At 60.9% G+C, this 114,910-nt stretch carries 103 protein-coding genes and 2 tRNA genes (1 of these 105 cut by a window edge); 59 read left to right on the top strand and 46 right to left on the bottom strand.

Features of this window, described 5'->3' with window-relative positions; translation table 11 throughout:
• From ACYPYQ_RS11210 to ACYPYQ_RS11200, 3 genes are all read left to right on the top strand, one after another.
• A protein-coding gene (locus tag ACYPYQ_RS11210) for an ATP-dependent DNA helicase (RefSeq protein ID WP_459723926.1) crosses the window boundary here: on the top strand, positions 1–1,767 show its 3' portion. Its footprint begins 159 nt before the window's first position; only the last 1,767 of its 1,926 coding nucleotides appear in the window; its start codon lies beyond the left edge, outside the window; the stop codon is at positions 1,765–1,767.
• An 81-nt stretch (positions 1,768–1,848) separates the two neighbouring features.
• Entirely contained in the window at positions 1,849–3,204 is a 1,356-nt protein-coding gene (locus tag ACYPYQ_RS11205) for an HD-GYP domain-containing protein (protein WP_459723925.1), read from the top strand.
• Entirely contained in the window at positions 3,204–4,100 is an 897-nt protein-coding gene (locus ACYPYQ_RS11200) for an ankyrin repeat domain-containing protein (RefSeq protein ID WP_459723924.1), read from the top strand. The genes ACYPYQ_RS11205 and ACYPYQ_RS11200 overlap by 1 nt, the downstream gene beginning before the upstream one ends.
• On the opposite strand, the gene ACYPYQ_RS11195 is transcribed toward ACYPYQ_RS11200, so the two are convergent.
• The 7 genes from ACYPYQ_RS11195 to grpE form a co-directional block, all read right to left on the bottom strand.
• On the bottom strand, positions 4,101–5,000 hold the full coding sequence (locus ACYPYQ_RS11195) for a hypothetical protein (protein WP_459723923.1): 900 nt from the start codon (positions 4,998–5,000) through the stop codon (positions 4,101–4,103).
• Positions 5,001–5,032: 32 nt separating this feature from the next.
• Positions 5,033–5,749 (bottom strand): hypothetical protein, encoded by a 717-nt coding sequence (locus tag ACYPYQ_RS11190; protein WP_459723922.1) that lies wholly within the window; start codon positions 5,747–5,749, stop codon positions 5,033–5,035.
• A 90-nt stretch (positions 5,750–5,839) separates the two neighbouring features.
• Positions 5,840–6,409: a LemA family protein gene (locus ACYPYQ_RS11185; protein ID WP_459723921.1), complete on the bottom strand. Its 570-nt coding sequence runs from the start codon at positions 6,407–6,409 to the stop codon at positions 5,840–5,842.
• Between the two features lie 65 nt (positions 6,410–6,474).
• A complete protein-coding gene (locus ACYPYQ_RS11180; protein ID WP_459723920.1) occupies positions 6,475–6,915 on the bottom strand; it encodes a VOC family protein in 441 nt (146 codons plus the stop codon).
• 33 nt (positions 6,916–6,948) lie between these two features.
• Positions 6,949–8,073: a molecular chaperone DnaJ gene (gene dnaJ / locus ACYPYQ_RS11175; protein WP_459723919.1), complete on the bottom strand. Its 1,125-nt coding sequence runs from the start codon at positions 8,071–8,073 to the stop codon at positions 6,949–6,951.
• Positions 8,074–8,137: 64 nt separating this feature from the next.
• Positions 8,138–10,066, bottom strand: a complete 1,929-nt coding sequence (gene dnaK / locus ACYPYQ_RS11170; RefSeq protein WP_459723918.1) for a molecular chaperone DnaK — start codon at positions 10,064–10,066, stop codon at positions 8,138–8,140.
• A gap of 90 nt (positions 10,067–10,156) precedes the next feature.
• A complete protein-coding gene (gene grpE, locus ACYPYQ_RS11165) occupies positions 10,157–10,750 on the bottom strand; it encodes a nucleotide exchange factor GrpE (protein ID WP_459723965.1) in 594 nt (197 codons plus the stop codon).
• Positions 10,751–10,820: 70 nt separating this feature from the next.
• On the opposite strand from grpE, the gene ACYPYQ_RS11160 reads away from it, so the two are divergent.
• From ACYPYQ_RS11160 to ACYPYQ_RS11055, 22 genes are all read left to right on the top strand, one after another.
• Complete coding sequence (locus tag ACYPYQ_RS11160) at positions 10,821–11,987, top strand: MFS transporter (protein WP_459723917.1); 1,167 nt, start codon at positions 10,821–10,823, stop codon at positions 11,985–11,987.
• A gap of 26 nt (positions 11,988–12,013) precedes the next feature.
• Positions 12,014–13,417: a 3-isopropylmalate dehydratase large subunit gene (gene leuC, locus ACYPYQ_RS11155; protein ID WP_459723916.1), complete on the top strand. Its 1,404-nt coding sequence runs from the start codon at positions 12,014–12,016 to the stop codon at positions 13,415–13,417.
• A 2-nt stretch (positions 13,418–13,419) separates the two neighbouring features.
• A complete protein-coding gene (gene leuD / locus ACYPYQ_RS11150; protein WP_459723915.1) occupies positions 13,420–14,058 on the top strand; it encodes a 3-isopropylmalate dehydratase small subunit in 639 nt (212 codons plus the stop codon).
• Positions 14,059–14,089: 31 nt separating this feature from the next.
• Positions 14,090–15,145 carry a 3-isopropylmalate dehydrogenase gene (leuB, locus tag ACYPYQ_RS11145; RefSeq protein ID WP_459723914.1) on the top strand — a complete coding sequence of 352 codons (1,056 nt, stop codon included), beginning with the start codon at positions 14,090–14,092 and terminating at the stop codon, positions 15,143–15,145.
• Between the two features lie 18 nt (positions 15,146–15,163).
• Positions 15,164–16,267 (top strand): aspartate-semialdehyde dehydrogenase, encoded by a 1,104-nt coding sequence (gene asd / locus ACYPYQ_RS11140; RefSeq protein WP_459723964.1) that lies wholly within the window; start codon positions 15,164–15,166, stop codon positions 16,265–16,267.
• Between the two features lie 204 nt (positions 16,268–16,471).
• On the top strand, positions 16,472–19,276 hold the full coding sequence (locus ACYPYQ_RS11135) for a FimV/HubP family polar landmark protein (RefSeq protein ID WP_459723913.1): 2,805 nt from the start codon (positions 16,472–16,474) through the stop codon (positions 19,274–19,276).
• A 67-nt stretch (positions 19,277–19,343) separates the two neighbouring features.
• Positions 19,344–19,955: a CbiQ family ECF transporter T component gene (locus ACYPYQ_RS11130; RefSeq protein WP_459723912.1), complete on the top strand. Its 612-nt coding sequence runs from the start codon at positions 19,344–19,346 to the stop codon at positions 19,953–19,955.
• Complete coding sequence (truA, locus tag ACYPYQ_RS11125; protein ID WP_459723911.1) at positions 19,952–20,734, top strand: tRNA pseudouridine(38-40) synthase TruA; 783 nt, start codon at positions 19,952–19,954, stop codon at positions 20,732–20,734. Before ACYPYQ_RS11130 ends, truA begins: the two co-directional genes overlap by 4 nt.
• A 7-nt stretch (positions 20,735–20,741) precedes the next feature.
• Complete coding sequence (locus ACYPYQ_RS11120; RefSeq protein WP_459723910.1) at positions 20,742–21,362, top strand: phosphoribosylanthranilate isomerase; 621 nt, start codon at positions 20,742–20,744, stop codon at positions 21,360–21,362.
• A complete protein-coding gene (trpB, locus tag ACYPYQ_RS11115) occupies positions 21,352–22,551 on the top strand; it encodes a tryptophan synthase subunit beta (protein ID WP_459723909.1) in 1,200 nt (399 codons plus the stop codon). Before ACYPYQ_RS11120 ends, trpB begins: the two co-directional genes overlap by 11 nt.
• Positions 22,548–23,354, top strand: a complete 807-nt coding sequence (trpA, locus tag ACYPYQ_RS11110; RefSeq protein WP_459723908.1) for a tryptophan synthase subunit alpha — start codon at positions 22,548–22,550, stop codon at positions 23,352–23,354. The genes trpB and trpA overlap by 4 nt, the downstream gene beginning before the upstream one ends.
• Positions 23,355–23,357: 3 nt before the next feature.
• Complete coding sequence (gene accD / locus ACYPYQ_RS11105; protein WP_459723907.1) at positions 23,358–24,242, top strand: acetyl-CoA carboxylase, carboxyltransferase subunit beta; 885 nt, start codon at positions 23,358–23,360, stop codon at positions 24,240–24,242.
• A gap of 54 nt (positions 24,243–24,296) precedes the next feature.
• Positions 24,297–25,562, top strand: a complete 1,266-nt coding sequence (gene folC, locus ACYPYQ_RS11100) for a bifunctional tetrahydrofolate synthase/dihydrofolate synthase (protein WP_459723906.1) — start codon at positions 24,297–24,299, stop codon at positions 25,560–25,562.
• Positions 25,563–25,579: 17 nt separating this feature from the next.
• On the top strand, positions 25,580–26,191 hold the full coding sequence (locus ACYPYQ_RS11095; protein WP_459723905.1) for an SPOR domain-containing protein: 612 nt from the start codon (positions 25,580–25,582) through the stop codon (positions 26,189–26,191).
• 4 nt (positions 26,192–26,195) lie between these two features.
• Entirely contained in the window at positions 26,196–26,675 is a 480-nt protein-coding gene (locus ACYPYQ_RS11090) for a CvpA family protein (RefSeq protein ID WP_459723904.1), read from the top strand.
• A gap of 38 nt (positions 26,676–26,713) precedes the next feature.
• Complete coding sequence (purF, locus tag ACYPYQ_RS11085; protein ID WP_459723903.1) at positions 26,714–28,240, top strand: amidophosphoribosyltransferase; 1,527 nt, start codon at positions 26,714–26,716, stop codon at positions 28,238–28,240.
• 160 nt (positions 28,241–28,400) lie between these two features.
• Positions 28,401–29,570 carry an O-succinylhomoserine sulfhydrylase gene (locus tag ACYPYQ_RS11080; protein WP_459723902.1) on the top strand — a complete coding sequence of 390 codons (1,170 nt, stop codon included), beginning with the start codon at positions 28,401–28,403 and terminating at the stop codon, positions 29,568–29,570.
• Positions 29,570–30,061: a nicotinamide-nucleotide amidase gene (pncC, locus tag ACYPYQ_RS11075; RefSeq protein WP_459723901.1), complete on the top strand. Its 492-nt coding sequence runs from the start codon at positions 29,570–29,572 to the stop codon at positions 30,059–30,061. The genes ACYPYQ_RS11080 and pncC overlap by 1 nt, the downstream gene beginning before the upstream one ends.
• A 76-nt stretch (positions 30,062–30,137) precedes the next feature.
• Positions 30,138–31,157 (top strand): recombinase RecA, encoded by a 1,020-nt coding sequence (recA, locus tag ACYPYQ_RS11070; RefSeq protein ID WP_459723900.1) that lies wholly within the window; start codon positions 30,138–30,140, stop codon positions 31,155–31,157.
• Positions 31,158–31,304: 147 nt separating this feature from the next.
• Positions 31,305–31,754 carry a recombination regulator RecX gene (gene recX / locus ACYPYQ_RS11065; RefSeq protein WP_459723899.1) on the top strand — a complete coding sequence of 150 codons (450 nt, stop codon included), beginning with the start codon at positions 31,305–31,307 and terminating at the stop codon, positions 31,752–31,754.
• Between the two features lie 99 nt (positions 31,755–31,853).
• Positions 31,854–34,475 (top strand): alanine--tRNA ligase, encoded by a 2,622-nt coding sequence (gene alaS, locus ACYPYQ_RS11060; protein WP_459723898.1) that lies wholly within the window; start codon positions 31,854–31,856, stop codon positions 34,473–34,475.
• A gap of 67 nt (positions 34,476–34,542) precedes the next feature.
• On the top strand, positions 34,543–35,001 hold the full coding sequence (locus ACYPYQ_RS11055) for a response regulator (RefSeq protein WP_459723897.1): 459 nt from the start codon (positions 34,543–34,545) through the stop codon (positions 34,999–35,001).
• A 9-nt stretch (positions 35,002–35,010) separates the two neighbouring features.
• Here ACYPYQ_RS11055 and ACYPYQ_RS11050 read toward each other — a convergent pair whose 3' ends face one another.
• From ACYPYQ_RS11050 to ACYPYQ_RS11035, 4 genes are read right to left on the bottom strand one after another with little or no spacing between them, the layout of a single operon-like run.
• The gene (locus tag ACYPYQ_RS11050; protein ID WP_459723896.1) at positions 35,011–36,387 is read right to left on the bottom strand and encodes a phosphomannomutase/phosphoglucomutase; all 1,377 of its coding nucleotides are present in this window, start codon (positions 36,385–36,387) and stop codon (positions 35,011–35,013) included.
• 3 nt (positions 36,388–36,390) lie between these two features.
• Positions 36,391–37,395 (bottom strand): lipopolysaccharide heptosyltransferase II, encoded by a 1,005-nt coding sequence (waaF, locus tag ACYPYQ_RS11045; protein ID WP_459723895.1) that lies wholly within the window; start codon positions 37,393–37,395, stop codon positions 36,391–36,393.
• A gap of 10 nt (positions 37,396–37,405) precedes the next feature.
• Positions 37,406–37,606 carry a zinc-finger domain-containing protein gene (locus ACYPYQ_RS11040; RefSeq protein ID WP_459723894.1) on the bottom strand — a complete coding sequence of 67 codons (201 nt, stop codon included), beginning with the start codon at positions 37,604–37,606 and terminating at the stop codon, positions 37,406–37,408.
• A gap of 18 nt (positions 37,607–37,624) precedes the next feature.
• Positions 37,625–38,545, bottom strand: a complete 921-nt coding sequence (locus ACYPYQ_RS11035; RefSeq protein WP_459723893.1) for a branched-chain amino acid transaminase — start codon at positions 38,543–38,545, stop codon at positions 37,625–37,627.
• 165 nt (positions 38,546–38,710) lie between these two features.
• On the opposite strand from ACYPYQ_RS11035, the gene ACYPYQ_RS11030 reads away from it, so the two are divergent.
• A complete protein-coding gene (locus ACYPYQ_RS11030; protein WP_459723892.1) occupies positions 38,711–40,027 on the top strand; it encodes an adenylate/guanylate cyclase domain-containing protein in 1,317 nt (438 codons plus the stop codon).
• Here the strand turns inward: ACYPYQ_RS11030 and glnE are convergent, their stop codons facing one another.
• Entirely contained in the window at positions 40,028–42,718 is a 2,691-nt protein-coding gene (gene glnE / locus ACYPYQ_RS11025; protein ID WP_459723891.1) for a bifunctional [glutamate--ammonia ligase]-adenylyl-L-tyrosine phosphorylase/[glutamate--ammonia-ligase] adenylyltransferase, read from the bottom strand.
• 105 nt (positions 42,719–42,823) lie between these two features.
• Between glnE and ACYPYQ_RS11020 the strand changes: the two genes are divergently transcribed.
• From ACYPYQ_RS11020 to ACYPYQ_RS11000, 5 genes are read left to right on the top strand one after another with little or no spacing between them, the layout of a single operon-like run.
• A complete protein-coding gene (locus tag ACYPYQ_RS11020) occupies positions 42,824–46,660 on the top strand; it encodes a YhdP family protein (protein ID WP_459723890.1) in 3,837 nt (1,278 codons plus the stop codon).
• A gap of 33 nt (positions 46,661–46,693) precedes the next feature.
• The gene (locus ACYPYQ_RS11015) at positions 46,694–47,560 is read left to right on the top strand and encodes a carbon-nitrogen hydrolase family protein (protein ID WP_459723889.1); all 867 of its coding nucleotides are present in this window, start codon (positions 46,694–46,696) and stop codon (positions 47,558–47,560) included.
• Positions 47,557–48,996 (top strand): metalloprotease TldD, encoded by a 1,440-nt coding sequence (tldD, locus tag ACYPYQ_RS11010; RefSeq protein WP_459723888.1) that lies wholly within the window; start codon positions 47,557–47,559, stop codon positions 48,994–48,996. Before ACYPYQ_RS11015 ends, tldD begins: the two co-directional genes overlap by 4 nt.
• Before the next feature lie 5 nt (positions 48,997–49,001).
• On the top strand, positions 49,002–49,394 hold the full coding sequence (gene crcB / locus ACYPYQ_RS11005; protein ID WP_459723887.1) for a fluoride efflux transporter CrcB: 393 nt from the start codon (positions 49,002–49,004) through the stop codon (positions 49,392–49,394).
• Position 49,395: 1 nt separating this feature from the next.
• Positions 49,396–49,722 (top strand): DUF190 domain-containing protein, encoded by a 327-nt coding sequence (locus ACYPYQ_RS11000; RefSeq protein WP_459723886.1) that lies wholly within the window; start codon positions 49,396–49,398, stop codon positions 49,720–49,722.
• A gap of 4 nt (positions 49,723–49,726) precedes the next feature.
• On the opposite strand, the gene ACYPYQ_RS10995 is transcribed toward ACYPYQ_RS11000, so the two are convergent.
• From ACYPYQ_RS10995 to ACYPYQ_RS10980, 4 genes are all read right to left on the bottom strand, one after another.
• Positions 49,727–50,113 carry a DUF2934 domain-containing protein gene (locus tag ACYPYQ_RS10995; RefSeq protein WP_459723885.1) on the bottom strand — a complete coding sequence of 129 codons (387 nt, stop codon included), beginning with the start codon at positions 50,111–50,113 and terminating at the stop codon, positions 49,727–49,729.
• A gap of 91 nt (positions 50,114–50,204) precedes the next feature.
• The gene (locus ACYPYQ_RS10990) at positions 50,205–50,960 is read right to left on the bottom strand and encodes a fused MFS/spermidine synthase (RefSeq protein ID WP_459723884.1); all 756 of its coding nucleotides are present in this window, start codon (positions 50,958–50,960) and stop codon (positions 50,205–50,207) included.
• Positions 50,960–51,487, bottom strand: a complete 528-nt coding sequence (locus ACYPYQ_RS10985; protein WP_459723883.1) for a DUF2937 family protein — start codon at positions 51,485–51,487, stop codon at positions 50,960–50,962. Before ACYPYQ_RS10985 ends, ACYPYQ_RS10990 begins: the two co-directional genes overlap by 1 nt.
• A 7-nt stretch (positions 51,488–51,494) precedes the next feature.
• Positions 51,495–52,349, bottom strand: a complete 855-nt coding sequence (locus ACYPYQ_RS10980; protein WP_459723882.1) for an NAD(P)H-hydrate dehydratase — start codon at positions 52,347–52,349, stop codon at positions 51,495–51,497.
• A gap of 72 nt (positions 52,350–52,421) precedes the next feature.
• On the opposite strand from ACYPYQ_RS10980, the gene purL reads away from it, so the two are divergent.
• The 4 genes from purL (at position 52,422) to ACYPYQ_RS10960 (ending at position 59,444) form a co-directional block, all read left to right on the top strand.
• Positions 52,422–56,303 carry a phosphoribosylformylglycinamidine synthase gene (gene purL, locus ACYPYQ_RS10975; RefSeq protein WP_459723881.1) on the top strand — a complete coding sequence of 1,294 codons (3,882 nt, stop codon included), beginning with the start codon at positions 52,422–52,424 and terminating at the stop codon, positions 56,301–56,303.
• 76 nt (positions 56,304–56,379) lie between these two features.
• Complete coding sequence (locus ACYPYQ_RS10970) at positions 56,380–57,996, top strand: diguanylate cyclase (RefSeq protein WP_459723880.1); 1,617 nt, start codon at positions 56,380–56,382, stop codon at positions 57,994–57,996.
• Between the two features lie 241 nt (positions 57,997–58,237).
• Entirely contained in the window at positions 58,238–58,894 is a 657-nt protein-coding gene (locus tag ACYPYQ_RS10965) for a thiopurine S-methyltransferase (protein ID WP_459723879.1), read from the top strand.
• A gap of 16 nt (positions 58,895–58,910) precedes the next feature.
• Positions 58,911–59,444, top strand: a complete 534-nt coding sequence (locus ACYPYQ_RS10960) for a histidine phosphatase family protein (RefSeq protein ID WP_459723878.1) — start codon at positions 58,911–58,913, stop codon at positions 59,442–59,444.
• Positions 59,445–59,451: 7 nt separating this feature from the next.
• Here the strand turns inward: ACYPYQ_RS10960 and ACYPYQ_RS10955 are convergent, their stop codons facing one another.
• From ACYPYQ_RS10955 to ACYPYQ_RS10935, 5 genes are all read right to left on the bottom strand, one after another.
• Complete coding sequence (locus tag ACYPYQ_RS10955) at positions 59,452–60,027, bottom strand: rhodanese-like domain-containing protein (protein WP_459723877.1); 576 nt, start codon at positions 60,025–60,027, stop codon at positions 59,452–59,454.
• Between the two features lie 29 nt (positions 60,028–60,056).
• A complete protein-coding gene (locus tag ACYPYQ_RS10950) occupies positions 60,057–60,215 on the bottom strand; it encodes a hypothetical protein (RefSeq protein ID WP_459723876.1) in 159 nt (52 codons plus the stop codon).
• Positions 60,216–60,263: 48 nt separating this feature from the next.
• Complete coding sequence (locus tag ACYPYQ_RS10945) at positions 60,264–60,524, bottom strand: KTSC domain-containing protein (protein WP_459723875.1); 261 nt, start codon at positions 60,522–60,524, stop codon at positions 60,264–60,266.
• Positions 60,525–60,551: 27 nt separating this feature from the next.
• Positions 60,552–61,442 carry a hypothetical protein gene (locus tag ACYPYQ_RS10940; RefSeq protein WP_459723874.1) on the bottom strand — a complete coding sequence of 297 codons (891 nt, stop codon included), beginning with the start codon at positions 61,440–61,442 and terminating at the stop codon, positions 60,552–60,554.
• A gap of 181 nt (positions 61,443–61,623) precedes the next feature.
• On the bottom strand, positions 61,624–63,984 hold the full coding sequence (locus ACYPYQ_RS10935) for a sensor domain-containing diguanylate cyclase (RefSeq protein ID WP_459723873.1): 2,361 nt from the start codon (positions 63,982–63,984) through the stop codon (positions 61,624–61,626).
• A 359-nt stretch (positions 63,985–64,343) separates the two neighbouring features.
• Here ACYPYQ_RS10935 and djlA point away from each other — a divergent pair, with 359 nt between their 5' ends.
• Entirely contained in the window at positions 64,344–65,120 is a 777-nt protein-coding gene (djlA, locus tag ACYPYQ_RS10930) for a co-chaperone DjlA (RefSeq protein WP_459723872.1), read from the top strand.
• A 54-nt stretch (positions 65,121–65,174) separates the two neighbouring features.
• Here the strand turns inward: djlA and ACYPYQ_RS10925 are convergent, their stop codons facing one another.
• The 9 genes from ACYPYQ_RS10925 to ACYPYQ_RS10885 form a co-directional block, all read right to left on the bottom strand.
• Positions 65,175–65,567 (bottom strand): hypothetical protein, encoded by a 393-nt coding sequence (locus ACYPYQ_RS10925; RefSeq protein WP_459723871.1) that lies wholly within the window; start codon positions 65,565–65,567, stop codon positions 65,175–65,177.
• A gap of 90 nt (positions 65,568–65,657) precedes the next feature.
• Positions 65,658–66,455, bottom strand: a complete 798-nt coding sequence (locus ACYPYQ_RS10920; RefSeq protein ID WP_459723870.1) for a tetratricopeptide repeat protein — start codon at positions 66,453–66,455, stop codon at positions 65,658–65,660.
• Positions 66,456–66,607: 152 nt separating this feature from the next.
• Positions 66,608–67,393 carry a peptidylprolyl isomerase gene (locus ACYPYQ_RS10915; protein WP_459723869.1) on the bottom strand — a complete coding sequence of 262 codons (786 nt, stop codon included), beginning with the start codon at positions 67,391–67,393 and terminating at the stop codon, positions 66,608–66,610.
• A gap of 79 nt (positions 67,394–67,472) precedes the next feature.
• A complete protein-coding gene (locus ACYPYQ_RS10910; RefSeq protein ID WP_459723868.1) occupies positions 67,473–67,775 on the bottom strand; it encodes a YciI family protein in 303 nt (100 codons plus the stop codon).
• Between the two features lies 1 nt (position 67,776).
• On the bottom strand, positions 67,777–68,319 hold the full coding sequence (locus ACYPYQ_RS10905; RefSeq protein WP_459723867.1) for a septation protein A: 543 nt from the start codon (positions 68,317–68,319) through the stop codon (positions 67,777–67,779).
• Positions 68,316–68,708 (bottom strand): peptide-methionine (R)-S-oxide reductase MsrB, encoded by a 393-nt coding sequence (gene msrB, locus ACYPYQ_RS10900; RefSeq protein ID WP_459723866.1) that lies wholly within the window; start codon positions 68,706–68,708, stop codon positions 68,316–68,318. Before msrB ends, ACYPYQ_RS10905 begins: the two co-directional genes overlap by 4 nt.
• Positions 68,705–69,319, bottom strand: coding sequence for a glutathione S-transferase N-terminal domain-containing protein (locus tag ACYPYQ_RS10895; RefSeq protein ID WP_459723865.1), 615 nt, complete (start codon positions 69,317–69,319; stop codon positions 68,705–68,707). The genes msrB and ACYPYQ_RS10895 overlap by 4 nt, the downstream gene beginning before the upstream one ends.
• Complete coding sequence (locus ACYPYQ_RS10890; protein WP_459723864.1) at positions 69,316–70,728, bottom strand: PhoH family protein; 1,413 nt, start codon at positions 70,726–70,728, stop codon at positions 69,316–69,318. The genes ACYPYQ_RS10895 and ACYPYQ_RS10890 overlap by 4 nt, the downstream gene beginning before the upstream one ends.
• A gap of 8 nt (positions 70,729–70,736) precedes the next feature.
• On the bottom strand, positions 70,737–71,192 hold the full coding sequence (locus ACYPYQ_RS10885; RefSeq protein ID WP_459723863.1) for a peroxiredoxin: 456 nt from the start codon (positions 71,190–71,192) through the stop codon (positions 70,737–70,739).
• A gap of 116 nt (positions 71,193–71,308) precedes the next feature.
• On the opposite strand from ACYPYQ_RS10885, the gene tadA reads away from it, so the two are divergent.
• Genes tadA through ACYPYQ_RS10870 form a run of 3 tightly spaced genes read left to right on the top strand, consistent with a single transcriptional unit; the run spans position 71,309 to position 72,703 of the window.
• Entirely contained in the window at positions 71,309–71,773 is a 465-nt protein-coding gene (gene tadA / locus ACYPYQ_RS10880; RefSeq protein WP_459723862.1) for a tRNA adenosine(34) deaminase TadA, read from the top strand.
• Positions 71,770–72,249 (top strand): L,D-transpeptidase family protein, encoded by a 480-nt coding sequence (locus ACYPYQ_RS10875; protein ID WP_459723861.1) that lies wholly within the window; start codon positions 71,770–71,772, stop codon positions 72,247–72,249. Before tadA ends, ACYPYQ_RS10875 begins: the two co-directional genes overlap by 4 nt.
• Before the next feature lie 16 nt (positions 72,250–72,265).
• On the top strand, positions 72,266–72,703 hold the full coding sequence (locus ACYPYQ_RS10870) for a GNAT family N-acetyltransferase (RefSeq protein WP_459723860.1): 438 nt from the start codon (positions 72,266–72,268) through the stop codon (positions 72,701–72,703).
• A gap of 3 nt (positions 72,704–72,706) precedes the next feature.
• Here the strand turns inward: ACYPYQ_RS10870 and ACYPYQ_RS10865 are convergent, their stop codons facing one another.
• Together ACYPYQ_RS10865 and ygfZ are read right to left on the bottom strand one after the other, a co-directional pair.
• Positions 72,707–73,375 carry an energy-coupling factor ABC transporter permease gene (locus ACYPYQ_RS10865; RefSeq protein ID WP_459723859.1) on the bottom strand — a complete coding sequence of 223 codons (669 nt, stop codon included), beginning with the start codon at positions 73,373–73,375 and terminating at the stop codon, positions 72,707–72,709.
• Entirely contained in the window at positions 73,372–74,403 is a 1,032-nt protein-coding gene (gene ygfZ / locus ACYPYQ_RS10860; protein ID WP_459723858.1) for a CAF17-like 4Fe-4S cluster assembly/insertion protein YgfZ, read from the bottom strand. The genes ACYPYQ_RS10865 and ygfZ overlap by 4 nt, the downstream gene beginning before the upstream one ends.
• 70 nt (positions 74,404–74,473) lie before the next feature.
• Between ygfZ and ACYPYQ_RS10855 the strand changes: the two genes are divergently transcribed.
• On the top strand, positions 74,474–76,594 hold the full coding sequence (locus tag ACYPYQ_RS10855) for an ABC transporter substrate-binding protein (RefSeq protein ID WP_459723857.1): 2,121 nt from the start codon (positions 74,474–74,476) through the stop codon (positions 76,592–76,594).
• 27 nt (positions 76,595–76,621) lie between these two features.
• On the opposite strand, the gene ACYPYQ_RS10850 is transcribed toward ACYPYQ_RS10855, so the two are convergent.
• Positions 76,622–77,266, bottom strand: a complete 645-nt coding sequence (locus ACYPYQ_RS10850; RefSeq protein ID WP_459723856.1) for a DsbA family oxidoreductase — start codon at positions 77,264–77,266, stop codon at positions 76,622–76,624.
• Positions 77,267–77,358: 92 nt separating this feature from the next.
• Between ACYPYQ_RS10850 and ACYPYQ_RS10845 the strand changes: the two genes are divergently transcribed.
• From ACYPYQ_RS10845 to ACYPYQ_RS10820, 6 genes are all read left to right on the top strand, one after another.
• The gene (locus tag ACYPYQ_RS10845) at positions 77,359–78,336 is read left to right on the top strand and encodes an ABC transporter permease (RefSeq protein WP_459723855.1); all 978 of its coding nucleotides are present in this window, start codon (positions 77,359–77,361) and stop codon (positions 78,334–78,336) included.
• Entirely contained in the window at positions 78,333–79,685 is a 1,353-nt protein-coding gene (locus tag ACYPYQ_RS10840) for an ABC transporter permease (protein ID WP_459723854.1), read from the top strand. Before ACYPYQ_RS10845 ends, ACYPYQ_RS10840 begins: the two co-directional genes overlap by 4 nt.
• The gene (locus ACYPYQ_RS10835; protein ID WP_459723853.1) at positions 79,682–81,688 is read left to right on the top strand and encodes an ABC transporter ATP-binding protein; all 2,007 of its coding nucleotides are present in this window, start codon (positions 79,682–79,684) and stop codon (positions 81,686–81,688) included. The genes ACYPYQ_RS10840 and ACYPYQ_RS10835 overlap by 4 nt, the downstream gene beginning before the upstream one ends.
• 109 nt (positions 81,689–81,797) lie before the next feature.
• The gene (locus ACYPYQ_RS10830; protein WP_459723852.1) at positions 81,798–82,127 is read left to right on the top strand and encodes an ElaB/YgaM/YqjD family protein; all 330 of its coding nucleotides are present in this window, start codon (positions 81,798–81,800) and stop codon (positions 82,125–82,127) included.
• A 3-nt stretch (positions 82,128–82,130) separates the two neighbouring features.
• A complete protein-coding gene (locus tag ACYPYQ_RS10825) occupies positions 82,131–82,511 on the top strand; it encodes a phage holin family protein (protein ID WP_459723851.1) in 381 nt (126 codons plus the stop codon).
• Positions 82,504–82,821 (top strand): YqjK family protein, encoded by a 318-nt coding sequence (locus tag ACYPYQ_RS10820; protein ID WP_459723850.1) that lies wholly within the window; start codon positions 82,504–82,506, stop codon positions 82,819–82,821. Before ACYPYQ_RS10825 ends, ACYPYQ_RS10820 begins: the two co-directional genes overlap by 8 nt.
• Here ACYPYQ_RS10820 and ACYPYQ_RS10815 read toward each other — a convergent pair.
• From ACYPYQ_RS10815 to ACYPYQ_RS10785, 7 genes are all read right to left on the bottom strand, one after another.
• A complete protein-coding gene (locus ACYPYQ_RS10815; protein ID WP_459723849.1) occupies positions 82,809–84,197 on the bottom strand; it encodes a transglycosylase SLT domain-containing protein in 1,389 nt (462 codons plus the stop codon). The genes ACYPYQ_RS10820 and ACYPYQ_RS10815 overlap by 13 nt on opposite strands.
• 398 nt (positions 84,198–84,595) lie before the next feature.
• The gene (gene acs, locus ACYPYQ_RS10810) at positions 84,596–86,563 is read right to left on the bottom strand and encodes an acetate--CoA ligase (protein WP_459723848.1); all 1,968 of its coding nucleotides are present in this window, start codon (positions 86,561–86,563) and stop codon (positions 84,596–84,598) included.
• A gap of 24 nt (positions 86,564–86,587) precedes the next feature.
• Positions 86,588–87,802: an HD-GYP domain-containing protein gene (locus ACYPYQ_RS10805; RefSeq protein WP_459723847.1), complete on the bottom strand. Its 1,215-nt coding sequence runs from the start codon at positions 87,800–87,802 to the stop codon at positions 86,588–86,590.
• Positions 87,803–87,886: 84 nt separating this feature from the next.
• Positions 87,887–89,146, bottom strand: a complete 1,260-nt coding sequence (locus ACYPYQ_RS10800; protein WP_459723846.1) for a TolC family protein — start codon at positions 89,144–89,146, stop codon at positions 87,887–87,889.
• The gene (locus ACYPYQ_RS10795) at positions 89,143–89,454 is read right to left on the bottom strand and encodes a DUF3240 family protein (RefSeq protein WP_459723845.1); all 312 of its coding nucleotides are present in this window, start codon (positions 89,452–89,454) and stop codon (positions 89,143–89,145) included. The genes ACYPYQ_RS10800 and ACYPYQ_RS10795 overlap by 4 nt, the downstream gene beginning before the upstream one ends.
• Positions 89,451–92,525 (bottom strand): efflux RND transporter permease subunit, encoded by a 3,075-nt coding sequence (locus ACYPYQ_RS10790; RefSeq protein ID WP_459723844.1) that lies wholly within the window; start codon positions 92,523–92,525, stop codon positions 89,451–89,453. Before ACYPYQ_RS10790 ends, ACYPYQ_RS10795 begins: the two co-directional genes overlap by 4 nt.
• Positions 92,525–93,619 (bottom strand): efflux RND transporter periplasmic adaptor subunit, encoded by a 1,095-nt coding sequence (locus tag ACYPYQ_RS10785; protein ID WP_459723843.1) that lies wholly within the window; start codon positions 93,617–93,619, stop codon positions 92,525–92,527. Before ACYPYQ_RS10785 ends, ACYPYQ_RS10790 begins: the two co-directional genes overlap by 1 nt.
• Before the next feature lie 248 nt (positions 93,620–93,867).
• Between ACYPYQ_RS10785 and ACYPYQ_RS10780 the strand changes: the two genes are divergently transcribed.
• Positions 93,868–93,943: transfer RNA gene (locus ACYPYQ_RS10780), tRNA-Lys, on the top strand.
• Positions 93,944–94,048: 105 nt separating this feature from the next.
• Here ACYPYQ_RS10780 and ACYPYQ_RS10775 read toward each other — a convergent pair.
• Positions 94,049–94,124: transfer RNA gene (locus tag ACYPYQ_RS10775), tRNA-Asn, on the bottom strand.
• Positions 94,125–94,249: 125 nt separating this feature from the next.
• On the opposite strand from ACYPYQ_RS10775, the gene ACYPYQ_RS10770 reads away from it, so the two are divergent.
• Positions 94,250–97,255 carry a hypothetical protein gene (locus ACYPYQ_RS10770; protein ID WP_459723842.1) on the top strand — a complete coding sequence of 1,002 codons (3,006 nt, stop codon included), beginning with the start codon at positions 94,250–94,252 and terminating at the stop codon, positions 97,253–97,255.
• Positions 97,256–97,262: 7 nt separating this feature from the next.
• Here ACYPYQ_RS10770 and ACYPYQ_RS10765 read toward each other — a convergent pair whose 3' ends face one another.
• The 3 genes from ACYPYQ_RS10765 to ACYPYQ_RS10755 all read right to left on the bottom strand — a co-directional run bounded on the left by ACYPYQ_RS10765 (position 97,263) and on the right by ACYPYQ_RS10755 (position 101,819).
• Positions 97,263–98,228, bottom strand: a complete 966-nt coding sequence (locus tag ACYPYQ_RS10765; RefSeq protein WP_459723841.1) for an HDOD domain-containing protein — start codon at positions 98,226–98,228, stop codon at positions 97,263–97,265.
• Complete coding sequence (locus ACYPYQ_RS10760) at positions 98,225–99,418, bottom strand: pyridoxal phosphate-dependent aminotransferase (protein WP_459723840.1); 1,194 nt, start codon at positions 99,416–99,418, stop codon at positions 98,225–98,227. The genes ACYPYQ_RS10765 and ACYPYQ_RS10760 overlap by 4 nt, the downstream gene beginning before the upstream one ends.
• Before the next feature lie 73 nt (positions 99,419–99,491).
• Positions 99,492–101,819, bottom strand: coding sequence for a DNA internalization-related competence protein ComEC/Rec2 (locus tag ACYPYQ_RS10755; RefSeq protein ID WP_459723839.1), 2,328 nt, complete (start codon positions 101,817–101,819; stop codon positions 99,492–99,494).
• A gap of 33 nt (positions 101,820–101,852) precedes the next feature.
• Between ACYPYQ_RS10755 and ACYPYQ_RS10750 the strand changes: the two genes are divergently transcribed.
• Positions 101,853–102,395, top strand: a complete 543-nt coding sequence (locus ACYPYQ_RS10750) for a DUF2062 domain-containing protein (protein ID WP_459723838.1) — start codon at positions 101,853–101,855, stop codon at positions 102,393–102,395.
• 19 nt (positions 102,396–102,414) lie between these two features.
• On the opposite strand, the gene lolD is transcribed toward ACYPYQ_RS10750, so the two are convergent.
• Together lolD and ACYPYQ_RS10740 are read right to left on the bottom strand one after the other, a co-directional pair.
• Positions 102,415–103,107 (bottom strand): lipoprotein-releasing ABC transporter ATP-binding protein LolD, encoded by a 693-nt coding sequence (gene lolD, locus ACYPYQ_RS10745; protein ID WP_459723837.1) that lies wholly within the window; start codon positions 103,105–103,107, stop codon positions 102,415–102,417.
• Entirely contained in the window at positions 103,100–104,341 is a 1,242-nt protein-coding gene (locus ACYPYQ_RS10740; protein WP_459723836.1) for a lipoprotein-releasing ABC transporter permease subunit, read from the bottom strand. Before ACYPYQ_RS10740 ends, lolD begins: the two co-directional genes overlap by 8 nt.
• A 49-nt stretch (positions 104,342–104,390) precedes the next feature.
• On the opposite strand from ACYPYQ_RS10740, the gene ACYPYQ_RS10735 reads away from it, so the two are divergent.
• The 10 genes from ACYPYQ_RS10735 to ACYPYQ_RS10690 all read left to right on the top strand — a co-directional run bounded on the left by ACYPYQ_RS10735 (position 104,391) and on the right by ACYPYQ_RS10690 (position 114,756).
• Entirely contained in the window at positions 104,391–105,398 is a 1,008-nt protein-coding gene (locus ACYPYQ_RS10735) for a hypothetical protein (RefSeq protein WP_459723835.1), read from the top strand.
• 32 nt (positions 105,399–105,430) lie between these two features.
• Positions 105,431–106,972 (top strand): cyclic nucleotide-binding domain-containing protein, encoded by a 1,542-nt coding sequence (locus ACYPYQ_RS10730; protein WP_459723834.1) that lies wholly within the window; start codon positions 105,431–105,433, stop codon positions 106,970–106,972.
• A 107-nt stretch (positions 106,973–107,079) separates the two neighbouring features.
• Positions 107,080–108,048, top strand: coding sequence for an acetyl-CoA carboxylase carboxyltransferase subunit alpha (locus tag ACYPYQ_RS10725; RefSeq protein ID WP_459723833.1), 969 nt, complete (start codon positions 107,080–107,082; stop codon positions 108,046–108,048).
• 37 nt (positions 108,049–108,085) lie between these two features.
• A complete protein-coding gene (gene tilS, locus ACYPYQ_RS10720; RefSeq protein ID WP_459723832.1) occupies positions 108,086–109,408 on the top strand; it encodes a tRNA lysidine(34) synthetase TilS in 1,323 nt (440 codons plus the stop codon).
• Positions 109,409–109,480: 72 nt separating this feature from the next.
• Positions 109,481–110,464 (top strand): TRAP transporter substrate-binding protein, encoded by a 984-nt coding sequence (locus tag ACYPYQ_RS10715; RefSeq protein WP_459723831.1) that lies wholly within the window; start codon positions 109,481–109,483, stop codon positions 110,462–110,464.
• Positions 110,465–110,527: 63 nt separating this feature from the next.
• Positions 110,528–111,052 carry a TRAP transporter small permease gene (locus tag ACYPYQ_RS10710; protein WP_459723830.1) on the top strand — a complete coding sequence of 175 codons (525 nt, stop codon included), beginning with the start codon at positions 110,528–110,530 and terminating at the stop codon, positions 111,050–111,052.
• Positions 111,049–112,329: a TRAP transporter large permease gene (locus tag ACYPYQ_RS10705; RefSeq protein WP_459723829.1), complete on the top strand. Its 1,281-nt coding sequence runs from the start codon at positions 111,049–111,051 to the stop codon at positions 112,327–112,329. The genes ACYPYQ_RS10710 and ACYPYQ_RS10705 overlap by 4 nt, the downstream gene beginning before the upstream one ends.
• Before the next feature lie 125 nt (positions 112,330–112,454).
• A complete protein-coding gene (locus ACYPYQ_RS10700; RefSeq protein ID WP_459723828.1) occupies positions 112,455–113,063 on the top strand; it encodes a hypothetical protein in 609 nt (202 codons plus the stop codon).
• 13 nt (positions 113,064–113,076) lie between these two features.
• On the top strand, positions 113,077–113,907 hold the full coding sequence (locus ACYPYQ_RS10695; RefSeq protein ID WP_459723827.1) for a hypothetical protein: 831 nt from the start codon (positions 113,077–113,079) through the stop codon (positions 113,905–113,907).
• Between the two features lie 9 nt (positions 113,908–113,916).
• Complete coding sequence (locus tag ACYPYQ_RS10690) at positions 113,917–114,756, top strand: REP-associated tyrosine transposase (protein WP_459723826.1); 840 nt, start codon at positions 113,917–113,919, stop codon at positions 114,754–114,756.
• The last annotated feature ends 154 nt before the right edge of the window (positions 114,757–114,910 follow it).

The raw sequence follows: 114,910 nt of genomic DNA, 5'->3' as shown, positions 1-114,910 counted from the left end.
GGCAAGACATTCGCCTACCTGGTTCCGGCGCTGCTCAATGGCGGCAAGGTGGTGGTCTCCACCGGCACCAAGAACCTGCAGGACCAGCTGTTCCAGAAGGATCTGCCGATGGTGCGCGATGCGCTGAAGGCACCGGTGTCGGTGGCCTTGCTCAAGGGGCGTTCCAACTATGTGTGTCACTACCATCTGGAACTGGCACAGTCGAACGGCCTGTTCAAGACGCGCGAGGATGTGAAGCATCTGGCGAAGATCGTGAACTACGCGAAAGTCACGCAGAGCGGTGACAAGAGCGGGCTGGCGGACGTGCCGGAGAACGCGCCGATCTGGATGCATGTGACCTCGACGCGCGACAATTGTCTGGGCCAGGAATGCCCCATGCACAAGGATTGTTTCGTGCTCAAGGCTCGCAAGGAGGCGATGGAGGCGGACATCGTGGTGGTGAACCATCATCTGTTCTTCGCCGATGTGATGCTGCGTGACGAGGGGGTGGCCGAATTGTTGCCGGCCTGCAACACGGTGATATTCGACGAGGCGCACCAGTTGCCGGAGACGGCCAGTCTGTTCTTCGGCGAAAGCATCTCCACTTCGCAACTGTTCGATCTGGCGCAGGATGCGCGCATCGAGGCGCTGACCTCGGCCAAGGATTTCGCCGCCTTGCCGGTGGCGTGTGACGCGCTGGACAAGGCCGCGCGCGACATGCGGCTGGTGTTCAAGCGCGAAGGACGCATGGCGGCGCAGGCCACGGAGGACTTCAAGGAGTTCGCCCCGGCGCTGAAGACGCTGGGCGAGAAACTGGGCAATCTTGCGGTGCTGCTGGAGAAGCAGGCGGAACGCAGCGAGGGGCTGGAGAACTGCTGGCAGCGCGCATTGACGCTGGTCCAGCAGTTGAAACACTGGCAGGACGGCGACGTGCCGGAGACGGTGCGCTGGCTGGAAGTGTTCCACCATTCCCTGCAACTGAACAGCACGCCGCTGTCCATCGCCGAGATATTCAAGAAGCAGATCGGCGGCCATCCGCGTGCCTGGATATTCACCTCGGCAACGCTGGCAGTGAAACAGAACTTCGCGCATTACCAGGCTGAGATGGGTTTGCAGGAGGCGCGCACCGCTTGCTGGGACAGCCCGTTCGACTATCCCGAACAGGCGCTGCTGTATGTGCCGCAGAATCTGCCGGAACCCAATACCGAAGGCTATACCGATGCAGTGGTGCAGGCGGCTTTGCCGCTCGTCGAAGCGAGCCGTGGCCGCGCCTTCCTGCTGTTCACCAGCCTGCGCGCGATGCAGCGTGCCTACGAGATCCTGCAGGCGGAGTTCGAGCGCAGGAATCTGAGATATCCCTTGCTGATACAGGGAGAAGGCTCGCGCAACGAGTTGCTGTCGCGTTTCCGCGAGCACGGCAATGCGGTGCTGCTGGGTAGCCAGTCATTCTGGGAAGGGGTGGACGTGCGCGGCGAGGCGCTGTCGCTGGTGGTGATCGACAAACTGCCCTTCGCGCCGCCGGACGATCCGGTGCTGGCTGCGCGCATCGCCGAGATGAACAAGCAGGGACGCAATGCCTTCATGGAGTTCCAGCTGCCGCGCACCATCATCAACCTGAAGCAGGGGGCAGGGCGCCTGATCCGCGACGAGCACGACCGCGGTGTACTGATGATCTGCGATCCGCGGCTGATCTCCAAGCACTACGGCAAGCGCATCTGGCAGAGTCTGCCGCCGTTCAAGCGCACGCGCGTCGAGGCCGATGCCGTGGCGTTCTTCCATCGCGCATGAACTGCTACAGCGTGCATGCATTGACGTGACCGGCGGATTGTTGTCCACTGCATGCAACGGATACGGGAATGAAGTCGGGTTATGGCTGCGGTCAGAGATCTCCTTGATGAACTGATGTTCCGCATCGATGCGGGCAATCTGGCTGTGCGCTCGGAGCAACTGCGTGCCCGCCTGAAACTGTTCCCGTATATGGTGTTGGGCCAGATGCTTGCCGAACCCATCTTCGTCTGGTTGATGTGGGATGCCGACTTGCATCGCCATCTGCTCCTGTGGATAGGTTGTGCCTACCTGCTCCATGTCGCCGAATTGGTGACATGGCTGGGCTACCGTGAGCGCACTGGCACGGTCGGCGAATGTCTGGAATGGAGCCGACGCTTCCTCTGGTTCGCATTGGTCATCGGCATGATGTGGGGCTTCGGCACCCTGTTCTTCTTCCCCGTTTTATTGCTGGATCAGGTGCTGTTGATCTGCGTGATGTTGGGTCTCGCAGCCGGGGCGACCACCATGAATGCCACGCATCCGCCAGCGTTCTATGCCTATCTGCTGGGGCTGATGCTGCCGCTCATCTTCCGCGTGGCAGTCGAGCAGGACGAGACGCACCTTGCACTGGCCATCATGCTGCTGCTGTTCATGGTGGTGATGCTGGGGGCAGGGCAGTTCCTCAGCAAACTCGTCATGCATTCTTTGCGTCAGCGTTTTGAGAACCTGTCGCTTGCGCAGCAACTTGCGCGGCTTAACGACGGCCTGGAGAGCAAGGTGCGCGAGCGTACCGAACAGTTGCAGCACCAGACCGAGGAGGTGTCGCGCATACGCGATGTCACCATCATCGCGATGGCGACGATGGCCGAGACGCGCGACAACGAGACCGGCAACCATCTGCGGCGCACGCAGACCTATATCCGCGCATTGGCGGTGAAGCTGCGCCAGCATCCGCGTTTCCGGGAATTCCTCAACGACGACAACATCGAATCCCTGTACAAGCTCGCCCCCCTGCACGACATCGGCAAGGTCGGCATCCCGGACCACATCCTGCTCAAGCAGGGCAAGCTCACGCCGGAAGAGTACGAGATCATGAAACAGCACCCGCGCATCGGTGGCGATGCACTGGCGGCTGCGGAAGCCAGCCTGCCGGCGCCCAGCCGCTTCCTGCATATCGGGCGCGAGATCGCTTCAGGCCATCACGAGAAATGGGATGGCAGCGGTTATCCGCAAGGGCTCAAAGGCGACGAGATCCCCATCTCCGCCAGGTTGATGGCGCTGGCAGATGTTTACGATGCCCTGATCTGCAAGCGTGTCTACAAGAAAGCTTTCAGTCACGAGGATGCGGTGGCGTTCATCGTGGACGGGCGCGGCAAGCATTTCGATCCGGATGTGGTGGACGCTTTCCTGGCTATCCAGGATGAGTTCCGGCAGATCGCGGAAAGGTTCAGCGACTGATGGATGCGCGTCTGCTGCGATTGCTGGGTGATGACAGGTCGCTGTATCCGGAGATCCTGGAGGCGCGTTTCCCGCGCGTGTTCAGCAAGCTCGTCGAGTTGATCGAGACGCCCCATATCGATGCCTACCTGCAGGACCTCATGGTGGACAAACGCAGCGGCGACCGGGCCGGTTTCCCGCCGGAGGCCGCGGCAGAGATCATCCGCCTGAGCAACTATCTGGACACCATGCACAATGCCGACAGGAAGGTCGGTGCCTGGGAAGATGTGCCGGAATACAAGCGCCACGAACTGGAACGGATGGGCTATGACTTCAGTCCCGGCGGCCTGATCAAATCCATAGAGGACAACAACCCGAACGCCGTGCATGAATTCCTGTCCTGCGGAGTCGATCTGGAAGTCCGCGACGAGCGCCACTGGACGCCGTTGATGATCTCGGCATTCAACGGCAACGAGGATTTCGCGCTGTTGCTGATCAAGTGCGGCGCGAAGATCACGGCCTGTGACAGGAACGGCTATAACCCGCTGCATTGGGCGGCCTTCAATGGCTACTCGAACGTGGTCAAGTTGCTGATCGAGAAGGGAGCCGATCCCAACTATCAGAGCCAGTTCGGCTGGACCGCGCTGATGCAGGCCGCGACACGCGGACACCTGATCGCCTGTGCCTATCTGATCCTGCGCGGAGCCGATGTGAATCTGTCTACGGTGGACGGCTGGACGGCGCTGCACAAGGCCGCCAACAACGGCCATACGCAGGTGGTCAAATTGCTGCTGGATAAAGGTGCCAATCGCTATGCAAAGTACAGCGATGGCAGGACGGCGCTGGATCTGGCCGAGCGCGCAGGCCATCAGGAGATCGTCGCCCTGCTCAATCCGGGGGGCACCTACGCGGTGTGATCAGTACGGCAGGGTGGTCAGCACCCAAGAGATACCCGCCAGTGCGCCGAAAAAGAAAGTCAGGTGTGCCCATGTCCAGATGGCGTAACGGCGGGCCAGTCTGGCCGGGGACAGGTTGCTGAGCAGGAACATGCGACTGTCCTGTGGTTGGCGCAGAAAGTGTGTGTCCGGTTCGTTGCGCGCGGCGGTCAGTCGTTTGTCCGCCTCGCGTTTCGCGGCCTGCCGGGCCAGCATCCATTCGTCGATGTCCAGATGCCCGTTGCCGTCCAGATCGAAGCGCTTCATCAGGTCGGCGTTATCCAGCTTCCATTCGGCGATGACCTGTTTCACCAAGTCGTTACGGGTGACCGGGTCGCTGCTGCCGCCAACAGTCCTGAACTCTCCCAATGCGTAAAGATTGTCCTGCTGTATCAGCTTCCATTCCGTGTACCGATGATCGCCGACCTGCCAGGTGTCTTTATGCTGCGTGATGATCTCGGCACCACGCGGGTCGATGATGCAGGTGCCGCTGCCGTCGTCCATGCGGAAGGGTGCATCACTTTCGCCGCTGGATTCGGTGCGCCATTCGTTCTTGTGGTTCTTGCGTTCGACCTTGTAGCGGTACCAGAGGCAAGGCAGCAGTGAGTATTTGCCGAGTATGGGGTCACCGTTCGCTTGCGCGCGGCCGACCAGTTCGACATAGCCTTGTGCCGCCGAAGCGATGCGCGAGGTAGGCGTACCGCTGATCGTGCGGTAGCGGTGCAGGGCGGAGAACCAGGCGAACAGACTGATGAAGGCGATACCGCCCAGACTCCACAACCAGGCGTCACGGGTGCCGAAATGAAAACCGGCGAACAGCAGGATAAGCTGTCCGCCGGAGGTGATGAGTTGCGCGTACTGACGCCGCAGGGAGTTCAGCATCACTGTTCTCCGTGCGGCATGCCGTTCGATATTTAGAAGCGGAAACCCAGTTTGAAGCTGGTGGACTGGGCAGCGCCGGTCTTGTCGAACTCAAGGGCCAGATTGGTCATGCCCAGGTTCAGGTTGGCCCCGGCGAACAGTTTGCTCTGTGTGAAGCTCTCGGCAGTGAAACCGGTAGCGGCATCCGGTGTGCTGTTAACCCATACCTGACCGACGCCAGCGTACGGTGTCAGCATGGCAAAACCCTTGGAGATGGAGACGTCCAGACTCTTGGTGTCCAGCGACAGCTGGTTCACGCCCGAGAGCTTGGTCAGGGCACCGCGTACCGCGACGGCCGGCGTGGCAGTGCCTCCCTCGATGAATGCCCAGCGCAGTTCACCACCCATCAGCCTGATGTCCGTGGTCGGGACCGCAGAATAGAATGCGCCGATGTCGATGTTCAGCGGCAGACCTTTGGTCACATGCAGCTTGGGCACATACAGTTTGCTGAAGTCGCTGCCGGTCAGACTGTTCCACAGTGCTGCACTCTTGGCCAGATCGGTCTGGGTGACTTCCAGCCCCAGATCGAAGCCTGTGATGCCCATCGATTCGGCAGGTACCACGCCCTTGTAGCTCAATGCGGAACCGAGGTCTTCGGAGACATTGCGGAAAGAGGCTTGTCCGCCAGTGAGGTTGCCCAGATTGATATTGCCAGCCATGGCGGGTTGGGCGATGCCTAGAGCGCAGGTCAGTACGAGCAATTTCTTCATGTTGTGTATCCTTTGGTATTGAGAAAGTAGTGTCCGCCACTCAGCGAGCCGCGCGGGCATGCCTGTGAGTGTGCGTGTCGATTTTGGTTCCTAGTCGAACAGCTTCTTGATGTCGACGTCAGCTTTTTCGGCGGCGGCGAATTCCAGCAAGGGCTTGCTCTGATAGGCGAACATGTTGGCGATCAGCACGGCGGGGAACTGTTCGATGCCGACGTTGTAGATGTTCACCGACTCGTTGTACAACTCGCGCCGGTCGGCGATGGTGTTCTCCAGTCCGCTGATGCGCGTCTGCAGCTGCATGAAATGCTCATTGCTCTTCAGTTCCGGATAGGCCTCGGCCACGGCGAAGATGTTGCCCAGTCCCATGCGCAGCATGCCTTCGGCTTTGCCGAGCGCGGCGATGTCCTGCCCCTCGCGCGCGGACTGCACCATGGAACGCGCTTCGATCACGCGTTGCAGGGTCGTCTGCTCGAATTGTTTGTATTGCTTGCATACCTCGACCAGCTTGGGCAGTTCGTCGTGGCGCTGCTTGAGCGCGACGTCGATGTTGGCCCAGGCCTTGCCGACCGCATGCTTGAGGCTGACCAGATGGTTGTACAGACTGATGCCGTAGATCAGTGCGACGAGTGTGATGCCGAGCAAAAGCAGGGTAGTGGTCATGCGCGACTCCTAAGTCCGAATGGTTTCGCGGCGCATCATAAAACAAAGTGCCTGACGATGCTTGGCTAGAGTTGCAGTCGTTTTGTGGTCAATACTGCACCGGGATCGTCGCGCCAGAGGGCGGGGTCGGCATCGACATACAGTTCGATCTCGATACCATCTGGATCGTGGATATAGAGCGACTGGCTCACGCCGTGGTCGCTCATGCCGAATATGCTGACCTTGTTCGCCTCAAGGTGCGCTTTGCATGCACGCAGTTCATCCAGACTATCCCCCACTTTGAATGCCACGTGATACAGGCCGACACTGCCGTGATCAGCATCGGGTGCCTGTGCACCGATCTGCATCAGTCCGAGGTCATGGTGGTTGTCGCCCAGCGTAAAGAAAGCCATCACGCCTTGGTAGCGTGCGACTTCCTTCATGCCAAGCACATCGCGATAGAAGAGTATGGAACGCTCAAGGTCGCGCACCTTGAGTACCACATGGCCGAGTGCTTTGACTTGCATGTGCGACCCCTTGCCGATGAGCGGTGAAGGCCGTTATTGTCCGAAGAAGTCCTTCACCTTGCCCATCCATGATTTTGCGCGCGGGTTATGGCGCGCGGAATCGGACTGGCTGATCTCTTCGAACTCGCGCAGCAGCTCCTTCTGGCGATCGGTCAGGTTGGATGGCGTCTCCACGATCACATGGCAATGCAGGTCGCCGTGCTGATGCGTGCGCATGCCCTTGATGCCCTTGCCGCGCAGGCGGAACTGTTTGCCGCTCTGTGTCTCGGGCGGGATCTTGATGCGCGCCGCGCCGTCCAGTGTGGGGATCTCGATCTCGCCGCCCAGTGCCGCTGTGGCGAAGCTGATCGGCATCTCGCAGTGCAGGTCGTCGCCGTTGCGCTCGAATACGCTGTGCGGCTTGATGTGGATCTCCACATACAGGTCGCCGTGCGGCGCGCCGTGCGAACCGGCTTCGCCGTGGCCGCTGTGGCGCAGGCGCATGCCGGTATCGATACCGGCCGGGATCTTGATCTCCAGCGTCTTCTGTTTCTTCACGCGGCCGCTGCCGTGGCAGTCCTTGCACGGCGAGCTGATCTGTTTGCCGCTGCCGTGGCAGCGCGGACAGGTCTGCTGCACCGAGAAGAAGCCCTGCTGCATGCGTACCTGACCGTGGCCGGCACAGGTCTGGCAGGTGGTGGCAGAGGTGCCGGGCTTTGCGCCGGAGCCGTTGCAGGTCTCACACTCTTCCATGACCGGGATGCGGATCTGCTTCTCGGCGCCGCGTGCGGCTTCCTCCAGTGTGATCTCCAGGTTGTAGCGCAGGTCGGCACCGCGATGCGCCTGGGTACGCCCGCCGCGCCCGCCACCGAAGATGTCGCCGAAGATGTCGCCGAAGTCAAAGCCCTGCGCGCCGGCTCCGCCGAACGGATTGCCGCCGCCCATGCCGCCCGCTTCGAATGCAGCGTGGCCGTACTGGTCATACGCGGCGCGTTTCTGGCCGTCGGACAGGGTCTCATAGGCCTCTTTCGCTTCCTTGAAGTGTTCCTCCGCCTTCGGATTGTCCGGATTGCGGTCGGGGTGGTACTTCATGGCCAGCTTGCGGTAGGCCTTCTTGATCTCTTCCTCCGACGCGTCGCGGTTGACGCCGAGGATTTCGTAATAGTCGCGCTTGCTCATGTTTTTTCCATGTGACGATGGGGCGCATGCGCCCCACCGGTTCCAGCATCAAGAAAGGTGAGGCTTACTTCTTGTCGTCTTTCACTTCGGTGAACTCGGCATCCACCACGTCGGCATCGTCCGCCTTCGCACCGCCTTCAGCTTGTGCACCGCCAGCGGCCTGGGCCTTGGTCTGCTCGGCGGCATACATCTTCTCGCCCAGCTTCTGTGCAGCCTGCGCCAGCGCTTCGGCCTTGGCTTCGATAGCGTCCTTGTCGTCGCCCTTCACCACAGCTTCTGCGTCCTTCAAGGCGGACTCGATGGCACCCTTTTCGTCGGCAGACAACTGCTCGCCGTATTCCTTCATCGACTTGTTGGTGGAGTGGATCAGCGCGTCCAGCTGGTTGCGCGCAGTCACCAGTTCCATGGCCTTCTTGTCTTCGTCGGCATGCGCTTCGGCATCCGCCACCATGCGCTCGATCTCTTCCTCGCTCAAACCGGAGCTGGCCTTGATGGTGATGTTGGCTTCCTTGTTGGTGGCCTTGTCCTTCGCGCTGACATGCAGGATGCCGTTGGCGTCGATGTTGAAGGTCACTTCGATCTGCGGCATGCCGCGCGGGGCCGGCGGGATGTCGGACAGGTTGAACTGGCCCAGGCTCTTGTTGCCGGACGCCATGTCGCGCTCACCCTGCAGCACGTGGATGGTCACCGCGGACTGGTTGTCGTCTGCAGTGGAGAACACCTGCGACGCCTTGGTCGGGATGGTGGTGTTCTTCTTGATGAGCTTGGTCATCACGCCGCCCATGGTCTCGATACCAAGGGAGAGCGGGGTCACGTCCAGCAGCAGCACGTCTTTCACCTCGCCCTGCAGCACGCCGCCCTGGATGGCTGCGCCCACGGCCACGGCCTCGTCCGGGTTCACGTCTTTGCGCGCTTCCTTGCCGAAGAATTCCTTCACCTTCTCCTGCACCTTGGGCATACGGGTCTGGCCGCCGACCAGGATCACGTCGGAGATGTCGGAAGCGGATACGCCCGCGTCTTTCATGGCGATCTTGCACGGCTCGATGGTGCGCGCGATCAGGTCTTCCACCAGGCTCTCCAGCTTGGCGCGGGTGATCTTCACGGCGAGGTGCTTCGGTCCTGTCGCATCGGCAGTGATGTAGGGCAGGTTCACTTCGGTCTGCTGTGCGGAGGACAACTCGATCTTGGCCTTCTCGGCAGCATCCTTCAGGCGTTGCAGGGCCAGCATGTCCTTCTTCAGGTCGACGCCGCTTTCCTTCTTGAACTCTTCGATCAGGAAGTCGATGACGCGCATGTCGAAGTCTTCGCCGCCGAGGAAGGTGTCGCCGTTGGTGGACAGCACCTCGAACTGGTGCTCGCCGTCGATCTCGGCGATGTCGATGATGGAGATGTCGAACGTGCCGCCGCCGAGGTCATACACCGCAATCTTGCGGTCGCCTTCCTGCTTATCCAGACCGAAGGCCAGTGCGGCAGCGGTCGGCTCGTTGATGATGCGCTTCACGTCCAGACCGGCGATGCGGCCTGCATCCTTGGTGGCCTGACGCTGCGAGTCGTTGAAGTAGGCGGGAACGGTGATGACGGCCTCGGTGACCGGTTCGCCCAGATAGTCCTCAGCGGTCTTCTTCATCTTCATCAGCACTTGTGCGGAGACTTCCGGTGCGGAGATCTCCTTGTCACGCACCTTCACCCATGCGTCGCCGTTCTTGGCCTTGACGATCTCGTAGGGCACCATGTCGATGTCCTTCTGCACCATCTTCTCGTCGAAGCGGCGGCCGATCAGGCGCTTCACGCCGTACAGGGTGTTCTTGGGATTGGTCACGGCTTGACGCTTGGCCGGTGCGCCGACCAGCACTTCGCCGTCTTCCATGTAAGCGATGATGGACGGGGTGGTGCGAGCGCCTTCAGCGTTCTCGATCACCTTGGTCTTGCCGTTCTCCATGACGGACACGCAAGAGTTGGTGGTGCCCAGGTCGATACCGATGATTTTTCCCATGATGCTTTCCTTTCAGTTGAATGCTTGAATTGGTTGGATGCTGTTGCCTCGCGACCTGATATCAGGGCGGCGGCGGATATTTCAAGAGCGTTATGCCTTCCCTTTTGAGACCATCACCAGCGCCGGGCGCAGCACGCGGTCGTTCAGGGTGTAACCCTTCTGCATCACGCTGACCACGGTGTTGGCTTCCTGCTCGCTGTCGACCATGCCGATGGCCTGATGCTTGTTCGGGTCCATCTTCTCGCCGACCGGGTTGATCTCGACGATGTTGAACTTCTCGAACACGCTGGAAAGCTGCTTCAGGGTCAGCTCCATGCCGCTCTTGAAGCTTTCCACGTTCTCGGTCTGCACTGCCAAGCCAGCCTGCAGGCTGTCCATCACGGCCAGCATCTCGCCGGAGAAGCGCTCCACCGCGAACTTCTGCGCCTTGCTCACGTCCTCGGCGGCGCGGCGGCGGATGTTCTCGCCCTCGGCCTTGGCGTACATCCACGCGTCATAGTGTTCCTGCGCCTTGCGCTCGGCGGCCTGCAGCATCTCTTCCATGCTGGGTGTGGTTTCGGTGGTTTGCGCGGTGGGCTTCTCGCCGGAGTTCTCGACATCGTTCTGTTCGAGTTGCGGCTTGTTTTCGTTTTGCTGTTCCATGTGCTTCTCCTGATTGCGACTTCCGCTTGATGGGGGCGTGATTTTCGATTTCAAGGGGCGTTACGGGATATTTTTCGGTGCGATAATGCGCGCCGTTCAGTAAAGCCAAGACATGACCGACCGTAACTACCACTGGCGCATCGCCGGATTCTATTTCTTCTATTTCGCTTTTGTGGGGATGTTCTCCCCGTATTGGAGTCTGTACCTGCAGTCGCTGCACTTCGATGCCATCGACATCGCCATCCTGATGTCCTTGCAGCCGGTGATGCGCATGGTCGCCCCGGGGCTGTGGGGCTGGCTGGCGGATCACACTGGCAAGCGGAAGGAAGTGGTGGTGGCTGCGGCCAGCCTGAGCGCCCTGTTCTATCTGGGGGTGTTCTTCACCGAGAGCTTCTGTGGGTTGTTCGCCGTGCTGCTGATGATGAGCTTCTTCTGGAGTGCTTCGATGCCTCTGGTGGAGGCGACCACAATGAGCTGGCTGGGCAAGAATACAGCGCATTACGGACGTCTGCGATCATGGGGCTCCATCGGTTTCATCACCACGGTGCTCGGTTTGGGGTATGCCTTCGATCATATCGCCATCTACTGGCTGCTATGGGCCGGGCTGGTGTGCGAGGTCGGTATCCTGATCTTTGCGCGCGAGATACCCAGAACCGGGGTGTTGGCGCATCACACCGACCATCACCCCATCCGCCGCATCGTCATGCAACCGAAAGTGCTGGCGCTGTTCGGTGCCTGCTTCCTGATGGCGGTGGCTCATGGGCCTTATTACACGTTCTTTTCCATCTATCTGGTCGAGCACGGCTATGCCAAGAGTACGGTAGGACTGTTGTGGGCGCTGGGTGTCATCTGCGAGATCGGTGTGTTCTTCCTGATGCCGGCCCTGGTGAGACGGTTCGGTTTCGTACGCATCCTCCTTGCCAGCTTCTGTGCTGCGGTCGTGCGATTCATCCTGATCGGCGGGGTGGTCGATGTGGTCGTGCTGCTTTTGTTCGCGCAAATCCTGCATGCGCTGACTTTCGGTGCGTTCCATGCCGCTTCGGTCGGGCTGGTGCATGAATACTTCCAGGGACGCCACCAGTCCAGAGGTCAGGCGCTGTTCGGCAGCGTGACCTACGGCGCTGGCGGGGTGTTGGGGGGGCTGGCCAGCGGCCCGGTCTGGCAGCACTGGGGGGCTTATGTGCTTTACGCAAGCAGTGCCGGGGCCGCGCTTTGCGGATTGATCCTACTGCTGTGGATGGCGCGTCACATGGCGGATAGGCCAGACGCTGTGGCATAATCCGGCGCTCTATCGGAAGCATGAAAATGAGCGCAAAGACCTTATACGACAAACTCTGGGATTCCCACGTGGTGCGGCAGGAAGCCGACGGAACCGCGCTGATCTATATCGACCGTCAGCTGGTGCATGAAGTCACCAGCCCGCAAGCCTTCGAGGGTCTGAAATTGGCGCAGCGCAAGCCTTGGCGCACTGCGTCCATGCTGGCGGTGCCGGACCACAACGTGCCGACCACCAACCGTGCGGCGGGCATCGCCGATCCGATCTCGCGCCTGCAGGTGGAGACGCTGGATGCCAACTGTGCCGAGTTCGGCGTGGTCGAATTCAAGATGGGTGACATCCGTCAGGGCATCGTGCATGTGATCGGCCCGGAGCAGGGCGCGACCTTGCCCGGCATGACCGTGGTGTGCGGCGATTCGCATACCAGCACGCACGGCGCGTTCGCGGCGCTGGCCCATGGCATCGGCACTTCCGAGGTCGAGCATGTGATGGCGACGCAGTGCCTGGTGGCGAAGAAATCCAAAGCCATGCTGGTGAAAGTCGAAGGCACTCTGGGCAAGGGCGTGACCGCCAAGGACATCGCACTGGCGGTGATCGGAAAGATCGGTACCGCAGGCGGCACCGGCTACGCCATCGAGTTCGCGGGCAGCGCGATCCGCGGCTTGAGCATGGAAGGCCGCATGACCCTGTGCAACATGGCCATCGAGGCCGGTGCTCGTGCCGGCATGGTGGCGTGCGATGACATCACCGTTGAGTATGTGAAGGGCCGTCCGTTCGCCCCCAAGAGCGGCGACTGGGACAAGGCGGTCACCTACTGGAAATCGCTGCATTCAGACGAGGGCGCTAAGTTCGATGCCACAGTGGAGCTGGATGCAGCCGGCATCCGTCCACAGGTGACCTGGGGCACCTCGCCCGAGATGGTGACGGACATCAATGGTCGCGTGCCCGACCCGGCATCCGCACCCGATGCGGTCAAGCGCGGCGACTGGGAACGTGCCTTGCAGTACATGGGCCTGCAGGCCAACACGCCGATCAGCGAGATCAGGGTGGACAAGGTGTTCATCGGCTCCTGTACCAATGCGCGCATCGAAGACATGCGCGAAGCGGCGGCGGTAGCCAAGGGCAAGAAGGTGGCTGCCAACGTGAAGCTGGCGATGGTGGTGCCCGGCTCCGGTCTGGTGAAGGCGCAGGCCGAGAAGGAAGGGCTGGACAAGATTTTCATCGCGGCCGGTTTCGAGTGGCGCGATCCGGGCTGTTCGATGTGTCTGGCGATGAACGACGACCGGCTGGAGCCGGGCGAGCGTTGCGCCTCGACCTCCAACCGCAATTTCGAAGGGCGGCAGGGGCAGGGCGGGCGTACCCATCTGGTCAGCCCGGCGATGGCGGCGGCAGCGGCGATCGCCGGTCATTTCGTCGATGTGAGCAAGGTGTGACGATGAAGAAATTCACTAAATTCGATGGGTTGGTGGTGCCGCTGGATCGTGCCAATGTGGATACCGATGCCATCATCCCCAAGCAATTCCTGAAATCGATCAAGCGTTCCGGTTTCGGTCCCAATGCCTTCGACGAGTGGCGTTATCTGGACCACGGCGAGCCGGGCATGGACAACAGCAAGCGCCCGCTGAACCCGGATTTCGTGCTCAACCAGCCGCGCTACCAAGGCGCGCAGGTGCTGCTGGCGCGCGAGAACTTCGGTTGCGGATCGTCGCGCGAGCATGCGCCGTGGGCGCTGGAGGATTACGGCTTCCGCGTCATCATCGCGCCGAGTTTCGCTGACATCTTCTTCAACAACTGTTTCAAGAACGGCTTGCTGCCGATCAAGCTTGATGCCGCCATCGTCGACAGCCTGTTCAAGGCGGTAGCCCCCGCTGCAGGTTACAAGCTGAAGGTCGATCTGGAGCGCCAGGTGATCGCTACACCCGATGGCAAGGAGATCGCGTTCGAGGTGGATGCCTTCCGCAAGCATTGCCTGTTGAACGGGTTGGACGATATCGGCCTTACCCTGCAGCATATGGACGACATCAAGGTGTTCGAGGCGAAACACAAGGCGGCGCAGCCCTGGCTGTTCGCCTGAGATAATTTCATAGATAGAACTGGAAGAGAGTATGAAGATCGCAGTATTGCCGGGTGACGGCATCGGCCCCGAGATCGTGGCGCAAGCCGTGAAGGTTCTGAAAGCGCTGAACATCGGCTTGCAAATGGAAGAAGCACCAATCGGCGGCGCCGGTTACGAGGCTGCGGGCGATCCGTTGCCGGACGCGACGCTGGCACTGGCCAAGGCGGCCGATGCCGTGCTGCTGGGCGCGGTCGGTGACTGGAAGTACGACAAACTGGAGCGCCATCTGCGCCCCGAGCGCGGCCTGCTGCGTATCCGCAAGGAGCTGAACCTGTTTGCCAACCTGCGTCCGGCGTTGCTGTATCCCGAGCTGGCCTCCGCTTCCACGCTGAAACCGGAAGTGGTGAGCGGGCTGGACATCATGATCGTGCGCGAACTGACCGGCGACATCTATTTCGGCCAGCCGCGCGGCATCTCCACTTTGGAGAACGGCGAGCGCGAGGGCATCAACACCATGCGCTACAACGAAACCGAGATCAAACGCATCGGTCGAGTCGCGTTCGACATCGCCATGAAGCGCAACAAGAAAGTGTGTTCGGTGGACAAGGCCAATGTGCTGGAGACCACTGAATTGTGGCGCCAGGTGATGATAGAGCTGGCGAAGGAATATCCGGAAGTCGAGCTGTCGCACATGTACGTGGACAATGCCGCGATGCAACTTGTTCGTGCGCCGAAGCAGTTCGACGTGATGGTCACCGGTAACATCTTCGGCGACATCCTGTCCGACGAAGCTTCGATGCTGACCGGCTCCATCGGTATGCTGCCGTCGGCGTCGCTGGATGCCAACAACAAGGGTATGTACGAACCCAGCCACGGCTCCGCGCCCGACATCGCCGGTAAGGATGTCGCCAATCCGCTGGCGACCATCCTGTCGGCGGCGATGATGCTGCGTTACACCTTCAATGATGAAGCGAACGCGCAGCGTATCGAAGATGCGGTGAAGAAAGCCCTGGCGCAAGGCTATCGCACCGCCGACATCTGGACGGAAGGCATGAACAAGGTCGGTTGTGCGGCCATGGGCGACGCGGTGGTCGCGGCGCTGTAACGAGGATACTAAGGAAACATCATGAAAGTCGGTTTGATCGGTTGGCGCGGGATGGTCGGTTCGGTGCTCATGCAGCGCATGCGCGAGGAGAAGGATTTCAACCTGATCGAGGCGGTGTTCTTCACCACCTCCAACGTCGGTGGTGCGGCGCCAGCCGAAGGCAAGGGTGTGCCGCTGAAGGATGCGATGGACATCAATGAGCTGAAGGCGATGGATGCCATCATCTCCTGCCAGGGCGGCAACTACACCACCGAGATATTCCCCAAGTTGCGAGCCGCCGGCTGGAACGGCTACTGGATCGATGCGGCGTCCACGCTGCGCATGGAAAAGGACGCGGTCATCATCCTTGATCCGGTCAACCTCGACCTCATCAAGAAATCGCTGGCGAATGGCGGCAAGAACTTCATCGGCGGCAACTGCACCAACAGTATCCTGCTGATGGGGCTGGGCGGTCTGTTCCATGCAGGATTGGTGGAGTGGGTATCGTCCATGACCTATCAGGCGGCTTCCGGTGCCGGTGCGCAGAACATGCGCGAATTGCTGACTCAAATGGGGGTCGCACACGCTTCAGTAGCCAGCTTGCTGGCAGATCCTAAATCTCCCATCCTGGAAATCGATCGTGTGCTGACTGAGGCGATGCGCTCGGGGGAGATGCCGGTCGAGCACTTCGGCGCGCCGCTGGCCGGCAGTCTGATCCCGTGGATCGACAAGCAGCTCGATAACGGTCAGTCCAAGGAGGAATGGAAAGGCAAGGCCGAAGTGAACAAGATACTGGGGACGGAGGCTGTCATTCCCGTTGACGGTCTGTGCGTGCGTATCGGTGCGATGCGATGCCACAGTCTGGCTTTGACGCTCAAGTTGAATAAGGATGTATCGCTGAGCGAGATCGAAGCCTTGATCAAAGGTGGCAACCCCTGGGTCAAGTTCGTTCCTAACCAGCGCGAACTTTCTGTGCGCGAACTGACACCGACTGCTGTTACGGGGAAACTGGACATTGCAGTGGGTCGCGTGCGCAAGATGGAGCTGGGTCCCGAATACGTGAGTGCATTTGTTTGCGGCGACCAGTTGCTGTGGGGAGCCGCCGAGCCGCTGCGACGTATGTTGCGAATCTTGCTGGACTGAGGGCAAAAATCCGGTTGATTACCGCCGGTTAGTCGCTGAATCTAGAGGGCAGGTGAGCTTGCATCACTAACCCTCTGATGTTAGTCTGAATATCGTCAGGGAAAGAATGAGGGTGGCAGTGTGCTGAAAACGATTATAAAAACGTCCGGTTATCTTGCCTGCTTGCTGGTGTCCGGTATCGCTAGCGCTACGGGCCTGGGGGGTATGGCGGTCAGTTCCAATCTTGGGCAGCCGCTGAAAGCCGAGATCGAACTGGTGGCAGTGGACAAGGCGGACCGGAACAGCATCGTCGCAAAACTTGCGTCGGTAGAAGCTTTCAAGGCCGCCGGCATCGATTACCCCTATGCATTGCCCAAGCTCAAGTTCGCTATCGCCAATCGCGACAGTGCGCAGCCCCGCGTGATCATCACTTCCACCCAACCGGTGAACGAGCCGTTTGTGACGTTGCTGGTCGAGGTTGCCTGGCCTTCCGGCAAGCTCATGCGCGAATACACCTTCCTGCTTGACCCGGTCGGTTTCGCTGTCGAGCCGCAAGCCGAGACGATCAAACCTGTCGCCCCGGTCGTGTCGACACCTCCAGCGCTGAGCCAGCCGCTTCCTGTTCCTGAGGCGGTACCCACCCAAGAAGTCGCTCCCGCCGCACCGGAAGTCCCGGCGGAGATCGCGCCTGCAGAACCAGCTGCCGAAACGACGGATATGCAGCCCGCAGCAGAACTACCTCCTGTCCCCCAAGAGCCTGCTGCCGAAACAGTCGCTGCGCTGCCCGCCGAGCCGGCTCAGGAAGAAGCTCCGGTGGTGGTAGATGATGCCTTGAGCAAGGAAGAAGCAATCCCTGTGGCGGAAAGTGTCGACATCAAAGTGGTGCGCGGCGATTCACTGAGCAAGATCGCGCTGAAGGTCAAGCCGGCTGATGTCAGTCTGGAGCGCATGCTGGTTGCGATGTATCGCGCCAACAGTGAAGCCTTCATGGGCAAGAACATGAACCGTTTGAAAGCGGGCAAGATCATCCGTGTGCCGGATGCCGCCGAGATCGAGGCTGTTGATCAGGGCGAGGCGGTGAAGGAATATCGCGCCCAAGTGGAAGATTGGAACGCATATCGTCAGCAACTTGCTGCAGTCCGTGCCGAAGCACGGGAGCAAACTGCCCAGCAGGGATCCTCGGGTAAAGTGACCGCTGCCGTGACGGATAAGGCGGCAGGCAAAGAAGCACCGACTGAAGTACTGAGGCTATCCAAGGGTGAGGTGCCCGGTGAGGGCGGGGCCGCAGGCTCGGCCAGCAGCAAGGAAGAGGATTCGGTTGCCAAAGCCAAGGCACTGAAGGAGGCACAGGATCGTACGGCACTGCTGGAAAAGAACGTCAAGGATCTGGAGCGACTTGCCGCACTGAAGAAGCAGCAGGCCGAGGCTGCACAGAAAGCAGCGCCGGCTCCTGAAGCCGGGGCTCCGACAGCTGCTGTCGGTGCCAGTGCTCCCGTGCAGGCCCAGCCGGTAGCCAAACCGGCAGTGCCAGCTCCGGTGGAGGTTCCGCAGGTTGAAGTGTCCCTGATAGATAGCCTGCTGGAGGACCCGGTGTTATTGGGAGGCGCTGCTGGCGGCCTGGTCGCTCTGCTCGGTGCAGGTTTCTGGTTGTCGCGTCGAAGCGGCAAGGCGACCCCCAAGAAGGCGGCGGCTACAGCCGCTTCCGAGGCCGATGATATAGGCAGTTCGACCGGACGGATCGCCGAGCCGGTGATGCCGTCGCCTGATACAGGTGACTTTACCCGTCAGGCAGAGGATGCCGTCGAAGAGAGGCACTCCGACGAAGTCGATCCTATCGCCGAAGCCGATCTGTTCCTTACCTTCGGGCGCGACGTCCAGGCTGAAGAGGTATTGAAAGAAGCATTGAACACCAAGCCGGGCAATGTGCCGATCATCCTCAAACTGCTGTCGATCTATTCGACACGCAAGGATACGAACGCATTCATGACCTATGCCCGCCAGATCAAGGACAGCGACGACGAGGCTGCATGGCTGCAAGCGGCTGCGATGGGGCGCGAGCTTGAGCCGTCCAATCCGTTCTATGGCGGTGAAGGCGAAGCAAACGAGGCTGGCGCTTCGCAAGTTGAAGAGGCTGCGGAACCGGCGGTCGACTTCGATCTTGGTTTCGGTTCGTCGGATTCCGGCAAGGAAGAGACCGGCGCACTGGATACCTTGATGATGGACACCTTCTCGACGGCAAAGACCAAGGAGACCGCCCAGGCCGAAGACTTCCTGGGTACTGTGGTGATGCAGCCAGGGGCTACATCCAGTGAATCGACGACCATCCTGTCCGCACAGGAATTGCAGGCGGCAAGCGAAGCGCCGATGGATTTCGATATCACCGGTGCGCATGTGGACAGTGAGATTGCAGCGGAGGCGGTGGGTGGCGCCAATACGGGTGCTGCCGCTTCCGATGATCTTATCTTTGACGTCACCTCCACTCATCCAGGGGTTCCCAGTCAAGTGGCTGAGAAATCAGGCCCGACAAGCAGAGCCGAAGAGACGAACGATCTGATGTTCGACGTAACCTCCACGCATTCAGGCTTCCAGACGCCCGTTTCATCGGAAGCGAGCGCCGAGTCGGCTGCACCTGCGGGGCTGGATGATCTGATGTTCGATATCACTTCTGCGCAGCCGGAAGAAGCCGTAGCTGCAAAACCCGAGCTGGCCGCAGTCGATGATGGTCTGGCATTCACACTGGATATCCCGGCAGACTCAAGCTCAGCGGAAGAGAAACCTTCTGCACCGATGGACATCGGTTTGGGGGACATCAGCCTGAACCTGGATGGTCTGGGGGGAGCCGATACCACCAGTCCGGCGGCTGAGGTCAAGGATGAGCGTTGGCAGGAAGTCGCAACCAAGCTCGATCTTGCCAAGGCATACCAGGAGATGGGTGATGGAGCCGGTGCGAAGGAGATCCTCGAAGAAGTGCTGCGTGACGGTGATGCGCAACAACGCGCGAATGCGCAAAGCATCCTCGACCAGCTCTGAGCTATTCGCATGAAAGCGACGGCAGCCGTCCCGGCTGCCGTTTTTATTTGAACGAATGGATAGGCAGATGCCCCATCCCGCCATACAGATTTTGATCTGGATATCCTTGTCCATCTCGGCACAAGCGCTGTCTGCACCTGGCTTGTTGGCGCTGACGGTTGCCCTGTTCATCGCGGCAGCGAAGCTCGATTCGCGCCAACTGTTCAGCTTGATCCGGCGCACCCGCTGGATATTGCTCTCCCTGTTGATCGTCTATGCCTATTCGACTCCGGGCGTCGCGCTGGTGGCCGAACTGGGACGATTTTCGCCGACGCTGGAAGGTCTGTGGGATGGGTTGATGCAACTGGGCCGCTTGCTTTCCATGTTGTCCGGTTTGGCGATCCTGCTGTCGCTACTGAACCAGGCGCAGTTCATCTGCGGTATCCATGCGCTGGCTTATCCGCTGAACTGGTTCGGAGGGACGCGCGAACGGCTTGCCGTTCGGCTGGCGTTGACCCTGCAGTATGCCGAGCCGGCTATGCGCGATACTGCGGCAGACTGGAGACGGTCCATCCATGACGCGCTGCAGACACCTTCATTGTCCGGGCAATACGTGATGCTGGAGCAGAGCGCGCTAAAGGTAATAGACGTGCTCAGCCTGTTGCTGTGCGCGGCACTAATTTACGGGGTCTGGGCATGAGGGTCGCACTTGGGTTGGAATATGACGGTAGCCGTTACCACGGCTGGCAGATCCAGACGGACATGGCGAACGTGCAGGATGCGCTGCAGGATGCCTTGTCGGTCATCGCCTGCGAGCGGATAAGCGTCATCGCGGCAGGGCGCACGGATACCGGCGTGCATGCGCTGGAGCAAGTGGTGCATTTCGATACGTCGACGGTCCGCCAGCTCACTGCCTGGGTGCGCGGCTGCAATGCACTGCTGCCGGCGGGTATCGCCGTTTTGTGGGCGCACGAGGTGGGCGATGAGTTCCACGCGCGTTTCTCGGCGTACTCGCGCAGTTATCAATATGTATTGTTCAATCGGCCCACGCGGCTGGCCATACATGCGGGCAAGGCTGGTTGGTTCCATGCACCGCTGGACGTGGCTGCGATGCAGGCGGCGGCGCATCATCTGCTGGGCGAGCATGATTTCAGCGCATTCCGTGCTTCGCAATGCCAGGCCAAGTCCCCGGTCAAGACGCTGGCCAAACTGGATATCCGGCAACAGGGCGAGACGATCATCTTTGACCTGACCGCGAACGCCTTCCTGCATCACATGGTGCGAAACATCGTCGGTTGCCTGGTGTATGTCGGCAAAGGCAAATACCCGCCTGCATGGATGAAACAGGTCCTTGAATCCCGCGAACGCAAGCTGGCAGCCCCGACATTCATGCCGGACGGGCTCTATCTGCGTCACATCGGCTATGACGCAAAGTGGGGGCTGCCGCAAGGTACAATGTCGACCTCGGAAAACGACTGACATCCCGATGACCCGGATCAAGATATGCGGCATCACCCGCGAACAGGACCTGCTGGCTGCGGTAGCGGCTGGAGCGGATGCGCTCGGGTTCGTGTTCTATGACAAGAGTCCGCGCAATATCTCTGAACAGCGTGCGGCAGAACTGATGCGTGCCGTGCCACCTTTCGTGACCAGCGTCGGCCTGTTCGTGGACCCGACGGCCGAGATGGTGCGCGAAGTGCTGGCTCAGGTTCCGCTCGATGTGTTGCAGTTCCATGGCGACGAATCGCCGCAATTCTGCGCACAGTTCGGGCGCCCTTATTTGAAGGCGATACGCGTCAGGCCGGGGGTGGATTTGGTAGAATGCGCGGCCCGTTACGCGGCTGCCCGGGGATTGTTGCTGGACGCCTATGTGCAAGGCGTGCAGGGCGGTACCGGCAAGTCGTTCGACTGGGGGCTGATCCCGCGCGACTTGTCGTTGCCGGTGATCCTGTCCGGCGGGCTGCATGCCGGAAATGTGGCCGAGGCAGTGCGCACGGTGAGGCCGTATGCGGTCGATGTATCCAGCGGCGTCGAGGCGGAAAAAGGCATAAAGGATGCGGCGAAGGTCGCGGCATTCATCAAAGAGGTCAAGAGCGTTGAGTTATAACTATCCAGATTTGAGCGGCCACTTCGGCCAGTTCGGCGGCATCTACATGGCGGAAACGCTGATCCCGGCAGTCGAGGAATTGCGCCAGCAATACCTGCGCTTCCGCGACGATCCCGCATTCAAGGCCGAGTTCGCATACGAACTCAAGCACTACGTAGGACGTCCCAGCCCCATCTATCATGCCAAGCGGCTTTCAGACGACCTGGGCGGCGCGCAGATCTACCTGAAACGCGAAGACCTGAACCATACCGGCGCGCACAAGATCAACAACGCTATCGGCCAGGCCTTGCTGGCCAAACGCATGGGCAAGAAACGCGTCATTGCCGAGACCGGCGCGGGCATGCACGGCGTGGCGACTGCCACCGTGGCGGCGCGCTTCGGCATGGAGTGCATCGTGTACATGGGCGCGGAAGACATCCAGCGCCAGGCGCCGAACGTGTTCCGCATGAAGTTGCTGGGCGCGACCGTGGTGCCGGTGGAGAGCGGTTCGCGCACGCTGAAAGACGCGTGCAACGAAGCGATCCGCGACTGGGTCACCAACGTCGAATCCACCTTTTATATCTTCGGCACGGCAGCGGGCCCGCACCCGTACCCGATGATGGTGCGCGATTTCCAGTGCGTGATCGGTAACGAGGCCAAAGTACAGATGCCGGAAATGATCGGCCGTCAGCCGGATGCCGTGATCGCCTGTGTGGGCGGCGGTTCCAACGCGATCGGGTTGTTCCATCCTTATATCGACGTGCCCGATGTGCAGATCATCGGTGTGGAAGCGGGCGGTCACGGTATCGCCAGCGGTCAGCATGCCGCGCCCCTTACGGCCAACAGCAAGGTCGGCGTGTTGCACGGCAACAAGGTGTACCTGATCCAGGATGAGAACGGCCAGATCATCGAGACCCATTCCATCTCCGCCGGACTGGATTATCCCGGCGTCGGCCCCGAGCATTGCCTGCTGAAAGACATCGGTCGTGCGCAGTATGTCGCGATCGATGACGATGAAGCCATCGCCGCCTTTGATGCCTTGTGCAAATTCGAAGGCATCATCCCCGCGCTCGAATCCAGCCATGCCCTGGCACATGCGATGAAGATCGCACCGACGATGAGCAAAGACAAAGTCCTGCTGGTGAACCTGTCCGGTCGCGGCGACAAGGATATGAACACCGTGGCGAAATTGAAAGGCATCACGCTATGAGCCGCATCGATACCACATTCGAAAAGCTCAAGCAGCAACAGCGCAAGGCGCTCATCCCCTTCATCACCTCCGGCGACCCGGCGCAGGCGCTCACGGTGCCGCTGATGCACGGTCTGGTGCAAGCCGGCGCGGACGTGCTCGAACTGGGCGTGCCGTTCTCCGATCCGATGGCCGACGGTCCGACCATCCAGCGCGCATCCGAGCGTGCGCTGAAGAACGGCATGTCGCTGCGTGGCGTGCTGGACATGGTGGCCGAGTTCCGCAAACAGGATACGGTCACACCGGTGGTGCTGATGGGTTACGGTAATCCCATCGAGGCCATGGGCTGGGAAACGTTCGCCAAACGTTGCGCCGAGGTCGGCGTGGACGGCGCCCTGACCGTGGACTTTCCGCCGGAAGAGAGCCACGAGGCGTTCGAGCATCTGCAGGCGCATGGCATCGCCCCCATCTTCCTGCTGGCTCCGACCACCACGGAAGCGCGCATAGCGCAGGTCGCAAAATTGGCGCGCGGCTATGTCTATTACGTATCGCTGAAAGGCGTGACCGGCGCAGGCAATCTGGATCTGTCGGCTATCGAGCAGAAGATGCCGCTGCTGCGCAAGTACATCAAGTTGCCCATAGGCGTCGGTTTCGGCATCCGTGATGCGGCCACGGCCAGGGCGGTAGCGAAACAGTGCGACGGTGTGGTGGTGGGGAGCCGCATCGTGCAGGAGATCGAGAATTCGAATGAACAGAATGTGGTCGCCAACGTCGGACGTTTGGTGCAAGAATTGCGCGTAGCGATAGATAACGAGAAGGAGTAAATCATGGGATGGTTCCAAAAGCTGCTGCCGCCGAAGATCAAACGTCGTGAAGGCGAGGATGCCAAGAAGAACGTGCCGGAAGGATTGTGGTTCAAGTGCCCGGAATGTCAGGCCGTGCTGTATCACGCCGATCTGGAGAAGAACCATAGCGTCTGCCCGAAATGCAACCACCATCACCGCATCTCTGCCCGTACGCGCCTGGATTGGCTGCTGGACAGCGAAGGCCGCTTCGAGATCGGCTCCGAGGTGTTGTCGGTCGATACCCTGAAGTTCAAGGACCAGAAGAAATACAGCGACCGACTGGTCGAGGCCAAGAAGAAGACCGACGAGGACGATGCGCTGGTCGTGCTGCAAGGCAGCATCCATGCCTTGCCGGTAGTGGCGGCCTCGTTCGAGTTCAATTTCATGGGCGGCTCGATGGGTTCTGTCGTCGGCGAGCGGTTCGTGCGCGGTGTGCAAGTCGCGCTGGAGCAACAATGCCCCTTCATCTGTTTCTCCGCCAGCGGCGGTGCGCGCATGCAGGAAGGTCTGCTGTCGCTGATGCAGATGGCCAAGACCAGCGCCGCGCTCACGCAATTGAGCGAAGCAAAACTGCCGTTCATCTCCGTGCTGACCGACCCGACCATGGGCGGCGTCTCGGCCAGTTTCGCTTTCCTGGGGGACGTGGTCATCGCCGAACCCGGCGCACTGATCGGCTTCGCCGGTGCGCGCGTGATCCAGCAGACCGTGCGCGAGACCCTGCCTGAGGGCTTCCAGCGTGCGGAGTTCCTGCTCGAACATGGCGCCATCGACATGATCGTCGACCGTCGCCAGATGCGCGACCAACTGGCGACGCTGATCACCCTGCTGACCAAGCAGGATGCCGTGGCGAAGCTGGAGGCGGCGTAATCCTCAGTATCAACGGCCGACATTCCTGTCGGCCGTTCTATCTCCAGTAATGAAATGCCAAAATCCCTGGCCGATTGGCTATCCCATCTCGAATCCCTTCATCCAAAAACCATCGCGCTCGGTCTGCAGCGTGTAACGCAAGTCAAACAACGGCTCGATCTAGAACAGGAATTCCCGGTCATCATCATTGGTGGTACCAACGGCAAAGGCTCGGTGTGCGCGATGCTCGAATCCATCCTGCATGCGGCGGGTTATCGAGTCGGCTGTTATACCTCGCCGCACCTGTTGCGCTACAACGAGCGTGTGCGCATCGCCAAACAACAGGCGAGCGATGCGGAGCTGTGCGCGTCGTTCGAAGCGATCGAGCAGGCGCGCGGCGATATCCCGCTCACCTATTTCGAGTTCGGCACGCTGGCCGCGATGCAATGTTTCATCGCGCACCAGGTGGATGTCGCCATCCTTGAAGTGGGGCTGGGCGGCAGGCTGGATGCGGTGAATGTGTTCGATGCCGATGTGGCGGTGGTGACCAGTGTGGATATCGACCACACCGATTATCTGGGCGATACGCGCGAGCAGATCGCCTTCGAGAAAGCGGGTATCTTCCGCGAGGGCAGGGTGGCGATCTGCGCAGACAGTGACGTGCCGCCGGTCTTGCGGGCACATGCGCGGCAGATCGGGGCAGAATTGTGGTGCATAGGTGAGGATCTCGGGTTCCGCGCGCATCAAGGCCAATGGGACTATCTGGGCAAGTCCGGCAGCCGCAATGCTTTGCCTTATCCGGCCCTGCGCGGTGCGTTCCAGCTGCAGAATGCCAGTGCGGTGCTGGCGACATTGGAGGGGCTGAAAGCGCGCATGCCGGTGAATATGGAGGCGGTAAGGCGCGGTCTGACCGAAGTCATGCTGGCGGGACGCTTCCAGTTCCTGCCGGGCAGGCCGCAATGGATACTGGACGTGGCGCACAATCCGCACGCCGCCCGATCGCTGGCCAGGAATCTGGCTGATCTGCCACCCGCGAGGACGTTCGCAGTGCTTGCCATGCTCAAGGACAAGGACATGGCTGGTGTGGTGCGTGCACTGGATGCTCAGGTCGATGTGTGGCTGGTCGCCGGTATCGATGCGCCGCGCGGTGCCACTTCCTTTGAACTGCTGCAGGTGATGCATGGATTGCCGCTGCGCGGGGAGGCGATAGACTGCGGTTCCATCGAAAATGCGCTGAACGAGGCCAGCAACCGTGCGGGTGAAAATGATAGAATCGCGGCCCTCGGTTCCTTCTACACAGTGGCGGAAGTGATGCAGCTGCGCAAGGTGCGCGTTAACTGAGTTTTCCGGTATTCACCATGGCCAAACAGATCAATACGGACGAAGAATTCAAGTTGAAGCGTCAGGCGCGCCATCGCCTGATCGGCGCGGTGGCGCTGATGCTGGGGATCGTCATCTTCCTGCCCATGGTGTTCGACAGCGAGCCGGGCGCGAACATGGGCACGATCGAGTTGCGCATCCCGGACAAGGCCGAAGTGCCTGAATTCCGCCCCGAGGCGAAGCTCGATCTGCCAGCCGAGTCGGCAGCCAGTGCCATTCCCGCTGTGCCTCCGGCACCGAGTGAAGCGTCTGTCACCGTCAAGCCCGATCCGGTTATCGAGCCCAAAGCGCCCGTGCCGACCGCATCCAAGACGGCACAGCCGGTGCCGGCCGCAAACAAGACGGCGTTACCGAAGCAACCCGTTCCGCCGTCGGGATGGATGTTGCAGGTCGGTGCCTATTCTCGCGAAGACGCCGGACGGCAAATGCTCGAGAATCTGAGGAAGCGCGGCTTCCCCGCCTACACCGAGAAGGTCGCCGGTATGCTGCGTGTGCGCGTGGGGGGCTATCCCTCCCGCGAAGCTGCGGAGAAGGTGAAACTCAAGCTGGAAGCCATCGGTCTGAAGCCCAACGTGATCAATCCGGAATAAGTGCATGCCGTTCTTTGATATTGCCGTTCTGGTGGTCATTGCGTTATCGGCGTTGCTTGGATGGTGGCGCGGTTTCATGTATGAGTTGTTCTCGTTGCTGGGATGGGCCGCGGCATATATCGCGGCGAGTACGCTGTCTGATCAGGCCTTGCCGTTTATCCCCGAGGCGATCGCGGCGGAGGCTGTCCGTTCGGCGTTGGCCTTTGCGCTGGTGTTCGTGGTGACGCTGATCGTGGCTGCCGTGTTCGCATGGTTGCTGTCCAAACTGACCAAGATCGCCGGGCTCGGCGGAGTGGACGGGAAGTTCGGCATCATGTTCGGTGTGCTGCGCGGACTGCTGGTGGTCCTTGCGCTGGTATGGATAGGCGGTCTGACCAGTCTACCGGAGAAACGCTGGTGGAAGGATGCATGGACCAGCAAGCCGCTGCATCAGGCCGCGCTGTATGCACGCGACTATTTGCCGACGCAGACAGCGCAACGCTGAAAACGAACGATTAAATTCACAGGAAACGGGAAACGATTATGTGCGGGATACTGGGAGTGGTGGCCAATACGCCGGTGAACCAGGTGCTGTATGACGGTTTGCAGGTGTTGCAGCACAGGGGGCAGGATGCGGCGGGCATCGCCACGCTGGAGGACAGGACCTTCCACCTGCACAAAGGAAACGGTCTGGTGCGCGACGTGTTCCGCACACGCAACATGCGCGCGCTCAAGGGCAACTCCGGCATCGCCCATGTGCGTTATCCGACCGCCGGTTCTTCGGTCGACCACAACGAGGCGCAACCGTTCTACGTCAACTCGCCGTTCGGTATCGTGCTGGCCCACAACGGCAACCTGACCAACACCGACGAGCTACGCAGCGCCATGTACAAACAGGATCTGCGCCATATCAACACCGGTTCCGATTCCGAGGTGCTGCTCAATGTGCTGGCGCACGAACTGCAGGCCAATGCCACCGGCTTCAAACTCGATCCGCAGAAGATATTCGCCGCCGTATCCGGCGTGCACCGCCGCTGCAAGGGAGCCTATGCCGTGGTGGCGATGATCGCAGGTTACGGCCTGCTGTCTTTCCGCGATCCCAACGGTATCCGTCCGCTGGTGGTGGGCAGCAACCAGCATGCTGACGGCATCGAATACCTGATCGCTTCAGAGAGCGTGGCACTGGATACGCTGGGATTCACTTTCCTGCGCGACATCGCGCCGGGTGAGGCGGTGTTCATCGACCTCGAAGCAAATTTCTACAGCCAGCAGTGCGCGGAACATCCGAAACTGAATCCCTGCATCTTCGAGTATGTATATTTCGCCCGCCCGGATTCGGTGATGGACGGCATCTCGGTGTATGCCACGCGCCTGTTCATGGGAGAGTTCCTCGCTGACAAGATCAAGAAGGAGTGGCCAGAACATGACATCGATGTGGTCATTCCCATCCCCGATTCCAGCCGGCCCAGCGCGCTGCAATTGGCGAACCATCTCGGTATCCCTTTCCGCGAGGGCTTCGTCAAGAACCGCTACATCGGTCGCACCTTCATCATGCCGGGGCAGGCTATGCGCAAGAAGTCCGTGCGCCAGAAACTGAACGCTATCAGCATCGAGTTCAAGGACAAGAACGTGCTGCTGGTGGACGACTCCATCGTGCGCGGCACCACCAGCCGCGAGATCGTGCAGATGGCGCGCGATGCCGGGGCACGCAAGGTGTATTTCGCCTCGGCCGCACCGCCGGTCAAGTTTCCCAACGTGTACGGCATCGACATGCCCAGCCGCAAGGAGCTGATCGCCACCGGCCGCAGTGACGAGGAGATATGCCGAGAGATCAGTGCCGACCGTTTGTTCTATCAGGACATCTCCGATCTGAAGGCGGCGGTGTCCAAAGCCAACCCGACGCTGGGAGGTTTCGACTGTTCCTGTTTCGACGGCCAGTACATCACCGGTGACATCACTCCGGAATATCTTGACGCGATCGAGGCGGCGCGCGGTGCCGGCAAGGCGAACAAGACGCCTGACGATGACCAGATGGAACTGGATCTGGCGATGTCCGCTTCCTCCATGTGATTTGACGGATCAAGGCGGAGGGTGCTACTTTCCGCCTGCGCCGATTTGAGGAACAGCTTGCGGGCGCGATATAAATTCAGCTAAAGCGGGAGAACCCGGTTTAGCGTCAAGCTTTCCGGGTTTTTTGTTGCGCGAGCCTTGAGCCGCGAGGGAGGTGATGATGTCTGATAACGAATACCAGCTGGAGACGCTGGCCGTCAGGGCGGGGCGGGTACAAACGCCTTTCATGGAACATGGCGAGGCGATGTTCCTGACCTCCAGTTTCACGTTCGACAACGCGGCACAGGCCGCCCGGCGCTTCATCGGCGATGAGCCGGGCAACATCTACGCGCGCTTCACCAATCCCACGACCAGCATGTTCGAGGAAAGATTGGCAGCACTGGAAGGCGCGGAGCAATGCGTGGCTACCTCGTCCGGCATGTCGGCCATCCTCGCCTGCGTGATGGGGCTGCTGAAAGCGGGCGACCATATCGTCGCCTCGCGCAGCCTGTTCGGCTCGACCATCAACCTGTTCAACAACTACTTCAAGAAGTTCGGCGTGGAGATGACGTACGTCTCGGCAACGGATGTGGCCGAATGGCAGGCAGCGGTGCGTCCGAACACCAAGCTGTTCTTCCTGGAGACACCATCCAATCCGCTCACCGAGATCTCCGACATCGCGGCCATCTCGGCGGTGGCCAAGGGATGCGGTGCGTTGCTGGCCGTGGACAATTGTTTCTGCACACCCATCCTGCAGCGCCCGCTGGAGCTGGGGGCGGACATCGTCATCCATTCCGCCACCAAGTACATAGATGGACAGGGGCGCGTGCTGGGCGGCGCAGTGCTGGGCAGCAAGAAACTGATGGAGCCGGTGTACGGTTTCCTGCGCACCGCCGGGCCTACCATGAGCGCGTTCAACGCCTGGGTGTTCCTCAAGGGTCTTGAGACACTCAAGCTGCGCATGGACGCGCACAGCGCCAATGCCCTGCAACTGGCGCAATGGCTGGAACAACAGCCCAACGTGGCGCGCGTGCTCTATCCCGGCTTGCCGTCGCATCCGCAGCATGCGCTGGCGATGAAGCAGCAGAAGACCGGCGGCGGCATTGTCGCGTTCGAAGTGAAGGGGGGCAGGGAAGCGGCATGGAAGGTGATCGACAACACGAAACTGTTGTCCATCACCGCCAACCTGGGTGACACCAAGACCACCATCACCCATCCGGCCACCACCACCCATGCCCGCATCACACCCGAAGCACGCGCGGCGGCCGGCATCACCGATGGCTTGATCCGCATCGCGGTCGGGCTGGAGGCGGTGGTCGACATCCAGAACGACCTCGCACGAGGACTGTGATGGATACGCTGGCGGCAAAGGTTGGGGCTGCGCTCAAGTCGCACGGCATGATGCTGGCGACCGCGGAGTCCTGTACCGGCGGCGGCATCGCACAGGCAGTCACAAGCGTCTCCGGCAGTTCGGCCTGGTTCGAGCGCGGTTTCGTCACCTATTCCAACCTGTCCAAGCAGCAGATGCTGGGTGTGCAGGAAGCCACGTTGATCGCCTATGGTGCGGTGTCGGAAGCCGTCGTGCGCGAGATGGCGGAAGGGGCTTTGCGGTACAGTACGGCGCAAGTCGCACTGGCAGTGAGCGGCATCGCCGGTCCTGACGGTGGTACGCCGGACAAGCCGGTCGGCACGGTCTGGTTCGCCTGGGCGCTCGCAAAGGGGGCTGCCAAGGTGGCGCGCCATCAGTTCTCCGGCAATCGGGACGAGGTGCGCGCACAGGCGGAGCGCGTGGCCTTGCAGGGCGTACTTGACCGGCTGGCCCAAAATACTCTTGCCGCATAAAAAAGAACGAACGTTCTGTACAAGTCCAAAACCTTGTGCAACAATCCGCTCCGAAATTTTCCCAAGGAGATCGAACATGGACGACAACAAAAGCAAGGCTCTTGCTGCGGCACTGAGCCAGATCGAGAAGCAATTCGGCAAGGGTTCCATCATGCGCCTGGGCGAGGGCGAGGTGATCAAGGACATCGAAGTGGTGTCCACCGGTTCACTGGGATTGGATATCGCCCTAGGCGTCGGCGGCCTGCCGCGCGGCCGCGTGGTCGAGATCTACGGCCCGGAATCGTCCGGCAAGACCACCCTTACCCTGCAGGTCATCGCCGAGATGCAGAAGCTGGGCGGAACCGCTGCCTTCATCGATGCGGAGCACGCACTCGATCCGCAGTACGCGCAAAAGCTGGGCGTGCGAGTGGAAGACCTGCTGATCTCGCAACCTGATAACGGTGAGCAAGCGCTGGAGATCGCCGATATGCTGGTACGTTCCGGCTCGGTCGATGTGGTGGTCGTCGACTCGGTCGCAGCCCTCACGCCGCGCGCCGAGATCGAGGGCGAGATGGGCGATGCGCAGATGGGTCTGCATGCCCGCCTGATGTCGCAGGCGCTGCGCAAACTCACCGCCAACATCAAACGTTCCAACACGCTGGTCATCTTCATCAACCAGATCCGCATGAAGATAGGCGTGATGTTCGGCAACCCCGAGACCACCACCGGCGGCAACGCACTCAAGTTCTACGCCTCCGTGCGCCTGGATATCCGCCGCACCGGCTCTATCAAAAAGGGGGATGAGGTCATCGGCAACGAGACCCGCGTCAAGGTGGTGAAGAACAAGGTCGCCCCGCCGTTCAAGGAAGCGCACTTCGATATCCTGTACGGGGAAGGCATCTCGCGCGAAGGTGAGATCGTCGAGCTGGGCGTGCAGCAGAAGATTGTGGAGAAGTCCGGTGCCTGGTATGCCTATAACGGCGAGAAGATCGGCCAGGGCAAGGACAATGCGCGCGAGTTCCTGCGCAACAATCCCGAGATCGCTGTCGAGATTGAAAATCGCGTCCGCGAATCTCTGGGAGTCAATGCCTTGTCAACGGCTGCGAGCGAAGAGTGATGACCGGTTCAGATGCGATTTCGGCGGAGGCTCATATGCGCGGAGCGCATGTGAAAGCCGCGCCTGCGGCTGGCCGTAACCAGAATCGCGTCCGCGAAACGCTCGGCGTGGCTGCCCTGAACCCCGGTGCGGAAGCCGAAGCCTGAGTTGACGCTGCGTGTCCGCGCCATGCGCTATCTGGCGCGGCGCGAGCACAGCAGGGGGGAGTTGCGGCAAAAGCTGCAGCCGTATGTGCAGGAAGATGAAGATCTGGAAGCCGTGCTGGACGAGCTGGAAGAACGCAACTGGCTATCCGATGCGCGCGCAGCCACGCAATTGGTGGATGCAAAGCGCGGCCGATTCGGCAGCCAGCGTATCGCCCACGAATTGCGCCAGCGCGGTATCGGTGATGATCTTATCGCTGCTACACTGCCCGAGCTGAAAGCCTCCGAGCTGGAATCGGCGCGCGATGTGTGGCAGCGAAAGTTCGGTAAACCACCGCAGGATGCAGTGGAAAAGGCGCGCCAGATACGTTTTCTGCAGTCCCGAGGATTCTCTGCCGAGGTGATCCTGAAAGTCCTGAAATCGGCCGCTGGTAACCCGTCCGACGAGGACTGATAGCCGTGCCCTAACAGCTTGCCAAATGGTATGATTCGCGCCGTGATGCCGCCCATTGGGCGGCGTGTTTGTTGAACGATTGCGGCCAGCGGTGACCAGATGAAAAGCAGCGAGATTCGCCAGAAGTTCCTAGATTACTTTGCCTCCAAAGGCCACGCCGTGGTCGCCTCCAGTTCGCTGGTGCCGCATGAAGACCCGACCCTGCTGTTCACCAACGCGGGCATGAACCAGTTCAAGGACGTGTTCCTCGGCTTCGACAAGCGGCCTTACACCCGCGCAGCCTCGTCACAGAAATGCGTGCGTGCCGGTGGCAAGCACAACGACCTGGAGAACGTCGGCTACACCGCGCGCCACCACACCTTTTTCGAGATGCTGGGAAACTTCAGCTTCGGCGATTACTTCAAGCGCGACGCGATCAAGTACGCTTGGGAACTGCTGACCGAGGTGTTCAAGCTGCCCAAGGAAAAGCTCTATGTCACCGTGTATGCCGAGGACGACGAGGCATACGACATCTGGACGAAAGAGATGGGGCTGACGCCGGACCGCGTGATCCGCATCGGCGACAACAAGGGCGCGCGCTATGCGTCCGACAACTTCTGGATGATGGGCGACACCGGCCCCTGCGGCCCCTGCACCGAGATCTTCTATGACCACGGCGCGCACATCCCCGGCGGATTGCCCGGCACGCCCGAGGAAGACGGCGACCGCTACATCGAAATCTGGAACAACGTGTTCATGCAGTTCAACCGCGACGAAGCAGGCGTGATGCATCCGCTGCCCAAGCCTTCCGTCGATACCGGCATGGGACTGGAGCGCATCTCCGCGGTGCTGCAGGGCGTGCATGCGAACTACGAGATCGACCTGTTCCAGGCGCTGATCAAGGCCGCGGCGCGCGAGACCAACTGCGCTGACCTGGATTCCCCTTCGCTGAAAGTGCTGGCCGACCACATCCGCGCCTGCTCCTTCCTCATCGCCGACGGCGTGATCCCCGGCAACGAGGGTCGCGGCTACGTGCTGCGCCGCATCATCCGCCGCGCGATCCGCCACGGCTACAAGCTGGGCGCGCGCGGCCCGTTCTTCTACAACATGGTGGAAGACCTGGTCGGGCAGATGGGCAGTGCCTATCCGGAACTGGTCGCCGAACACGTGCGCGTAAAAGGCGTGCTCAAGCTGGAAGAGGAGCGATTCTTCGCCACCATCGAGCATGGCATGGCGATCCTCGAAGCCGAGCTGGCCGGGATGGAAAAGACGGGCGCCAAGGTGTTCGACGGCGAGACCGCCTTCAAGCTGCACGACACCTACGGCTTCCCGCTCGATCTGACCGCCGACATCTGCCGCGAGCGCAACGTGTCGGTGGACGATGCCGCGTTCAACGCCGCGATGGCGCGCCAGAAGGAGCAGGCGCGCGCCGCCGGCAAGTTCAAGATGGCTGCCAACCTGGAATATTCCGGCCCGGCCACGACCTTCCACGGTTATGAGACGCTGGAGCACAAGGGCAACGTGCTCGCGCTGTACAAGGACGGCGTGGAGGTGAACGAGTTGAAAGAGGGCGAGATGGGCGTGGTGGTGCTGGACGACACCCCGTTCTATGCCGAGTCTGGCGGTCAGGTGGGCGACCGCGGCGAGCTGCGCAGCGTGCACGGCATCTTCGCGGTCGAGGACACACAGAAGATCCAGGCGGCGGTGTTCGGCCATCACGGTGTGGTGAAGACCGGCAAGCTCTCCGTGGGCAACGGCGTCACGGCGCGCGTGGATATGCAGGCGCGCGCGCGCACCGAGCGTAACCACTCGGTGACGCACCTGATGCACAAGGCCTTGCGCGAGGTGCTGGGCCCTCACGTGCAGCAGAAGGGTTCGCAGGTCGATCCGGACAAGACGCGCTTCGACTTCGTACAGAACCAGCCGCTGACCGATGCCGAGATCCGTCGCGTGGAAGCTATCGTCAATGCCGAGATTCTGGCCAACAGCGCGACCGATGCCAGCGTGATGGCCATCGAGGACGCGCAGAAGACCGGAGCGATGATGCTGTTCGGCGAGAAGTACGGCGACGAGGTGCGCGTGCTCTCCATCGGCAGCTCCAAGGAACTGTGCGGCGGCACGCATGTGAAGCGCACCGGCGACATCGGCCTGTTCAAGATCGTGGCCGAGAGCGGCGTGGCCGCGGGCGTGCGCCGCGTCGAGGCGGTGACCGGCGAGGGCGCGCTGGCGCTGGTGCAGCAGCAGGAATGGCAGTTGCAGCAGGTGGCCGACGCGGTGAAGGCGCAACCTGCCGAAACCGCTGCACGCGTCGCGCAGATCATGGACAACGTGAAAGTGCTGGAGAAGGAACTCACCGCGCTGAAATCCAAACTCGCTTCCGCGCAGGGCGATGAGCTCGTTTCCCAGGCGCAGGACGTCAACGGCGTGAAAGTGCTGGCCGCGGAGATGGAGGGGGCCGATGCCGCCACGCTGCGCGAGACCATGGACAAGCTCAAGGACAAGCTGAAATCTGCCGTTATCGTGCTGGCGGCTGATGCCGACGGCAAGGTCAGCCTGGCTGCAGGTGTCACCGCCGATCTGACGGCCAAGGTCAAGGCAGGCGACCTTGTGAACTTCGTCGCGCAGCAGGTCGGCGGCAAGGGCGGTGGTCGCCCGGACATGGCGATGGCGGGCGGCACGCAGCCTGAACATCTGGCCAAGGCTTTGGCGTCCGTGGCAGGCTGGGCCAAAGAAAGATTGTGATCCGCCGTCTGGCTTGCAGACGGTTCATGCTGCAGCATGGGGCTTATGTGGAGGCAAGGGAAGGCAGATGTTGAAGCAATCTGGCGATACGATCTTGCTGGTGGAGAACGAGGAAGCGGCGATCCTGCTGGTGCAGCAGGCAGTCGCCAGTTGTCCCGGCGAACTGTATCTGGCCGTGGTGCCGGACAGTGTCGCCGCACTCGATTGGTTGTCTGCCGAGACCTCACACGGCCATCCCGTACCGCGCCTGATCCTGCTCGATCTCAAGTTGCCCAAGCTGCTCGGACTCGCGGTACTGCGAACGTTGCGCATGGATAGCCGCCTCACACACGTGCCCATCGTGGTCTATTCAGACAGCCATGAGCCCTCGGATGTCGTGCTTTCCTACCAGATCGGTGCCAACAGCTTCGTGCGCAAGCCGGAGAATCTGGCGGAGTTCAGCCAGTTGATGCGCGACCTGATCGAGTTGGGCTGGCTGGACGAGAACGGTATGGGCAAGGCGCTGCAGCAGACCATCCACTCCTGAGCTGCCGGCTCAGAAGGGCAACACCAATACTGGTGATGCATCCAGCAACAGTTTCCTGAAATCTCCCTGTATGCGCTGCAGCGCAGCCTCGTCATCCGCTTCGAATCGCAGCACGATGGCCGGGATCGTGTTTGACGCGCGCACCAGACCGAAGCCATCGGCATATTCCACGCGCAGGCCGTCGATCGTGACGATGTCCAGCGCATCCGCGAATCGTGCTTCATCCTGCAGCCGGTCAATCAATGCGTGGTGCTCGCCCTCTGCGGTGCGGATATGCAACTCCGGCGTGTTAACCGAGTCGGGCAGGGCATGTAGCACCACACTCGCATCCTCGAACCTGCTCAATATCTCCAGCAGTCTTGCGCCGGCATACAAGCCGTCGTCGAAGCCATACCAGTGTTCCTTGAAGAACACATGGCCGGTCATCTCGGCGGCCAGCATCGCGCCGGTCTCTTTCATCCTGGCTTTGATCAGCGAATGGCCGGTCTTCCACATCGAAGGTGTGCCGCCATGCTCGCGTATCCAGGGGAACAATTTGCCCGAGCACTTGACGTCGAAGATCACCTCCGCGCCTGGATGGCGCGCGAGCAGATCGGCCGCGAACAGCATCAACTGACGGTCCGGGAAGATGATGCCGCCGTCTTTGGTGACGACGCCCAGCCGGTCTGCATCGCCGTCGAAGGCCAGTCCCAGCTCGCTGTCATCACAGTGCAGACTGTCGATCAGGTCTGCGAGATTGGCTGGGTCGGAAGGGTCGGGGTGATGGTGGGGGAATCGCCCGTCCACATCGCAGTATAGTTCTTTCACCTCGCAGCCCAGCCCCCGATAGAGCTCGGCAGCGAAATCACCCGCCACGCCGTTGCCGCAATCCACCGTGAGCTTCATCGGTCGGGCCAGACGGATGTCGCCGATGATGCGCGCCATGTACTCGGGGGCGATGTCATATCTGGAATATCTGCCGTCACCGTGGGTCAGCTCGCCGCTATCGATGCGCGCGCGCAGGCTTTGGATCGCAGCACCCGATAGCGTCTCTCCATCCAGCACGATCTTCAAGCCGTTGTACTCGGGCGGATTGTGGCTGCCGGTGATCATCACCGCACAGCCGGTATCGAGCTGGAACGCGGCGAAATAGGCCATGGGGGTGGTGATGCGGCCGAGGTCGATCACATCGACCCCGCTGTTGCGGATGCCGCGAGACAGTGCCAGAGAAAAGGCGGGACCGGACAGGCGACCGTCGTAGCCGATGGCGATGATGTGTCGCTGGCGGGATCTGGCTTCCGAACCGATGGCGTGGCCGATGCGGGTGACGATGTCGTCGGTCAGTGACTTGCCGACGATACCGCGTATGTCGTAAGCCTTGAAGATCTCAGCGGGTACGACGGACATGCTTCAACGGTCGGGAAGGTGTCGGGCCACTTCCTGCGGGGTCAGTTGCAGCATGCAGTTGAAATGCCCCAGCGGACATTCGCGTTTGAAGCAGGGGCTGCACGGTAGGTCGAGCTTGAGCACGCGGGCCTGATCGGACAGCGGCGGTGTGAATTGCGGGCTGCTGGAGCCGAATATCGCCAGCATGGGCCTGTCCAGTGCGGCGGCGATGTGCATCAAACCGGAATCGTTGCTTACCACCAGCTTGGCGCAGGAGATCAACGCGATGGCTTCGGCAAGGTCGGTCGTGCCGCACAGGTTGCGGCAGGGCTCGTTGCCGAGCGCCACTATCTTGTCGGCCACTTCCTTGTCCTTGGGTGAGCCGATCAGCCATACTGTATAACCTTTGTTGCGCAGTCGCTGCGCCAGTTCGGCGTAGTAGTGTGCAGGCCAGCGTTTGGCCGGTCCGTATTCCGCACCGGGACAGAACACGGCGACCGGTTTGTCCAGTGACAGTCCCTGCTTAACCAGTGCAGCTTGTCGTTGTTCATCGCTGGCATGCAACGTGGGGGACGGGAGGGGGCGGACGATGTCGGTGTCGCGCTCTTCGGCCAACGCGGCGAATCGTTCGACCATCAGCGGCAGTTTGCGCTTGTCCAGCTTGCGTGCGTCATTGAGCAGTCCGTAGCGCATCTCGCCGGTGAAGCCGGTGCGCAAAGGGATGTCGGCGAACCAGGGGACGAGTGCTGATTTGAGCGAGTTGGGCAGTACGATGGACTGATCGTAGCCGTTCGCGCGAAGTTGTATGCCCAGAGCGCGGCGCGCACCGAGTTGCAGTGCACCGTGCGGGAATGGATTGATGATCACCTCGGCGACTTCGGGTATCTGACGCAGCAGCTTCTCCGTCCACGGCGGGGCCAGCACGTCGATCTGCACGCCGGGGTGGCGCTGCGCCAAGCGCTGCAGCATGGGCTGCATCAGCACGCAGTCGCCCACCCAGCTGGGTGCGACGACGAGGATCTTTTTCATCCTGGGTTTCTCAATGATGAGCGCGGGGCAGGTCGCCCTTGAACTTGTAGTGCGTGCCGCAGTACGGGCAGACCGCCTCGCCCAGTTTTTCGACCGGGATGGCGACGCGGGGGTGGGCGCTCCACAGGCTCACCGACGGTGTCGGGCAGAACAGCGGCAACGCTTCTGCAGTGACTTCGACATAACGTTGCGAGATTTGATCGTTGGCCATACTTTCCCCCGGTCCCTGTTAAACGTGTGCCAGCCAGTCGGCGTACTTGTCGTTCTTGCCGGCGACGATGTCGAAGAACGCAGCTTGCAGTTTGGTGGTCACCGGACCGCGGCTGCCGCTGCCTATGGTGCGCGTATCCAGTTCGCGGATCGGCGTCACTTCAGCGGCGGTGCCGGTGAAGAAGGCCTCTTCGGCGCAATACACCTCGTCGCGCGTGATGCGCTTCTCGATCAGCTCCAGTCCCATGTCCTTGGCCAGCGTGATGATGGAGTCGCGCGTGATGCCTTCCAGGCAGGAGGTCAGATCGGGCGTGTACAGCTTGCCCTTCTTCACGATGAAGATGTTCTCGCCCGCGCCTTCGGCGACATAGCCGTCCACGTCCAGCAGCAGCGCCTCGTCATAGCCGTCGTTCGCCACTTCCTGATGGGCCAGGATGGAATTGGTATAGGTGCCGACCGACTTGGAGCGGCACATGTTCACGTTCACATGATGGCGGGTGAAGCTGGAGGTCTTGACGCGGATGCCCTTGGCCATGCCTTCTTCGCCCAGATAGGCCCCCCACGGCCAGGCCGCGATGGCGACATGGGTGCTGACCTTGGTGGCGGCGATGCCCATGGCTTCTGAGCCGTAGAACACGATGGGTCGGATGTAGCAGGATTCCAGCTTGTTGGCGCGCACCACTTCCTTTTGCGCCTCCATCAGGGTCTCCTTGTCGTACGGCATCTTCATCTTGAAGATGTAGGCCGAGTTGAACAGACGGTCGGTATGCTCCTGCAGTCGGAAGATCGCCGTGCCCTGGGTCGTCTTGTACGCGCGCACGCCCTCGAACACGCCCATGCCGTAGTGCAGGGTATGGGTCAGGACATGGGTGGTGGCATCGCGCCAGGGGACGAGCTTGCCGTCGTGCCAGATGAAGCCGTCGCGGTCGGACATGGACATGGTGATTTCCTTGAAAGCGTGGGTTTGAATTCGGGGTGGGGATTCTAGCTGTTTCCCGGCCGATTATGAAGCTGCGAGTAATCCGGATGCCGCATTCGGGGCGTATCGCTTTGACAGGGCATAAGGTAATATCGCGGCATTCAGTCTGGTATGGCCGGGGGGCGCATGGCGCAGCACATCGATACGCAAAGGATAGATCCCGAGATCCTCGATACGCAGGAAGACAAACTGCGCAAGAGTCTGCTCATCTTTGCTGCGGCATTCATGACTTTCGCTGTCATGTTCTGGCTGGCCATCTACTGGATGATGGGTCTGAACTTCTCCAGCAACGTCCCCTTGATCTACCAGGTCGTGTCGGTCGGTTCTCTGGTGTACTACATGAAGTCGCGCAACTTCGAGGTACTGCGCTTCGTGCAGTTGAACCTGTTCCTGTTCGCGCCTTTCGTCATGCAATGGAGCATAGGCAGTTCCATAACCTCCAGCGGTGTGGCCTTGTGGGCATTGCTGGCACCGATCGGCGCGCTGGTGGTCTCCGGCTGGAAGGAATCCATCCCCTGGTTCGTCGCCTACATGGTACTCACCGGCGTCTCCGGTTTCTTCGATTTCTATCTGGGTACGGGCTCCACGACCGGCATCCCGCTCAACACCATCGGCTTCTTCTTCGCACTGAATTTCGCCGCGATGTCCGCCATCCTGTACTTCCTGGTGCGCTACTTCGTGATCGAGACGGAGAAGATCAAGCATCAGCTGGACGAGCAACATGCCCTGTTGGCCGAAGAACAGAAGAAATCCGAGCGTGTGCTGTTCAACGTGCTACCGTCAAACATCGCCGAGCGCCTGAAGAGCAACGAGGGGCTGATCGCCGACGGTTATGCCGATGTGACGGTGATGTTCGCCGATCTGGTCAACTTCACCCAGCTCACCGAACAGATGTCGCCCGAGCAGATGGTCGGCCTGCTCAATACTGTGTTCTCGGGCTTCGACGAACTGTCGGAGAAATACGGGCTGGAAAAGATCAAGACCATAGGCGATGCCTACATGGTGGTGGGCGGCCTGACGCGCGAACGCCCGGATTACGCGGCCGATGTGGTGAACATGGGGTTGGAGATGATCGAGTTCGTCAGCAAGCATCCGCTGGCCGCCAAGCGCAATCTGGGGGTGCACATCGGTATCGCGACCGGCCCGGTGGTGGCCGGGGTGATCGGCACCAAGCGTTTTATCTACGACCTGTGGGGTGACACCGTGAACATCGCCAGCCGCCTGACCGACGATGCGAAATCCGGCCATATCCTCACCGACCGACTGACCTTCAACCGTCTGCGTCACGATTATCTGTTCGAACCTCCGAATGTGCTGAACGTCAAGGGCAAGGGCGAGATGACTTCCTACCGGCTGACCGGCCGGGTGGATGGCAAGGGTGAAGCCGGCAAGACCAATATCTACCAGTTGCCCCCGCAGGGCGGGGCCCCGGCCGTCGCCTGATCACTGCCCGAACAGCGTCTTCCACAGATCCCTGACCGCAGTGATGTCCAGATCGCCCGGCTCGATGCGGGCAGTGATCTTGTTCAATCTCATCTCGTGTTGCAACCGTCTCAGTTCCCGGTAGTGCGCTTGCAGGGCGCTGCTGGTGTCCCGATCGATCAAACCCAGCTCTGCCGCGGTTCGCAGCAAGGCCAGATTGCCGATGTTCAACGCCAACTGCGGATAGCGTGACGCATAGGCCAGCACGATGAACTGCACCATGAATTCGATATCCACCATTCCGCCGCTGTCGTGTTTGATGTCGAACAACGCTGTCGGGTTCGGATGCCCTTCGTGCATCTTGCGGCGCATCTCCTGCACGTCCTGCTTCAGTTTCTCGACATCGCGGGGCATGCACAGTATCGACTTGCGTATCTGCTCGAACCTTGCGCCCACAGCCTCGTCCCCCGCGCAGAAGCGCGCCCGCGTCAGCGCCTGGTGTTCCCACACCCAGGCATGCTCGCGCTGGTATGACTCGAATGCCTCGGTCGAGCTGACCAGCAGACCACTGTCGCCGTTCGGGCGCAGGCGCAGATCGACCTCGTACAAGCGCCCGGCGGCGGTGTAGCTGGAGACCAGTGTGTTGATGCGCTGTCCCAGCCGCGCATAGATCTGCCCGGCATCTGGATCGTCGTCCTCGTACAGGAACACGAGGTCGAGGTCCGAGGAGTAGCCCAGCTCCTTGCCGCCCAGTTTGCCGTAGGCGATCACCGCGAACCTGGGGTGTTCGATGTGTTTCTTGCGCGCATCGCGCCAGCACAGGCGCAACACATGGCGCAGGATCAGGTCGGCCAGATCGCTCAGGTGGTCGCTGAGATTCTCCAGCGGCAACACGCCCTGCAGATCCATCGCCAGCAAGTGGAAGGTCTGCACCTGCCGGAACTGCCGCAGCACATCCATCTCGCGTTCGGTGTCGCCGTGATGCGCCTCTAGCTGTTGCAGCAACTGTGCGTCCAGCGCCTGCCAGTCCGGTGCCTCGTACAGTTCCCGCGTGTCCAGCAATTCATCCAGCAGGATGGGATGCTGCGCCAGATATTCCCCCGCCCAGGCGCTGGCACCGAGGATGCGCATCAGTCTCGGCAAGGCCTGCGGATATTCGGCGAGGAAAGCCAGATAGGCCGCGCGACGGGCGATGGCTTCGAGCAGGGCGAGAGCGCGATGCAAGGCGGCGTCCGCATTCTTCTCGGCCGCGCATAACTTGATGAAGCGCGGTACCAGACTATCCATGCGTTGCCGGCTGATCTCCGGCAATTGCCGATAACGGCTGCTCGCGCGCATCTGCATCAGCATGTCGGCGAGTTCGGTCGTGCCGGAATAGCCGGCATCGCCGAGTTGCGCCGCCAGGGCGTCGCGATCGGCGTTCTCCTGCCAGATGCCTTCTGCGCTCTCTCCCTGTCTGTTGCCGAAGACCGCTTCGAACTGGCTGCTGACAAACTCGCGCAGCGGGTCCAATGCCGCCAATAGCGCGGCATAGTCGGGGTAACCCATGGCGCGCGCGACGACGGCCTTTTGCTCGTCGCCTTCCGGCAGCATCTGTGTCTGCTGGTCGTCCAGATATTGCAGGCGGTGTTCCAGGTTGCGCAGGAGCACATAGCTGTCGTCCAGCCGTTGCGCCACCTCCGCCTGCAGCTCGCCTTCCTGGGCGAGCAAACGCAGCACGCTGCGGGTGGGTTTGATGCGCAGTCGCGCATCCCGTCCGCCGCGTATCAACTGGAACACCTGCGCGAGGAACTCGATCTCGCGGATACCGCCGGAGCCGAGCTTGATGTTGTCCTGCCGGTCGCGGCGAACGACTTCGGCACGGATCTGCGCATGCAGTTTGCGCATCGAATCGAAAGCGCCAAAATCCAGATATTTTCGGAATACGAAAGGCAGGGACAGCTTTTCCAGATCGGCGATGTGCGGGTCTCCGACCGGGGAGATGACGCGCGCCTTGATCCATGCGTAGCGCTCCCATTCGCGCCCCTGTGTCACCAGATACTCCTCCAGTGCGGCGAAGCTCATCGCCAGCGGGCCGCTGTCGCCGTATGGGCGTAGCCGCATGTCGACGCGGAACACATAACCGTCGGCGGTGAGGTCGTTCACCAGTGCGATCACCTTGCGCCCCAGCCGGCTGAAGAACTCGTGATTGGAGAGGGAGCGGGTACCATTCGTCTCGCCTTCCTCCGGATAGACGAAGATGAGGTCGATGTCCGAGGAGACATTCAGTTCGCCGCCGCCCAGCTTGCCCATGCCGATCACCAGCATCTGTTGCGGGGCACCGCTCTCGGTTCCCACCGGCTGGCCGAATTGCGCACACAACACCCTCATCATCAGCGCTTGGGCACGCTGCACGGACAGTTCGGCCAGCGCGGTCATGGCACTCACCACTTCTTCCAGGCCGCATAAACCGCCAAGGTCGCGCAGTATCAGGTGCAGCATCACGCGTTTGCGCAGGATGCGTAGCGCGCTCGACAACTGTACTTCGTCGTCGGTCGGCAACTCATCCAGCCAGCGCCGGATCAGTTCCGCATCGGCGGGCGAGCGATGGTCGCCGCGCAAGGTCTCCAGCCAGCCAGGCTCAGCTTCCAGCAATCTGGAAAAGTAGCGGCTGCACTGGATGGAAAAGGCGACAAGCTGGTCGAAATCGTGTGTGGGTTCAGGGTTATTCATGGCTGGTTTCGGTTAAAATATGCGCCGTACATCTTGCTTCCCATTATAGTCTTCCATGCCACACCGATTTTCATTTCGTCGCGAAATCTGGCGCGTCTCCGCGCGATGCTGAGTCACGTACTCCGTTTTACCGCGATCGGCACATGGCGACTTTCGCGTCTGCTCTTCCTGGTCTTCATTCTGCTGGGCGCGGGCAGTTTGCTCACGCTGCGCTATTGGGTGTTGCCGGGCATCGAGCGCTACCACTCCGACATTGAATTCGCCGCCAGTTCGGCGGTAGGCAGGCAGGTGTCCATCGCGCACATCGAAGCGGACTGGCACGGATTCCGTCCGCGCCTGCTGATGTCGGATGTGCGCATCCTGGACGCGCAGGGCGAGACCGCATTGCAGTTCCCGCTGTTGAGGAACACCGTGGCGTGGACCACTTTGCTGTTCGGCGAACTGCGTTTCCACAGCGTGGAACTGGAAAGTCCGCAGCTGCTGGTGAGACGTGATGCGCAGGGGAACCGCTTCGTGGCGGGCATCTCGTCCGGCGGACAGGGGGGGCTGAGTTCGGATGCGCAAAGTCTCGACTGGCTGTTGCACCAATCGCTCATCGTCGTACGTAACGGCCGCATCGTCTGGCAGGACGAGTTGCGCAACGCGCCGCCCATCTCGTTCGAACGCGTCGATCTCGTCATCCAGAACGTCCACGGCCGGCATCGCCTCGCCCTGAATGCCACACCGCCACCGGCATTGGCGAGTCCCATCGACCTGCGGGCCGATCTGCGGGGTGACAGTTTTGCCGATGCAGGGAGTTGGGAGGGCGAGCTCTACACCAGGATGGACCATACCGACGTGGGGGCCTGGCGCAGCTGGTTCGACTTGCCTTCGGTCATCAAGAAGGGGAGCGGCGGCATGCGTCTCTGGCTGGGTATCGACCGGGGTATGCCGGTGAGGCTGGATGCGGATATCGACCTGCGTGCAGTCAATGCCCGTCTGGCGGAAGACCTCCCGGAACTGCTGCTGCAGCGCATGCAGGGGCGATTGGGGTGGCGCCAGTCGGATACCGGATTCGAAGTGTCCAGCGAACGATTGTCGATGCACACACTGGATGGCTTCAGCCTGCCGCCGACCGACTTCCTGCTCAATCTGTCTGCAAAGACCGCTTACAGCTCCGCCTCCGGCGAGATCAAGGTGAATTCGCTGGAACTGTCCGATATCAACCGCTTGCTGGCTTATCTGCCGGTGGCGGAGGACCTCAAACACAAGCTCTCGGAGTTTGCCCCGCAGGGAAAGCTGAACGATCTGAATCTGAGCTGGCAGGGAGACAGCGAAAAGTTGCAGCGCTATCGGGTGCATGCCAGATTCGACAAGGTAGGTCTGCAACAGGTGGGGGAATTCCCGGCCATCTCGGGCTTGAGTGGCATGGTGGATGGCAGCGACAGCGACGGGATGCTTAAGATCGACAGCCGCAAGCTGAGCTTGCAGGCACCGGGATTCCTGTCCGGGCCGCTCACCTTCGACCGACTCTACGGCCAGCTCGACTGGCAGCGCAACAGCCAGCACGGATGGGACCTGAAGTTGAACAAGGTGCTCGTCTCCAATGCCGATGCGGAAGGCACGGTGTACGGCAGTTACCAGATCAACGACGGTGCGGGCATCGCCGACCTGACAGTCAGCCTGACCCGTGTCGAAGTGAAGAACGCGGCGCGCTACATCCCGATACATGCCTTCAACGACCAGACCTATCGCTGGCTGCAGACCGGGTTGCAGGGTGGTATCGCCGACGCTTTCCAGATGCATGTGCGCGGCGACCTGAATGAGTTCCCTTTCCCGGACAGCAAGCAGGGATTGTTCCGCCTGACCGCCAAGGCGAAGGACGTCGCCATCGAATTCGATCCCGGCTGGCCGCGCATCGAAAAGGCCAGCGCCGATCTGCTGATACAAGGACGTCTGCTGGAGGTGAAGGCGGCAAGGGCTGAAACGGCGGGCGCCGCCCTGCAGAACGTGCGCGTCGCTTTGCCCGACACCTTGTCCGACGCGCTGGTGATGGAAGTCGACGGCGAGGCGGCCGGCCCCACCGAACATTCACTCGACTACATCCGCAACAGCCCGGTGCGCGGCTATCTGAACGGTTATACCGACGATTTCCATGCCCAAGGGCGCGGCCTGCTGAAACTGCGACTGGATATCCCGCTCGACGGCGATGGTGCTACGCGTGTAAAGGGCAGTTATCGGGTCGATGGCAACGAGATCGATCTGGGCGGGAGTGTGCCGCTGCTGCGCAAGGCGAAAGGGATTTTGACTTTCACCGAACAGGATATCGCGGCGGAAGGCGTGACGGCGCAGATACTCGGCGGCCCGGCGCGCCTGTCGCTGCGCAACGAAGGCAGCGTGCTGCGCGTGCGTGCGGACGGGACCATGGATGCGGGCAGCCTGTTCGATACCTACGGTTATCCCCTGTTGTGGAAGCTGCACGGCAAGACTGCATGGCAGGCCGAGATCAGTGTCAAGGACAAGCGTGCCGATGTGCGCGTCAGCTCGGATCTGCAGGGATTGGCTTCGAACCTGCCGCAGCCGTTCAACAAGACGGTGGCGCAGCTCATCCCGCTGCGGTTCGAGTTGCAAGACATCGATGCGCACAATGATCTGCTGAGATTCCGTTACGGCGATATCGTCAAGGTTGAGCTGGCCAGGAGCGGGAACGAGGCCGGGCACCGGGACATCAAGCGCGGCAACATCCTGCTGGGAAAAGTACCCGACATGCCTGACAAGGACGGTATCTGGATCAGCGGCCATTTGCCAAATTTCTCCCTGCAGGGGTGGAGCGGCTGGTCATCCTTGCCTGACCGGGAAGGGGTATTGCCCAATATCGGAGGTCTGGACGTGAAGATCGATGAGGTGCAAGGATACGGCAGCGCGCTGCATGACCTGCAAGTCCTCGGTAGCGGCCGCAACGGACTGATCAGCACGCGACTGAGTGCGCGCGAGATGAGCGGCGATCTGATCTGGCAGCCGCAGGATGAGGGCAAGTTGTACGTGCGTTTGAAGCATCTCGCGCTGGGTGCCTCCTCGGATATGGAAGCTGGCAGCCCTGCGCAGGATGCGCCGCTTGTCGTGGCCGAAGACATCTCCATGCCGGAGATCGATCTGGTGGTCGATCGTCTGACCTGGAAAGGGCGTCAGCTGGGCAAGCTGGAGTTGTTGCTGGATGACGTTGCCGGGGATGCGGTGCTGAAGAAGATGCGGCTGACCAATCCGGATGGCGTGGTCGATGTCGGTGGACGCTGGCGGCCCAGACAGGGCGAGACGGAGCTCAGTGCGCGCATCGAGATCGCCGATGCCGGGCGCATCCTGGCGCGCTCTGGCTACCCGGAAAGTCTGAGCGGCGGGGGCGGGCTGCTGGTGAGCGAACTGCGCTGGCGCGGTTCCCCTGATGCGCTGGATATCCCCAGCCTGAACGGCAGCCTGCAACTGACCACCGGAAAAGGCCGGTTCCTGCAGGTCGATCCCGGTGCTGCCAAATTGCTGGGGGTGTTGAGTCTGCAATCCATCCCCAAGCGCATCTCGCTCGACTTCACCGATGTGTTCACGCCCGGCTTCGAGTTCAGCAGCATCAAGGGCGAGGCGGTGATCCAGAACGGCTTGCTCAAGACAGATGAGTTCGTGATGAGCGGGTCGGCAGCCAAGGTGACGCTGCAGGGGGAAGTCGATCTGGCACGCGAGACGCAGGAACTCAACGTGCGGGTGCTGCCGGCCATAGGCGACAACGTCTCGCTGCTGTCTTTCGCCGCCGGGCCGGCGGTTGGAGTCGTGGTGTTGCTTACAAACAAACTCCTGCGCGATCCGCTCGATAAGCTGGTTTCGTTTGACTACAATGTCAGTGGAAGTTGGGCTGATCCCAAGGTGGAACGGATCGGTGCGCCCCGTACGCAAGCCGCACCGGAAACAAAACAATGAATTCTCTCAACGTATACAGAAAGCACTGACAACATGAGCGCTCTTGATTCCACCCAAGCCCGTATCGCCGCGCAGCAGAGCGCCTTCAAGGTTGCCGCCATTCAGATGGCTTCCGGCCCCAATGTTGCGGGCAACCTGAGTGAAGCGCGGCGTCTGGTGGCGAACGCGGCCGAGCAGGGCGCGAAACTGGTCGTCCTGCCGGAGTTCTTTGCCATCATGGGCATGAACGAACAGGACAAGGTCAAAGTATGTGAACAGCCGGGCGAAGGTCCGATCCAGCAATTCCTCAGCGAGACGGCGCGCAAGCACAAGATCTGGCTGATGGGTTCCTTGCCGCTGGTGTCGAACACACCGAACAAGGTACGCAACAGCCTGCTGGTGTACGACGAGACCGGTGCGCCGGTCGCGCGCTACGACAAGATCCACCTGTTCAACCTCACGCTGGGCAACGAGAGCTACAACGAGGCACAGACCATCGAAGCCGGCGACCAGGTCGTCGTGGTCGACAGCCCGTTTGGCCGCATCGGTCTAGCGATCTGCTACGACTTGCGCTTCCCGGAGCTGTTCCGCGCCATGAAGGATGTGGACATCATCGTGCTGCCGTCGGCCTTTACCGCCACTACCGGCAAGGTACACTGGGAACCGCTGATCCGCGCCCGCGCCATCGAGAACCTGTCCTATGTCATCGCCGCCGCGCAGGGCGGTTACCATGTGAGCGGACGCGAGACGCACGGCCATAGCATGATCGTCGACCCGTGGGGCCGCATCATGGACGAACTGCAGCGCGGTTCCGGCGTGGTCATCGCCGACGTGAACACTTCGTACCAGAAGAGTCTGCGCAGCAGCCTGCCCGCCTTGACCCATCGCACCATCAGCTGCACGTGTTGCGCAAAGAAATGAGCGCGAACACCCTCAAGATCGCCGAACACACCCTGCTGGACGCTCATGGCCTGAAAGCAGCCCATCTGCAGCAGGTGTTCGGCAACATGCTGACACACAAGGTCGATTATGCCGACCTGTATTTCCAGTACAGCCGCGCCGAGAGCTGGTCGCTGGAAGAGGGGATCGTCAAATCCGGCAGTTTCAACATCGACCAGGGCGTGGGCGTGCGAGCCGTTTCCGGCGACAAGACCGCCTTCGCTTATTCCGACGACATCACCTTCGCAGCGTTGCAGGAAGCTGCGACCGCGACGCGTGCCATCGCACGTCAGGGTGGCAACCAGACTGCGCCCATGCTGCGCCGCAGCAAGGCGCATGAACTCTATCTGCCGCAGGATCCCATCGCCTCGCTGCGTGCCGACGACAAGGTGGCCTTGCTGGAAAGACTGGAGCGCATCGCGCGCGCGCTCGACCCGCGTGTGACACAGGTGATGGCCAATCTGTCCGGCGAGTACGACGTGGTGCTGGTGGCGCGCAACGACGGTTTGATGAGTGCCGACATCCGTCCGCTGGTGCGGCTCTCGCTGCAGGTCATCGTCGAAGGCAATGGCAAGCGCGAACAGGGTTCGGCAGGCGGCGGCGGACGTTTCGGTTACGACTATTTCAGCGAAGATATCCTGCAACGCTATGCCAGAGAAGCCGTGCATCAGGCCGTGGTTAACCTCGATGCGCGTCCCGCGCCGGCAGGCAACATGACCGTGGTGCTTGGCAACGGTTGGCCCGGCATCCTGCTGCATGAAGCGGTGGGACACGGCCTGGAAGGGGACTTCAACCGCAAGGGCAGTTCCGCCTTCTCAGGTCGAGTCGGCAAACGTGTGGCGGCCAAAGGCGTCACCGTGGTGGACGACGGTACCATCAAGGACAGGCGCGGTTCGCTCAATATCGACGACGAAGGCAACCTCACGCAACGCACCGTGCTGATCGAAGACGGCATCCTGCGCGGCTATCTACAGGACAGCATGAACGCTCGTCTGATGAAAGTGCCTGTCACCGGCAACGCGCGCCGCGAGTCGTTCGCGCATCTGCCCATCCCGCGCATGACCAACACCATGATGATGAACGGCGACAAGAAGCCGGAAGAGATCATCGCCTCGGTCAAGCACGGCCTGTATGCCGCCAACTTCGGCGGCGGGCAGGTCGACATCACCAGCGGCAAATTCGTGTTCTCCACCACCGAGGCCTACATGATCGAGGACGGAAAAGTCACTTATCCGGTGAAAGGTGCCACCCTGATCGGCAACGGCCCGGATGCACTGACCCGCATCAGCATGATCGGCAACGACATGTCCCTCGACAGCGGCGTTGGCACCTGCGGCAAGGAAGGGCAGAGTGTACCGGTGGGCGTGGGCCAGCCCACCGTGCGCATCGACGGACTGACCGTGGGTGGCACGGCCTGACAACGATGCTGACGCTCAATGCCTTCCTCGCAGTCGGACTGGGCGCTGCATGCGGGGCCTGGCTGCGCTGGGGGTTTGGCATCTGGCTCAATCCCACGCTGGCCGAGTTGCCGCCGGGCACACTCGCCGCCAACCTGGTCGGCGGCTACCTCATCGGTATCGCCATCGCCTTCTTCATGCAGCATCCCGGCCTGTCGCCGGAATGGCGCTTGTTCATCATCACCGGCTTCCTCGGCGGCCTGACGACCTTCTCGACATTCTCGGCCGAGACGGTCGCCCTGTTGATGCGCGGACAGTATGCCTGGGCGTCCGGCATCGTCGCGGCACATCTCGGCGGTTCGTTGCTGATGACGGTGCTGGGGATACAGACTTACAAATGGTTCAATGCGGGGGCGTGATATGCAAAGCAATGTCTATCTCAAGTTCTACCTGACCGAGAAGCAACTGCATCAAGGCAAACTGATGTCCGAGTGGCTGCTGGAGACGGCACGCGCACTGGGTGCGCCGGGCGGCTCGGTGTTCCGCGCAGTCGCGGGTTTCGGCAAACACGGCCGCCTGCACGAAGAGACGTTCTTTGAATTGGGTGCGGACTTGCCGGTACAGGTGGAGTTCGTGCTTGAACCTGCGCGTGCCAACCAGTTGCTGGGCGTCATTGCGGCAGAGAACATCTCCCTGCCGTATGTGCGCTATGTCGTTGAGTGCGGCAATACCTTGCCGCAAGCCTGAAACATTACTTCCCGGACAGCATCGATTCGATCTGGATCTCCGCAGCGATCCAGTAGTCCATCGCACCTCCGGAAAAGCCGTTCTTCTCTGCCAGGAAATAGGCGGCATCCTGCACCATGCGATAACGCTGCTCCGGCGAAGGCACATATTTCTCTGCGGACTTGCGTGTTGCCGTTTTTTTCGGTGCAGCGGCTTTAACGGCAGCAGGTTTTGCGGCTGTGGTCTTGCTTGCGGCGGCAGGCTTCTTCGCTGCTGCCTTGGGGGCGGCGACCTTTTTGTCGGCCGGTTTGGCAGCGGCTGGCTTTTTGGCGGCAGGCTTGGCTGCAGCAGCCGGTTTCTTGGTCGCGGTCGCAACCTTCTTCGTCGTGGTGGCGGATTTTGCAGTAGCCATGATGTTCCCCTTTAAGTGAAATTCGGTATGCCGGACTATGCCTGAAAGCCTGTCCCTATAGCGATTCTACACACTTCCTGTGACACCGAGATTAAATCGTCAGCGTACCGCCCTTGCAGGTATGGGCTTGTTCGATGCGGGTGATGGTCGGCAGCAGATTCAAGCCTGTCTTGTTCTTCATCTTCTCCGCCTCGTCCTTCAGATCGTCCAGCGACATTTTGATCGGTTTGCCGCGCGCAGCGATGGCGATCACGTTGCCGCTGTCGCATGACGGGAAGGCCAGCGCGCGACCGTCGAAGGTCGCGGAGATGCGCTCGAAACTGGCTTTGTAGCCGCGTGTGCGGCCGAGCAGATTCACCGCCATGATGCCGTTCTCGTTCAGGCGCGCGTAGCAACTTTCATAGAACGGCGACGTGTCGAGTTCACCCGCGCGCGCGTTCTCGTCGAAGCCGTCCACCAGGATCAGGTCGAACTGCTTGTCGTATTCCTCCACGAAACGCGCGCCGTCGCCGATCACGATGTTCAGGCGCAGCGGGTCTTCCGGCAACTTGAAGAACTGCTTTGCAGCGGCCACCACGCCGGGTTCGATCTCCACCACTGTCAGGTTCGACAGCGGGTAGTTGCGGTACAGGAACTTGGTGATGGACGCCGCACCCAGACCGATCAGCAACACGCGGCGCGGAAAACGCGTACCTTCGCGCAGCAGCAGGCTGGCCATCATCTCCTTGGTGTATTCCAGTTCCAGATTCCACGGGCGCGCGATACGCATCGCCCCTTGTATCCAGAGCGAGCCGAAATGAAGATAGCGGACACCCGCCTCCTCGCTGATGTCGATGGGATAACTCATTACTGTAGCTTGGTGGTTTTAGTATTGAATGTGTTGCGGGTCAGACGGCGAGCCAGTGCGAGCAGGGCTTCCAGCAACAGCAGCAGCGACAAGGCGAAGCCCGCGCCAAAGAATAGTGCGTCCTGGTTCATCGGCACGTTGTAGCTGAATTGTCCCAGCGTCTCGTCGATCATCTCGCGGTCACCGTTGAAAAGCACTCGGAACGCTTTCACCGGCAGGCTGGCTTGCAATGCAGCGAGGTCAGCCTCGAAACGCAGCTTGCGCTGCACCATCTGTTCGATGGCCGAGCCTTCTTCCTGGAAAGGTTTCTCGCTGCTGCCGCGATGCAGCGCGATCAGCTTTTCCATGTCGCCCGCGAAATATTTGTCGGCGATGGCCTGGAACGGTTGCAGGTTGACGGTGACCTCGCGCAGATGTGCATCCACCCGCTTCTGGTACTGATCGACGAAGTTCGGGACCTGCAGGCCGAGCAGCAGCGCGACGCAGGCGACGACGATCATCAGATAACGGTAGAGAGGGTCACCCATTTTGTTCTCAGTTTGTCGCCATCCGGTTCAGCAACCAGCGCGCCCATTCGGTGACTTCGGTGGCGCTCATGCCTATGGTGGCGACCTGTTCGGCCAGCGCATCACCGGCCGCGCCGTGCAGATGCACCGCCAGCAACAGCGCCTCGTCGCCTGTCAGCCCCTGTGCGATGAAGGCGGCGATCATGCCGCTCAATACATCGCCCATGCCAGCCGCGCTCATGCCGGGGTTGCCGGTCTGGTTCACGTATACCTTGCCGTCGGTACCGGCGATCAGGCTGTCCGCCCCCTTCAATACCACGCTGCCGTGATAGCGCTTGGCGATGTCCAGCACCGAGGCGACGCGTGCTTCCTGCACTTGTTCGGTCTTGAGATGCAGCAGACGCGCCGCCTCGCCGGGATGCGGCGTCAGCAGCGTGGGGCGCTTGCGCTCGAACAGCATGCCGCGCAGGTCGGGGCGTTCGGCCAGGATGTTCAGCGCATCTGCATCCAGCACCAGCGTCGCATCCAGCTTGATCGCATCGAACAGCAGTTTCTGCGCGGGCAGGCTGCGGCCCAGGCCGTTGCCGATGGCCACTACGTCCAACCCCGGCAACTTGAGCGCATCCTGCGCACGGTGCACCATCAGCTCCGGCATGCGCATGTCCACCAGCGGCATCTTGTCCGCCAGCAGGCCGACATGCACCGCGCCCGCGCCCATCTTCAGCGCGGCACGCCCGGCCAGAAAGGCCGCGCCTATCATGCCCTTACCGCCGCCGAGGATGGCGACAGTACCGAAATCGCCCTTGTGGCTGTCTTTTCGGCGCGGTTTCAGGAAGGCGGTGACCTGTTTCGGGGTCACAGGGGTGGGGCGGGGGAGCTTCATGCGGTTTTCCTCGGGTCGTAGAGAGTCGGCTGCATTATAATCGCTGCCTGTATTCAACGCCGTTCATAAGCCATGTTCCTCACTCTGACAGGTAAAGCCGCTCTCTCATCCTTCCGTCTCGACAAACTGCGCGCAGCCCTGGCTGCCACCGGCAGCGGCGTCACCCTCGAAGACACCCGACATTACTATTTCACCGAGCTTTCAGAAGAACTGGGCACAGAGGAACTCGCGCTGCTGCAACGCCTGCTGAGCCTGGATGAGCAGGCCGCAGCACCCAAGCTTGCTGCCGGCACACAGTCTGTACTGATCGTGCCGCGTCTGGGCACCATCTCCCCCTGGTCGTCCAAGGCCACTGACATCGCTCGTCATTGCGCGCTGCCGCAAGTGATGCGCATCGAGCGCGGCGTCACCTATTACCTGAAGAGCAAGAGCGGCAAGCCGCTGAGCGCCGCCGAGCAGCAAGCCGTGCTGCCCTTGCTGCACGATCGCATGACCGAGTCCGTGGTGTTCGAAATTAATGGCATCGAAGCCAAAATATTCCAGCACGGCACCCCGCAACCGTTGACCACGGTGGACATCCTCGGCGGCGGCAAGGCTGCGCTGGAGACCGCGAACAAGGCCATGGGCCTGGCACTGTCGACTGACGAGATCGACTATCTGGTGGAGAACTTCGGCAAGCTGGGCCGCAACCCGACTGACGTGGAACTGATGATGTTCGCGCAGGCCAACTCCGAGCATTGCCGCCACAAGATCTTCAACGCCGACTGGATCATCGACGACGAAAAGCAGGCCATCTCGCTGTTCGGCATGATCCGCAACACGCACAAGCTGCACCCGCAAGGCACGGTGATCGCCTATTCGGACAACTGCTCCGTGATCGAAGGCGGCGACTTCGAGCGTTTCTACCCGCGCGCCGACGGCAGCTACGAGTTCAGCAAGGAGCGCACCCACATCCTGATGAAGGTGGAGACGCACAACCACCCGACCGCTATCGCGCCGTTCGCCGGCGCGGCCACCGGCAGCGGCGGCGAGATCCGCGACGAAGGTGCGACCGGTATCGGTTCCAAGCCCAAGGCAGGCCTCACCGGCTTCACCGTGTCCAACCTCAACATCCCCGGCTTCGCACAACCGTGGGAGGTTGACGCCATCGGCAAGCCGGGCCGCATCGCCTCGCCGTTGCAGATCATGATCGACGGCCCGCTTGGCGGCGCGGCGTTCAACAATGAATTCGGTCGCCCCAACCTCACCGGCTATTTCCGCACCTTCGAAGAGAAGGTGAACGGCGAAGTGCGCGGTTATCACAAGCCCATCATGCTGGCCGGCGGTGTAGGCAACATCAGTGACAAGCACACCAGGAAACACGATCTGCCCAAAGGCGCACTGCTCATCCAGCTGGGCGGCCCCGGCATGCTCATCGGCCTGGGTGGCGGCGCGGCGTCGTCGATGGATACCGGTGCCAACGCCGAGAATCTGGACTTCGATTCCGTGCAGCGCGGCAATCCCGAGATGGAACGCCGCGCGCAGGAAGTCATCGACCGCTGCTGGCAGATGGGCGAGAACAATCCCATCCTGAGCATCCACGACGTGGGCGCGGGCGGTATCTCCAACGCCTTGCCCGAGCTGGTGCACGGCGGCGGCATGGGCGCGCGTTTCGAACTGCGCGAAGTGCCGAGCGAAGAACACGGCATGTCGCCGATGCAGATCTGGAGCAACGAAGCGCAGGAGCGTTACGTGCTCGCCATCGCGGCCGAGCGTCTGGAAGAGTTCCAGGCCATGTGCGAACGCGAGCGCTGCCCGTTCGCCGTGCTCGGTACCGCGGTCGATGAAGACCGGCTGGTGGTGCATGACAACGAATTCGACAACAACGCCGTCGATATGCCGCTCTCCGTGCTGCTGGGCAAACCGCCCAAGATGACGCGCGACGTGAAGCGCGAAAAGGTCGCGCTGAGCAAGTTCGACACCCGCAACATCACCATCAAGGACGCTGCCGAGCGCGTGCTGCGTCTGCCCTCCGTGGCTGACAAGACCTTCCTCATCTCCATCGGCGACCGCACCGTGGGCGGCTACACCGCACGCGACCAGATGGTCGGCCCGTGGCAAGTGCCGGTGGCCGACGTTGCCGTCACCACCTTCGGCTACAACACCTTCGCGGGTGAGACCTTCGCCATGGGCGAACGCACGCCCATCGCCGTCATCAATGCACCGGCCTCCGGTCGCATGGCCATCGGCGAAGCCATCACCAACATCGCCGCCGCGCAGATCGCCAGGATCGGCGACATCAAACTCTCCGCCAACTGGATGGCGCCCGCCGGTCACCACGGCGAGGATGCCGCGCTGTACGACACCGTGAAAGCCGTCGGCATGGAGCTGTGCCCGCAACTTGGTATCAGCATCCCGGTCGGCAAGGATTCGATGAGCATGAAGACCGCATGGGAAGAGGGCGGCGAGAAGAAGACCGTCACTGCGCCGCTGTCGCTCATCATCTCCGCCTTCGCCCCCACGCCGGACGTGCGCAAGACGCTCACTCCGCAACTAGTGGCCGCCACCGACACCGTGGTGCTGCTGTTCGATCTGGGTTGCGGCAAGAACCGCCTCGGTGGTTCTGCGCTGGCGCAGGTGTACAAACAAGTGGGCGACGAAGCGCCGGACGTGGATGACGCCAACAAGCTGAAAGCCTTCTTCAACCTGATCCAGCGCTTCAACCGCGAAGGCAGACTGCTCGCCTATCACGACCGTTCCGACGGCGGCATGTTCGCCGCGCTGGCCGAGATGAGCTTCGCCTCGCACGTCGGTCTGGACGTGATGCTGGACGAACTGAAGGGCGACGACCTGGAAGTGCTGTTCAACGAAGAGCTGGGTGCCTTGGTGCAAGTACGTCGTGCCGATCTGGCAGACATCTTCGTGCTGTGCGAGGAAGCAGGCCTGGTCAACGTGCACGAAGTGGCGCGCCTCAACACCAGCGGCACGCTCAACGTCATGCGCAACAAGCAGACGGTCTATGAAGAGAACGCCATCGCACTGCGCCGCATGTGGTCCGAGACGACTTACCAGATGCAGAAGCTGCGCGACAACCCGGCCTGCGCGCAGCAGGAATATGACCGCATCCTCGACGCCAAAGACCCCGGTCTGCATGTGAAGCTGTCCTACGACCTGAACGAGAACGTGGCGCCCGCGCTGCTCACCTCCCGTCCCAGGATGGCCATTCTGCGCGAGCAGGGCGTGAACGGTCATGTCGAGATGGCGGCCGCGTTCGACCGCGCCGGTTTCCACGCGGTGGACGTACACATGAGCGACATCATCAGCGGCCGTGTGAAACTGGAAGACTTCAAAGGCGTGGTCGCCTGCGGCGGCTTCTCCTACGGCGACGTGCTGGGCGCGGGCGAGGGCTGGGCCAAGTCCATCCTGTTCAACCCGCGCGCGCGCGACGAGTTCGAGGCCTTCTTCCAGCGCAACGACACCTTCGCATTGGGTGTGTGCAACGGCTGCCAGATGATGAGCAACCTGCATGAGATCATCCCCGGTGCCGAGAACTGGGCGCACTTCTCGCGTAACCAGTCCGAGCAGTTCGAAGCGCGTTTCGTGATGGTGGAAGTGCAGCAGTCGCCCTCCATCCTGTTCGACGGCATGGCCGGCAGCCGCATGCCCATCGTCGTGGCACACGGCGAAGGCTATGCCGACTTCGGCAACACCAAGCGCCTGCACGCCGCACAGGAAGTGGTCACCCTGCGTTACATCGACCACTACGGCAAGCCGACCACCACCTATCCGCTCAACCCCAACGGTTCACCGCAAGGCATCACCGGCCTCACCACCCCGGATGGTCGCTTCAGCATCATGATGCCGCACCCGGAGCGCGTGTTCCGCGCCGTGCAGAACTCCTGGTATCCGAAGGAGTGGAAAGAGAACGGAGCTTGGTTGCGCATGTTCCAGAATGCGAGGAAGTGGGTAGGCTGAAAATAGCAACAGGCAGTACAGAACGATAATAAAAGACGGGTGTACGCGCCCGGACGAGCGGCACGAGGAGAGTAGGATGACGAATCTATCGGTACGCGCCAAAGTGTTCCTTTGGCTGAGCATGATCTTGGCTGTGAGCGATGCATTGTTCGTCTGGATCAACTACAGGGCGGAGCAGGCGCGCTTCCAGAGTCATTTGGAACAACGCGCCGCTCACCTGCACGATCTGTTCGAGGTCGAGCTGGGCAATACTGCATTGAGCATGCAACAGACCGCCACCTTTGTCGCCTCCATGCCCGAGGTCCAGCAGGCCTTCCACCAAGGGCGGATTGCGGTGGATCAGGAAGGCGGCGGTGCAGGTGGCACGCGCGCCAATCTGGCCCGCGAACGTTTGCTCAAGCTCGTCAGCGCACCCTGGCAGGAACTGCGTGACCACTACGACACGCGTCAGCTGCATTTCCAGTTCGGCGACAACGCCACCTCGTTCCTGCGCGTACATGCTACCGACCGCTTCGGTGACGACCTCGAAGGCGTGCGCCATACCATCTTCCATGCCCTGCGCGACCAGCGTTCGACCAAGGGCTTCGAGTGCGGGCGCATCATCTGCGGTATCCGCGGTGTCACACCGGTGTTCCTCAACGGCCACCATGCCAAAGATGGGCGATTCATCGGCGTGCTGGAAGCAGGCACCTCGTTCCGCACCTTGCTTGAACTGCTGGAGAAACCCAGTCAGGCCAAGTTCGCCGTGCTGCTCTCGATGTCGCACCTGAGCGATACCTATTTTCCCGATCGTCTGGAAAAGCTAAAGAAAGAGAATCCACCTCTTAATGGCAACCTCGTCGAGGCCACGCTGCATCCCGAGGTTAGAGAACTGCTCCTGAATCCGCAGATCGCCCAACTGGTGGAGCAGTCGGGCACTCGCTGGTTCAAGGTCGGCGAACGTCATCTGGCGTTCACCGCTTTCCCCTTGCGTGACTATCTCGGGCAGCAGGACGCGCAGCGTGCGGCGGTCGGCACCGTCCTGGCATGGATGGATGTCGAACAGGACGTCGGCCAGCTCAAGCGCGACCTTTCCATCAACATCGCCTACGCGCTGATCGCATTCCTGTTGATCGAGACCATGCTGTTCTTCGCGCTGCGCCGCGCAACCTTCAGTCTGGAAAGGATGATCGCCAAGCAGACCGCCACCTTGCGGGATATGGCGGCGCACGACGAATTGACTGGGCTGTACAACCGGCATTACCTCGACGAATTCCTGCAAAAGGAATACGCCAGCGCGACCAGACATGGCCGCACCTTCACCATCGCCATCCTGGACCTCGACCACTTCAAGCTGATCAACGACAACTATGGTCATCTGGTGGGCGACCACGTGCTGGTCGATGCCGCCGGCCTCATCAAGAACCGGTTGCGCACCTCCGACCTGGCCTTCCGCTTCGGCGGCGAAGAGTTCCTGCTGGTGTTCCCGGACACAGACATCGAGGAAGCCAGACGTCTCTGCGAAGAACTGCGACTGCAACTCAGCGGACGCGGACTGGGCGGCCTGGAGGCCGGCAACATCACCGCCAGTTTCGGCGTGGCCCAGATGGCGGTGTCAGGCGAATCGCTGGACACCTTGCTCGCCCGTGCCGACAGCGCGCTCTATGCGGCGAAGGACAAAGGAAGGAACAGGGTGGAGGTGGCAGGGGGGTGATGCGTACCGAGCGTCGAGATGTGTGTGCAGGATGAAATGGCGACTTGGGTCGCCATTTTTATTGAGGCCTGCCCACGTGTGTTTTAATTTGTTGGTTAAGGAATAGCGTGAGTGCCAATAACGCAGTCATGGTCAATCCGGCAGGATGGGTTGGTAAACTTTGCGCATGCAATATGGCCCTTCGATACGCCCGTTATGCAGGCTACTCAAGGCGAACGGTTGATTTTATTGAGGTGTTCAAATGAAGAAGGAATTCTGGCTGGAGCGGTGGGAGCGGGCGGAGATCGGTTTCCATCAGAACGAGATCAATCCGTATCTGCTGAAGTACTGGGGCGAGTTGCATGCGGCGCAGGGCGGCGAGGTTTTCGTGCCTTTGTGCGGCAAGAGTCTGGATATGGTTTGGCTGCGCGAGCGGGGACATACGGTGCTGGGGGTAGAGCTGAGTGCCATCGCGGTGCGCGACTTTTTCTCGGAGCAGGGCAAGTCGCCTGCGCATACGCACAGCGAGAAGTTCGAGTGCTGCGAGGCGGAGGGCATCCGCATCCTGTGCGGGGATTTCTTCGATCTGCGCAAAGAGGATATGGCGCAAGTGCGTGCGGTATATGACCGCGCTTCGCTGGTGGCGCTGCCGCCGGAGATGCGCGAGCGCTATGCGCGGCACCTGGTGGAGATATTGCCTCCCGGCTCGCAGGTGTTGCTGGTGACGTTCGATTATCCGCAGGAGCAGATGCCGGGGCCGCCGTTCGCGGTGTCTGAGGCGGAGGTGCGGGCGCTCTATGCGCCTTATGCGGAGATCCGTTTTCTGGAGCAGGCGGATATTCTGGAACGCGAACCGCGCTTCAAGGCGCGCGGTGTGACGAGGATGCAGGAGAACATCTTTCTGCTGATGTTGAAGTGATGGTCGGGGGAAGCAGATGAAGGTCGTTCTGGTGCGCCACGGTGAGAGTGAAGGCAATGTGCTCCACGAGATCAATGACGATCCCGAGCGAGTCGTGAATCTCACTGCGCGCGGCAGGCAGCAGACTGAGGCGGCGGCCGAACGCTTGAGAGGGATGCCGTTCACGCATGCTTACGTGTCCGAGTTCCCTCGTGCGCAGCAGACGATGGACATCCTGCTGCGGCACCATGCCTTGCATCCGGTGGTGGATGCGCGTTTGAACGAACGCATCTCCGGCATGGACGGGCAGCATGTGGATAGGTTCAACGATCTGGTGCGTCCCGATTATCTGCACATCAAACCGCCCAAGGGCGAGTCGTTCATCGAACAGATGGCGCGGCTGAAGAGTTTCCTCGACGAGGCGGCCTTGCGGCATCCGCAGGGGACGGTGCTGGTGGTGTCGCACGAGAATCCGATCATCGCGGTGCTGACGTTGTTGAGTGCGACACAGGAAACGACTTGCCTGCAGAAACTGGGCAACTGCAGCTCGGTCGAGATCGAGTGGGGATGAGTTTGGCTCAGGCGGTGGTGAGACCGAGCGCGCACCAGTCCTGCATGCCGCCGCGATACCACTTCAGTCTTTCTGCCGGATAGCCGAGCGAGAGCAGCGTGCGGATATAGTTCGGTGTCTGGCCGCACCAAGGGCCGTTGCAGAAGATGGCGAGGGTGCGGGCCTTGCTGAAGTCGTAGCTGCCGTTGTTCTCTTTCGCGCCGAACAATTCCGCTAAAGTCTTTTTCACGCCGGGCAGGTCGGTCGCATGACCTGCCATGTTCTGCGCGTAGGGCACGTTCACCGCACCGGGGATGGTGACTTTCTCATACCAGTCCGGGGTGCGCGAATCGATCACCATGTATTGCGTGTCACCCGCTGCGATGCGCTGCAGGTAGTCCAACACTTCCAGTTCACCGAACGTCTCGATGCCTGCTGCCAAGCGCATCGGCTGGATGCAGTAGGGCGGGCAGGGGCGGGCGGTGGGGGCGTATTCGGCACGGATCGTTGCCGCAGGATCCTGCTCGCGGCGAATGGTGACGGCTATCCCTTTGTGCAGCACGTCTGCCGTGGGGAGTCCCACGGTGATGTTGTATTCGGTCATGTTTTTTGGATTGTGAATCGGATATTCGACTAAGAACCGGCAGCTTCTTTTTCCTTGGCGCATTCCGGGCAGCCTTCGCTGGGCAGGAACACGATGCCGTGCTTGGGGCAGCGCTGGAGGATGACGGTCTTGCCGTCGTGCTCGCCTTCTTCGCTGAGGATGATGGGATCGCGGTCTGGTTGGCTCATGGTCTCCTCCTCTTGTTATTCAAAGTGCCGGGAACGATGTTCCGGTGTTCAGTCTGCCGGGCCGAACAGTTCATCCAGCGGGTTCTTGCCTGCAGGGGCATGGGCAGAGACCTTCCTGACGGTGAATTCTTCCTCGATGTTGTCGCGGAAGAAGCTCCACGCAGCGCCGGAATTGGCGAGTCTGCGCCAGAGGTCCTCTCCGACTCCAAGGTATTGCAATGCATCGCCGTTGTCCAGTTGCACTTGCAAGATGCGTGCGCGCGCGTCGTAGCCGATGGCGCGCAGTCTCCCTGAGTCGATCTTCTTCATTTCCACGCGGATATATCCTTCAACGGTTCACTGCAGGATGAACGAAGTCTTGAGGGGCAGATTGGTGCGCCCGACGTTGTCCTTGAGCGTGATGCTGATCTGCCATGCGCCGTAGGGGTCTTCTTGCTCACCGATGAATCTGATCACGGGGGCGGAGAGGTAGAGGTAGTTCGGCTGGCCTTTGAGCGCACCCTTGAAGCAGGTGGCGTCGGTCTGCTGGAACGAGGCGCTGCCGTCTGGCTTGCGCAGGTCGATGTCGCAGCTGATGTCGGCACCGCCTTGTTCATCGAGTTTGGGATTGCTGAAGAAGGTGAGCACGTAGACGGGTTTGCCTTTGGCGACGGTTGCGGCCATGCTGAAACGGGGGGTGGCATCCGTCTGTGTCTCCCATTTTGTCTTCCAGTCATCGTCCGCAGTGACCAGCAGCCAGCCGCCGAAGCCGTTCTGCGCTTTTCTCGCATCGGAGTCCGGTTGCATCCGGCCTTGCGTGTCCTTCCAGCCGGTCTCGATCTTTTTCAGCTGGATCTGGATGGGGCGGGACATCATCAGCGCAACCAGGGTGTATTCCTTCTCACCGGGGTGGAGGATCGAATCCTGACGGCAGAATGCGAAGGCCTGGTTATGCACGCATGTCGGGTGCGTCTCGCTCAGTTCGTTCCCGGAGAAGAAGGTGGCAAGGTCGTGCGGCGAGGATTCCTGCAACATGCAGTTGCGCGAACAGGTGGCGCTGGCCCAGCTGCCGTCCGGTTGCAGTTGCTCGACGTTCCATTGGCCGTCGCTATGCGAGACGAAGAAGGTGAAGTCGGTGATGTGGCCGTCGCGGTGGACGACGGCGTAGTTGCCGCTGTCGGACTGGTCCAGCGCATGGGCGTGCCATGCCATGATCAGCAATGTGGTGACTGCAAACAGGTACTTCATTGTTCTTTCTCCCCTGAACGAACAAGTCTGATGCCGGCTGTTCCCGGTGGTACAGGAACCGTGTCTTGCGCCAGCCTCCTGTTCCGGGGATCCCGTCTTCGGCCCCTCACCGTGCATGCGGTGCGATGTACCTCGACGGTCTGCAAGTCGGCTGCGAATGTATGGGTAAGCCCGATCTCTGTCAATGGGCCTGCCCGGCCGGTTCCGGCGGGGTGTACAGCGAGACGCGGTTGCGCCCCGCTTCTTTGGCGTTATACATGGCGATGTCGCCGTGGCTCAGGATGTCATACTGGTTGTCCTGCTTGCCGTCGAACAGGGTGATGCCGATGCTGGTGGTGCATTCATGCGTGACGGCGATATTCTTGTTGTCCCTGAACCGGGTCAGCTGATAGGGCCTTGCCAGCGTGGCGACGATCTTTTCCGCGACCACTTTGGCTTGCTTGTACATCTCTTCCCGGCTGCTGGACTGGTCGCCGAGTATGACCACGAACTCATCGCCGCCGAAACGGGCGACCGTGTCGATCTCGCGTACCGTGGCGGTGAGGCGGCGTGCGACCTCGATCAGCAACTGGTCGCCGACCTCGTGGCCGCACTTGTCGTTGATGGGTTTGAAATTATCCAGGTCGAGGAACAGCAGTGCGCCGTAGGCGTCGTTGCGTTTGCTGTTGGCGAGCGATTTGGAGAGCCGGTCGCTCAGCATGCGCCGGTTGGGCAGGCGAGTGAGCGGATCGAAGAATGCGAGGGAGTAGATCTCCTGTTCGATCTCCTTGCGTTTGCTGATGTCGCGGCAGAAGGCGATGTTGTATTCCAGTTCTCCCAATTGCACATGATTGGCCGAGACTTCCACCGGGATGATGCTGCCGTCCTTGCGCCGGTGACGGGTCTCGAACAGCTGGGATCTGTCTTTTTTTAGCGCTTCCCAGTGCAGCTTCCATTGGTCCTGGGGGAAGTCAGGATCCAGGTCCGGTATGGAGAGTCGCATCAGCTCTTCCTTGCTGTAGCCCAGCGTCTCGCAACCCTGGTTGTTGACGTAGCGGATGCGACCGTCCTTGTCCAGCCAGTAGATGGCATCGAATGCCTTGTCCATGGCGAACATGGAGAGCTGGAGCTGAGCGTCGGATTCCTTGCGGTCGGTGATGTCCACGCCGCTACCGATGTAGCCGAGGAAATCGCCCTTGCTGTCGAAGCGGGGTACGCCGTGGTCGACGATCCAGCGGTATGTGCCGCTGTGATGTCGCAGGCGATATTCGAGCGTGAATTCGCGCCGGGCATCGAAGGCCAGGATGTAGGTATGCAGACAGTTCTCCCGGTCATCCGGGTGGATGCCTTCCGCCCATCCCGATCCCAGTTCCTGTTCCACTGTGCGGCCGGTGAAGTCCAGCCAGACCTGGTTGAAATAGGTGCATTGCTTGTCCGGGCCGGCGAGCCAGATCAGCACGGATTCGTTCCTGGCCAGTACGCGCAGGTTCTCTTCGCTCTTGCGCAATTCTGCGACGGCGACCTTTGCCTTGTGCAAGGCTGCACGCGACTGGGTGAGCGCGGTGATCAGGAAGTAGAGCAGGATACTGGTCAGCGTGCCGCTGAAGAAGATCGTCTTGGCCTTGCTGTAGTCCAGCCCGGCTCCCTTCAGGGTGTGGTGCTCGGTCATCAGCGTCCATTCATGTCCGCCGAATTCCAGATGCTGCTGGATGGTGACGGGCGGTGTCGCATTGTTTCGCATGGTCAGATTGGAATAGAGCAGGGAACTGCTGTCCAGCTCCCGTCCATCATAGATACTGATCTGGAGTGGCGTCTCTTTGTCTTCCGGTTTGGCGGCACCGAGGGCGTTCTCGACCATGTCCCTCATGCGGAACGGGCTGTACACCCAGCCATACAGCGCGGCACGACGCTGGGCCACGGTCTCGTGTGGCATCCCTTTCCGGTACAGCGGGAGATACATCAGTGTGCCCGCCTGGACATCCTCGGCGGTCTCCTGCACGAGCGTCACTTTTCCGGAAAGTGCTGCGGCGTCCGTGTCGCGCGCGCGTTCCATCGCGACGCGGCGGGTGGGCTCGGAATACATGTTGTAGCCGAAGGCGCGCAGGTTGCGCCCGGTGAACGGCTCAAGATAGACGATGGCGGTGTAGTGCTCAAGATCCTGCTTGGGCCACACTTCGTAGTCCGGGAACCCTTCGCTGCGCACCGATGCGACGTGCGCGGCGAGCCGGTCGCGGGGTATCCACTCGGCATAGCCTATTCCCTGCACACTCTTGAAGTGATCGTTCAGCTGTATGCGATGGGCATAACGCTTCCATTCATCGCGTGTCACGCTGGCGGAGGCGTCGAAGAAAGCGGCGGCCCCCAGCAAAACCTGTTCGTGCGAGGCGAGCATGCCCAACAGGTGCATGCGGACCTCGTCGGCATCTGCGGCAAAACGTTCGTGCGCGATCTTGTCGGCATCGATCTTCGCGTCGAGGCTGAAATACAGGGTGATAGCCATACCCGCAAGCATGACCGCAAAGGCGTACTTGCAGAATTGCTTCACATCAGCCACGAGGTGCATGGCGGATCTTTCAATCTGCTTCACTGACACTGGATTCCCCTTGGTGCGGACTTAAACCGGCTTAATCCCTCTGCGGGGATACATGCTTGCGCCAGCCTCCTGTCCGGGAATCTCGTTGACCTTCCTCCAGCGTGCGTGCGGTGGGGTGTGAGCTCAGCGAATCTGCAAGTCGGGCAAGACTCTATGGCCATGCGGGGTATGTGTCAATGACCCTTCCGAGGGGGGTGCCATTGCGCCGGATGGCTACGGCCGATTGCGCCCGATCGTGCAGCCAGCGCGGTCTCGGCACCGAGGGCAGGCGATCGCCGGATCGGTATAATAGGCGCAGTCCCTTTGTTCAATATGTGCCTGGAGTCGTCGTGTTCAAGCTTATCGGTATCGCTGTCGGTTATTTCTTCTTTGGCTGGATGGGCGCTTTCTTCGGCCTTATCCTGGGGGCGGTCATCGACCGCATCCGTGCCTTCGGTCAGGGCGCGTTCAATCCCCTGCATGCCGCGCTGCGGCAGACGGTGTTCCTGGAGACGGTGTTCATCGCCATGGGCAAGCTGGCCAAGGCGGATGGGCGCGTGTCGGAGGCCGAGATCGCGCATGCCGAGGTGTTGATGCAGAAGCTGGGTATGACGCCGGAGCATCGCCAGCAGGCCATCGCGCTGTTCAAGCAGGGCGCGTCTGGTGACGGCGATATGTATGAGACTTGCCGGAAATTCATGTCGGTGTGCGGCCATACCCATCATCTGAAAGAGATGCTGCTGGTCTATCTGATCGTGATGGCGATGGCGGACGGCGAGTATCACCCGGAAGAAGAGAAGCTGTTGACCCAGATCGCCGGGCATCTCGGCTATGGCCCGGAAGCGTTCAAGCGTTTGCTGGATATGGTGGTGAACCAGACGCACTTCGCGGGCGGGGCGCAGGCGAACAGCGAGACCGCGCTCGAAGATGCCTACAAGGCTTTGGGCGTGAGCAAGGAGAGCAGCGACGCCGAAGTGAAGCGCGCTTACCGCAAGCTGATGAGCAAATATCACCCCGACAAGCTGATGGGGCAGGGCTTGCCGGAAGACATGATCAAGGTGGCGACCGAGCAGGCCAAGGACATCCAGCTGGCCTACGATCTGGTGAGCAAACAACGCGGGATGTGAAGGACATGGCAGAACGCCGCACGGCGCATTCAGCGCTGTGCGGCGTTCTTGTTTTCAGGCGGTCGTATTGACGACGGTGCCGACGTTGGCGGTGGAAACCGTGGCAGTCGAGTTCGGTGCGGTATAGGTGTCAGCCTTGACGGCGACGATCTGATCCGGCAACCGGTCATAGGACGTCTGCAGGTTCGTCTGCGCTGTCTCGATGTTCGTGGCCGCTCTGACGTTGATACTGAGACGGCTGGCTTCCGAGCGCGCCTGTCCGGCCTGAATCTCCAGTTCGCGCGCATTCTGCTGGGCTCGCGCCGCATCCTGCCGGGCTATACGCGCCTGACTTTGCAATGATTGAGCGTTTTGAGCGGCCTGGTCGGCGGTACGCTGCGCCTGCTGTTGCCGGAACTGTTGTACGTAGCCACCGGTGCTCAGGGATAGAGAAGATGCGGTAGGCATGGCATTACTCCCCAACTGATTCCATGACAGAAAGCATACGCTTCATGCGGGAGATGTTCAACAGTCCGATCCAGAGCGGGGGCGGAGACTTCAGTAGCCGAACAGCGGCTCCTTGGCTTCCTTGGCACGATACATCTCTTTCAGGCGGGCCTTGGCTCCCTCATGCCCTTGCTCGGCTGCCTTGCGGTACCACTCGACTGCCTGTTTGGGACTTTTCTCCACGCCCAGCCCATTTCGATACAGTCCACCCAGCTGGAATTGCGCTTCCGCGTTGTTCAATGCGGCAGACTTGGCGAACCAGTTGAAGGCGATGCGGAAGTCCGGTGCAAAGGCCAAGCCGTCGCTATACATGATGCCGAGGGCCATATAGGCATCCGGATAGTCGCGGTCTGCTGCCTGTTGCAGCCAGTTCAGCGCCTCGCTGTCGTTCTGGCGCACGCCGATGCCCTTGGCGTAGCTGGTACCCAGACGGAACATCGCCCATGCATCGCCTTTGTTGGACAAGTGACGGTAGAGGTCGATCTTCTGCGGGCATACCGTCTTCTCAAAGCGCACGAGGCGGTCGGCGTAGGCCTCATCGACCTGTTTGGCGATGCGCGAATATTTTTCACGCCAATCACCGCGGCGGTACTTGTCCAGCTGCATCAAGGCGGTGTTGAAGTTGCTGCACATGCGCGACATGTCGCCGCGCTGCTCCAGTTTGATGCCTTCGTCGAAGCGGTCCGCTGCCTCTTCAATGGCCTTGTTGGCGCATTTCGATTCTCGGTAATGCATGATGCTGGTGTCGGCGACATCGGTTTCACTCGGGTCGCAAGAGGATGCGATGGCGACGCTGTTGCAAAGCATCAAGACGGCGGCGAGGGCGAGTGAAGATGGGCTTCGAGTCATGTGCGCATTCCCTGTTGTGGATGATTTGCCCCAACTTTAGGGCGAGTGCGTCGGGACTGTCAATGTCGAATCGGACGATGGGCAGCGACGGGCAGGACGGAAAATAAAAAGGACATCACGCGGATGTCCTTTTATCGGGCGGCAGGGAATGTCTATTCGATGCGTGCCTTGCTGCGCAGATCGGCGATGGCTTTCTGCACGGCTTCCTGCTTGCGGCGCTGCTCAAGACGCGGCTTCATCTCTTCGAAGGTGGGCACCTTCAGTTCGCGGGTGTCTTCGAGCTTGATGATGTGCCAGCCGTACTGGGTTTGCACCGGTGCGCTGATCTCGCCTTTCTTCAGTTTGAGGATGGCCTCGCCGAAAGGCTGCACGAAGTTGCCCGGCACGGTGAATCCCAGGTCACCGCCTTTGTCCTTGGAACCGGGATCGTTCGACTTCTGTTTGGCGACCTTGGCGAAGGATTCCTTCTTCACGCGCTTGGCGATTGCCTTGGCTTCGTCTTCGGTCGCGACGAGGATGTGCGACACCTTGTATTCCTTGTCACCCACACGCGATTTCATGCTCTCGTAATCCTGCTTCAGCACGGCTTCGTCGATGGGGTTCTTGCTCACGAAATCCTGCACCAGGGCACCGGCGAGCACGGACTGGCGGGCCAGCTCCAGTTGCTGTGCGGTGTCGCCCTGTTTCTGCAGCCCCTGTTTCTCGGCAGCCTGGGACAGCACTTCAAGATTGATCAGGTCTTCGCGGATGGCTTTGCGCAATTCTTCTGAATCAGGCTGGCCACCCTGTGTCGCCGCGACGTTGACGCGCAGGTCGACGCGAGACTGCGGGATCGCCACACCGTTCACCAGCGCGACGGGTTTGTCGGCATCGGCGGCTTGCGCAGCGGGGGCGAGCAGCAGCGCAGAGAGCAGGGCGAATCGGGAGAAATTCAGCATGTTTCTTTCCTTTGAGCGTTGATTGACAGGTTGGGGCTAATAGTCCGGCGCGGAATATAGCACAGGGCGCAATGGGTGTTCAGCGCGGGAAGACCTGCTTGAAGGGACGCACTTCGACCTGTGCATAGACCCCCGCCGCCACGTAAGGATCGGCGGCGGCCCAGTCCCTGGCAGCCTGCAGGCTATCGAACTCGGCGACGATCAGGCTGCCGCTGAAACCGGCCGCGCCCGGATCGATCGCATCCACGGCGGGGAACGGACCAGCCAGCAGCAGGCGGCCCTCTGACTGCAGTACCTCCAGACGTTCCAGATGCGCCGAACGCGCGCTTTGACGTAGCGGCAGACTGTTCTCGACGTCTTGCCCGAAGATGGCATACAGCATGTCAGGACTCCTTGTGATCTTCTTCCACGTATTTGGCCAGCATCGCCGCCTGCACGAGGATGAACACCAGCATGATGCCGGTGGCACCGAACAGTTTGAAATTCACCCATACGTCGGTGCTGAAATTGAATGCGACGTACAGGTTGATGAGGCCCAGCAAAGCGAAGAAAGCGCTCCAGGCCAGGTTGAGGCGATGCCAGATGGGATCGGGCAGGGACATCTTCTCGTGCAGCAGCGCGCGCATCAGGTTCTTCTTCAGGAAGATGGAAGAGAACAGCAACGTCGCGGTGAAGAACCAGTACAGGATGGTCGGCTTCCACTTGATGAAGGTCTCGTCGTGCAACAACAGGGTGGCACCACCGAACACGGTGATGATGCCCAGGCTCACCCACAGCATGGTGTCGACTTTGCCGTGGTGGTATTTCACCCACGCGACCTGCACGAAGGTGGCAGCGATGGCGGCCGCCGTGGCGGCGAACACGCCTGCCACCTTGAACACGACGAAGAACAGGATGACGGGGAACAGGTCGAAAAGCAGTTTCATGTGCGGTCCAATGCCAGCGAGGCGGAGTTGAGGCAGTAACGCAGTCCGGTCGGCTCCGGGCCGTCTTCGAACACGTGTCCCAGATGCGAGCCGCAGTTGGCACAGACGACTTCGATGCGGCCCATGCCGAGCGGGTCTTCGTCGCTGTACTCGACGGCTTCCTCTTCAACGGGTTGCCAGAAGCTGGGCCAGCCGGTGCCGGATTCGTATTTGGTCTCGGAATCGAACAGCGGCGCGCCGCAGCACACACAGCGATAGATGCCGATGTCGTGGCAGTCCCAGTATTCGCCGGTGAAAGCAGGCTCTGTGCCGCCCTTGCGACAGATCTCGTATTGTTCCGGCGTGAGTTGCTCGCGCCATTCCTCTTCTGTTTTATCGATGTCGTTCATTTGTTGTCTGCCAATGATAGTTGCACGCAGGGTCGGGCGCACATGCGCTCGAACCATGCGGCAAGGTCGGGGTGAGTGCCGCGCCAGTCACGCTCGGGCTGGCGCAGGTCGAGATAGGCCAGTGCGCTCACCAGTGCCAGATCAGCCAGCGAGAGGGCATCGCCTTCGCACCAGTCGTGCGTGCCGAGCTGTGCGGCGATATGTTGCAGGGCATGGGTGATGGCATCGTTATGAAGCGCCAGTGTCGCAGCCAACTGCATCTCAGCCCGGCGCAGCACTTCGTTGCGCACCACGATGGCGGAATCCATGATGCCGTCGGCCAGTGCCTCCCAGCGCCGTACCCGCATGCGTGCCAGCGCATCGCCGCGCGGGATGAGGATGGGCGTGTCGTTCAGCGTGTCGGCATATTCGCAGATCACCACCGAGTCGAAGATGCATTCGCCATCGTCGAGGATCAAAGCCGGGATGCGCCCCAGCGGATTGACGCGATACGCCTCGCTGTTCGGGTCGCTGGGCGGATCGACCACGTATTCGTGTGGCAGATCCTTCTCCAGCAGCACCAGACGTGCCTTGCGCACGTAGGGACTGGTGTTGGAGCCGATCAGTTTCACAGCACCTCGCCGGCGTGATCCGCCAGACGCGAACGCTCACCGCGCTGCAGCGTGACGTGGCCGCTATGCGCCCAACCCTTGAAACGGTCCACCACATAGGTCAGGCCGGAACTGCCTTCGGTCAGGTAGGGCGTGTCGATCTGCGCGATGTTGCCCATGCACACCACCTTGGTGCCGGGGCCGGCGCGCGTGATCAACGTCTTCATCTGCTTGGGCGTCAGGTTCTGCGCCTCGTCGATGATGAGGAACTTGTTGAGGAAGGTGCGGCCGCGCATGAAGTTGAGAGACTTGATCTTGATGCGTGAGCGGATCAGGTCGCGCGTGGCAGCGCGGCCCCATTCGCCGCCTTCGTCGCTGGACTGGTTGAGCACGTCCAGGTTGTCGTCCAGTGCGCCCATCCACGGCGACATCTTCTCTTCCTCGGTGCCGGGCAGGAAGCCGATGTCCTCGCCCACCGACACGGTGACGCGGGTCATGATGATCTCGGAGTAGATCTTCTGTTCCAGCACCTGCATCAGACCGGCCGCCAGGGTGAGCAGCGTCTTGCCGGTACCGGCCTGGCCGAGCAGCGTGACGAAGTCGATCTCGGGATTCATCAGCAGGTTCAACACGAAGTTCTGCTCGCGGTTGCGCGCGGTGATGCCCCAGATCGCGTTCTTGCTGTGCGTGTAATCGGTCAGCGTGAGCAGGGTGGCGGTGTCGTCCTGCTGTGCGGCGACCACGGCATAGAACGGTTTTTCCGCATTGTCCTGATACACGAACTCGTTCACCAGCAGATCGCGGCACAGCGGGCCCTTGATGGTGTAGAAGGTCTGGCTGGCCTGTGTGCCGGACTTCATGTCCTTGCCGTGCGTCTCCCAGAAATCGGCAGGCAGTTCGCGCGTGCCTGCATACAGCAGGTCGGTGTCTTCCAGCACCTTGTCGTTGAAATAATCCTGTGCCGACAAACCCAGCGCCCGCGCCTTGATGCGCATGTTGATGTCTTTCGACACCAGCGTGACCTGACGCTGCGCATGTTGTTTGTGCATGTGCGCCACCACCGCCAGGATGGCGTTGTCGGCCTTGCCGTTGGCGAGGTTCTCCGGCAACTCATGGGTGATGAACTCGGTCTGCAGGTAGAGGCGACCGGTGGCGTTCTTGTTGCCCAGCGCATCCAGCGGCACACCCTGATCGATGCTGTCTTCGGATTCGCTGACCAGATTGTCCAGGAAGCGGCTGGCCTGGCGCGCGTTGCGTGCGACCTCGGTCATGCCCTTCTTGTTGTTGTCCAATTCTTCCAGCACGAACATCGGCAGGTAGACATCGTGTTCCTCGAAACGGAACAGGCTGGTGGGGTCGTGCATCAGCACGTTGGTGTCCAGCACGAAAAGTTTGGTGGTCTTGTCCGACGAGGTTTTACGGGCGTTCATGGTTTTCCTTATAGAGATCGGACGAAATCGAGGACTTCCTGTGCATGGCCATCGGCCTTCAGGCCGCGCCATTCCTTGCGGATGATGCCCTGGTCATCGAGCACGAAGGTGCTGCGCTCGATGCCGCGTACGTCTTTCCCGTACAGCTTCTTCTGCTTGATCACGCCGAAGATATTGCATGCGACCTCTCCGCTGTCGGACAACAACTCGAAGGGAAGTGTGAACTTGGCCTTGAAGTTCTCGTGCGACTTGATGCTGTCGCGCGACACGCCGACGATCTCGCAACCGGCTTTCTTGTATTCGGCATACAGGTCGCGGAACTGTTGTGCTTCGGTGGTGCACCCTGGCGTGTTGTCCTTGGGGTAGAAATAGATGACCAGAGACTTGCTGCGGATGGGATGTAGCTTGAAATCGGTGCCGCCGGTGGCGGGCAGGGTGAAATCGGTGACTGGCTGGTTTTGCATTCAATACTCCGTTGGATGGCCTGCATTGTTGTCAAAACGGCGGCATATGGCAAGCACACACAAGCAACTTTATCTGTGCTACGTTGCTGGCCCGTACAAATCGCACTAAGCACAGGATGCAGGACGAAGATTACATGCGCGAGGCCTTGCGTCTGGCGGCACAGGCAGCAGAAGCGGGCGAGGTGCCGGTGGGCGCGGTGGTGGTGAAGGACGGCCGCATCGTCGGGCGCGGATTCAATTCCCCCATCTCGCGCCACGACCCGACCGCGCACGCCGAGATCGCTGCGATGCGCGATGCGGCAATGCATATCGGGAACTACCGGCTGGTCGGTTGCGAGCTGTTCGTCTCGCTCGAACCTTGCCTGATGTGCGTCGGCGCGCTGTTCCATGCCCGCATCGCGCGCGTGGTGTACGGCGCGAAGGAACCCAAGACCGGCGCGGCCGGCAGCGTGTTCAACCTGTTCACCGAACCGAGATTGAACCACCATGCACGGATCGAAGGCGGCGTGCTGGCGGAGGAGTGCGGCAAGGTGCTGAGCGATTTCTTCGCCATGCGGCGCGCACAACAGAAGTCACAATGAAGATACAAATCCACATTCCAGGCCAGACATTGCAACTGCTCGATGATAGCGGAGGGGCGTTGCGAAACTACCTGGTCTCGACCGGCGCACAGGGCGCCGGCGAGGAGAACGGCAGCTTCTGTACGCCGCGCGGTCGGCACATCATCCGTGCCAAGATCGGTGAGGGGCAGCCGGTCGATACCGTATTCGTGCGTCGCCGCCCGACCGGCGAGATCTATACGCCGGCACTCGGTGCGTCGCATCCGGGTCGTGACTGGATCCTGACGCGGATCCTCTGGCTTTCCGGTATGGAGCACGGTTACAACCGTGGCGGCAGTTGCGATACCATGCGTCGCTACATCTATATCCACGGTACGCCTGACGAGGTCGAAATGGGGAAGCCGGGTTCGCATGGCTGCATCCGCATGCGCAACACCGATCTGCTGGATCTGTTCGGGCGCGTCGCAGCCGGAACACAAGTGGAGATCGTTGCATAACGGAACAGGAGGCGGGATGGGCAATCCTTTCACGGTCAGTCTGGTGTCCTGGCATGACGGTGGGCCTTTGCTGCGCGCGATACGCGAGACGGTGTTCATCCGCGAGCAGGGTGTGCCGGAAGAACTGGAATGGGACGAGCATGACGAGAGTTGCCGCCATGCCCTGGCGTTGAGTCTTTCCGGGGAGGCGGTCGGATGTGGGCGCATCCTGCCGAACGGCCATATCGGCCGTATCGCGGTGATACAGCCGTGGCGCAAACAGAAGGTTGGCACCGCCATCATGGAAGCCTTGCTGGACGAGGCGCGAGCGCGCAAATACCGGTTCGTGGATGTCGATGCGCAGGTGCACGCTGTGCCGTTCTACCAGCGCTTCGGTTTTTCCGCAGAGGGAGAGCAATTCATGGATGCGGGGCTGCCGCACATCAAGATGACGCTGGAACTCAAACCGCGATAAGTATCATTTCCCGTCCAGATATTCCGCATCGCTGAAGCTCTTCACCGCTTCCGGCTGGAACACGGTGAAGGCGGTGATCAGCATGCCGGTCATGAAAGCTTCGGTCAGCACGATGATGGGTGCGGCGACCAGATAGTGGCGTTGTACCTCGGCCCAGGAGTAGTGGCTGAGCAGCAGCAACAGGATGGTCGTCGTTGCCACGTTCAGCACGATGGCCAGACCTGCGCAGACGAATCCGTTCCATAACACATAGAAGAACAGGTTCTTGGGCAGGTTGCGCTGGCTGAAGCGCAACAGCCATTCAGTGAACAGCACCGGGATGGCGATCATCAGCAGACCGTTGATGCCGAGTGCGATCCAGTCTGTGTCGGCTCTGTAGAAAGAAGCCAGCATCACCAGAGTGAGCGTGGCGCTGGCGATCTGCCAGCCGAACATCAGCACGAACAAAGTGGCACCGAGGATGTGGAAATTGAAACCGGGACGGATGCCCGCATTGAACTGCCAGAACACGAACGCACCGATGACCAGACCGACCAGCGCGTTGGTCATGATCTGGTTGTCCAGCAAGTAGCGCCAGTCAGCGAACTTTAGCGCGCGATAGAGGAACCCGGCGAACAGCAGGTCGAACAGCCACAGCCAGTCAGAGGTGAACAGGGTGGCTGGCAGGTTCACGGCAGCGCGTAGGGGAGAGGCTCGAACTCAAGGCGCGGTCCGGTCAGTGCGCCGAGATGCACCGGGAAGGCATCCGCGCTTTCGGTTTGCACCACCGCCAACAGTTCGAAACCGCCATGTGCCGCTTGTGCCGCGTTCACCACTTCGCCGCAGGGCTGGGTCGGGTCGGCAGCGCTGAACACCTTGTCGCCGGGTAGCGGCGCGCTATCTGTCATCACGCGTGCCAGATACATGCGGCGCTTCGCCTTGCCGAGATAGTGCATGCGTGCCACGACCTCCTGTCCCGGATAACAGCCCTTCTTGAAATTGATGCCACCTATGAGTTCGAAGTTCACCATCTGCGGCACGAAGGCTTCCTGCGTCTGTGGCAGGATGAACGGCACGCCGGCACGGATGTCCAGCCAGTCCCAGCAGGGCGAACCGGCGGGCGCGGCAACGGCGCTCAACGTTTGCCATATCTCGCCGGCGCGTGAGGAAGAGGTGACGATCTGCACTCGTTGAGCATCTCGACGGATCAGGATCGTATCGTCGGCTTGTACGGCGGTCATGCTGTCGCTCGGCAGCGCTGCATAAACGCCATGCAGGGTTGCCAGCGCCTTGTCGCCGCTTACCCCGATGCACACACGTTCGTCGCTGATGTCGCTGATCTTCACTTTGGAACGCAACACATACATGGACAGTTTCTTGCGCATCGCCTCGCACAGTCCGCGCGGCATCTGCAGCAGATAGTCATCGCCTTGCTTCCATACCAGCATGCTGGCCAGCATGCGGCCCTTGGCATTGTTGAAGCTGGACAGTTGCGCGCGGCCGCTATCTGTTTCGCGGATGTCGTTGGAGAGCAGGTTCTGCAGGAAGCTTTGTGCATCTTCGCCGCTCACCCGCAGCAGGCCGAACTGTGACAGATCGCACATGATGTCGCCCGTCTCGGCTGCGGCGCGTTCGGCGGCCGCATCACCGAAATCGTGCACCACGCCTTCGGTGATGGTCGCCTGCCTGGTTGCGAGATGGTTTTGCCAGTCTTGGTTCATGGTCGTGTCCAGTGGGATGTGTTGCGCAATGTTACCGTGAAGCCGTGCCTTTCGGCTAAACTCTCGCATCATGAAATCCCTGTTGCTGCTCCTGTCATTGCTGTTGCTCACCGCCTGTGATGGCGCGCTGTGGAACTCTCCCTACTCAAGTGATGACGATGGCAAGTCCATCCTTTACACCGCTTTCACGGAGCGTCCCAAGCATCTCGATCCGGCGCAGGCCTACAGCGAGAACGAATACGAATTCCTCGCGCACATCTACTCGCCGCCGCTGCAATACCATTACCTGAAACGCCCCTATCAGCTGGTGCCGCTGGCCGCCCGCGACATGCCGCGCGTGAGTTATTTCGATCAGAACCACAAGCCGTTGCCGCTGACCGCACCGGATGCGCGCATCGCCTACAGTGTGTACGAGATACGTATCAAACCCTATATGCGATATCAGCCGCACCCCGCGCTGGTGCCTGCCAATCTGTACCTGAAGGAGAGCGATCTGGCGGGGGTATACAGTCTGACCGACATCGCGGCGGTCGGCACGCGCACCGTCAGCGCCGAAGACTACGCCTACCAGATCAAACGCCTCGTCCATCCGCGCCTGCACACGCCCATCGCCGGAGTGATGATGGAGTACATCGTCGGACTCAAAGACTATGCGGAGTCATTGCAGGCTGCACACAAGGCGCAGCCCGACGCGTTCCTCGACCTGAATGCCTTCCCACTGTCCGGTGTGGAAGTGGTCAATGCAACGACCTACCGCATCACCATCAAAGGCAAATATCCGCAGTTCGCCTACTGGCTGGCGATGCCGTTCTTCTCGCCCATGCCGCAAGAGGCCGAACGTTTCTACGATCAACCCGGTATGAAAGCACGCAACCTCACGCTGGACTGGTGGCCCATCGGCAGCGGGCCGTATTACTTGTCCGAGAACGATCCGAACCGGCGCATGGTGCTCAGCAAGAATCCGTATTACGACAGCGAACGTTATCCGGTCGAAGGCGAGCCGGGCGATGCGGAAGCCGGATTGCTGCAGGATGCCGGCAAGCCTTTGCCGCTGATCGAGCAGATCGTGTATACGCTGGAAAAGGAGACCATCCCCTACTGGAACAAATTCCTGCAGGGCTATTACGACGCCTCCGGCATCAGCTCAGACAGTTTCGACCAGGCAGTGCAGGTCAGTGTCGGCGGCGAGGCCAATGTCAGCGACGCGATGCAGGCGCAAGGCATCTCGCTCAACACTGCAGTCTCCACTTCCACCATGTACACCGGCTTCAACTGGCTGGACCCGGTGGTGGGCGGCGATAGCGCTCGCGCCACCAAACTGCGCCGCGCCATCGCCATCGCGGTCGACTTCGAGGAATTCATCTCCATCTTCGCCAACGGTCGCGGCATCGCAGCGCAGTCGCCCATCCCGCCCGGCATATTCGGTTATCGCAACGGTTGCGACGGAATCAACCGTTATGTGTACGACTGCGTGAGCGGCGAAGCGAAGCGCAAACCCATCGCGGAGGCGCAGAAGCTGCTGGCGCAGGCCGGATATCCCGGCGGCGTGGATGCACAGACCGGGCAACCGCTGGTCATCCACCTCGATACCACCGCCAACGGCGTCGGCAACAAATCGCGGCTGGACTGGATACGCAAACAGTTCGACAAGATCGGCGTGCAACTGGACGTGCGCAGTACCGACTACAACCGCTTCCAGGACAAGGTCCGGCGCGGGGACACGCAGATGTTCTATTACGGCTGGAACGCCGACTATCCCGATCCAGAGAACTTCTTTTTCCTGCTGCACGGCCCGCAGGGCAAGGTGAAGTACAGCGGCGAGAACGCCAGCAACTACGACAGCCCAGAATACGATCGCCTGTTCGAGCGCATGAAGAACATGGAGAACGGCCCCGAGCGCCAGGCCATCATCGACCGCATGCTGGAGATCCTGCGTCGCGATTCACCCTGGCTGTGGGGCTTCCATCCCAAGAGCTACGTACTGCAGCACGGCTGGCTGCACAACATAAAACCCAACATCATGGCCAACAACCGGCTCAAGTACTGGCGCGTGGACCCGGTGCAGCGCGAGCGTATGCGCCACGAATGGAACCGCCCTGCCTATTGGCCGCTGGTGCTTGGCTCTGGCTTGCTGGTTTTGTTCGGATGGTGGATGCGGCGGGTGTTGCGCATGCGGGAGCAGGCGAACTGACCTGTTCTTCTGCCGTGGCAGGTGGGGTTAGTGCTGCGATGATTCTTCCCAGGCCTGTCGCAGCGTGTCAGCAAAGACTTCGACGGGCTGTGCGCCCGCGATGATGATGCTTTCATCGATGACGAAGCAGGGGACGCCGGTGATGCCGAAATCCGAGGCGCGTGCTTCGTCCGCACGCACATCGTTTGCATAAGCATCGCTTTCCAGAACGGCCATCGCTTCATGCTCCGGTATGCCGAACTCGGGCGCGAGTCGGACCAGCGCCTGGATATCGCCGACCGGCAGGGACTCCGAGAAGTAGCCGCGCATCATTCGTTCCGAAGCGACATCGTCCAGCTGGCGCGAGGCAGCGTAGTGCAGCAGGCGGTGGGCATCGAAGGTGTTGCCGGGGCGGGCGTTCTCCAGATGGTAATCCAGGCCGACTTCTTTGGCGGCTTCGGTCACACGCGCGTTCATGGCTTCGGCTTCCTGCAGGGTGACGCTGTACTTTGCTGCCAGCATCTCGTTCAGCGTGCCGCTCGGATTGCGCGGTGCAGTGGGATCCAGTTCGAAACTGCGCCAGACCACTTGCACGTGCTCCCAGTGCGGGAACTTTGCGAGCGCCATCTCCAGCTTGCGCTTGCCGATGTAGCACCAGGGGCAGATGACGTCCGACCAGACTTCGATTTGCATGGCGTTCTCCTGAACGATGTGAGGGGCGGCTTCATTTTCTGCCCAGCCGGATGGTTTGGCAATCGGCTGTTCCCGTACAATAGCGGCCACCCATGATCGCTTATCTCGTCCGCCGCATCCTGTATGCCATCCCCATCCTGATCGGGGTGAACCTGCTCACCTTCGCGCTGTTCTTCGTGGTCAACACACCGGACGACATGGCGCGCATGCAGCTCGGCATCAAGCGCGTGACGCCGGAAGCGATCGACAGATGGAAACAGCAGCGTGGTTACGACAAGCCGCTGTTCCTCAACACGGGGACGGGAAGCGCGGGTACTTTCACCGACACCATCTTCTGGCAGAAGTCGGCGAGCATGTTCGTGTTCGACTTCGGCTATTCGGATGACGGGCGCAGCATCAGCCGCGAGATCGCTACGCGCATGGGGCCCAGCCTGGCCATCGCCTTGCCTACCTTCCTCATCGGTCTCGTGGTGTATGTCAGCTTTGCGCTGCTGATGACACTGTTCCGTGCCACTGCCCTGGATCTGGCAGGGGTGGCCCTGTGTGTACTCCTGATGTCCATCTCTGGATTGTTCTACATCATCGGTGGCCAGTTCCTGGTGAGCAAGCTGTGGCATCTGGTGCCGATCTCCGGCTATGCGGGTGGTGCGGACAGTTTAAAGTTCGTGGTGCTGCCTATCCTCATCGGTGTGGTCGGCGGCATCGGCTCCAGCAGCCGCTGGTATCGCACCATCTTCCTCGATGAGATCGGCAAGGACTATGTGCGCACCGCGCGTGCCAAGGGTCTGTCCGAGTTGCGCGTGTTGTTCACCCACGTGCTGAAGAACGCGCTGATCCCCATCCTCACCGGCGTGGTGGTGGTGATCCCATTGCTGTTCATGGGCAGCCTGCTGACCGAATCGTTCTTCGGCATCCCCGGCCTCGGCAGCTACACCATAGACGCGATCAACGCGCAGGATTTCAGCGTGGTGCGGGCGATGGTGTTCCTCGGCTCCGTGCTGTACATCGCGGGACTGATCCTGACGGATGTGTCCTACACGGTGGTCGACCCAAGGGTGAGGCTGAGATGAATTTCCTCCCCGTCATCCTGTGGAGCGATGCGCTGGTGTTCCTGTTGCTGGCTGTTATCGTCGCGGTGGCCGTCCATGTGCGTGAGCGTCCCCATCTGCGCCTGCCGTGGCAGCGAGTGGCGCGCAGCAGTGTGGCGATGGTATCCATGCTGGTGTTGTCGTGTTTCCTCGTCATCGGTCTGCTGGATACCTTGCACTATCGGGTCGCCTTGCCGCAGACGGACGCCGGAGAGAAGGTCTATTCGCCCGAGGTGCTGAGCGTGTTCGACAAGCTGGTCGAACCTTTGCGCGCGCATACTGAAAAGACCTATTCCGCGCCGTTCGCCCTGCATCTGTACGCCAAGGAGAGCTTGGAGGATGCACAGGGCCATGTCGTGCGCGACTACCCGCGCTTGCGATACGGCGGCGCGCATCTGGCCGATGTGTCGCAGCGCACCGCGGATGTGGCGAAGCGGGCTGCCGCAGGCACATTTGCCGGGGCCTTGGTCGGGTTGCTGCTGGCTTGGTCACTGCGGCGGCATCTGAAGCAACGTGCAGTGCAGGTGACGCTGGTCGCGCTGGCCGCACTCTGCGGTGCGTTGGTGAATCTCGCCACCGTCTACCATGTGCTCGGCACTGACAAGGTGGGGCAGGACGTGCTGTATCTGTCGCTGAAATCCATACGTACCGGACTCGTCATCGGCACATTGACCACGCTGGTGACGCTGCCGCTGGCCCTGTTCCTCGGTGTGGCGGCGGGCTATTTCAGGGGCTGGGTGGACGATGTCATCCAGTACGTCTACACCGTGCTCAGTTCCATCCCCAGCGTGCTGCTGATCGCGGCGGCGGTGCTGATCATGCAGGTCACCATCGATACGCATCCCGAATGGTTCGAGACATCGGCCGCGCGTGCCGACCTTCGGCTGGTCGCGCTCTGTCTTATCCTCGGCCTGACCAGTTGGACCGGTCTGTGCCGCCTGCTGCGCGGCGAGACGCTGAAACTGCGCGAGATGGAATACATCCAGGCGGCGCAAGCGTTCGGCGTGTCATCCATGCGCATCCTGTCGCGCCACATCATGCCCAACGTGATGCACATCATCCTCATCGCGCTGGTGATGGATTTCTCCGCGCTGGTACTGGCCGAGGCGGTGCTGTCCTACGTCGGCGTCGGCGTCGACCCGTCGATGATCTCGTTCGGCACCATGATCAACGCGGCGCGTCTGGAGATGGGGCGCGAACCGGTGGTGTGGTGGGCACTGGCGTCCGCTTTCGTGTTCATGCTGGTGCTGGTGCTGGCGGCCAACCTGTTCGCCGATGCTGTGCGCGATGCCTTCGATCCGCGCATGAACCGGACGGAAGGTGCAGCATGAAGAAGTTGCTCAAAGTCGATGGATTGCTGACGAGGCTGCAAGGCGGCGCGCCCATCGTGGATGGGGTCTCGTTCGATATCGCGGGCGGGGAGACTTTCGCGCTACTGGGTGAATCGGGCTGCGGCAAGTCCATGACGGCGCTATCGTTGATGCGGCTGCTGCCGGATGGCGTGGTGCATGCCGGCGGGGAGGCCAGGCTGGGTGAGGTGGCGCTGTTCGGTTTGCCGGAGCGCGAGATGCGCGACGTGCGCGGCGGACGCATGGCGATGATCTTCCAGGAACCGGGCTTGAGTCTGAATCCGGTGATGACGGTGGGCGCGCAGATCGCCGAGGTGCTTGCTTTGCACAAGGGGATGAGGGAGGAGGCGGCCCTTTCCCGCTGTGTCGGGCTGCTCGCGCAAGTCGGTATCCCGGATGCGGCCCGCCGCGTGCAGGAATATCCGTTCCAGATGTCGGGCGGCATGAAACAGCGGGTGATGATCGCGATGGCGCTGGCCGGCGAGCCAGAGTTGCTGATCGCCGATGAGCCGACCACCGCGCTGGATGTGACGATACAGGCACAGGTGCTGCAGCTGCTGCGCGAGACGCAGGAGAAGAGCGGTATGGCGATGCTGCTGATCACCCATGATCTGGGCGTTGTGGCCGAGAACGCGCACCGCGTCGGCGTGATGTATGCGGGACAGATCGTGGAACAGGCAACGCGCGAGCGATTGTTCGCCGCGCCCTTGCATCCCTACACACAGAAACTTTTCGCCGCACTGCCGGACGCGCGGCGCAGCGGCCAGCCGCTGAGTGCCATCCCCGGCAGCGTACCGCCGCTGGGCAGCAGCGTGCAGGGATGCCGTTTCGCACCGCGTTGCGATCGGGCGTGGGCGCTGTGCCACACGCAGTCCCCGGCATGGAAGGTGGTCGACGGGCAGGGGGTGCGCTGTCATCTGTATGCCGGTTCCGAGAGCCGAGTACCGGGCACTGATTCTCCCTCTCCTCCGTCCCCTCTCCCGCAAGCAGGAGAGGGGAACACGGTACCCGGCACTCTGCGCTCAACACTGTTGCAGGTCGAAGACCTGAAAGTTCATTTCCCTATCCGCAAGGGCATCCTGCAGCGCGTGGTAGGTCAGGTGAAAGCGGTGGATGCCGTGTCGCTGAGCATTCCTCAAGGCCGCACGCTGGCCCTGGTGGGCGAATCCGGTTGCGGCAAGACCACGTTGGGCAAGGCCTTGCTGGGATTGCATCCACCCACGGCGGGTAGCGTGTGTGTGGAGGGTGAGCCGCGCGGAGGGGATGACCGGCGGCGCGGCAGCATGCAGATGGTGTTCCAGGACCCGTATGCGTCGCTCAATCCCAAGATGCGCGTGGCGGAGATACTGGAAGAGGGTATGGCTGCGCTGCATATCGGCGACGATAGCGCCGCGCGCCAGGCGCAGATCGACGGGTTGCTGGACAAGGTCGGGCTGGCACGCGACAGCAAGTGGCGCTATCCGCACGAGTTCTCCGGGGGCCAGCGCCAGCGCATCGCCATCGCGCGCGCGCTGGCGGTATCGCCCGGACTGCTGATCTGCGACGAGCCGACCTCGGCGCTGGATGTGTCGGTGCAGGCGCAGATATTGAACCTGCTTAAATCCTTGCAGGAGGAGATGGGGCTCGGCTATCTGTTCATCACCCACAATCTGGCGGTGGTGGAATACCTCGCCCACGAGGTGTGTGTGATGTATCTGGGACGCATCGTCGAGCGCGGCCCGACGGCGGAAGTGATGCGCGCGCCCAAGCATCCCTATACGCAGGCACTGCTCTCCGCCGTGCCGCGCATCGATGGGGCAGGGAGGGAATATGTCAGGCTCCAGGGTGAGTTGCCTTCTCCCGCAGCCCCTCCTGCAGGCTGCCATTTTGCACCGCGATGTCCGCAGGTCATGCCGGTCTGCGCCAGAAGATTTCCCCCCATGACCTCTGCAGGCAGCACGTCGCATGACGTTTGCTGTCATCTGTATCCGGTCGTGCCGAATTGAATTGACAAGCGCGTGATGCAGGCATAAAAAGTAGCTGTGATGTCAGCGTTGCACGGAAGTGACTGACACCGGGTGTTGTCCTTATCCAATCTAACTTGAGGAGCGAATCATGAGCACGAAAGCAGTGAATTCAGCCTACGACGTCAGCAAGGAGAAATTGGCCAAAGACATGCGGGCAGTGGTGGCCGACGCCGAAGAGCTGTTGCGGGCGACAGCCGATCAGGCCGGCGAGAAGGCCGCGTCCTTGCGCGAGCGCGCGAAGGCTAATCTGGCGGTGGCCAAGGCCAGACTGGAAGAAGCCGAGCATGCCGTGGTGGAGCGCACGAAAGTCGCGGCAAAAGCGACAGACGAATATGTACATGAGAATCCGTGGCAGGCCGTCGGCATTGCGGCGGGAGTCGGTTTGCTGCTCGGGATGCTGATCGGCCGCAGCCGTTGACCCATGTCTGAGCCGGGCGGATTGTATGCCTCGTTAAAACGCTTGCTGGGCACGTCGCTCGGCATCGTTTCGACCCGGCTGGAGTTGCTTGCGAACGAATGGCAGGAGGAACGCATGCGCCTGGTGCGCATGCTGGTTCTGGCCTTGCTGGCGGTGTTCTTCGTGTGTATGGCGGCGGTGCTGGCTGCCATCTTCATCGTCGCTGCGTTCTGGCACGACCATCCCTTGCTGGCAATCTCCGTTCTGGCGCTTTCGTTCTTCGTGTTGTCTGGCGTTTGTGCCTTCGCGCTGCGCCGACTGTTGCAGCAGCCTCCGGTGTTGTTCTCGGCCAGTCTTGCCGAGCTGCGCAGGGACCGTTTCGAGCTGGAGACGCGTGATGAATAGGCGACTGCTCGAGATACGTTTGCGTAGGGCTGAATTGCGCGGGGAGATCGCTGACCAGCGTGCCCAACTCGCCGCGATCGGCGGGCGCTTGCAGGGGGGCTTCCATATCGCCGACACGGTGATGTCGGTGTTTCGTTTCTTGCGCGGGCAGCCGCTCCTATCCGGTGTCTTGGCCGCGCTGCTGGTCAGGCATCGCCAAAGGGTGTGGCGTGTACTGCGTACTTCCTTCGGGTTATGGAAGAGTCTGGGATGGGTCCGCAGTCTGGCGGACAGATGGTTTCCGTCAGCCGGGGAGACTCAGCGCCGGTAGCTGGTCGCCTGTGGTTTCGAACTACCGTGCTTTGCGGTTTTGCTCACCTTGACCGCCTTGCGCGCTACGGCTCTGCGTGAGCTACCCGGCATGATGGTGAATTTCTGTCCTACCCGCAAAAAGGTGCGTCCGTTGTTCATGGCGATCAGGCTGCGCTGGCTGATGCCGAACTTGCGCGCGATGCCCGAGATGGTGTCGCCTCTGCGTACCACATATCTGAATCCCGACATCTCCTGCACTGCCGTTGCATGCATGTTGAACGGCGTGAACTCGTACTCCGCTTCTTCCTTGGCAGTGACCAGCAGGGTCTGGCCGTTGCTCAATGTGGCGTAGCGGGACAGTCCGTTCGCTTGTCGCAGTTGATCCAGTGTCATGTCGAACTGTTCGGCGATGTCGGCGAAAGCCTCGCCCTTGTCGGATTCATAGGCCTGCCAGGTGACCAGACGCTGGTCGTTGTTCTTCAGATTGGCGCGGAACACCGCGACCTTATCCACCGGCAGCAGCAACACTTCGGCCTGGTCGTGCAGGATGACCGGGCGGTTATGGCCGGGGTTGAGCGCTAGGAACTCCTCCAGCGTCACTTCGGCCAGCTCTGCAGCAACCTTTACGTCCATCGGCTTGGAGGGCGTCACCGCCTCGAAATAGGGACGGTTGGGGATCGCCTGCAGGGTAAGTTTGTACCGGGCGGGATCGCTGACGATGTTCTTGACGGCGAGCAGCTTCGGCACGTAGTTCTGTGTCTCGCGCGGCATCCTCAGATGGGAATAGGTGGTCGGCTTGCCGCGTTTGCGGTTGGCGGCCTGCGCGCGGGCGACCGCGTTCTCGCCCCAGTTATAGGCAGCGAGGGCCAGTTCCCAGTCGCCGAACTGCTTGTGCAGTTTCTCCAGATAATCGAGCGCGCCGTTGGTCGCGCCGATGATGTCGCGGCGGCCGTCGTACCACCAGTTCTGTTCCATGCCGAAGTGTTTGCCGGTGGACGGGATGAACTGCCAGATGCCGGATGCGCTGGCGACGGAATTCGCGCCGGGATTGAACGCGCTCTCGATGATGGGCAGCAGCGCGATCTCGGTCGGCATGCCACGGCGCTCGACCTCTTCCACGATGTAGAACAGGTAGCGGCTGGCCCGTTCGCTCATGCGCAACACGTAATCCGGATGGCTGGCATACCACTTTTCGTGACGCTGGATCAGTTTGCTGTTCAACGGCTTCATGGCGAAACCGCTGCGGATGCGCTGCCATACGTCTTCATCGGGCAGGGCGGAGAGTTGCGGATAGTCCGCTTCCGGGGACACCACGAGTTCCTGCTCGATGTCCTCCAGGATGTATTCCGGAGCGACGATGAGTGCTTCACGGATCGGGGCAGGGGGCTGGATCAAGTCTTTCACCGGAGCAGGCTGGGCGGGACCGGTTCCGGCGACAAGCGCCAGTTGTACAGCGGGATCTTTGGCGGGGACCGTGTCTTCCGCGGCCTGGGCGCAGGAGAGGGGGATCAGCAGTAACGATAGGGACAGCTTGCTAAGTCGCACGCGCGGCTTTCTATGTGTTTTTGAAGTGCACCGATGGTAGCGGAGGGTAGGGGGTGCGTCAATTCGGTAAGGGTCGCGACACTCCATCCGACTGAACGGGAGGAAGATGGCCGGCAGTGCGCCGGCCATCTTTGTTATTACTTGATCACTTCCTTCAACTGCTCCAGGATGCCCGGGTTTTGGCTACGGCCACCGCTGCGCGGTTTAACTTGCTGTGCAAGTTAGCCTTCACCGAAACCCGGCCATGATTACTTGATCACTTCCTTCAACTGCTCCAGGATGCCCGGGTTTTCCAGTGTCGAGACGTCCTGTGTGATCTCTTCGCCTTTGGCGATGGCGCGCAACAGGCGACGCATGATCTTGCCGGAACGGGTCTTGGGCAAGTTCTCGCCGAAACGGATCTCGTCCGGTTTGGCGATGGGGCCGATCTCCTTGCCTACCCAGTTGCGCAGGTCTTCCACCAGTTTCTTGGCGGCGGCCGCATCGGCCGGACGCGCGCCCTTGAGCACCACGAAGGCCACCACGGATTCGCCTTTCACCTCGTGCGGTTTGCCGACCACGGCGGCTTCGGCCACCAGCGGATTGGCGACCAGTGCGGATTCGATCTCCATGGTGCCCAAGCGATGGCCGGAGACGTTCAGCACGTCGTCGATACGGCCCATGATCCAGAAGTAGCCGTCGGCGTCGCGGTGCGCGGAGTCGCCGGCCAGGTAGGCGCCCTTCATCTCTTCCGGGAAGTAGCTCTTCTTGTAGCGCTCGGGGTCGCCCCAGATGGTGCGGATCTGCGACGGGAAGGGCTTCTTGATGACCAGGAAGCCGCCGTGCTCGTCATGCACCTCGTCGCCGGCTTCGTTGACGATGGTGGCCATGATGCCGGGCAGCGGCAGGGTGCAGGTGCCGGGCTTGATCGGCATCGCGCCGGGCAGCGGGGCGATCATGTGGCAGCCGGTCTCGGTCTGCCACCAGGTGTCGACGATGGGGCAGCGGTTCTTGCCGACGGTCTCGTAGTACCACATCCAGGCTTCCGGGTTGATCGGCTCGCCCACGGTGCCGAGCAGGCGCAGGCTGGACAGGTCGTATTGCTTGGGCAGATCGCCGCCCAGCTTGATCAGCGAACGGATCGCGGTCGGTGCGGTGTAGAAGGTGGTGACCTTGTGGTCCTGGATCATCTTCCAGAAGCGTCCGGCGTCCGGATAGGTGGGGACGCCTTCAAAGATGACCTGGGTCGCGCCCATGGCCAACGGGCCGTAGGCGACGTAGCTGTGGCCGGTGATCCAGCCCACGTCGGCGGTGCACCAGAAGATGTCGGAATCCTTGTAGTCGAACACCCACTTGAGCGAAACCATAGCCCCAAGCAGGTAGCCGCCGGTGGAATGCTGCACCCCCTTCGGCTTTCCGGTGGAGCCGGAGGTGTAGAGCAGGAACAGAGGATGCTCGGCGCTCACCCATTCCGGTTCGCAGACCGAGGACTGGCTGTTGAACAGGTCGTGCCACCAGATTTCGCGATCCTCATCCAGATCGATGTCGGCACCGGTGCGGCGATAGACGATGACGGTGTGCACGCCTTCGCAACCACCCAGCGTCAGCGCTTCGTCCACGGCCGGCTTGAGCGGCATGGCCTTGCCACCGCGGAACTGGCCGTCGGAGGTGATGACGGCAACGGCTTTCGCGTCGGTGATGCGCTCGTGCAGGCTCTTGGAGGAGAAGCCGCCGAACACCACGGAGTGGATCGCCCCGATACGGGCGCAGGCCTGCATGGCGACCACGGCTTCCACGCTCATCGGCATGTAGATGATGACGCGGTCACCCTTCTTTATGCCGCGCGATTTGAGGCCGTTGGCGAACTGGCAGACGCGACCGTGCAACTCGCGGTAGCTGACGCGGGTGACCTTTCCATCGTCGGCTTCAAAGATGATGGCGGTCTTTTCCGGTTGCGTCTGCAGGTGCTTGTCCAGGCAGTTGTAGGAGACGTTCAGCTCGCCGTCCTCGAACCATTTGTAGAACGGGGCGTTGCTTTCATCCAGCGTCCTGGTGAATGGCTTGTGCCATTGCAGGGTGTCGCGTGCCAGCTTCGCCCAGAAGCCGGCATAGTCCTTCCCCGCCTCGGCGCACATCGCCTTGTAAGCATCCATGCCAGAGACGTTCGCCTGTTGGACGAAAGCCTCGGATGGCTTGAATACACGGTTCTCATGCAACACGGACTGGATGTTGGACATTGGTTTCTCCCTTGATGTTGATTGCTAAATTCCGGTGATCTGCTTCAGATCAAAGCCCCACTTTGTCGGGTCTTCCGCGCTGACGATGCTTTCCTGCGAACGTCCCAAGTCTAGCATTTCAGGCATGATCGGTTCGTTGGACTTGGTCGAAAAGAAGACCTTGACGATGGGTGTGAGCAAGCTTTTCTCTGTCTGCTCGACAACTATAGCCAGTCTTCCTGACTTGAGCCTTACTAGGGTGCCGGAAGGATAGATGCCGATGGTCTTGACGAAGGCCTGGAACACGCGCTCGTCGAAATGGCCGTTGCGCCATTCTGCCATCTTGCGGATGGTCTCCGCCGGTTCCCAGCCGTTCTTGTAACAGCGGTTGGAGGTTAGGGCGTCGTACACGTCGCATACGGCACCCATCTTCGCGAACAGGGAGAGCTGTTCGCCGGCCAGTTTTTCCGGATAGCCCTTGCCGTCCATGCGTTCATGGTGGTGCAGGCAGACATCCAGCGCGCTCGCGGTGATGTCGCTGCTGCCCTGCAATATCTCCCAGCCCTTGCGCGGATGCGCCTTGATCATCTCGAACTCATCGTCGGTCAGCTTGCCGGGTTTGTTCAGCACATCCTGATCGACCATCATCTTGCCGACGTCGTGCAGCAGGCCCGCCAGTCCGGCTTCTTTCAGGTCTTCGCCTTCAAGTCCGAGTTGTTTGCCCAGTGCGATCATCAGGGCGCAGACCGCGACCGAGTGCATGTAGGTGTAGTCGTCTTTGGTCTTCAGTCGCGCCAGGTTGAGGAAGGCTTCCGGGTTGCGTGTGATGGATCTGCTGATCTCGTCCACCAGCGGCGCGGCCTCGCTGACCTTGATGGCATTGCCCATGCGTGCCTCCTGGAACATGGAGGTGACCGCCGCCTTGCTCTTCGCCTGCAGTTGGCGTGCCCGTGCCAGTTCGTCGTGCAGCGAGACGCGCGCTTCCGTCTGCGGTTTTCCCTTGGTGATACGGTCCAGTTCGGCAGCGATCTCGCGCTCGGCTTCTTCATCCGATACGGCGACGACATCACCTTCGACATCCAGGCCCCGTGCCGGATCGATCCAGACCTCCTGGATGCCGCAGGTGCGGAGCGTATTCAGGTCTGCATCGGTCTCGAGCAGGAATGACTTGCGCCAGAAGGGATGGTCCATCCAGCTACCGCAAAGCTCATGGATGAACATGCCGATTCTGACGTTCTTTACAGGTATCCGTTTGCGCATGGTTGGATCTTCTGAAGCAGCGGAAATTGGCTGCGGAGGATTCTACCTTAGTCGGCACACGCTGTAGGAACCGGCCAGGGTGACTCAGTGCGGGGTATGCCCTGCGCTTTCACTGTCCCATAGTTGATGAGCATCGAGCAACAGCCGGTAGCGGGACTCATTGGCATCCAGCCGCGCCAGTGTCTCGGCCAGTGCTGCTTCCAGCGCCTGGCGACGGGAGATCAGCGTCGCGTCCAGGCTGCTTTCACCCAGCCCGTAAGCCCGGGCGACCAGATCGGCATTGAGGCGCAAGGCGATGGCGGCAGTGCTGGCCTGCTGCCAGATCTCGTAGCTACTGACCGCATGGGTGTGGGCATGATAGATGTCACCCTCCACTTTGCGTTTCAATGCCTGTGCCCGGTCTGCCGCGATACGGGCCTGGGCCTGCGCGCTGTCGGCGTTCGCCGAACGGGCGCTGTAGCCAAGCGGGATCGAGACATAGACGCCGGCGATGCTTTGCTTGCGATCCAGCAGCGAGGTGTATTTGAGCCCCAGCGTCGGGTCGGGCAGACGGTCGGCAACGGCACGTTCGGCCAGCCCGCGCTGGAAATCGGCCTCAGCCTCAGCCAGACCGATCTCGTGGTTCCCGGCCAGCACGATGTCCTGCCAGTACGAGAGGGGGCGGCTGATGGCTTGCGGTTCAACCAGGATGGGCGTCTGCGGCAGGAGCAGGGCGGGGAATTGCCGTTTCAGTTCATCGGCTGCCAGTGCTGCACGCAGTTCCGCTTGCCGCATAGAGACCTCGGCCATCGCTGCGGCTGCATCGACCTGGTTCAGCTCCATGCGCGGCGCATCCCCGGCCTTGATACGTTTTTCGGTGATCGCGGCCTGTTGCTGCAGGATATCCAGTTGCGCCTGCCATTGCATGAGCTGAGCCTGCTCACGCTGCCAGGAGAACCACAGACGCAGCAGCTGGCGCGCGGCTTCGTGGCGAGCATCGCCCAGGGCGTGCTGTCCGCGCGCGAGAGCGGCCGCGCCGATGTCGCTATCTATCCATATCTTGTTGGGCAGACGTAGCGGACGTTCGATGGCGATCTCCCAGTCGCGGTAATCGTTCTGGACGTTGCCTTCCAGCAGGCGGTCCCGGTACGCAGCGCCGTGCAGGGTGAACTCGTATTCGCCCGTGTCGCGCTTGCGCTGTTCGCTCTGTTCGATCTGCATGCCGGCCTGTGCATTGAGCACCAGGATGTGTTCGCCCAATGCGCGGTCCACCAGTGCATGGGGTGGCAGATCGGCTTCCGCATGAGCGAGCGATACGGCCATGCAGAGGTATGCGGTGGCCAGCACATAAGCCGGGGATCTCACGCCAGCCTCCCGAATTCCAGCACCGGCAACAGCCAGTAGGCGATCTCGTGATTGGGTTCGACCTGTTTCAGATGGGCGATCAATAGTTTCGCATCTTCGATATCCATCACCGAATCGAACTGGACGCGCTGGGAACGGCCTCGAACCTGTTCCAGCATGCTGGGCAGTTTCTCCTTCTGGCTGCCGCCCTCGATATGCTTGATGGAGAAGCCGCGCACCCAGTCCGGGTGGGAGAGCAGTTGGTCGACCAGTCGCTCTTCCTGGGATTTGTGACAGACCAGTGTCAGACAGCAATTCATCTCTTTCATGCTTGCACCTCGGGTTTTTCCAGGCCGAAACGGCGATACAGGATGGGCAGCATGATCAGCGTCAACAGGGTAGAGCTGATCAGGCCGCCGGTGACCACGATGGCCAGGGGCTTCTGGATCTCCGAGCCGGGCCCGGTGGCGAACAATACCGGCAGCAGGCCGAATGCCGTGATGCTGGCCGTCATCAAAACAGGACGCAGGCGGCGTTTGGCGCCCTCGAACACCACCTCTGCCAGCGACAGTCCTTCATCGTGCAGCTGGTTGAAATAGGACACCATCACCACGCCGTTCAGGACTGCGATGCCGAGCAGCGCGATGAAACCGACCGAGGCGGGGACGGACAGATACTCGCCGCTGAGCCACAGCGCGAACACGCCGCCGATCAAGGCGAAAGGGATGTTGGTCAACACAAGTGCCGCTTGCCGTACCGAGCCGAAGGTAGCGAACAGCAGCATGAAGATCATGCCCAATGCGACCGGGATGACCACGGCGAGTCGCGCGGCCGCGCGTTGCTGGTTCTCGAACTGGCCGCCCCAGGTCAGACGATAGCCGGCCGGTATGTCGATCTTTGCCGCGACGGCCGCTTTCGCTTCATCCACGAAACCCACCAGATCGCGGCCGCGCACATTGCTCTGGATGACCACCATGCGCTGCCCGTCCTGGCGATCCACTTTTACCGGACCATCGGCCCTTTCCAGTTTGGCCACGACGGAGAGCGGGACGGCTTGCCCGTTGGGCAGCGGAAGCTTGAGGGCGGAGAACAAGGCGGGCGAGAGTCTGATCTCTTGCTGTCCGCGCATGATCAGCGGGGTGCGGCGACCGTCCTCGATCACCGTTCCCAGTTGCTGGCCCTCGATCTGGCTGCGCAAGGCCGTGCCGATGTCGTCCACGTTCAGCCCCATACGTCCGGCCGCGAGGCGGTCGATGATCACGCGGTAATACTGCACGCCGCTGTTCTGCACCGTATATACATCCTCGCTGCCCTCGATGCCTTCCAGCACTTTGACGATGCGCTCCGCGCGGTCGTTCAGCACGGAAAGGTCGGTGCCGAACAACTTGATGGCGACATCGCCGCGGGCACCGGTCAGCATCTCCGACACACGCATGGCGATGGGTTGCGTGAAGCCGTATTCGATTCCCGGGAAGTCGTCCATCACTTTCCGGATGTCGTCGATGATGGCGTTCTTGTCGCTGCTGCGCCATTCCTGTTGTGGTTTGAGTACGAGGAAATTGTCGGTCTCGTTCAGCCCCATCGGGTCCAGACCCAGCTCGTCCGCCCCGGCGCGCGATACGATGCCCTGTACTTCTGGCACCTGCTCCAGGATGGCGGCCTGGATGCGTTTGTCCAGCTCTGCCGTCTGTTCGATGTTGATGGACGGCAGTTTGGAGGTCTGCATGATGATGTCGCCCTCATCCATCTCCGGCATGAAGGTCTTGCCCAGCAGCATGTAGACACCACCGGTCACCAGCAGCAGCGAGACTGCACTGATGATGACGATGCGTTCCTTGTCCAGCGCGCGCCGCAGCAGCGGCACATAGATCGCCATCGCTTTGCGTACCAGCCAGGGTTCCTCGTGTCCTGCCTCCTTTAGCAGGAAAGAAGCCAGCATGGGAACGAAGGTCAGTGACAGCAGCAGCGAACCGAACAGCGCGAACACGATGGTGACCGCGACCGGGATGAATAATTTCCCTTCCAGCCCCTGCAGCGTCATCAGCGGCAGGAACACGATGATGATGATGGCGACACCGGCCGCGACGGGGGTGATGACTTCTTTCACCGCACGGTAGATGACATGCAGATGCGGGATGTGCTCACGGCGATGCGCGAGATGGTTGATGATGTTCTCCACCACCACGACCGCCGCGTCGACCAGCATGCCGATGGCGATGGCCAGACCACCGAGCGACATCAGGTTGGCCGACATGCCGAACTCGCGCATCAGGATGAAGGTGAACAATACCGCCAGCGGCAGGGTGAGCGCGACAACCAGCGCGGCGCGCAGGTTGCCGAGGAACAATACCAGCAGGATGACCACCAGGATGATGGCTTCACCCAGTGCTTTGGAGACGGTGCCGACGGCGCGCTCGACCAGACTGCCACGGTCATAGAACACTTTTGTCGTCACTCCTGCGGGCAGGGTGGGGGCGATCTCGGCCAGCTTGGCGCGTACGCCGTTCACGACCTTTTGCGCATTGGCGCCGCGCAGGCCGAGTACCAGCCCCTGCACGGCTTCGCCTTTGCCATCCTTGGTGACGGTGCCATAACGGGTCAAACTGCCGATGCGGACCTGCGCCACATCGCCGACCCGGATCAGATCGCCATGATCGCCGACGATGACGATGTCGCGCACATCCTGCAGGCTGCGGATACTGCCCTCGGCCCGTACCAGCAGTGCCTCGTCGCCGTCGCTGATGCGTCCGGCACCGTCGTTGCGATTATTGGCTTCGATCGCCGACTTCAACTCGGCAAAGGAGATTCCACGTGCAGACAGCGCATTATGGTCGGGCACGACCTCGAAACTGCGCGCCAGCCCGCCCAACGAATTGACGTCGGCCACGCCGGGCAAAGTGCGCAGCGCGGGGCGGATGGTCCAGTCCAGCAGCGTGCGGCGCTCCTCAAGTGAGACGCCTTCGCCTTCCACAGTGAACATGAACATCTCGCCGAGCGGGGTGGTGATCGGTGCCAGTCCGCCGGATGCATCGGGCGGCAGGTCACGCATGGCGTTGTTCAGACGCTCCGCGACCTGCTGGCGCGCCCAGTAGATGTCGGTGCCGTCGTTGAAGTCGATGGTGATGTCGGCGATGGCGTATTTCGAGATGGAGCGGAGCACGCGCTGATCGGGGATGCCCAGCATCTCCAGTTCGATCGGCGCGACGATGCGCGCCTCGACTTCCTCCGGCGTCATGCCGGGGGCCTTCATGATGATCTTCACCTGCGTGGTCGATACGTCGGGGAAAGCATCGATTGGCAGCTCGCGGAAAGCGGTGACGCCGGTGCCGATCAATAACAGTGTCAGGGCAGCCGCCAGCATGCGCTGGGTCAGCGCGAATTCGACCAGTTTCGACAGCATCATTCGGCTCCGCTGGTGTTCAATGCGCCGGATTTCAGCGTCGAGACGCCCTGTACGGCGATCGCCTCGTCGCCTTTGAATTCACCATCGATCAGGCTGCGCTGGGCACCTTCAAGTTTCACCGATACCTTCTGGGCGCGGAAACCGGTGGGTGTCCTCACGAACACGACCGCCTGCTCCCCCAATCTTGCCAATGCACTGTTCGGCACGTTCCACTGCTTCATCCCGCTGCCTGCGGTGGCGATACTCGCTTCCACATACTGCCCGGGGCGCAGTCCTTCTGTTCCTTTGTTGATGAGGGCGCGAACCAGGATGGTCTGGCTGCCTCCGCTCAGGCTGCGGCCGATCGCGGTGACTTTACCGTGTGCAGAATAGGCCGGGACATTGATGGCCGCACCGACTTTGATGTTCGCGGAGCTGGACAATGGTACCTGTATCTCCAGACCCAGCGGACTCAATCTGGCCACCGTGAACAATGGCGTTGCCGCATCCAGGCGTTGTCCCGAGCTGGCAGACTTGTCCAGGATGACGCCGTCGATGGGCGATGTGATCGCAAGCTGGCTGCTCAATTCATTGCCGGCCAGCAGCTGCGCTATCGCTTGGGATGACATGCCGAACAGCTTCAATGCCTGTCTGCGTTCGGTCAGGATAGCGTGAGCCTCGTTGCGCTGGCTGCGTGTCGCACGCAGACGACTCTCCGCGATGATGCCGTCCTTCCATAGCTCTTGATCGCGCTTCAGGTTCTCGGCTGTGAGCTGGTCCTGCATGTGTGCCTGCAGCAGGCTGCGCTGGGCTTCGATGAAAGCGGGGCTTTGCAGTCTTGCCAATACCTGTCCCTTCTTCACGGGGTCGCCCACGCCGAGCAGCGTTTGTTCGACCATCGCGGACAGCGGGGTGCTGATGGTATAGAGCTGGTCTCCCGGAATGACTACCTGTGCAGGCAGGCCGGAGATGTCGCCGTTGGTCTGAGCCGGCAGTGGCGCAGTCACGATACCCAGCTTGTCGATCTGTTCCGCAGACAGCGTGATGTCTTGTGCATGAACGCCAGTGATTGCTTGGGACAGGAACAGGATGACGATGGATAGCTTCTTCATTGTTTCAACTTCTCCGGTGTGATGCAGCTGTGGTTCGATCCATATGAAAGCACAAGGGCGTGGTCGGAAGACCCTGTTCAAGCCGCTGACTTTGCATGGATAATCGGCGTGCTATAGGTTGTCATCCGCTGAATTAGTTCCGTCGCCGCTGAAGTTTATATTCAAGCGACTCACTGAAGCTACGAAAGAGTGTCCCCGGAAATATTCTTGACAAATTCGGACGCGTCCCTAAAATGCGCGACTCTTCCGGGTCGTTAGCTCAGCTGGTAGAGCAGCGGACTCTTAATCCGTTTGTCGCAGGTTCGATCCCCGCACGACCCACCAAACATGAAGGCCTGCATCTCAGCAGGCCTTTCGTTTTTCTGCGCAGCATATCTCCGAACGCGAAAGAAAATAAAAAGCCAGCACTCTCGTGCTGGCTTTAATATCTGGCTCCCCGACCTGGACTCGAACCAGGGACCTGCGGATTAACAGTCCGTCGCTCTACCGACTGAGCTATCAGGGATTTGATGCGGGCGCTATACTAGCGGCAGAAGGGCATTCGGTCAACATCGATGAGGAAATATTTGTGTATTATCGGCGCTTGACGAGGCTGTCTGCATCTCATCCAATCCAACTACGATCGGCGACATGGATAAGAAAACAGTACTAATAAAAACCAGCAAGGGTGAAAGCGAAGTCTCCGGTATGTCAGGAGATATGAAGCGTGTACTACTGCTGATCGATGGTGATGCGACGTACGCCGAGATTATCAAGCATGCCCCACCCAGTCTGCGCGGAGATCTTCCGGAGATCATTCAGAGTTTGCTCGATTCCGAATTGATACGCGACAAATCCAAAGTGCAGGCCGGTCCCAAGATCGTCGCTCCCAAAGTCGTTGCCCCCAAAGTCGTCACGCCAAAATCCGATCAGGGCGGTGAGGAACTCGATTTCACCAGTATGTTCGTTGCGCCTGATCCTGCTGCGTTGGCTGCCGAGGCTGCCCAAGCGAAAGTCGCACAGGAAGCCGAGAAGCTGAAGGCTGAAACGGAGGCGAGAGCCAGAGCGGAAGCTGAAGCACGCGCACGAGCCGAGCAAGAAGCTGCGCGTGTGAAGGCGGAGCTGGAAGCGGCGGCCAGAGCAAAAGCCGAGGCTGAAGCAGCCAGGTTGAAGGCCGAGCAGGAGGCGGCACGCATCAAGGCTGAATTGGAAGCGGCCAAAGCGAAAGCGGAAGCGGAAGCCAAGGCGCTGGCTGAAGAGCGTGCCAGACATGAAGCTGAAGCGGCACGGATCAAGGCCGAGGCGGAAGCGGCGCGCATCAAGGCCGAGCAAGAGGCGGCACGTATCAAGGCGGAGCAGGAAGCGGCTCGCATCAAGGCCGAGCAAGAGGCAGCACGTATCAAAGCCGAGCAGGAAGCCGCTCGTATCAAGGCGGAACAGGAAGCGGCACGCATCAAGGCTGAGCAAGAGGCGGCACGAATCAAAGCCGAACAGGAAGCGGCGCGCATCAAGGCTGAGCAGGAAGCTGCGCGTATCCGGGCTGAGCAGGAAGCTGCCGAAAAAGCCAGGGCCGAAGCCGAAGCGCGAGCCAGGGAGGCGGCGGAGGCCGCAAGATTGAAGGCCGAATTGGAGGCTGCCAAGGCAAAAGCGGAAGCGGAAGCGGAAGCCAAGGCGCTGGCGGAAGAGCGGGAACGCCAGGAAGCCGAGGCGGCGCGATTGAAGGCCGAGCAAGAAGCTGCGCGCATCAAGGCGGAGCAGGAAGCTGCCGAGCGTGCCCGAGCCGAGGCGGCGGAAGCCGCTCGACAGCAAGCGGAAGCCGAGGCCGAACGAGTCAAGCAGGAACAAGAGGCGGCTGCGAGAAGGAAGGTGCAAGAAGACGCTCATATCAAAGCTGAGCAGGATGATGCAGCACGTGTAAAAGCTGAAGCGGAAGCAGCGCGTATCAAGGCCGAGCAGGAGGCCGCGCGCGTAGCGGCGGAGCAGGCGAAGGCCGAGACAGAAGCTGCCCGCAAGCGAGCTGAAGCAGCCCAGGCGGCACAAGCCGAAGCGGAAAAGTCGGCGGCACCCGGCGGATTCACGATCGATCTGGCGGCCCTGAGTGCCATGGACTCGAGTACGGATGCCGACCAACTGGCGCGACCGGCAACGCCAATGCCAGAGCAGGCTGCGCCTGCACCCGCACCTGAAAAGACGATTGAACAAAAGAAGGCGGAAGCGAAGCCGGATGCCGCTGCGGAGATGGCGCGATTGAAAGCCGAGCAGGAAGCGGAAAGGTTGCGTGCCGAACAGGAAGCGCGCGCTCTGGAAGAGGAGCAGGCGCTGGCCGCAGAACAGGAGAGCGCCTGGGCCGAGGCCGAGCAGCGTGCCGAGCAGCAGAGCAAGCTGGATGCTGCACAGGCAGCCAAGGAAGCGGCGCTGGCGCAAGCGAAGTCCAAGCAGAAGTCGACGACGGCCCGTCGTCGCAATCCAATCCCGTTGGGCAAGATCACGGCAGGCATTCTGGCGCTGGGACTCGTTGCGATATTCGTTCTGCCCATGTTCTGGCCGATGCAGGAATATATTGCGCCACTGGAACAGCGGCTGTCGGAACGTTTCAAGCAGCCGGTGAAGATCGGCGGCATGAGCGCTTCGTTGTTGCCTGTGCCCAAGATCGAGCTGGTCGATGTGAAAGTCGGCAGGGCGGGCGAGTTCTCTGCCGCCGCTGCGACGCTGAATTTCGACCTGCTCTCATTGGCTTCTGAGAGCAAGACGGTTAGTGATGTTGTATTGCAGGGGGCGACCCTGAACGGGCGTGACCTGGAGAATGTCGCCGCATGGCTCAAAGGCATGGGGGGGGATGCGAACTTCCCGCTACAGCATGTGACACTGCATGACCTGAAGATCGTCTCGGATGTGGTGACCATCCCTGCGCTGCAAGGTGGTGCCGATTTCGATCAGGGCGAGTTCTCTAGACTGGTGCTGCACAGCGAGGACGAGAAGCTCAATGTGGAACTCAAGGCGGTGGCGAACCGCATGCAGTTGACGTTCGGGATCCGTGATGGCGCGCTGCCGCTGTTGCCGGCCGCGATGTTCAGTTCATTCAATGCGCGTGGCGAGATCGCGGCGGGCGAGATCATCGTGTCCGATCTGGATGCGCACGCCTATGGCGGGATATGGTCCGGAAAGGGGAAGTTGGACTGGAACAAGGGCTGGCGATTCGATGCCAGTATCCAGGCCAAGACGATGGAGTTGGCGGAGATGTTCCCCAAATACGGCTTGTCGGGTGAAGTGTTCATCGACGGCGAACTGTCGGCCAGCTCGGGAGCGCTACCGGATCTGGCGAAGTCGTTGCGTGTCGATGCTTCGTTCGAGGCCAAGCGCGGCGTCATCAGCGGTATCGATATGGTGGAGACCGCGCGTTTGGCCAGCCACGAGCATCTGGTCGGCGGACGTACGCATTTCGATGAGCTGAACGGTTCCTTCGTGGCGGAGGGCGGGAATATCCGCTTCCGCAGTGTGCGCATCACTTCGGGTATGTTGAAAGCCTCGGGGACTCTGGAGGCCACGGCCGACGGGCAGCTCTCGGGGGCGTTCAACTCGGAGATCAAGATGCGTTCAGGCAACAACCCGTTGTCGCTGTCCGGCACATTGTCCGAGCCGAAGCTTAAAGCCCGCTAAAGCAGGCTCATTTGAAGAGCCTGCTGAAGATGCCCAAGATCCCGGGCGTCTCATTCGGCTTTGTATTCACCGGAGCAGGCTTGGCCGCCACCGGTTTCGGGGCGGGCGGTTGTGCGACCACCGCTTTGTTCGGCAGTCCCAGCATCTCGAACGCGATGCCCAATTGTTCTGCATGATCTTCGTTGAAGCTGAAGCAGCGCTCGGGAGCACAGCCCAATCTTCCTGCCGCTGCAACGTTCTGCCAGGCAACGAACTTGCCGCTTCCGGAAGATTGCAGGTTGGCAACAGTCACTACATCCGTGTAATCGGCCAGACTGCCACCGTTCTGCCGCTGCAGGTTCTCGTAACCCGCGACCACATCCACCATCTCCTGCGGGAAATGCCAGTTATCCAGCAATTTGATGCCGACGCGCGTGCCGAAGCGACGCAACAACGCTTCCAGTGCATCGGCCTCGAGCCGTGGATGATGGCGGTCTGCATAGATGCACAGCGGTAATGCGCCAAGGTTGTGGATCATCCCGGCCAGCATGGCTTGTTCTGGTTTCAGATGGCGTTGATGCAACGCGATGACGAAACTGTGGGCGGCCACGATGCGGCTGCGTTCCCATAGCTGTTTCAGTTTGCGGTCAATGATCGGACTGCCTGCCTTGAACAACTTGCTGACCGTTACTGTGATCACCAGATTGCGCAGCATGCGATAGCCGAGACGGGAGATCGCGGCACGAACCGTCTCCACGCGCGCACCGCCGCCGGATGCGGCGGCACTGTTGGCGGCTTTGATGATGTGGGCGGCGATGACAGGGTCGGCAGTCAGCAGATTGACCAGTTGTTCTGCCGATACGTTCGGATCATCTATCAGGTCGCGGATCTTGACGGCGATGTCCGGGAACGTTGGCAGATCGAACTGGCCGGAGTTGAGTGCTGCATCGACCTCTGCGGCGATTGCTTCCAGTTGCTCGGTTACTCTGTTCAAGCCAGCGCCTTTGCCATACGCTCCAGTGCTTTTTGCAGGTTATCCATCGATGTGGCGAAAGAGAGGCGTATGTAACCTTCGCTGCCGAAGGCCGAGCCAGGCACGACAGCTACGCCCGCTTCGACCAGCAGGTATTCGGAGAGCGCGATGTCGGTTGCTTCCTTGATGGTGCCCTTTCGGTGCAGCGTCGCGATGGCGGCGCGCGCATCGGGGAATGCATAGAAAGCGCCGCCGGCCTTGATGCAGCTCAGACCCGGTATCTTGTTCAGTTCGCTCACCACGAATTCATGGCGCTCGCGGAACGCCTTCAGCATGGGCGTGATGCAAGCCTGATCGCCGTTCAGCGCGGCTTCCGCGGCGACCTGCGAGATGGAGGTCGGGTTGGAGGTGCTCTGCGACTGCACGTTCTCCATGGCGGTGATGATGTTCTCCGGGCCGGCCGCATAGCCGATGCGCCAGCCGGTCATCGCATACGCCTTGGATACGCCGTTGAGCACCATGGTGCGCGGATAAAGATCGGGACAGGCATTGAGGATGTTGCAGAACTTCTCGTCCGTCAGCGCGATGTGCTCGTACATGTCGTCGGTGGCGATGAGGATGTTCGGATGTTTGCGCAGCACTTCCCCCAGGGCTTTCAGGTCGTCCAGCGTATAGACGCCGCCGGAAGGATTGCTGGGGCTGTTGATGACGACCATTTTTGTCTTGCTGGTGATCGCGGCTTCCAGTTGCGCGGGCGTCATCTTGAAACCCTGCTCGATACCGGCTTGCACGATCACCGGTTTGCCTTCGGCGATGATCACGATATCCGGATAGGACACCCAGTAAGGCGCGGGGATGATGACCTCGTCGCCGGGGTTGATCGTGGCCAGCGCGAGGTTGAAGAAGCTCTGTTTGCCGCCGCAGGAAACCAGGATCTGCTTCGCGGTGTAATCCAGCCCGTTGTCGCGTTTGAACTTGGCGATGATCGCCTGTTTCAGCGAGGCGGTGCCGCCGACCGGAGTGTATTTGGTGAATCCTTTGTTGATCGCCGCGATGGCGGCGTCCTTGATGTGTTGCGGGGTATCGAAATCCGGTTCGCCTGCACCCAGCCCGATGATGTCTTTTCCTTCTGCTTTCAGCTTTGCTGCACGGGCGGTCACTGCAAGGGTGGGGGAGGGCTTGATGGCTTGAACGCGCGTTGAGAGAGGCACGATGTTTCCTTGGGGGTTGGTCAATGGCGCGAATTATACGCGTGCCGATTCGGGCGGTGTATGCCTTGGAAACTTAATTTTCCGGGAAATGTGACCAGTAACGACGGTGGCTGTGGCGGTAGGTGTCCAGCCTGATCCCGGACGGTTCCAGGTCGATGCTGATCGCGCCGTCGCGGTCTGAACGCAGGATATGGCTGCCTTGTTGCTGGTAGCGGCGGACGACCTCGGCATGGGGGTGGTGGAAGCGATTGCGATAACCGGCGGTGAAGACGACGTGCAGCGGTGCCCCGGCGGCCACGAAGGGCAGGCTGGACGAGCTTTTGCTGCCGTGATGCGGGGCGACCAGCAGATCGACTCGCAGCTTGTCCGGGTGTAGTTGTAACAATCTCTGCTCGGAAGCCGTTTCGATGTCTCCGGTGAGCAGGACATGGCGTTCGCCCACACCGATGCGCAAGACGCAACTCCGGTCGTTGTCGTGCCGTTTGGCGGCCGCCGTTGCAGGCGGGTGCAGCAATTCGAAATGCACCCCGTCCCACTCCCACTGCATGCCGTCACTACAGGAACTGACGTTCGTCATTTCCGCCAGTCGGCTGTCACCCTTGGTTATGGAAGTCAGTATGCGGTCGGTCGGGATGGCTTGCAGCAACGAGTCCGTGCCGCCGATATGGTCGATATCGCCATGGCTCAGTATCAGTGTATCCAGACGATCCACACCCGAGCCGCGCAAGGCGGGTACCAGGATGCGGTTGCCGCTGTCCGCTTCGCCCGCATAGTCCGGCCCGGTGTCGAACAGCAGGGAATGCTGTCGCGTCTGAACCGCGACGGCCAATCCCTGTCCGACATCGAATATCAGGATGCGTGCCGAGCCGGGAGCGGGGAGCTCGGGCCGGACGAGGAACATGGGTAGCAACAACACGATGCCGAACACGCGCAGCGGGAATCCGCGCGGTGCCAGGATCCACAGTGCACCCAACAGTCCTGCTGCGATGGTCCATGCTGGCGGCGCATGCTGTACCCATACGCTCACGGGCAGCGTATCCAACTGGCGCAACAAGTCCATGCACAGATCGAGCGCATGGTGTGCAAGCTGCAGCGACCATGCAAAGCCCGGCAGGGCACCGAGCAGGGTGAGCGGCACCACCAGCAGGCTGACCAACGGGATGGCGAAGGCGTTCGCCAGCGGAGAAACCAGCGACAATTGCTGGAACAGGGCGAGCAAGGGCGGGATCAGGCCGATGCTCATCGCCCATTGCACCTTGCCGTATTCCACCAGCCAATGCGGTCTGCCGAGGCGGTTGGCGGAGACATAGAAGATCAGTGCGACCGCGCCGAACGAGAGCCAGAAACCGGGTGCCAATACCGCCCAAGGGTCTAGCAGCAACACGACCAGCAATGCTGCGGCCAGCATCTGGCCGGGGGCGACGTTGCGGGACAGCAGCAGCATGCCGGCGAAGGTCGCCAGCATGTAGAAGGTGCGCTGGGCGGGGATCTCGAAGCCGGAGATCAGGCTGTATGCCAGTGCCACCGTGACACCGGCCAATGCCGCCGCCTTGCGCGCGGGCAGCCGCAGTGTCAGCCGTGTGCTGCGTCGCCATAGCCGGTAGGTCAGCCCGAAGAACATGCCCGCCAGCAGGGTGATGTGCAGGCCGGAGATGGACATCAGATGATTGACGCCGGTGCGGGTGAACAAGTGCCACTCGTCCTGCGTGATGCTGGCCTGATCGCCGATGGCGAGCGCTACCAGGATGCCGGCATAAGGTGCATCGGGCAAAGCCTCATGGAAGCGTACGCGCAACGATTCGCGCAGCCGCTCTATCAGGTAAGCCGGTGTGTATACCGTGGCATCCAGTCGCTGCGGGGCGACTTTGTTGTAGACATAGCCGGTGGCCCGGATATTGCGCTCCAGCGCCCAAGCCTCGAAATCGGGGGTATAGGGATTACGTGTCGAATGGGGCTGCTTCAAACGTACGGTGAAACGCCAGCGTTCCCCCGCACGGATATCCGGTGCGGGCTGTTCAGCGTTGCGATAAGTGGACACCAGGATACGTGGCGGGACCGTTGCACCTTGTGTCTGCACGCTTTCCACGTCGAATGCGAAACTCAGTCCGCGCTCATGCACACGCGGCATCTCCGCCACGACGCCGGTCAGCGCGATGTTCCGTCCCTGCCACTCGTTGGGCAGACTGTCGGTCAGATGTGCTTGTGCGACGAGGGCGGCATGGCAGAAACCGAGCAGGGCGGCGCAACACAGCATCAGCGATTGACGCAACAGAGGCGGCAAGGTGCGCGGCAACAGCAGGCACAACAGTGCCAGCGGCCAGTATGCCGGGAGCGTCGGCAGTGTCTCCAGCTGTTGCAGGACCCAGACACCGAACGCGAAGCTGAGTGCAAAGGAAACCATGCGATTAGCCTAACCGAGCATTAGAATCCCGTCATGCGCAAATTCTTCCGTGAAAGATTGCCCGGTCGCGATGGCGTGCTGCAGAACCGCTGGCTGCAGCCTGTCCGGCACTGGCTGCATCATCCCAACCTGTGGCATCTGAATCGTCATTCGGTGGCGGGAGGTGTCGCCCTTGGCCTATTCTGCGGACTGATCCCCGGCCCGTTCCAGATGCTGTTCGCTGCGTTGATGGCGATGTGGGTGCGTGTCAATCTGCCGGTGGCGCTGGCGACGACGCTCTATACCAATCCGTTCACCATCGTGCCGCTCTATCTGTTGGCACACCGTATAGGCTTGCTTGTTTCGGGTACCCCAGCCCAGGGGCCCGTCGCGGACTTCCCGGAACTGAGCTGGCAGGATGGATTCGAGCAGATGTGGCAGTGGCTGCAGACCTTGGGCGAGCCGTTGCTGATCGGCTTGCCTATCCTTGCGGCAAGTCTGGCGGTCATCGGATATTTTGTGGTGCGTTTCGCCTGGCGGCTGGCGGTGCAATTGAAATGGCAGCAACGTGCAAAACGCCGCATAGCAGGTCATTGAGGCACGATCCCGATAGCCGTTAACCTGACGTCAATACACCGTCCACCAGTCGCAAGCTGCGCTGCATCCGGCCGGCCAGCTCCAGATCGTGGGTCACGATGATGAAGCTGGTCTGCAATTGGCTGTTCAGTTGCTGCATCAATTCAAACAGGGCATGCGCGCTGCCGCGATCCAGATTGCCGGTCGGCTCGTCGGCCAGCACGCAGGCGGGGCGGGTGACCAGTGCACGGGCCACGGCGACACGTTGGCGTTCGCCGCCGGAAAGCTCGGCAGGCAGATGGCGCAGACGGTGTGCCAGCCCCACTTGTTCCAGCATCGTTATCGCCTGCGGATGCGCTTCTGCCGGCTTCATGCCGCGTATCAGCAGCGGCATGGCGACATTCTCCATGGCCGTGAATTCCGGCAGCAGATGATGGAACTGGTAGATGAAGCCCAGCGAACGGTTGCGCAGTTCGCCGCGCTGTCGCTCGTTCAACCTTGCCACGTCCTGCCCCAGGATGCTGACACTGCCGCTGCTGATGCTGTCCAGCCCGCCCAGCAGGTGCAACAACGTGCTCTTGCCGGAGCCCGAAGCGCCGACGATGGCGAGGCTCTCGCCGCGTGCCAGATCGAGGTCTACCCCGTTCAGTACGGAGACGCTGAGGTCGCCCTGCGCGTAGGTCTTCTTCAGATCGCGGCAGGTGATGACCATCCCGGAATCCTGCTCACTCATAGCGCAATGCCTCCGCCGGTTGAACTTTGGAAGCGCGCCAGCTCGGATAAAGCGTGGCGAGCACGCTGATCAGGAACGACATGCTGGCGACGATCAGAACGTCGGCCTGGCGCAGGTCGGAGGGCAGTTCGCTGATGTAATAGAACTCCTTGGCGAGGAACTGCACGCCGAACAGATCCTCGATGAAGGGCACGAGGGTGCCGATGTTGAGCGCCAGCGTCACGCCGCCGATCACGCCTATCGCCAGGCCGACGAGTCCGATCAGCACGCCCTGCACCATGAATATCTGCATGATGCTGCGCGGCGACGCGCCCAGCGTGCGCAGGATGGCGATGTCGGCCTGCTTGTCGGTGACTGCCATCACCAGTGTGGAGACGATGTTGAACGCAGCGACCAGCACGATCAGCGACAGGATGATGAACATCATCTTCTTCTCCATCGCAACCACCGCGAAATAGCTGGCGTTCTGGCGCGTCCAGTCGGTGGTCCACAGATCGACCGGGAGCTTGCCTTCCAGCGCGCGCGCGATCTGCGGTGCGCGATCGAGCTCATCGACACTGCCGCTGATGCCGCTCACCGTTTCACCCATGCGGTACAGTTTTTGCGCGTCGTGCAGGTGTATCAGTGCCAGCGCATTGTCATAGGGTGACATGCCGATTTCGAAGATGCCGCTCACCTTGAATTGTTTCAGGCGCGGCAGCATGCCGGCAGGAGTGAATTGGCCTTGCGGGGTGATCAGCAGCAGCGGATCGCCGACGCGCGCGCCCAGGGAGCGTGCCAGATCGACGCCGAGCACGATGCTGTATTCGCCCGCTTGCAGGCTGTCCAGCGATCCATGTTCCATCTTGTCGCCGAGCGCGATCAACTGCTGTTCGGCATCGGGCACGATGCCGCGCACCATCACGCCCTGCACGCGTTCGCCCTGCGACAACATGCCCTGGCCGGTGACATAAGGGGCGGCGGCGCGCACGCCCGGATGTGCGGCGACCGTATCCAGTGACTGCTGCCAGTCCGCGATGCCTTCACTGCCGATCACTTGCAGGTGGGGGGTGATGCCGAGGATGCGCGCACGGATCTCCTTCTGGAAACCATTCATCACCGACAGCACCACGATCAGGGCCATCACGCCCAGGCCGATGCCGAGCATGGAGATCAGCGAGATGAAGGAGATGAAGTGGTTGCGGCGCTTGGCGCGGGTGTAGCGCAGACCGACGAAAAGTTCAAAGGGTTGCAAAAGGAATCCCCGTGTTTTTAACGGGCGTTAGTGTGCCACAAGGCGCAGGGTGGCGAATGCTAAACTCGCGGCCATGGAGCATCTTCATCTCATCATCCCTGACCTCATCCTGCCGCGCGATATCGCCCCCGGCATGCAGGCGGAACTTGCCTTTATCGAGAAGATGCTGGCACGTGCCGCGCATACGGTACTGCCTGCATGCTCAACCGAAGCACGTTTGTGCGAGTTGTTCGGTGTCGCCAGTGCCGCGCCTTTGCGCGCCGCGGGCGACGGTCTCGAAGTGGCCGGTTACGCATGGATGTGTGCCGATCCGGTCGAACTGCAGCGGCAACCCGCCCAAGTGATGGTGCGGCCGGATGTGGTCTGTACGGCTGAAGAGGCGATCGCTTTTTGCGAACTACTGAATGCGCATTTCGTTGCGGACGGCATCAGCTTCCACGCGCCGCACCCGCAGCGCTGGTATCTGCGACTGGCCGAGATCGGTGACGTGACCATGCCCACTCTGGGCAGTGCCGCCTGGGGGGACGCGCGAGAGATGATGCCGCAGGGCAGGGATGCCGTGCGCTGGCGTGCGTTGGGCAACGAGATACAGATGCTGTTGCATGGACACGCCTTGAATCAGGGGCGATTGGCAGCAGGAACGCCGCCGGTCAGCAGCCTGTGGCTATGGGGAGGTGGCCGTCCCGAAGGGATAGCCACTGTGCTCAATGCTGCCGGCGGCGATGAGCCTTTGGTGACCTTTGCGCGCGCCGCCGGGATGCGCCGCTTCGATCGTTTGGTGGATATGCTGGCAAGCGATGCAAAACTTGGTGTCTGGCTGGCGACCGCGCTGCAGCCTCCAATGCGACAGTACGACTTCTATCGCTGGCGCGAGGAGCTGCTCGCGATGCAGCGCGAGTTGCTGCAAGTCGTCTGGCAGGCATTGCGTGACGGGAGGTTGCATACGCTCTCACTGGAAGTGCCAACCGCAGAGGCAATGCATCGCTTCGATCTGAAGGCGGGCGACCGCTGGAAGGTGTGGCGTCGCCGCCAGCCATTGGCTGTCTATTCTGTGTAGAATCGTCGCAACACGTAATTGAGGATGCAGGCATGGATTTCTGGCGCGATGTGATGGGGGTGTTCTGGGGGCCGGAATCGTTCCCCCTGCTGGTGATGGTGCTGGGATTGTTCTTCCTGCTGCATTATTTCCTGCGCGATGAACGTCCCAGCATCATCAACACCGTCATCTTCTATTTCGTCTGTGTGTTAGGGCTGTTCATCGCGGGGGTGCTGCATGCGCTCGGGATAGCGCGCGGTGCGGACATCACGCACGAGGTCGCAGTGATCGGTGCCGGTGTGGCGGTGATCCGCCTGTGGGGTCTGGTGGTGTTCCGCCTGATACTGCCAAGGATCAAACTCACCCCGCCACGCATCACCGAAGACATCTTCGTCATCATCGCCTATGTCGCCTGGTTCATGGTGCGGCTGCGCTATGCCGGGCTTGACTTGGGCAGCATCGTCGCGACGTCGGCGGTGATCACGGCAGTGATCGCTTTCGCGATGCAGGACACCCTGGGCAACATCCTCGGTGGTCTGGCTTTGCAGCTCGACAATTCCATCGAAGTGGGTGACTGGATCAAGGTGGACGATCTCTCCGGCAAAGTGGTAGACATCCGCTGGCGCTCCACGCTGGTCGAGACGCGCAACTGGGAGACGGTGGTGTTCCCCAATTCGCAACTGATGAAGAACAAGTTCATGGTGCTGGGACGCCGTACCGACCAGCCGGTGCAATGGCGGCGCTGGGTGTGGTTCAACGTGTCGCTGGAAGCGCCCGCCCCCCGGGTGATACGCGTGGTGGAAGAAGCCATCCGGCAGACCAGCATCCCGAACGTGGCGACCGATCCGGTACCGAACTGTGTGCTGATGGATATGGACGACAAAGGCTATGCGCGTTATGCCATGCGCTACTGGCTGACCGACCTGATGCCGGACGACCCGACCGATGCCATGATCCGCTGGCATATCATGACTGCGCTGCAGCGGGCCGGTCTGAAGCTGGCGGTGGACGAGCGCCACGTCCATCTGACCAAGGAGAACGAGAAATACGAGGATGCACAGCACCAGCATGAGGTGACGTTGCGCCTGAAGACCTTGCACCGTATCGACCTGTTCTCGTCCATGACCGAGGAAGAACTGAAGTGGCTGGCCGAACATCTGCGTTTCGCCCCTTTTGCCAAGGGTAATCTGATCACGCGGCAAGGGGATCAGCAGTCGCACGGTCTCTATATCCTCATTCGCGGTGAAGCCGAGGTATATATCGAAGCGGAACACGGCGAGCGGCGCACCCTCAACATCCTGCACAAGGGGGATTTCTTCGGCGAGATGGCTTTGCTGACCGGCGCGCCGCGCCGTGCTTCGGTGGTAGCGTTGACCGATGTCGAGTGTTACCGCCTGGACAAGGAGGCTTTCGAGGAGATATTGCGTGCACGCCCCACCATCGCGGAGGAGGTCTCGCACATGCTGGCTGTGCGCACGGCGGAACTCAACAGCGCCAAACAGGATATCGATGCGGTTTCCAGCCAGCCGGACATCACGCAAAGCAGCAGCGAGATACTGGCCACCATCCGGCGCTTCTTTTCGCTCGGAAAGTAAGGTATTGAAAGGACTGGGTTCCTTATATTTCAGTGCGCAACCCTTTCTGTCCGCCGCACGCCATGTTGTATCATGCCGCCCGTGAATGACCCCCTGAGATAGCTACTATGAAACTGACCTTCCTGGATTTCGAACAACCGGTCTCCGAACTGGAGAACAAGATCGAGCAGTTGCGCTACGTGCAGGATGATTCCGCGCTGGACATCTCCGACGAGATCGGCCGCCTGCAGAAGAAGAGCCAGAGCCTGACCAAGGATATCTACGCCAAGCTCACCCCCTGGCAGATCTCGCAGGTGTCGCGCCATCCGCAGCGTCCTTACACCCTGGATTACATCGAACACCTGTTCACCGATTTCGAGGAACTGCACGGCGACCGCGTGTATGCGGACGATCCGGCCATCGTCGGCGGGCTGGCCCGCTTCAACGGCCAGAGCGTGATGGTCATCGGCCACCAGAAAGGCCGCGACACCAAAGAACGCCAATATCGCAACTTCGGCATGCCGCGTCCGGAGGGCTACCGCAAGGCGATGCGCCTGATGCGTCTGGCCGAGAAGTTCGGCATCCCCATCATGACCTTCATCGACACCCCGGGCGCGTACCCCGGTGTGGGGGCCGAAGAGCGCGGCCAGTCCGAGGCCATCGGCCGCAACCTGTACGTGATGGCAGAACTGCGCGTGCCCATCATCTGCACCATCATCGGCGAGGGCGGTTCCGGCGGTGCGCTGGCTGTTGCCGTGGGCGACGCCTTGCTGATGCTGCAATATGCGACCTATTCCGTGATCTCCCCGGAAGGTTGCGCCTCCATCCTGTGGAAGAGCGCGAGCAAGGCCGAGGAAGCTGCCGAGACTCTGGCGATCACCGCCACCCGTTTGAAGACGCTCGGTCTGGTCGACAAGATCGTGAGCGAGCCATTGGGCGGCGCGCACCGCGATTACGAAGCGACCATGTCCAGTGTGAAGAAGGCTTTGGCCGAGGCGCTCAAGCAGGCTCAGGGCAAGTCCACCAACGATCTGCTGCAGACGCGTTTCACGCGCCTGATGGGCTACGGCAAGTTCAAAGAGATCGAGCTCCAGTAATCGCGGAAGCGCATCAGTCCTGACGCGACGTTCGACGATGTCGCACACCTCATTCCACTCTAAACCATTGCATGATCGCATCGCGGCGCAGCTCGCGCCGCTGCTGCCTGCGGGCAGCAGGCTGCTACTCGGCTTGAGCGGCGGCATGGATTCGGTCGTGTTGCTGCACATCCTCCATCGTATTGCCCCGCAACTGGGCTGCAAACTTTCCGCCATGCATGTCCATCACGGCATCAGTCCGAATGCCGATGCCTGGGCGCAGTTCTGCACGGAACTGTGCGAACGCCATGCCATCCCGCTCGAGATCAAACATGTGGATATCGCGCCGCTGAAGGATACGCACGGCATCGAGGCTTCGGCACGCAAGCTGCGCCATGAAGCTTTCGCCGAAAGCGATGCGCGCTATATCGCGCTGGCGCACCATGCGGACGATCAGGCGGAGACGCTGATGCTGCAGTTGTTGCGCGGGGCCGGATTGCGCGGCGTCTCCGCCATGCCCGCCGAGCGCGAGCAGGGCGGGCAGCTGGTGCTGCGGCCCTTGCTGGCATGCAGCCGGGAGGTGTTGCTCGTCTATGCGCAACAGCATGCGCTGGAATGGATAGAGGACGAAAGCAACGCCGACGATCGCTATCCGCGCAATTTTTTGCGCCACAGACTGTTCCCGCTGCTGGAGGAGCGTTTCCCGGCCTGGCGCGATACGCTGGGACGCAGTGCGCAACATTTCGCCGAGGCCGCCGGGATACTGGATGAAGTGGCGCAGGCGGATGGTGCGGGAGAAAAGTTGCTGTCAGTGGCGCGACTGGATGCTTTGTCTCCTGCGCGCCGCAAGAACCTGCTGCGCTACTTTTTGCACGGGCAGGGTGCGCCGATGCCGCAGGAAGCACAACTCGACGACATGCTGCGCCAATTATGCGGGGCGCGCGACAACGCGGATGTGTGTGTGAATTTCGGCGAGTGGCAGGTGCGCAGGTATCGCGGGCATATCCATGTGATGCGTGCGTTGCCGGCATTCGATACTGCCTTGCGTATTGATTGGCGGGGAGAGGCGTCGCTGTACTGGCCTCCATTGCAGTGTGAAGTGTGTTTCACCCGGACCGTCGGCGAAGGCATCAGTCGAGCAAAATTAGCGCAAGGACAGTTGAGTCTGCGATTGCGTAGCGGCGGCGAGACATTGCGCCCGCACCCGCTCGCCGCGCGGCGCAGCATGAAGAACCTGCTGCAGGAGCATGGCGTACCGCCCTGGCAACGTGAGCGGCTGCCCTTGCTGTATTGCGGCGAGGCGCTGGTGAGTGTGGTCGGCGTGGCGGTCGCTGCAGAGTTCCAGGCGGAGGAGGGGGAGCAATCTGTAATGGTGGCGTAAGCAGGATTGGCATATGATGCGGCAACAGTTGCAAGCCGTCACCGTTCCAGTCAACTCTTCGGGGAGAAGAAAATGAAAATCTTGAGCGTCGTGTGCAGTGCCCTGTTGTTCAGTCTGTCCCTCTCCGCGCAAGCGGCTCCCATCGTCATCAAATACAGTCACGTGGTCGCCGACACCACCCCCAAGGGTCAGGCGGCGCTGAAGTTCAAGGAGGTCGCAGAGAAGCTGTTGCCGGGCAAGGTCGAGGTGCAGGTGTTCCCCAACAGCCAGCTGTTCGGCGACGGCAAGGAGATGGAAGCCCTGCTGCTGGGCGATGTGCAGATCCTTGCGCCCTCGCTGGCCAAGTTCGGCAAGTACACCAAGAAGATACAGATCTTCGACCTGCCATTCCTGTTCGACGACATCGATGCCGTGGGACGTTTCCAGAACAGCGCAAAAGGACGCGAGCTGCTCACCTCGATGTCTGACAAGGGCATCGTCGGATTCGGATATATCCATAACGGCATGAAGCATCTTTCCGCCAACAAGCCGCTGCGCACGCCGGCGGATGCCAAGGGGCTGAAATTCCGCATCCAGCCGTCCGAGGTGCTGGAGGCGCAGTTCCAGGCGGTCGGGGCCAACCCGCAGAAGATCGCTTTCGCCGAGGTTTACCAGGCTCTGCAATCCGGGGTGGTAGATGGCGCGGAGAACCCCTGGGCCAACATCTACACCAAGAAATTCCACGAAGTGCAGAAGTACATCACCGAGAGCGGCCATGGCGTGCTCGATTACATGGTGATCGCCAACGATGAGTGGTGGAACGGCCTGCCGGCGGACGTGAAGCAGGGGTTGAGCCAGGCGATGGCGGAATCCATCGCCTACGGCAACCAGGTTGCGCTGGATGAGGATATGGCCTTCCGCCAGAAGGTCATCGACGACAAGAAGGCCAAGCTGATCCAGCTGACGAAAAAAGAGCGGGCGCAATGGCGCGACGCGATGAAACCGGTGTGGGCGAAGTTCGAGGCGGATATCGGCAAGGATCTGATCGATGCCGCAGTAGCCGCCAACAAGAAGTAACAAGAGCAAAGAGCCGGGTTGAGCAAGCCCCCGCCATGCACGGGGGTACCACAGGGAGGCGGCATGAAGTTATTGAAACGACTGGACGAATGGCTGATTGCCATTCTGCTGGCGGCGATGACGCTGCTCACCTTTGCGCAGGTCGTCATGCGCTATGTGTTCAACTCCGGTTTCACCTGGGCGCAGGAACTCACCACCATCCTGTTCGCCTTCATGATCTTCATCGGCATCTCCTACGGCGTGCGCGTCGGCGCGCATATCGGTGTGGATGCCCTGATCAAACTGTTCACTCCCAAAGTGCGCCGCATCGTGTCCATCGTCGCGGTACTGTTGTGTCTGCTGTATGCCGGCATGGTGATCTACGGCTCGTTCCAGTATGTGATGAAGATGAAGAAGATCGGCATCGAGCTGGAAGACCTGCCGGTGCAGATGTGGCTGGTGCGCGCCATCCTGCCCATCGGCTTCACCCTGCTGGCCCTGCGTTTCCTGCCGGTGCTGTATAACCTGATGCGCGGCAAGTCCGACCACCTGCGGCTGGCGAACGAGGTGGAAGAGGCGCTCAAATTGAAGCAGGAGGCGGGCAAATGAACACCCTGTTCCTGTTCTCCTGCCTGTTCTTCTTCATGGCCATCGGCATGCCGGTCGCCATCTGTCTGGGGCTGTCCAGTCTGCTGACCATCGCCTTTTTCGCCCACGACTCGCTGGCATCGTTGTCCATCAAACTGTACGAGACCAGCGAGCATTACACGCTGCTGGCCATCCCGTTCTTCATCCTCGCCGGGGCATTGATGTCCACCGGCGGCGTGGCGCGGCGCATGGTGGACTTCGCCATCGCAGCGGTCGGCCACCTGCGCGGCGGGCTCGCCATCGCTTCCATCCTGGCCTGCATGCTGTTCGCCGCCGTGTCCGGCTCCAGCCCGGCCACCGTGGTCGCGGTCGGCTCCATCGTCATCGCGGGCATGGTGCGCAGCGGCTACCCGCAGCCGTTCGCGGCGGGTGTGATCTGCAACTCCGGTACGCTGGGCATCCTCATCCCGCCCTCCATCGTGATGGTGGTATATGCCGCCGTGACCGAAGTCTCGGTCGGCCGCATGTTCATGGCCGGCGTCATCCCCGGCTTGTTGCTCGGCCTGATGCTGATGGTGGCGGTGCACTGGCGCGTGCGCAAACTGAATATCGCGCCCACGCCGCGCGCACCCCTGCGCGAAGTGCTGGGCAAGTTCCGCGAATCCATGTGGGGCTTGGCACTGCTGGTCATCATCATGGGCGGCATCTACGGCGGCGTGTTCACACCCACCGAAGCGGCGGCCGTGTCGGCCGTGTATGCCCTGTTCGTGGCAGTGTTCATCTACCGCGACCTGAAATTCAAGGACCTGCCCGAGGTGTTCGTCGAGGCCAGCCGCACCACCGTGATGCTGATGTTCATCGTCGCCAACGCCATGCTGTTCGCCCATGTGCTCACCACCGAACGCATCCCGCAGACCATCGCCGAACACATCGTGGCTTACGGCATGGAGCCGTGGATGTTCCTGCTGGTGGTCAACATCATCCTGCTGATCGCGGGCAACTTCATGGAACCGACCGGCATCATCCTCATCCTTGCCCCCATCTTCTTCCCCATCGCCACCCAGCTCGGCATCGACCCCATCCATCTGGGCATCATCATGGTCGTGAACATGGAGATCGGCATGGTCACGCCCCCGGTGGGGCTGAACCTGTTCGTCACCAGCGGCATCACCGGCATGAGCATCATGCAAGTCACCCATGCGGCCTTGCCATGGCTGCTGGTGCTGCTGCTCTTCCTCGGGCTGGTCACCTACATCCCCGAGATCAGCCTGTTCCTGCCGAACCTGCTGTTCGATTAACGTTTGGCGCTAACGCCAGCCTTCTGATCTGTCACTCACAAAGAAGAATATACAGACCATTGGGCATATATTGTTGGCGCGAGATTAAGAGGGGTGAAGAGAGATGAGTCGGGTTGGGTGCTATATTGCAAGACCTGACCCCGTTGTTCGGTAAGGATAGAACCGATACAGCAACCGTGATGCTCATTGCCGGCTACGAGAAGACCCTGACCTCGGTGGGCAGTAGCACGGCCAACTTCCTGGGCTACACCAATCAGGATGTTGTCTATGCCAACATTCTGCAGGGCCGGGCGGGTCAGTCCACCACCTCGCTGGGCCATAGCCGCGGAACCATCGTGCAGACCAATGCCTTCAACATTCTTAACAGTCGAGGCTACACCAACGGCCAACTGACGGTGCGCGGTGTGGGCGGTGCAGTGACCGCACAGACTTATACGGATGCGGCAAAGTCCGTCAATGACTATCAGGGAAAGCAAGTTTCCTTTAACTATTTTGCCGATGATCCTGTTTCGGTATGGGCGGGAGGGAATCCTGGGGCAGCCTCTCTGAGCGACCTGTGGAGCGTGATGTCGACCTCGAATAGTATGCACAGTTCTTATGGGACTGGGGCTCCCGGGAGCGGACAGGTGGAAATACTGTCGCCGAACGGGCCGCCGGGGGCGGTGCAGGACAATAGCAACCTGATTCGATTTGAAGATGGATCGAGGGTTGACTCGAATCCGATAGGTCGTTAACACAGGTGCAATTATGAGAAAAATTACTGCTGGTTGCTTGATCTTGACTGTGGTACTCACAGGCTGTGTCAGCGAAATTATTCGTAGTAACGATGATCGTTATCTTCGTCCGGGAGCATTGGATCCAGAAGTCAGGCAAGCTTTCAAACGATACGAATACAAACTGATGAATAAGTACATGGTGGGGCACGACTGGCTGATGGGAGTTTATAGCTGTCACTACAACCAGCCGATCTTCGATCCCAATGCGCCTTTGACCATTGCAGGAGATATTGATGAAAAAGATGGAGTCACATATCAATTAAGAGACAGTCCCGCCTATAGAAGAACGGGGAATATCAAATATCTGTCCATCGACCGCTACGTCCGCCCCGAATACACAGTGATCGACGTTGACGGAAAGCATCGCACGGCTAAAGGGTTTGAGCCGATGTGTAATCAAGTCTGGGTAGGTACAGGTCTCGCCTTGACCATATTGATGGTGAAATCGACCCCGGAAGATTGGGAGCCCCGGCTAAGTGCATGGGCAGGGAACATGCCACGCCAATTGGGAAAAGAGCAGGTGGGAAATAATTTATGGCAGGTACAGCGCGTTCCGATGCGGAGCAACGGAGTCTGGAGCGTGGAGGATTGGATGCTACCCATCGGGGATACCGGCTATATGTTCTTGTTTATTTTTTCGGCGGACAAAGATCGTGTCGCAGCCGCTCCCTCGGCACATTCTCAGATGCAGGAAATCTTCCGCCACCTGATCGAGTCGGTGAGGATAGAGCCGATACAGCCGCAAAGCACAAAGCACAAAGCATGGGGTCAGGTCTTGCATTATCGCATTTCACCATGCTAAGTTTGCGTCATGGCGCGACCCCTTAGACTTGAGTTAGCTGGCGGGATTTATCACGTGACCTCGCGCGGCGACAGGCGCGAGGATATTTTTCTTAACGATGCGGATCGCCTCGTCTGGCTGGAAATATTTGCCCAAACCTGCAAGCGATTCAACTGGGTCTGCCATGCGTGGTGTCTGATGGACAACCACTATCACATTGTTGTCGAAACCATAGAGGGCAACCTCGCTCAGGGCATGCGCCACCTCAATGGTGTCTATACGCAAACCTTCAATCGCACACACAAGCGCGTCGGCCATGTTTTCCAAGGGCGATACAAAGCCATCATCGTGGAAAAGGAAGGGTACCTGCTGGAGTTGGCGCGTTATGTTGTGCTCAACCCATTGCGTGCCGGGATGGTGAAAAATATTGCCGACTGGCAATGGAGTTCCTATGCGGCCATGCTCGGAGCCCAGCCTGCCCCGGAATGGCTACAGACCGATTGGATACTCGGCCAATTCTCACCGCAGCGCCGCCGGGCGATCAACCTGTATATCGATTTTGTTCGGGCCGGTGTCGGCTTGCCCAGCGTGTGGGAGCAGCTCAGCGGCCAAGTATTCCTCGGCTCGGACAGGTTCCTCAAACGCATGCAGGCGATGACGGACAAGGCCGCCATCGGCGAAATCCCGCGCGCCCAACGCCGTCCCGTAGCCAGGCCATTGGACTACTATCAAACCAAACACCCAGATGCCAAAGCCGCAATGTCTGCCGCTTACGCCACCGGCGATTACACCCTGCAAGAAATCGCCGATCATTTTGGGGTGCACTATGCGACGGTTAGCAGGGCGGTTAAGAAGGGGGACGAGATATGAGTGAGACGGGTGCTATATTGCAAGACCTGACCCCGTTGTTTTGGACGGACAAGGCCGCCATCGGCGAAATCCCGCGCGCCCAACGCCGTCCCGTAGCCAGGCCATTGGACTACTATCAAACCAAACACCCAGATGCCAAAGCCGCAATGTCTGC

It is taken from the genome of Sideroxyarcus sp. TK5 (assembly GCF_054601595.1).
The sequence above is the reverse complement of the archived record's forward strand: the minus strand, read 5'-3'. Positions and strand labels throughout refer to the sequence as shown.

Excerpts from the sequence above, each read along its gene's own strand:
- ACYPYQ_RS11205 (WP_459723925.1), top strand. The coding sequence starts at position 1,849 with ATGGCTGCGGTCAGAGATCTCCTTGATGAACTGATGTTCCGCATCGAT.
- ACYPYQ_RS11200 (WP_459723924.1), top strand. The coding sequence starts at position 3,204 with ATGGATGCGCGTCTGCTGCGATTGCTGGGTGATGACAGGTCGCTGTAT.
- ACYPYQ_RS11195 (WP_459723923.1), bottom strand. The coding sequence starts at position 5,000 with ATGCTGAACTCCCTGCGGCGTCAGTACGCGCAACTCATCACCTCCGGC.
- ACYPYQ_RS11190 (WP_459723922.1), bottom strand. The coding sequence starts at position 5,749 with ATGAAGAAATTGCTCGTACTGACCTGCGCTCTAGGCATCGCCCAACCC.
- ACYPYQ_RS11185 (WP_459723921.1), bottom strand. The coding sequence starts at position 6,409 with ATGACCACTACCCTGCTTTTGCTCGGCATCACACTCGTCGCACTGATC.
- ACYPYQ_RS11180 (WP_459723920.1), bottom strand. The coding sequence starts at position 6,915 with ATGCAAGTCAAAGCACTCGGCCATGTGGTACTCAAGGTGCGCGACCTT.
- dnaJ (WP_459723919.1), bottom strand. The coding sequence starts at position 8,073 with ATGAGCAAGCGCGACTATTACGAAATCCTCGGCGTCAACCGCGACGCG.
- dnaK (WP_459723918.1), bottom strand. The coding sequence starts at position 10,066 with ATGGGAAAAATCATCGGTATCGACCTGGGCACCACCAACTCTTGCGTG.
- ACYPYQ_RS11160 (WP_459723917.1), top strand. The coding sequence starts at position 10,821 with ATGACCGACCGTAACTACCACTGGCGCATCGCCGGATTCTATTTCTTC.
- leuC (WP_459723916.1), top strand. The coding sequence starts at position 12,014 with ATGAGCGCAAAGACCTTATACGACAAACTCTGGGATTCCCACGTGGTG.
- leuD (WP_459723915.1), top strand. The coding sequence starts at position 13,420 with ATGAAGAAATTCACTAAATTCGATGGGTTGGTGGTGCCGCTGGATCGT.
- leuB (WP_459723914.1), top strand. The coding sequence starts at position 14,090 with ATGAAGATCGCAGTATTGCCGGGTGACGGCATCGGCCCCGAGATCGTG.
- ACYPYQ_RS11135 (WP_459723913.1), top strand. The coding sequence starts at position 16,472 with ATGGCGGTCAGTTCCAATCTTGGGCAGCCGCTGAAAGCCGAGATCGAA.
- ACYPYQ_RS11130 (WP_459723912.1), top strand. The coding sequence starts at position 19,344 with ATGCCCCATCCCGCCATACAGATTTTGATCTGGATATCCTTGTCCATC.
- truA (WP_459723911.1), top strand. The coding sequence starts at position 19,952 with ATGAGGGTCGCACTTGGGTTGGAATATGACGGTAGCCGTTACCACGGC.
- ACYPYQ_RS11120 (WP_459723910.1), top strand. The coding sequence starts at position 20,742 with ATGACCCGGATCAAGATATGCGGCATCACCCGCGAACAGGACCTGCTG.
- trpA (WP_459723908.1), top strand. The coding sequence starts at position 22,548 with ATGAGCCGCATCGATACCACATTCGAAAAGCTCAAGCAGCAACAGCGC.
- accD (WP_459723907.1), top strand. The coding sequence starts at position 23,358 with ATGGGATGGTTCCAAAAGCTGCTGCCGCCGAAGATCAAACGTCGTGAA.
- folC (WP_459723906.1), top strand. The coding sequence starts at position 24,297 with ATGCCAAAATCCCTGGCCGATTGGCTATCCCATCTCGAATCCCTTCAT.
- ACYPYQ_RS11095 (WP_459723905.1), top strand. The coding sequence starts at position 25,580 with ATGGCCAAACAGATCAATACGGACGAAGAATTCAAGTTGAAGCGTCAG.
- ACYPYQ_RS11090 (WP_459723904.1), top strand. The coding sequence starts at position 26,196 with ATGCCGTTCTTTGATATTGCCGTTCTGGTGGTCATTGCGTTATCGGCG.
- purF (WP_459723903.1), top strand. The coding sequence starts at position 26,714 with ATGTGCGGGATACTGGGAGTGGTGGCCAATACGCCGGTGAACCAGGTG.
- ACYPYQ_RS11080 (WP_459723902.1), top strand. The coding sequence starts at position 28,401 with ATGTCTGATAACGAATACCAGCTGGAGACGCTGGCCGTCAGGGCGGGG.
- pncC (WP_459723901.1), top strand. The coding sequence starts at position 29,570 with ATGGATACGCTGGCGGCAAAGGTTGGGGCTGCGCTCAAGTCGCACGGC.
- recA (WP_459723900.1), top strand. The coding sequence starts at position 30,138 with ATGGACGACAACAAAAGCAAGGCTCTTGCTGCGGCACTGAGCCAGATC.
- alaS (WP_459723898.1), top strand. The coding sequence starts at position 31,854 with ATGAAAAGCAGCGAGATTCGCCAGAAGTTCCTAGATTACTTTGCCTCC.
- ACYPYQ_RS11055 (WP_459723897.1), top strand. The coding sequence starts at position 34,543 with ATGTTGAAGCAATCTGGCGATACGATCTTGCTGGTGGAGAACGAGGAA.
- ACYPYQ_RS11050 (WP_459723896.1), bottom strand. The coding sequence starts at position 36,387 with ATGTCCGTCGTACCCGCTGAGATCTTCAAGGCTTACGACATACGCGGT.
- waaF (WP_459723895.1), bottom strand. The coding sequence starts at position 37,395 with ATGAAAAAGATCCTCGTCGTCGCACCCAGCTGGGTGGGCGACTGCGTG.
- ACYPYQ_RS11040 (WP_459723894.1), bottom strand. The coding sequence starts at position 37,606 with ATGGCCAACGATCAAATCTCGCAACGTTATGTCGAAGTCACTGCAGAA.
- ACYPYQ_RS11035 (WP_459723893.1), bottom strand. The coding sequence starts at position 38,545 with ATGTCCATGTCCGACCGCGACGGCTTCATCTGGCACGACGGCAAGCTC.
- ACYPYQ_RS11030 (WP_459723892.1), top strand. The coding sequence starts at position 38,711 with ATGGCGCAGCACATCGATACGCAAAGGATAGATCCCGAGATCCTCGAT.
- glnE (WP_459723891.1), bottom strand. The coding sequence starts at position 42,718 with ATGAATAACCCTGAACCCACACACGATTTCGACCAGCTTGTCGCCTTT.
- ACYPYQ_RS11020 (WP_459723890.1), top strand. The coding sequence starts at position 42,824 with ATGCTGAGTCACGTACTCCGTTTTACCGCGATCGGCACATGGCGACTT.
- ACYPYQ_RS11015 (WP_459723889.1), top strand. The coding sequence starts at position 46,694 with ATGAGCGCTCTTGATTCCACCCAAGCCCGTATCGCCGCGCAGCAGAGC.
- tldD (WP_459723888.1), top strand. The coding sequence starts at position 47,557 with ATGAGCGCGAACACCCTCAAGATCGCCGAACACACCCTGCTGGACGCT.
- crcB (WP_459723887.1), top strand. The coding sequence starts at position 49,002 with ATGCTGACGCTCAATGCCTTCCTCGCAGTCGGACTGGGCGCTGCATGC.
- ACYPYQ_RS11000 (WP_459723886.1), top strand. The coding sequence starts at position 49,396 with ATGCAAAGCAATGTCTATCTCAAGTTCTACCTGACCGAGAAGCAACTG.
- ACYPYQ_RS10995 (WP_459723885.1), bottom strand. The coding sequence starts at position 50,113 with ATGGCTACTGCAAAATCCGCCACCACGACGAAGAAGGTTGCGACCGCG.
- ACYPYQ_RS10990 (WP_459723884.1), bottom strand. The coding sequence starts at position 50,960 with ATGAGTTATCCCATCGACATCAGCGAGGAGGCGGGTGTCCGCTATCTT.
- ACYPYQ_RS10985 (WP_459723883.1), bottom strand. The coding sequence starts at position 51,487 with ATGGGTGACCCTCTCTACCGTTATCTGATGATCGTCGTCGCCTGCGTC.
- ACYPYQ_RS10980 (WP_459723882.1), bottom strand. The coding sequence starts at position 52,349 with ATGAAGCTCCCCCGCCCCACCCCTGTGACCCCGAAACAGGTCACCGCC.
- purL (WP_459723881.1), top strand. The coding sequence starts at position 52,422 with ATGTTCCTCACTCTGACAGGTAAAGCCGCTCTCTCATCCTTCCGTCTC.
- ACYPYQ_RS10970 (WP_459723880.1), top strand. The coding sequence starts at position 56,380 with ATGACGAATCTATCGGTACGCGCCAAAGTGTTCCTTTGGCTGAGCATG.
- ACYPYQ_RS10965 (WP_459723879.1), top strand. The coding sequence starts at position 58,238 with ATGAAGAAGGAATTCTGGCTGGAGCGGTGGGAGCGGGCGGAGATCGGT.
- ACYPYQ_RS10960 (WP_459723878.1), top strand. The coding sequence starts at position 58,911 with ATGAAGGTCGTTCTGGTGCGCCACGGTGAGAGTGAAGGCAATGTGCTC.
- ACYPYQ_RS10955 (WP_459723877.1), bottom strand. The coding sequence starts at position 60,027 with ATGACCGAATACAACATCACCGTGGGACTCCCCACGGCAGACGTGCTG.
- ACYPYQ_RS10950 (WP_459723876.1), bottom strand. The coding sequence starts at position 60,215 with ATGAGCCAACCAGACCGCGATCCCATCATCCTCAGCGAAGAAGGCGAG.
- ACYPYQ_RS10945 (WP_459723875.1), bottom strand. The coding sequence starts at position 60,524 with ATGAAGAAGATCGACTCAGGGAGACTGCGCGCCATCGGCTACGACGCG.
- ACYPYQ_RS10940 (WP_459723874.1), bottom strand. The coding sequence starts at position 61,442 with ATGAAGTACCTGTTTGCAGTCACCACATTGCTGATCATGGCATGGCAC.
- ACYPYQ_RS10935 (WP_459723873.1), bottom strand. The coding sequence starts at position 63,984 with ATGCACCTCGTGGCTGATGTGAAGCAATTCTGCAAGTACGCCTTTGCG.
- ACYPYQ_RS10925 (WP_459723871.1), bottom strand. The coding sequence starts at position 65,567 with ATGCCTACCGCATCTTCTCTATCCCTGAGCACCGGTGGCTACGTACAA.
- ACYPYQ_RS10920 (WP_459723870.1), bottom strand. The coding sequence starts at position 66,455 with ATGACTCGAAGCCCATCTTCACTCGCCCTCGCCGCCGTCTTGATGCTT.
- ACYPYQ_RS10915 (WP_459723869.1), bottom strand. The coding sequence starts at position 67,393 with ATGCTGAATTTCTCCCGATTCGCCCTGCTCTCTGCGCTGCTGCTCGCC.
- ACYPYQ_RS10910 (WP_459723868.1), bottom strand. The coding sequence starts at position 67,775 with ATGCTGTATGCCATCTTCGGGCAAGACGTCGAGAACAGTCTGCCGCTA.
- ACYPYQ_RS10905 (WP_459723867.1), bottom strand. The coding sequence starts at position 68,319 with ATGAAACTGCTTTTCGACCTGTTCCCCGTCATCCTGTTCTTCGTCGTG.
- msrB (WP_459723866.1), bottom strand. The coding sequence starts at position 68,708 with ATGAACGACATCGATAAAACAGAAGAGGAATGGCGCGAGCAACTCACG.
- ACYPYQ_RS10890 (WP_459723864.1), bottom strand. The coding sequence starts at position 70,728 with ATGAACGCCCGTAAAACCTCGTCGGACAAGACCACCAAACTTTTCGTG.
- ACYPYQ_RS10885 (WP_459723863.1), bottom strand. The coding sequence starts at position 71,192 with ATGCAAAACCAGCCAGTCACCGATTTCACCCTGCCCGCCACCGGCGGC.
- tadA (WP_459723862.1), top strand. The coding sequence starts at position 71,309 with ATGCAGGACGAAGATTACATGCGCGAGGCCTTGCGTCTGGCGGCACAG.
- ACYPYQ_RS10875 (WP_459723861.1), top strand. The coding sequence starts at position 71,770 with ATGAAGATACAAATCCACATTCCAGGCCAGACATTGCAACTGCTCGAT.
- ACYPYQ_RS10870 (WP_459723860.1), top strand. The coding sequence starts at position 72,266 with ATGGGCAATCCTTTCACGGTCAGTCTGGTGTCCTGGCATGACGGTGGG.
- ygfZ (WP_459723858.1), bottom strand. The coding sequence starts at position 74,403 with ATGAACCAAGACTGGCAAAACCATCTCGCAACCAGGCAGGCGACCATC.
- ACYPYQ_RS10855 (WP_459723857.1), top strand. The coding sequence starts at position 74,474 with ATGAAATCCCTGTTGCTGCTCCTGTCATTGCTGTTGCTCACCGCCTGT.
- ACYPYQ_RS10850 (WP_459723856.1), bottom strand. The coding sequence starts at position 77,266 with ATGCAAATCGAAGTCTGGTCGGACGTCATCTGCCCCTGGTGCTACATC.
- ACYPYQ_RS10845 (WP_459723855.1), top strand. The coding sequence starts at position 77,359 with ATGATCGCTTATCTCGTCCGCCGCATCCTGTATGCCATCCCCATCCTG.
- ACYPYQ_RS10840 (WP_459723854.1), top strand. The coding sequence starts at position 78,333 with ATGAATTTCCTCCCCGTCATCCTGTGGAGCGATGCGCTGGTGTTCCTG.
- ACYPYQ_RS10835 (WP_459723853.1), top strand. The coding sequence starts at position 79,682 with ATGAAGAAGTTGCTCAAAGTCGATGGATTGCTGACGAGGCTGCAAGGC.
- ACYPYQ_RS10830 (WP_459723852.1), top strand. The coding sequence starts at position 81,798 with ATGAGCACGAAAGCAGTGAATTCAGCCTACGACGTCAGCAAGGAGAAA.
- ACYPYQ_RS10825 (WP_459723851.1), top strand. The coding sequence starts at position 82,131 with ATGTCTGAGCCGGGCGGATTGTATGCCTCGTTAAAACGCTTGCTGGGC.
- ACYPYQ_RS10820 (WP_459723850.1), top strand. The coding sequence starts at position 82,504 with ATGAATAGGCGACTGCTCGAGATACGTTTGCGTAGGGCTGAATTGCGC.
- acs (WP_459723848.1), bottom strand. The coding sequence starts at position 86,563 with ATGTCCAACATCCAGTCCGTGTTGCATGAGAACCGTGTATTCAAGCCA.
- ACYPYQ_RS10805 (WP_459723847.1), bottom strand. The coding sequence starts at position 87,802 with ATGCGCAAACGGATACCTGTAAAGAACGTCAGAATCGGCATGTTCATC.
- ACYPYQ_RS10795 (WP_459723845.1), bottom strand. The coding sequence starts at position 89,454 with ATGAAAGAGATGAATTGCTGTCTGACACTGGTCTGTCACAAATCCCAG.
- ACYPYQ_RS10790 (WP_459723844.1), bottom strand. The coding sequence starts at position 92,525 with ATGCTGTCGAAACTGGTCGAATTCGCGCTGACCCAGCGCATGCTGGCG.
- ACYPYQ_RS10785 (WP_459723843.1), bottom strand. The coding sequence starts at position 93,619 with ATGAAGAAGCTATCCATCGTCATCCTGTTCCTGTCCCAAGCAATCACT.
- ACYPYQ_RS10770 (WP_459723842.1), top strand. The coding sequence starts at position 94,250 with ATGGATAAGAAAACAGTACTAATAAAAACCAGCAAGGGTGAAAGCGAA.
- ACYPYQ_RS10755 (WP_459723839.1), bottom strand. The coding sequence starts at position 101,819 with ATGGTTTCCTTTGCACTCAGCTTCGCGTTCGGTGTCTGGGTCCTGCAA.
- ACYPYQ_RS10750 (WP_459723838.1), top strand. The coding sequence starts at position 101,853 with ATGCGCAAATTCTTCCGTGAAAGATTGCCCGGTCGCGATGGCGTGCTG.
- lolD (WP_459723837.1), bottom strand. The coding sequence starts at position 103,107 with ATGAGTGAGCAGGATTCCGGGATGGTCATCACCTGCCGCGATCTGAAG.
- ACYPYQ_RS10730 (WP_459723834.1), top strand. The coding sequence starts at position 105,431 with ATGGATTTCTGGCGCGATGTGATGGGGGTGTTCTGGGGGCCGGAATCG.
- ACYPYQ_RS10725 (WP_459723833.1), top strand. The coding sequence starts at position 107,080 with ATGAAACTGACCTTCCTGGATTTCGAACAACCGGTCTCCGAACTGGAG.
- tilS (WP_459723832.1), top strand. The coding sequence starts at position 108,086 with ATGTCGCACACCTCATTCCACTCTAAACCATTGCATGATCGCATCGCG.
- ACYPYQ_RS10715 (WP_459723831.1), top strand. The coding sequence starts at position 109,481 with ATGAAAATCTTGAGCGTCGTGTGCAGTGCCCTGTTGTTCAGTCTGTCC.
- ACYPYQ_RS10710 (WP_459723830.1), top strand. The coding sequence starts at position 110,528 with ATGAAGTTATTGAAACGACTGGACGAATGGCTGATTGCCATTCTGCTG.
- ACYPYQ_RS10705 (WP_459723829.1), top strand. The coding sequence starts at position 111,049 with ATGAACACCCTGTTCCTGTTCTCCTGCCTGTTCTTCTTCATGGCCATC.
- ACYPYQ_RS10695 (WP_459723827.1), top strand. The coding sequence starts at position 113,077 with ATGAGAAAAATTACTGCTGGTTGCTTGATCTTGACTGTGGTACTCACA.
- ACYPYQ_RS10690 (WP_459723826.1), top strand. The coding sequence starts at position 113,917 with ATGGCGCGACCCCTTAGACTTGAGTTAGCTGGCGGGATTTATCACGTG.